The sequence below is a fragment of the Capnocytophaga endodontalis genome, from assembly GCF_002209445.1.
In the GTDB taxonomy this organism is placed as follows: Bacteria; Bacteroidota; Bacteroidia; order Flavobacteriales; family Flavobacteriaceae; genus Capnocytophaga; species Capnocytophaga periodontitidis.
Genome location: NZ_CP022022.1, coordinates 230,353 through 345,695 on the forward strand (window position 1 = coordinate 230,353; position 115,343 = coordinate 345,695).

The following is a 115,343-nucleotide window of genomic DNA, read 5'->3' on the forward strand; positions in this document are numbered from 1 at the left end:
GTTGTGAGTGGGTATCGGTGATGAACAGCTGTCCGAAATGTTTTTGAGTTACTAACTGCACTAATTGGGTTACGCGAGTGTCATCGAGTTTATCGAATATATCGTCTAAAAGCACTATGGGGGTAATCCCTAATTCTTGTTGTAAAACTTCAAATTGTGATAGCTTTAGGGCTATCAAAAATGACTTCTGTTGCCCTTGACTACCGTATTTTTTCATTGGGAAACCTTCAATTTCAAAGAGCAAGTCGTCTTTATGAATGCCGGTTGTGGTGTATTGCGCACTGCGATCACGCTCGGCATTTTCGCGAAGTAGTGTTGCTAAATCGCTCTGGTGTAACTGACTTTCGTACTGCAAATTCACACGTTCCTTCCCTCCTGATATATAGGCGTATTGCTCACTAAAAACAGGTAAAAACTCTTCCATAAAGGCTCGCCGTTTTTCGTAGAGGTGCTGCCCTAAGGGGGCTAATTGCTCATCATAAATACTGAGAGTTTCTACAGAAAATACTCCATTTTCAGCCATTTGCTTTAGCAGGGTGTTGCGTTGCAAGAGGGTGCGGTTGTAACGCAAAAGCAGTTCTAAGTAAGCTCTATCGGTTTGCGAAATGACGCTATCTAAAAACTTACGGCGGGTTTCACTACCTTCTATTATCAAGTCGCGATCGGAGGGGGAGATGATCACCATAGGGTATTTACCTATATGGTCGGCAAGGCGTTCGTAGGCTTTACCGTTGTGTTTCATTACTTTTTTTTGTCCTTTTTTGAGGCTACAGACAATCTGTTCTTCGCGGGTTTCGTACTGAAACTGCCCCTCAATGAGGTAGAACTCCTCACCATGACGCACGTTCTGCACGGCACTTGTAGTGAAGTAGCTCTTTGCCATTCCTAAGTGATAAATAGCATCAAGGAGATTGGTTTTTCCTACGCCATTATCGCCTACAAAACAGTTGATAGTAGGGCTAAAGGCATACGTTTGTGAGGGTATGTTCTTGTAATTGACGACGGATATTTGTTTTAGAAACATCATTTGCAAGGGCAAAGATACAAAACAATTGATAATTAACAATTAATAGCTAACAAAAAACTTTGCCAAAGGAGCGAGCCACACGGGCTATTACCTTTGGCAAAGTGTATTTTTATAAGATTGTTATAGAAGAATTTTTATTCTTCTTCTGAAATAATATTGATATATGGTTTGAAACCTTCTGCTTTTTTATACACCTCTAATCTTCCTTTAGGTACAAAAATACGTCCTTTTACAATAGGTTCATAAACTTGCTTTACATAATTGAACTCTGAGCCAAAAATAATTAATATTCTTGGAGGATTTTGTCCTTTAAAAGTTACACTACTTAACTTTTCACAAGAAACAAAAGCTGCATTTGCAATATTCTGTACGTTCTTAGGAATTGTAACTGAAGCAATTACTTTGTTAGACTTAAATGCGTTTCTTCCAATGGCTTGTAAGCTTTCTGGAAAGTTGAGAACAGGAATTTGGCACTCAGAAAACGCTTCATCACCAATAGTAATAAGACCCTCTGAAAACTGAACAGAAGTAAGTGAAGTTTCAGCAAAAGCATTTACACCAATCACTTGTACCCCTTTAGGAATAACAACACTTCTGAGTTTAGTTTTATAGAAAGCTATGTTATCAATATCTGTCAGTCCCTCAGGTAGAGTAATACTTCCTAAGGTTTTGTGTTGATAAAAAGCAGCATTACCAATGACTTTTACTTTTCTAAGTACTGCATCAGCTTGCATATTGAGCACTGCTGTGTTCTCGTTTTTCCACTTCACTAAGGTGAGCCCATCAGCACTCAATTCATAATCAGAAGCAGGAATAGTAACAACCTCTTCATCATTACCTTTATCCTTTTTACAAGCAAAGAGGGCAAAAACTGAAAGGAATAATAAAATGTTTCTCATTGTATTATTAGTTTTTAATTATTCGGGGCAAATATACAAAACAATTTGTGATTAGCAATTAATAGCCAACAAAAAACTTTGCCAAAGGTGGAAGCTACACGAGCTATTACCTTTGGCAAAGTGTATTTTCTAATTGAGGTTTAGATGTTTTTAGTAAGTGTATTCAGTGGTTTGGACAAGTGCTTCACCAGCAGTTTTATCTTCAGGTACTGAATAAACTTTGATTTGGATAGGATAATCACCATCATACTGAATATCGTAACGATATACGGCTTTAGTAACTTTTGAATTAGCAAGTTCAGTAGTTATTACTGTTTTTTTGGTGATATTGTTAGGAGTAAGGGTTACGAAATGATCGGGAGTAGCTTGTACTCTAAAGCTAACGTACTCAGGGTTGATTTTAGTATCATACTCATAAGTTGTCTCGTAGTTATGAGTAGCCGTTCTGTACTCATCTTTTACTACATTGCCATTAGCACCTAATGTATAGACGTGCCATTCGTTTACATCATCTCCTTTTTTAGCTTTATCTACTGAATAAGAAGTTTTAGTAACTCTCACCATATTAGCACTAGGATACTCAAAAGTAGTGGTAATATAATCCCCATCACCATTACTAGCAGGTTTTTCTACTTTTTTGGTCAATTTGTCATTAGCATACTCGTAATTCTTAATTATATAAGGAAGTGTAACAAAAACCCTTTCCTCTTTTTCTAACTTTCCATTAGCATTGTAAGAAAAGTTACTAAGATACCAAACACTTGGCTCATCAGTAGGGTCTACTTTAGAAATCAAGCGGTTGTTACTGTCATAAGTAAATTCGTGGGTTTTTACTTTTCCTTTAGTAGAAGAACCTTGATAAGTAGTAATTGTTTCTTTTTTAGGATGAGTAGCATCTTGCATTTCATAAGTATGCACAACACGTTCTGTTCCTACAATTTGTGTGATTTTTGTAGGGAATTTTCCACTAATGTGGTCATCTTCCTTGTCATCACTTTTACTGCAAGCTACAATAGCTGCTGTTGCCATTAAGGCTAAAATTGTCTTTCTCATTGTATTATTAGTTTTTAATTGATGGGGCAAATATACAAAACAATTTGTGATTAGCAATTTTTTTAACATTTTAATTCAGGAAGATCTCCGAAAATCTCCGAAAATCTAAGAGCGGCTCAGAGAGCATCAGAGAGAAAAATCTTTATTTATAAAGGTTGTCATCAACTTTGGCAAAGGTGCAAGTTGCTAATTCCCTAATTTGCTAATTCTTGCAATTTCTTTAGTTCATCGCGGTATTGGGCAGCTTTTACGAAATCGAGGTCTTTGGCTGCTGCCTCCATCATTTTGCGGGTTTCTTTGATTTTCTTTTCCAATTCCTTAGCCGATAAATATACCGATTGGGTTTCCGCTGCTATGTGTTCCTTGAACGATGGATCATAGTGGAATTCGGTTATAGGGCTCTTGCTGAGGCTATTCTCTATCTTCTTGTGCAAAGGCTGAGGCGTGATGTTGTGCGCTTTGTTGTAGTTCATTTGCTTTTCACGGCGGTAATTGGTATCATCTATGGTGCGTTGCATACTATCAGTAATCTTGTCGGCGTACATTATCGCCTTGCCATTTACGTTGCGGGCAGCCCGTCCTACGGTTTGAGTGAGCGAACGCGTAGAACGCAAAAAGCCTTCTTTATCGGCATCGAGGATAGCGACGAGCGACACTTCGGGCAGGTCTAAGCCCTCACGGAGGAGGTTTACCCCTATGAGCACATCAAAGAGTCCTTTGCGGAGGTCTTGCATAATCTCTACGCGCTCTAATGTATCCACATCGCTGTGAATGTAACGACACCTAATACCAATGCGAGTGAGGTATTTGGTAAGCTCTTCCGCCATTCGCTTGGTGAGGGTGGTTACCAATATACGCTCGTCTTTCTCGGTGCGCAGTTGTATTTCTTCTACCAAATCATCTATCTGGTTGGCACTGGGGCGTACTTCTATTTCGGGGTCGAGCAAGCCAGTGGGGCGTATTACCTGCTCTACGTACACACCTTGCGTTTGCTGTAGCTCATAGTCGGCAGGGGTGGCACTCACGTAAATCACTTGGTTTTGTAAGGCTTCAAACTCCTCGAACTTCAGCGGACGGTTGTCCATTGCAGCGGGCAAGCGGAACCCGTATTCCACGAGATTTTCCTTACGACTGCGGTCGCCACCGTACATCGCGTGTACTTGTGAGACGGTTACGTGACTCTCGTCAATCACCATCAAGAAATCTTTAGGGAAGTAATCAATCAAGCAAAACGGACGTGTACCTGGCTCTCTACCATCTAAATAGCGAGAGTAGTTTTCAATACCCGAACAATAGCCCAATTCGCGTATCATCTCAAGGTCGAACTCGGTGCGTTCTTTCAATCGTTTGGCTTCTAAAGGTTTGCCTGATGCCTCAAAAAACTCTACTTGCTTCATCAAATCCTGCTGGATGTTCCATATTGCTTTTTGGAGAATATCGGGGGAGGTAACGAACATATTGGCAGGGTAGATATTGAGGCTCTCGTAGCGGTCTAACACCTGATTAGTAGTAGGGTCAAACTGTTCTATTTCTTCAATTTCATCGCCAAAGAAGTGAATGCGGAAAGCGTTGTCGTCATACCCAGGGAAGACATCAAGCACATCGCCTTTGATGCGGAAATTGCCGTGCCTAAATTCGGCGGTTGTGCGGGCATAGAGACTTTGTACTAATCGGTGCATCAGCTTGGTACGTGGGAGTACATCGCCTTGTTTGATTGTAATCACATTCTTTTGGAATTCCACAGGGTTACCGATACCATACAAGCACGACACCGATGCGACAACCAGCACATCACGCCTTCCCGACAAGAGGGCAGAAGTTGTACTAAGGCGCAGTTTTTCAATTTCATCGTTGATAGAGAGGTCTTTTTCGATATAAGTACCCGTAGAAGGGATATAGGCTTCTGGCTGATAGTAATCGTAGTAAGAAACGAAGTATTCCACCGCGTTATTGGGGAAGAAAGCCTTAAATTCAGAATACAACTGGGCAGCCAGCGTTTTGTTATGTGCCAACACAAGAGTAGGGCGCTGGATGCGTTCCACCACGTTGGCAATAGTAAAAGTTTTTCCAGAGCCCGTAACGCCTAACAACACTTGGTACTTATCGTCGCGCTCAATGCCTTTTACTAACTGGTCGATAGCCTGAGGTTGGTCGCCCGTAGGGGCAAAATCGGAAACTATATTGAATTTCATTATTTTAGATGTTATAAAGTAGGTTTAAAAGGGGGTACAAAAGTACTATTTTTTACTGAGATTGCCAAAATGAGAATAGGCGCACGAGTTATAAGCTCACGATAGCTTGAGACCTTACTTAAAAACAAACTTCGTTTGATACGGTAGTTTATAGCATTTGTACCTACGACAATGGGTGCTAATAAATTCTATAATGCGTTCTATTTCATCATTGACATTCTCTTTGAAAAACGCAGTATCAATCTCTATAAAATGTTTATCAAGAGGCGTTGATGAAAATTTATTAAACTTAACCGTAGCTTTATTTTTCAAAACTATCACCATACTACTGTATTTTTTAGAAGGCTTTCGCATCATAACTCTCTTTCCAAAGTTAATATGAGCAATCTCTTCCCACTTTTCCTTTCCCTGAATATATTCATCAAAAAGAATACCTTCATCAGTGAAAGTTATTTTAGGATCTTTTAACCGAAGAAAAAAGAACTCTCCTTTTAACGCCTTAAAAAATATAAACGCTATGAAAAACATTAGCAAGCCTATCGCTATATTTTTTCGTTCAAAAAAATATTCTGACCTATAAGACGTTATAATATAGAAAATCAAAGGCATTACTGAAAGTAACAAAAATACGATTGTATGAAAAATACTTTGCTTTTTACTCAAATATATTGTAAGTGTTCCCATTGTTCATTAATTTGTCTAACCAGTCACGATAAGACGACTCGTTTTGAGGTACAAAAATAGTACTTTTTATCAATATATCCAAAACTTGTAATCCATTAAAAATCAGCTTAAAAAGACCTCTCCCAAAAAAAAGATGTTAAAAAATTGCTGCTATCTCAAAAATTATTCCTAATATTGACGGCTCAAATCAGTTACGAATGACGAATGACGAATGACGAATGACGAATGACGAATGACGAATGACGAATGACGAATGACGAATGACGAATGACGAGTTACGAGTTACGAGTTACGAGTTACGAGTTACGAAATATACCTTAACAAGTTACGAATGACGAATTACGAATGACGAAATATACCTTACAAGTTACGAATGACGAATTACGAATGACGAAATATACCTTACATAAGAACTTATATGGGCGCAAGGCTTTGTACTTTTGCGCACTTCTGCTCATCTGTTACTTATTACCTGCTACTTATTACCTATTGCCTGCCCAAACACTTCAAGAGATTTGGACTAAGGGCACTTTCTACCCTGAGCGTATGTTCAACCTCAAAGCGTTGCAACACACTCCTCAATACACTGTGTTAGAGTACAATCGTGAAAAACGCGCTCAAGAAATCAACCTCTACGACTTTGCAACGCTCACCAAAGTACAAACCCTCTTTCAGGCTAACGATAGAGTGAGTAGGATTGAAGGTTATGAATTTTCAGCCGATGAGAAAAAACTCCTTATCGCTACTCGCAAAGAGGACATCTACCGCCATTCGTTTATAGCCGATTATTTTCTGTACGACCTCGCCACTGGCGACCTTAAAAAAGTGAGTGACAAGCGTATACAAGTCCCTACTTTTTCACCTAACGGCAAGCAATTGGCTTTTGTATACGAAAACAACTTGTATTTATACGACCTCGCTACTGGCGAAGAAACCCAAATCACTACCGACGGACAAAAGAATGCTATTATCAACGGCACTGCCGATTGGGTGTATGAAGAAGAGTTCGGGATTGTGAAACTCTTTGCTTGGAATGCCGATGGCAGTCAGTTAGCGTTTATACGTTCGGATGAGCGCAAAGTACCCGAATTTTCAATGGATATATACGGTTACGACCTCTACCCTACCCCTTATACTTTCAAATATCCCAAAGCAGGGGAAGCTAATTCGGCGGTGAGTTTGCACATTTATACTTTGGCTAACCAATCGGTAACCGAAATACCGCTCAACGCTTATTATATCCCACGTTTGCAATGGACAAACGACCCTCATAAACTCACAGTGCAAACCCTCAACCGCCACCAAAACGATTGGCAACTTTTACAAGTGAATAGCCAGACGAAGGCAACGACTTCCTTAGTAAAGGAAACCAGCGCGACTTATGTAAGCATCAACAAGGAGATACTATTTTTACCCGATAATAGTTTTATTTACCAATCGGAAAAAGACGGGCATAACCATTTTTACTATTGTAATGCCAAAGGGAAATTAGTGCGCCAACTCACACGCGGCAATTGGGAAGTAACCGATTGTTATGGTTATGACTCTAAAACTCAACAGTTATTCTACCAATCTACCCAAATAGGTTCTACCCGCCGAGGACTCTACGCCGTGAGCCTCAAAGGCAAAGCCCCTCGCGCACTCTCTACTGAGGCAGGCACGAACAAAGGCACCTTTAGCGGGGATTTCTCTATGTATATTCAGGCTTTTGCCAATGCCTCTACACCTCCGCGCTATACGCTGAACGATACCAAAAGTGGCAAGCAACTCAAAGAAATCGTTACCAATGCCGAATACGCCCAACGACTCAAAGCCTATAATTTGCCCGAAAAAGAGTTTATGGAACTGAAAACTGCCAAAGGCACTTTCAACGCTTATATGCTCAAACCTAAGGATTTCGACCCTAAAAAGCAATACCCCCTATTGATGTACCAATACTCAGGACCAGGCTCACAAGAAGTAGCCGACCAATGGTGGGATATGAACGACTTTTGGCACGCAATGCTCACCCAAAAAGGCTATATAGTGCTATGTGTAGATGGTCGTGGCACGGGCTATAAAGGAGCAGATTTTAAGAAATGTACCTATCAGCAACTGGGTAAATACGAAGTTGAAGACCAAGCTGATGTCGCCCAGCTGGTAGGCAATTATCCTTATATCGACAAGAGCAGAATAGGAATATGGGGTTGGAGTTTTGGTGGATTTATGTCGTCTAACTGTCTGTTTCAAAAAGGCGATATATTTAAAATGGCAATAGCAGTAGCCCCTGTTACCAATTGGCGTTTTTACGACACTATTTACACCGAGCGTTTTATGCGCACCCCCCAAGAGAATGCCAAGGGTTACGACGAAAATTCACCCTTGTTTCACGCTGCCAAACTCAAAGGAAAATACCTGCTCATTCACGGCAGTGCCGACGACAATGTACACGTACAGAACGCAATGGTGCTGATAGAAACTTTAGTGAGTTTGCAAAAAGATTTCGATTGGCTCATCTATCCTGATAAGAACCACGGTATTTACGACAACACCGGCAGCACACGCTTTCAGTTATACACAAAAATGACGAATTTTATTGAACAAAATTTATAAACAAAGCCCCCGTTCCCCCGAAGGGGGACAATCTGTAAAAGAAAAACTTTATTGGATTAAAAATTAATTTATAAACAAACCTTAATTTATTAATAAATGGATACAAACGTAGAAAATGAGAAGAAAAAGCACCCTAAGGGGCTTTATTTGGTGTTCCTAACAGGGATGTGGGAGCGTTTCAGTTACTATGGAATGCGCGGTATTTTGATGTTATACCTCACCAAAACGTGGCTTGAAGGCGGTTTGGCTTTCGATCCTTCCACCGCAAGTTTGATTTATGGTTTTGCGACCGGTCTTACCTATTTCACCCCACTGATTGGCGGATGGATAGCCGATAACTTCTTAGGACAACGCAAATCGGTGTTGTTAGGAGGATTTATAATGTTCTTGGGTGAGGCAGCTCTCTTCGCTTGGACGAGCCACGCAGGACTTTATTTAGGGCTCTTCCTGCTCATCATTGGTAATGGGTTCTTTAAACCAAACATTTCAGCCTTAGTAGGAGGACTCTATGAATCAGGTGATAAACGTCTTGACTCAGCTTTCTCTATTTTCTATATGGGTATCAACTTAGGGGCTTTCTTGGCACCTCTTATCACCGGATTCCTCACCGATAATATCTTTGCCAAAACCGCTATTGATGCCAATACAGGTGAAGTTGCAATGTCGTTCGGTTACAAATTCGGCTTTGGAGCAGCGGCTATAGGGATGCTCATCGGTGAATTGATATTTATTTTCTTTGCACAGAAATATTTAGGAGACCTCGGTTTGAAAGCTAAAGGCTCAACCAAAAAAGCAGTAGAACTTTCAGAAGCTGAAGCACATAAACCACTTACCAAAGAAGAAAAAGAACGCATTGCAGTAATCTTTATCTACTTCTTCTTTGCGATATTCTTCTTTGCTGGCTTTGAACAAGCGGGTTCATCACTCACCCTCTACACCGATAGTTATATCAACCGTGTGGTAGGTAGTTTTGAAATTCCTACCGCTTGGTTCCAATCAGTAAACCCATTGTTTATTGTGTTGTTAGCACCAGTATTTGCTACCTTCTGGGGTACTAAAATGGGACAACGTCTCACTACACCTTTCAAAATGGGATTAGGGATGATCCTTCTTGGGGTAGGGTTCTTCTTTATGCTTGGCGCTGTGTACGAACGCGGTGGCGCTATAGGGGTAGACCCTAAAGATGTTGCTGTAAAAGCGAGCTTGGCGTGGTTGATACTCACTTACCTCACCCATACCATCGGTGAGTTGTGCTTATCGCCTGTAGGACTTTCTACCGTTACTAAACTTTCACCTCCACGCTTAGCAGGACTTATGATGGGAGTTTGGATGATGGCAGCCTTCTTTGCCAACTCTATAGGAGGGGTGATTGCTTCTTATGTAGAAAAACTCGGTGCGAGTGTAGTATTTGCTGCCGTATCAGGATTTGTAATCCTCTGCGGTTTAGGAATGATACTCCTCAACAAGAAACTTCAAGCGATGATGCACGGAGTAAAATAACAATTAACAGTTAACAGTTAACAATTAACGGTTAATAGATAACAATTAAAAAATCTCCTTGCAGTGGTAACTGCAAGGGGATTTTTTTGAATTATCTTTTAAAATTTACTATTGGTGCAATTGATTTCTATAGATTAAATTCTCCCACAGATTTCACCACAAAAGCAACTGAAAAATAGCTTTTATCACTTCAAAATAAAAATAGTGAATGTTGTTTATAATTTATCGGACGAGGCAGACGGGTCAGACGAGGCTGAAACCTGAAACCTGACACCTATTTTACTTTGGTAAGATATATGGTTACTAAGCCATTATCGCTTGGTGTACTGTAAGAGAGTTTGGTGTTATTTTCTGAAAACACAAGTGCCAACTCCTCTTTGTTTTGAGGATCGGTAACATTATAATATTTATTGCCTTCTTTTACCCACTCGTAGGTATTGATAGTTTTTTTGCATTGCCCGTTTTGCTCAGGAAAATTAAGATATAGTGTAAACCCTATGGAGCTACTCACTACAGCACCTTGCAAACATTCTCCTTCCTTTACTATCACTTCCGTCTTTCCTACGGTAGCTTTGGTCATTATCCAATATCCTACAAAAGGATCGAGGTAACTATAGTCTACCCCTTTTTTGCGAAGGATTTCTATTACTTCCTGTTGTTGATTATTTTTTAAATATATAAAAAGCTCTTTCCCTTTCATTTCGTATTTTATAGAGGTTTTAGCTCCTTTTCTTACGTTAGGCGAATCATTGGCAACCGTCATATTAAAAACGCCATTAGTAGCCGTATAATCGTAATATATAGGATAGTATTTACACTCAGAACCTTCTAAATAATAGTATTCGTGCTTTATTTTTTTATCCGAAATAGAATAATAAGTTTTTTCAGCACAATCGTTAGAACTTGTCCAGTTCCGTCCGTTTCCATTGGGACCATTAAAATTACTGTAAAGATACCAATCCCCTATGAGCGAAGTGCTACCTCCGCCGTTGTCGTCGTCTTTCCCGCAAGAGGAAAGGCATAATGCTGTGGCAACCAATGCCGAAAAGATTAGTTTTTTCATATAATATTTGTGTTATCCTCTCTCCCGTTCCCTCTCTCCCAAGGAGAGAGGGGCAATCTGGTTAAGAGGGTATTAAAATATATTTTATTAATTGATTACTGTTTTTGGAAGAACATTGTAGTTCCTCCAAGGCTAAGCGTAAGCGTTTGGTTATTGTTGCTAAAGCTAAAAGGTAAGAGTACTTTTTGTCCGTTAGAAACATTGTAATATTTGCCTCCTTCTTTTACATAGTCGTAGCTTTCCACATTACCATCTTGGCATTGTGTTTGAGAAGCAGGCAGGGTATAGTAAAGCGAAAAGCCTATAGAACTCGCTACTATACTACCTGTAAAACAAGCAGGAGTACCCGCAGGATAAGTAGTGCCTCCTGCTTCTATTTTGGTAAGTTCCCAAAGTCCCACCAAAGGATCGAGATAGCTATAGTCTACTCCTTTTTTGTGAAGGATATCTACTTCTGGAATACCTAAATTATTTGTAAAACGCAAAATAAGTTCTTTGCCTTTTATTTCGTATTTAAAAGAATTCATTTTCTGTCCTTTAGTGCCATTAGGAGAATTGCTAGCAATACTATGAATTATCTCACCATTAGAAAGGGTATAATCGTAATACATAGGAGTATATTTACATCCAGAACCATCCCTACGATACCATTCGAACTTCATCTGGGTATCTGAAAATGAGCGATAAGACTGCTTGGCGCAATTATCAGGAGTACTCCAACGGATATTTTTCCCGTTGCCATTATAGTCTCCATACACAGTATGGTAATACCAATCCCCTTTGATCGAAGTGCTACCTCCGCCGTTGTCGTCGTCTTTCCCGCAAGAGGAAACAAATAATGCTGTGGCAACGAGTGCCGAAAAAATTAGTTTTTTCATATAATATTTGTGTTATCCTCTCTCCCGTTCCCTCTCTCCCAAGGAGAGAAGGGCAATCTGGTTAAGAGGGATTAAAAAAATAATGTTTAATGTTGTTTATGATTTATCGGACAAGACGGACGGGTCAGACGAGGCTGAAACCTGAGACCTGAAACCTGAAACCTATCCCCTGACCCCTGAAACCTATTTTACTTTGGTAAAATAAAGGGTTACTAAGCCGTTTTGGGTTTGCTCGCTGTAGGAAAGCTTGGTGTTATTTTCTGAAAACACAAGTGCCAACTCCTCTTTGTTTTGAGGATCGGTAACATTGTAATATTTATTGCCTTCTTTTACCCACTCGTAGGTATTGATAGTTTTTTTGCATTGCCCGCTTTGCTCAGGAACATTAAGATATAGTGTAAATCCAAAAGAACTAGCTACTACCTCTCCATTCAAGCATTCACCTTGCTTTACAGTAGCTTCTGTTTGTCCTACGGTAGCTTTAGTCATTTGCCAATATCCCACAAAAGGATCAAGAGAACTATAGTCTACCCCTTTTTTGTGAAGGACTTGTATTTCGTCCTGTTGTCGAGTATTTTTAAAGCGAAGGATAAGTTCCTTGTCCTTTATTTCATATTTTATAGAGGTTTTACCTCCTTTTCTTTCATTAGGTGAATCATCGGCAACCGTCATATCAAAAACGCCATTAGTAGCCGTATAATCGTAATATTTTGGAGTGTGTTTGCATTCAGAACCCTTTGAATAATACCATTCGTGCTTTATTTTTTTATCGGAAATAGACCAATAAGTTTTTTTAGCACAATTGCCAGGAATTGCCCAGCTTTTTCCATTACCATCGGGGTCATTATAAATGTTGTAAAGATACCAATCCCCGTTGAGCGAAGTGCTACCTCCGCCGTTGTCGTCGTCTTTCCCGCAAGAGGAAACGCATAATGCTGTGGCAACCAGTGCCGAAAAAATTAGTTTTTTCATATAATATTTGTATTATCCTCTCTCCCGTTCCCTCTCTCCCAAGGAGAGAGGGCAATCTGGTTAAGAGGGGTTAAAAAATAATGTTTAATATTGTTTGTGATTTATTATCAGACGAGGCAGAGGCGTCAGATAGGTCAGACCCCTGAGACCTGAGACCTGTCCCCTGAAACCTATCATCGGGACAAAGGTAATAAAAAATAGTTTAATATCCTAATTTAAGTGTATGGCAATAGATTTTCATAACCAAAAGTTTATACTTCTTTTTCTTTTTTATATCAGAAATCTTTCGTAATTTTACCGCGATTTTTTTTAATTCCTATTTCCTAATTTCTAACGACTAATAATAAATAATTATGACGAAATTTAGAACAGAATCAGACCTTATCGGCGATTTGCAAGTACCCGCCGATGCTTATTACGGTGTGCAAACCCAACGCGCTATCGAGAATTTCCGTATTACCGGCACTAAAATGGGAGACTACCCTGCTTTTGTGAAGGCTATTGGCTATGTGAAACTGGCTGCTGCTCAAACTAATCACGCTTTGGGATTATTGCCCGATACACTCCTCAAACCTATCAGTGAAGCTTGTAAAGAAGTGATTGCTGGGAAATTTGACAGTCAGTTTTTGGTGGATATGATTCAAGGGGGAGCGGGTACTTCGGTGAATATGAATGCCAATGAAGTGATTGCTAACCGTGCCTTGGAGCTTATGGGCTATGAAAAAGGCGATTATTTACACTGCTCACCTAACGACCACGTGAACCAATCACAATCTACTAATGATGCTTATCCTACCACCGTGAAATTGGCGGTGATTATGATGAATAAAACCCTTATTGAGAAATTGCAATTGCTCATCAAGGCTTTCCGCAAAAAAGGACAAGAGTTTGCCGATGTAATTAAAATGGGTCGTACCCAATTACAAGATGCAGTACCTATGACCCTCGGTCAAGAGTTTGAGGCTTTTGCAGCCAACTTAGAAGAGGAAATCGCTCGCTTGCAAAGCAATGCCAATCTTTTCTTGGAAATCAATATGGGAGGAACCGCTATCGGTACAGGGCTCAACGCTCCTAAAGGCTATGCCAAACTATGTGCTGAGAACTTAGCCAAACTCACTGGCGATGCTTTTGTAACGGCTGCGAACCTCGTAGAGGCTACTCCTGATACTGGTTCTTACGTGATTTACTCATCGGCATTGAAACGTATGGCGGTGAAACTCTCTAAAATTTGTAACGACTTGCGTTTGCTCTCTTCAGGACCTCGTGCAGGACTCAACGAAATCAATCTTCCTGCTATGCAACCAGGGTCGTCTATTATGCCAGGAAAAGTAAACCCTGTAATCCCCGAAGTGGTGAACCAAGTGTGCTACAAGGTGATAGGCAACGACCTTACTGTTACTTTTGCTGCTGAGGCTGGTCAGTTGCAATTGAATGTAATGGAGCCTGTGTTGTGCCAAAGCATTATAGAATCAATCGTATTCTTAGAACGCGCTATTGATACTTTGCGCACTAAATGCGTGGAAGGCATCACTGCCAACCGTGAGGTGTGCCTCAATATGGTGAAAAACAGCATTGGTATTGTAACAGCTCTCAACCCTCATATCGGTTATAAGAACAGTACCAAAATTGCCAAAGAAGCCTTACAAACAGGTAAATCAGTTTATGATTTGGTGTTAGCACACGGATTGCTCTCTAAAGAGAAATTAGACGAAGTGTTAGACCCTAAAAATATGCTACACAATTAGGAAATTTGGAAATTTGAAAATTAGTAAATTTGGAAATTAAAAGAGGTGGCTCATTGTTGGGCTGCCTCTTTAGTTTTATTGGGGCTGTCCGAAAAAGTTTTATTTATATGGGCGTTTGCAGCACATACCCAGCTATCGCTGGCTTTCCTACACAACATACTTCAAAAATTATTAATAATCAGAGTAATCAACTTTGCCAAAGGTGCGAGCCGCACAGGCAGAGAACTTTGGCAAAGTGTAGTGGCAAAATGTAGTGCCTATTCAATATACAAATACAACTGCAAGCGGGCGATGCGTTCTTTATCAAAACCTTCGATTTGCAAAAGGTCATCAAAAGATTTGATAGCACCGAGTTCTGAACGCAATCCTACAATCTTTTTACCTTCGCCGTATTTCACATAGGGTATTTTGCTCAGTTCATACATATTGAGCGCATTGATATTCTTTTTCTCTATCACGGGAGCGGTTTGTACCTCAAAACGTTCGGCTACACGCTGGTAGACCTCTTTGTCAAGTCCGTAGACCTCAGCTACTTGGTCGATATAGGTAAAGCCGTGTAGTTTGTCGCGGTATTTCAAAATACGGTTAGAAAACCCCTCACCTATGCCGTAGATTTTCATCAGCGCTTCGGCAGTAGCCGTGTTGATATCTTGTTTGGTAAAATGTTTAGAAGAGGAATACTCATAGTTATAAGCAGTTGTTTTGCGATTTTTCACCCAGTCGGGGAATTTGAAAGAAGGGGCTATTTTGGCGAGCACACTATCCGAAACACCCGTTACTTGCTGGAATTCTTGAGCAGAATTTACGTACCTATTCTGTGCGCGAAAGGCTTGCAAACGGTCGATTTGCTCTGGAGTGAGCCCCAGTTTGAAGCCTTTATAATCGGTGATGAAATTAGGGTTGAAGGGATAAATGGTATCCTTTTTAAGGGCAGTCACGAGTGCCCTTAGTGAATCCATTTCGCGGTAGCCCAACGCAGTTTCGACGGGAGTGAAAGTATGGTGGAATTCACAGTTGCGAAAGGCGAATTGCAGTGCGACGATAAGAACGAGGAGCAGTATAACTCCTCGGGTTTGTTGGCGGTTCATTGGTGTTAGGGGTTAGAGGCGTTGTTTTACTACTTCGTACAAGAAGACGGCACAAGCTACAGAAACGTTTAGCGAACTGATATCGCCTACCATTGGCAATTTGGCTTTGCTATCTACTACCTTCAACACAGCAGGCGATACACCTACATCTTCAGCGCCCATCACAATAGCAGTAGGCACGGTAAAATCTTCGGCGTATAGCAATTGGTTTGTTTTTTCGGTCGCAGCCACTACTCTGATGCCACTGCCTTGCAGGTAGTACACGGCATCTACGAGGTTTTCTACCTTGCAGATAGGCACGCGAAACACAGCTCCAGCCGAGGTTTTGACAGTATCGGCGGTGATGCTCACACTGCCACGTTTAGGAATGATAATCCCCGAAACGCCTGTACACTCTGCCGTGCGGATAATCGCCCCAAAATTGCGCACATCCGAGAGGTGGTCTAACACGAGAAAAAGCGGTGTAGCTCCACTTTCGGTAATCGAAATCACCAAATCCTCAAAATTGTGATAATCTACGGGGGAAAGGTTTGCTACTACCCCTTGGTGGTTTTTCTTGGTAAGGCGGTTGAGTTTCTCAATGGGCACATATTGCACGGGCACTTGGGCTGCTTGCAATAAGGGCATTAGTTCTTTATACAAGCCACCTTGTAAGCCTTTTTGCAAAAAGACTTTATCGATGGTTTTGCCTGCTTTGAGGGCTTCTATCAGGGCACGAATGCCGTATATTTGGGTTTCTTGTTCTTGCATATTATAGTACGACGGGCGTTTATTTTTATTATAGAGGGGACAAAAGTAAGAGATTTTGAGAAAGAAAACTAATCTTTAGAATTTAAAACTTCTAAACATCTACTTAAAACCTCTTGATTATTTACAATTACAACATTTAATTTCTTTCTTGCTCTTGTAATATTCTGATACAGCATACCTAACTTATCGTAGAAATACTTATTCTCGTTTCTTACTGATAATTCTTTTGTGCTGTTATAGGAAAAAGTATCGTCTATAACCACAGCAATATTATCAAATTCCTGCCCTAATACCCCGTGAGAATTTACTCTATCCGAAACATTATATTCTTCATATTCATATCTAACATTTCTTGAATTAGTAAAATTGATAATTTCCCATTCATTAACATTAAGGTTAGATAAATAGTTTTTCACTAAAGAATAATTCTTAAAAAAATTTATTTTTATATTTTTATATCTTATTTTCTCGAAATCTGGTCTATTATGAAAAATAGATTTTATAAAAACTAACAACTCCTCATTAGTCCTTATATTATTTGTTAATTTAAACTTTAAAGTGTTTGTTTTTTCATCTAAATAAGACTCAATACTATTGTTTATTTCATCTTTTTTTAGACATTGCTTAGGATCAAGAGAAAAAACACATTTACTTTTAATATTAAAAATAGATTTTATTATGTATTCTAATTGGTATAATCTTACTCTTTGAGCTTCATCTAACATAACAATAGAATATTTATCAAAATTAAACCCTTTCTGACCAAATGCTTCATTTGAAACATGTATATCTCTTATAGAAACAATATTCAATATCTTTTTTTCGTTTAGTTCTTGTTGTCCTTTATTCAAATTACCACAATGTATTACTAAAACTTTTTCTCCTTTTTCTGTTAATTCTCTTGCAATATCATATACAAGGAGTGTTTTTCCTGTCCCTGCTCCTCCCTTTATTGTAAAAAACAATTGCTCATCTTTGCTATCTTCTGGATTAATAATTCTATTTTTTATATCTTCTTGTTGTTTGGTTAAAAAGTATTCTTTATTTACAAATCTATCTGTTGAATTAAAAGGAGAAACTAAATAATTAGAAGGATCAAACAATCTTTCTAAATTTTCTATTTCCTCTACTTCTTGTATAGATAACAACTTAGATAATTCCTGAAAACTTGTAAGTATTAAATCATCATTTTCTAATTTATACAATTTATCTTCTTTTGCTACATAAGTAAAATGAAAAGTATCCTTTCCTAAAAAACCAAGATAATACTTATTTTGTTTTAATTGGTTTTTAATTCTTTCTTCTGTTGTAAATTCATTTTTTAATTCTACATTAATAACAGATTCTTTTCCTATTCTCAATATATCAAACTCTTTTGATATCTGAGGAATTGTAAAACCAAGATAGTATCTTTCTAATACTTTAACACTGGTAATATTAGGTCTAATTCCATCAAAAAAAGATTTCAAATCTTCCTTCTCCCGTTCTTTTAAACTTACTCCAAAAAAACTTAGATAATTATTAAATAATTCTTCTTTACCAAATGTATCATAAGCACTTATTATTGATGCTAAATTAACTTCTTTCATAGAATTTGATTTTTTCGGCAAAAATACTAAAAACTTCTTCCTTTTACAAATATAGTCAAACAAAAGTAGATTGTGAATAAGTATCATTTCAAAAACTTCCACCACTCCACTCCAAAGAATATCCAAAATACGACTAATATAAAGAGTGCTAAACCACTTATTGTAACATTGGTCTCTATCTTTTTCCAACCTCCATAAATCCCATAAACACTCATACTTAACTGCAAAAATGGCATTATAGAAGTCATAAAAGCTATAAGAATAAGAGGTATAGCGATGAAAAATAAGCCTTCAGGTAGTAGAAAAATACTTGCACATAAAATCAACATAAATAAAGCAACAGAGCTCATTTCAATCAAAAAACTTATACAGCTATGAGCTACATTCACTGAAGGGTGTTGCAGAATAAAAGGGCGTTGGGTTTTGGCATACTGCTCAGCTTTGGGTTGCTCGTCGATAGGTGTAAAATCGAGGTGTATTTTGTATTTAGGAATGGGGGTATTTACAAAGGTTTTTACTTCAGGAGTGAAGAAAATATTAGGATTAATCATTTTGAGGTCTTTGAGTAAACGCTGCATTGTATCACCGTCCAACACATTGTAACGCAAGTATTGTGGTGTTTTGCCTTTCACAGCAAATTCATAGTAAATACAATAAGTAATTGTGCCTCTATAGTAAGTCCCTTTTTCATAACATCGCACCGAGAGTATATCCTTTATTTTGATAGGTTTCATATTAGGGAGAGGAGCGCAAGTAGTCCTCAGCACGCCGTTTTCAATATGAACAGCGTGCTTGCAAAGCCCTAAAGAGAAGACTCTTAAAGCGGCACTAGCTTTGTATTTTCTTTCCATTTTTTATTTTTCTTAAAAGCCTACGAATTACACGAATTTTCACGTGACGGTGAATTATTTTGTAAATTCAGATACTTTCTCACACCTCAATAACAATCAATCAGTTTTCTGGTAATACCGCACCCAATCTATGTACATTTTTACGGGCTTTTTGAAGGGTTTTACATCTCCTACCCAACTGCCACCAAGTTGCATATCAATTAGCAGGTAGTAAGGTTCTTGTGTGAAAGGATATTGTCCTTCGGTTTCTTTTTCGGGTATACGTGGGTAAGTGAGTGAAAGACTATCGTTTACATAAAGACGTACCGCTTCCTTATCCCATTCTACAGCATATACATTGTAGTCAGTTGGGCGGATGGGGGCTGTTGCTGAGTGTTTGGGGTACTCCGTATTGCCTTTTTGAGTGTAGGGCGAATGTACGGTTTGGTATACAAAAGCATCGTTGTTGAGGCGCTCAAGAATATCAATCTCACCTCCTTTAGGCCATTTAATACTTTGGGGAAGCATCCAAATGGCAGGCCAAGAACCTTGTACGCCCTCTAACTTACAGCGCACTTCTATCCTCCCAAAAGTAAAATACATCTTGCCTTTGGTAAAAACACCTCCGGTAATGTACTGATTGGGGTCGGTTTTGCGGCGTGAGTTGGGTTTGCCTGACAAAATAAGGTTACCTTTTTTAATTTTAAACAGACTTTTGTGATCGCTCATTGTGTTGCACCAATCAACCTTTTCACAACGGGGGATTTTAGACCATACAGCCGTTGAAAAGATATCTTTACGATTAAAATCGTCTTCCCATACCAATTGCCACGCAGCTGAGGTTTGCGAATAAGTTTTGGCAATAGTAACTAAAACTATGAATAATAATACTTTTTTCATTCTATTTTTATTAAAAGCCAAAGAATTTCACCCTTTTGCTAAAAAAAATATATTAGAAGTTCTAAGAACAAAGCAAAAAACCAACAAAAACCACCTATATAAACGTATTTCAAAAGTTTTTGTTTTCCTTCATAAAGACCATAGAGAGCCATTCCTAAATGAAACATCACTATAGAAAAGGCAACTATTGAAAGTGTTATAAAAACCGATGAAATCCAGATACTTACCCCTTTAAATATTTGTCCCCACCAAATCCAAAATGGCATTATCACAAAAAAAGGGATTGCACCTAACAAAAGTGTCAGCCAAAGATGAGCAACTTCTTTTGAGGGATGTTGCAAGCGAAATTCCAAACTTACTTTTGCTTCGCGCTCTTCCTTATTTTTTTGGTCGATAGGTTTAAAATCAAAATGGATTTTATAGGGCTGAATAGGAGTATTGATAAACATCTGCAGTTCAGGAGGGTAATAAATCTTAGGGTTCAGTATTTTGAGGTCTTTTAGCAATTGTTGCATTTCATCGCCATCTAACACGTAGTAGACAATCAAGCGTGGTTTTTCGTTTTTTACAAAAAACTCGTAATAGGTAACTTCAAAAGTTCCTCCTTCATTGTCATAATGCTCTACTTCTCTATAACGTATAGTAGTAATATTCTCTATTTCCATTGGTTTAAAGCTAAATAAGGCATAAGTAGAGCGCATTCGCCCTGCCGCAATGCTAATCGCATCGCGACAAAGTCCTAAAGAGAGGACTCTTAAAACGGCACTGGCTTTATATCTTTTCAATTGACAATTGATAATTTACAAACATTTACTTTAGATTATAACTCCTAATGATCCAAATAACAACCCTAAAAAGAGACAAATAGCAGCTATGTAAAGGTTTTTCTTTATTTTTTGCCAGCCATCAGAAGAACCATATAAAGCTAAAGACAGCCCCATCCCCACATTAAAAAGAGGAAAAAAACTTGCTACCATTGGAGGAATGAACATAGAATTTGTTCTGCTTCCAAAACATTCTAATAAAACTTCCAAAACAATTGAATTCCCTATGAAAATAGGTGCCATAACTAAAATAATCATCAGCCAATTATGAGCTACATCCACTGAAGGGTGTTGCAGAATAAAAGGGCGTTGGGTTTTGGCATACTGCTTAGCTTGGGGTTGCTCGTCGATAGGTGTAAAATCAAAATGAATTTTATAGGGTTTAATATATGTATTCATAAATTCCCGTATTTCAACAGAGTACTCAACCTTAGGATTGAGCTGCCTTATATCTTTTAGTAGCTGTTGCATTTCTTTGGCATCGAGCAGATAAAACCTTAACAAACGATGTTTTTCACCTTTTACAACAAATTTATAATAGGTTTTATTTACATACCCTCCTTTTACCCTTACTCTTTTAGTATAACACTCTATATAAGTAATATCCTCTATTTTAATAGGTTTTATCCTAAACAGAAAACCACAAGTAGTACGCAACACCCCGTTTTTAATACTCACAGCGTGTTGAAAAATTCCTAAAGAGAGGACTCTTAAGGCGGTACTGGCTTTGTATTTTCTTTCCATTTTTTATTTTTATTAAAAGCCCACAGATTACACGAATTTGGGACTACATACTTCTTACCTCTTACCTCAACAAAACTCCCATTCTAATTGGTTTTTAGGATTTTCGGCTTCCCAATAGCGTTTCCACTGTTCTAAATCGGCGGTGATTTCGTGATAAACAGACAGTTTTTTCAAGGATCCACTGCGCATAAAAAGTATCTTTATCTTGCGATGCCCTACATCCGATGAAAATATATGCCACATCGTATCATTGATATGAGGCTCCTGACCGGTATGAATGAAAAAGGCATCGTTGAGTGCCTCTATAAAACCTATATAGGTTCTGCACTTACTGGCCTCTACCATCGCGATATATTCTTTTTCTTCTTCAAAAGGAAAATCTTTCATAATTATGTCAAACAAAAATAAATTGCGAATAAATCGTAGCCCCTGCCTGAAAAGTTTTATTGGTGTGAGCGTTTGCAAAACTTATTGGTGTGGGCGTTTGCAAAACGCCCCTACAACACTGACCCCCTGATACCTGAAACCTAAATCCTGAAACCTAACATCTTATACGCCTCATCGATATAGTCGTAGATGTCTTGAGGGTAGATAATTTCTTCGGAGGGTTTGGAGGCAGTGTGGTGTCCTAAGCGCACAATGATAACATCATCGGTGAGATTGGCAATCACATATTGCCCTAAGTGTCCGCGCATCATAAAGAAATGAATTCCTTTGTAGTCTAACAACCACCAGCCATAACCATACTGTGGACTCTCGGCAAAACGCGGTTGTACTGAGGTAGCAACAAAAGTGGAGTCTAACAACTGTTTGCCATTCCATTTGCCGTGGTCGCGATAGAGTTTCCCCAGACGGGCAAAATCACGTGCATTAGAGGCAATACAGCAATACGCTTTTTCCAATCCACTCTCCTCGCTATCCAATTGCCAAAGCGCATCACTCTCACAACCCATTGGTTGCCAAAGACTCTCGGTGAGGTATTGGGTAAGCGTTTTGCCCGTAGCTTTTTCTAAAACCATTCCTAATAGGAAAGTATTCCCGCTGAGGTATTTAAACGATTTCCCTGGGGGTGAAGTAATTTTTAAGTGCAACATCTTCTCGCGAAACTCCTTGTCAAAATAAGCGCGAGTAGTGATAGAGAAAGGGTTGTAGTACGACTCGTCCCAATCGAGACCCGATGCCATAGACGAGAGATCGCCTACAGTGAGTTGTGCGCCCAAACCTTCTTTGTATTCAGGAAAAAAATCACTCACTTTTTGGTCGAGACTCTTGATATACCCATCGGCAATAGCCCTCCCTAAAAGTGCTGACACATAGCTCTTCGCCATTGAAAACGAATTGCTCATACTTTTAGAATTGTAGTTATCAAAATACTGTTCGTGCCAAATGCTATCCCCTTTGATGATGAGAAAAGCCACAGTGCCGTATTTTTGATGTGCATTTTGCAGTTCGGGAGTTTCGGGAGTTTTGTTGTAATCCAAAGAAATCGCCCAAGGTTGAGCGGCGGAACTTTTGGCAATCGTACGATTGTCAAAATACGTATAATCATCGAGAAAAGTAGTGGTATGTCCTGTGCCATAGACCATTGCCACTGCTTTGAGGATATAGCCATAGCCCGTGAGGTAGAGCGTAGCTATCACTAAACACAAGAAGCAAAGCAAGCCTAATAAAAACTTTTTCATAGAGAAGCATTTTTGTTACTGCCGACAAAGATACTACATAATTAGCGAATTAACAAATCGGTAAATTTGTAAATTAGTGAATTAGCTAATTAGCAAATTGATAAATTATTCCTACCTTTGCCCACAAATAACAACTTTTCACTATTCTCTATTCACTTATGAAGACCTGCACTATAGAAAACAACACCATCACTCTAAACGGCTCAGTGCTTTTCACTGATAAAAGCGACTCATTTGCCGATTTCTCCAAAAAAGCCCTCAAAGCCCTGCAAATGGATTATCCTAAATTCTTCAAAATGGATAACCTCTGCAAGCTCGCTTTCTTAGCCAGCGAAGTTCTCTTACGTCCGTTTTCACAATCCGAGAAAAACGGTGTAGCCTTAGTATTTGCGAATCGCTCTGCCAGCCTCGACACCGACCGCAAACATCAGGCATCTATTGCCAATCCGCAAGAATATTACCCCAGTCCGGCGGTATTTGTTTACACCCTGCCCAACATCTGTTTAGGCGAGATAAGCATACGTCACCAACTGAAAACCGAAAACAGTTTTTTTGTATTCGATAGTTACAAGGAGGCACAACCCCTTTTAGAGCAATACAGCAACTCGCTTTTAGCTCAAGGCAAAGCCCAAAGTGTACTAATGGCGTGGGTAGAGTTCTTAGAGGGCGATTATAGAGCCATAGCAACTTTAATAGATTAGTAAAAATTGCTAATTGAAATTAATTTTATACATTTGCACTGTAAAAACTTAAAAAATTACATTCAATGAAAAAATTTTTATTACTCTTTTCAGTTTTTGCTCTTTTTGCTTGTAAAAAAGATAGCGACGACTCAATTCCAACCTCTGATTATGAACTGAGTGCTGACGGACTCACTTTAGTGAAGTGGAAAAATGAGAATACCTCTGTTCTTGATATGCAAGCCGATGGCACCCTTAGCAAGGTAAAAATTATTGGTGAAAAAGCTTTTTATGCTCATAAAAAGTTAGGCACTATCACTTTACCTAATGGTTTAACAAATATTGGCAAAGAGGCTTTTTATGCGACTAAAATCAATAGCATCACCATTCCTGCGGGAGTGCAAGTGATAGGCAAAGAAGCCTTTATGGGATCCCTTCTTACTACTGTTCAGTTTTCAGAAGGACTTATTACTATTGATGAGAACGCTTTCATTTCGTGTCAGATTCCAACTCTCAAATTCCCTGAAAGTCTACAAGCTATTGGTAGAGATGCTTTTCGTTATAACGATGCAATCGTTTCGGTTACTTTTCCTAAAAATATACAAAACATAGGAGTTTGTGCTTTCTATTCTTGTAGTAAACTCACTTCGGCTACTTTTAAAGGAGCTAATCCACCACGAACAAGTTTCCCTATTTTCAATAATGTAACCAACAAAATAGCACATATCTATGTGCCTAAAGGAAGACTCAGTGTTTATAAAAGTGATACTGAATTAAATTTCCAGAATCACTACGACAATGAGATTTCTGAAGAACCCTAAAATAGTTTTTTAGAACAAACTTAATAAAAGTGTTTATAAAAGTGATACTGAATTAAATCTCCAGAATCACTACGACAATGAGATTTCTGAAGAACCCTAAAATAGTTTTTTACAACAAACTTAATAAAGTAGAGATGAGTAATTCGTCTCTACTTTTTTTGTCGCTCAATCGGCTAATTCCCGAAATTTGCTAATTTGCTAATTCTTCACTATCTTTGCCTGAAAAAAACATTCTATGTATCACTATATTTTTTCTATTACAACTATATTATTTTTATCATTTACGACTTTAGGGTATACACAAAAATCCTTGGGTAAAACATACAAAAACACTGAAACATTCAACCTCAATGGAAAAGTAAAATATATGACCATATCGTCGTACAATCTTAGCAAAGATGGTAAAAACACACCTATTCTCGCAGCTAAAGAAGACTACTATTTCAATGAAGAAGGAAATGTTGTCAAAGAAAAATTCTATCGAAATGAAGAACTCATATTTGAACAAAACTTTTCTTTTGATAAAAAAGGGTACCCCATAAGTACTGAAGCAACCCTCTATAAAAAAGACGGAGATACTAAAATTATTAAAGGCATCTATACCAATGACACTTACGGAAATGTTATAAAAATTGCGTTCTATGAAGATAACAGCCTTAAGGATGTGATACATCAAAAAATAGACAACCAACAAAATACTACTACAATTAGTAAATATGATGCAGAAGGCAATCTTGAAGAGCGCCAAGAAAAAAACTACAACAGCAAAGGTGACATCATAGAAGAAAGAACCTACAATAGTAAAGGAGAAATTACAGCCAAATCCACTTACAGCTATCTCTCGGATAAAAAGTATGAAAAACTCACTTATATCCCTCGCTATATGAAAATTGAATATAAAGGAGTGATAGAATTAGACGCTCATAAAAATATCATCAAAGAAACCCAAGAAAGATACGACGGCAGCTGGATATTTGAACATACTTATACTTACGACAAACACCAAAACTACACTATTAAATCCTCAAAAGCATTTATTACTGAAAACAACAAAAAAGAAACCACAGGCGGAATTGAAAAACGCAGTATAGAGTATTACCAATAGCTAATTTGCTAATTTCCGAAATTTGCTAATTTGCTAATTCTTCACTATCTTTGCCCCCTGATATTAATATATTTATAATGGACGCACTTATTTTAGAACTCAAGAACAAAATTATTGAAGTACTCAACTTAGAAGAAGTAACCCCTGAGGATATCGATGAAAACGAGCCCCTTTTTGGCACTGGCTTAGCCCTCGACTCTATCGATGCTCTCGAACTTATTGTACTACTCGACAAGAATTACGGTATCCGCTTAGACGACCCTAAAAAAGGAAAAGAAATCTTCCAATCGGTGAAAACAATGGCTGATTACATCACCGCTCACCGCACTAAATAGCGATGCCGAAAAAAGTAGTCATCACGGGAATGGGTATCAACTCTTCGATAGGTAACACTGTCGGAGAGCATTTTTATGCCCTTACCCATCGCCAAGCAGGCATCAGCAGAATTGAAAATGTAGCAACCATTCACGCCGACCACATCAAGGTAGGCGAAATCAAACGCACGAACGCTGAGCTTATTACTGCTTTGCGATTACCCGAAGTGAACGCCTATTCACGCACCTCTCTCTTGGGGATTATCGCCTTACAAGAAGCGATTGCCAATGCTGGTCTTACCCAAAAAGACCTCTCTCTCTGCGGACTCATTATGGCATCTACTGTTGGAGGTATGGATATGACCGAAAACTATTTCTTCCGCTACGGCGATGAAGAACCCCTACGACGCTATATTACTACTCACAACATAGGTGAGGTAACTCACCAAATCACCGATTATGTAGGCATAAAAGGCGTTGTAAGTAGCGTGAGCACTGCCTGCTCTTCTTCGGCGAATGCCATCATAACAGCTATCAACCTACTTCGTACAGGCAGAGCCAACTGTCTCATTGCCGGTGGTGCCGATGCGCTCTCTAAATTCACTATCAACGGCTTTAATACCCTGATGATTCTCTCGGATACTGACTGCACTCCTTTCGACCAACATCGCAAGGGCTTAAACTTAGGGGAAGCAGGTGCTTTTTTGGTATTGGAAACTGAAGAAAATGCCCTACAACGCGGGGCTACTATATTAGCAGAAATCAAAGGGTGGGGCAATGCCAATGATGCTTATCACCAAACAGCCTCTTCAGCCGATGGTGAAGGTGCGTTTTTAGCAATGCAAAAAGCCCTACAAATAGCAGGATTAATACCTGCTGATATTGATTATATCAATGCACACGGCACTGCTACCGTAAACAACGATCTCTCCGAAAGTCGCGCCTTAATGCGTATCTTTGGTGAGCACGTCCCCGATTTTAGTTCTACCAAAGCCTTTACGGGGCATACTTTGGCAGTAGCTTCGGCAGTAGAAGCGGTATTTAGCGTTTTAGCCTTGCAACACGGGGTGGTATTCCCTAATCTCAACTTCAGCACTCCAATGGAAGAAGTGCCTATCCGCCCACAAACCGAACTGAAATACAAACCTATACAGCACGTTCTTTCTAACTCCTTTGGTTTTGGAGGCAACTGCTCAACACTTATTTTAGGTAAGAGATAAGAGGTAAGAGATATGTTACAATTATTCTATCATTCTTCATTAGAAGCGGGTACTGACGAGGCGGGGCGTGGTTGTTTGGCGGGTCCTGTAACGGCGGCAGCTGTGATATTACCCCCCGACTTCAAAAACGACCTCCTCACCGACTCTAAACAACTCACCGAAAAACAGCGCAACCTCCTGCGACCTATCATAGAGCGTGAGGCAGTAGCGTATGCTGTTTGTCACGTACTCCCTGCCGAAATAGACGAACTGAATATCCTCCGCGCTTCTATCACCGCTATGCACCGCGCTATTGCTCAGCTCAAAATAACCCCCGATTTTATAGCGGTAGACGGTAATAAGTTTGTGCCTTACCAGAAAATACCTTATGCTTGTGTAGTGAAAGGCGACGGCAAAATACAAACCATAGCGGCAGCTTCGATACTTGCGAAAACCTACCGCGATGCCTATATGGAAGATCTTGCCCAGCAGTTTCCTGAGTACCATTGGCAGCAAAACAAAGGCTATCCCACCCCCGAACACCGCAAAGCTATTGCCGAGCACGGCGCTACTGAGCACCACCGCAAAACGTTTCAGCTACTGCCCGTGGAACAGTTGAGTTTGTTTTAGGGAAGTAGAAAAAAGCCAGCTGGGGAGCTGGCTTTGTTGTTTGTGCGAACTATAAAAAACAGGATAGTGGAAAGTGAAGGTAAAATTCTACTGATTGAAAAAGATTTTTAAAGACCTATTTTGCTATTAAAAAATGTTTTGTACTTTTGCAGTGTCTAACAAGTGATTATTAGACCGCGATGCGGAGAAATCCAAGTCGCTACCAGAGTAAAGCCTTAGTTTCTAATTCATTAGATATTAAGGCTTTGCTTATTCTACAATTACTTTTAAATAGTTATTAAATAACTCTTCTTTTTTGAAAGAACCTTGTAAAAACAGTTCTTTTTCATTGTTAAACTTTGAAAGAGTTTCTCTAATATTACCCCTTTTAAAAATAAACTCATAATATACATTAGTTTTAAAATCAGATTTTTCTTCCATAAAAGATAGTTATGTAAGAAGGATTCGTCTAAAAGGGCGTTTTTGCATAGATGGCAGTACAATAGAATTTGTTTTTATGTGGGTTAGTGTGGCAACGATAGTCCCGCCTGCGCGTTGGCGGTATACGAATATTTTGCCGACTTTACCGCTGAGTCCTGTGATGGCGTAGTTTGCTTTGCTTTTTCCCATTTTGATTTAGTTTTTTTGGTTTGACGGTGCAAAGGTAGGGTGGGAAAAGTGGAGTTGCAAATGGTTGTAACGTTTTGGGGAGAGGGTGTTACGAAATGGGGAAATTAGCAAATGAGGAAATGAGGAAATGGAAAAGCCAGCTGGGGGGCTGGCTTTTGAGGGTGCGGGGAGGGGAAATGTTATTTATTGAGTTTAAAGAGTTTTGGGAAAGAGGTTTCTCCTTCTATCTTGTCTATAAGGTTTTTCATTTCTTGGGAAAAGATACCTATTGCCCAATGGTTACGGTCTACGATTCTGAAGATGAAATCTACATTGTCGGGTTGCCAAGTAGTTTTGGTATTGCTCTTTACACCGAAAGCTACTCCAATGATAATATTTTTGAGTTGCTTGTTGGGGTCTATTACTTGAGCTACACAAAGGGTTTCTCTTAAGGCGGTGATTTTAGAGGGGTCTGTTTTATATTTTAGGGTTTTATTTACATCGGGCTCAACACTTGCTTTAGAAAACATTCCTTTACTTTCGTTTAATACAACATCTATATTGGTGTTATCGGGGGGGAGGGCGATAACATCGGGATATTCACGGGGTTGTGCTTTTCCTAATTCGGGATTGGGGAGTATTGCCCCTCCTCCTTGAGAACCTGGGTAGGATACGGATACTATTTTAAAACCATTAGGGATAAGTACTTTGTGAACGATTGTATAGGTAACTTCGTCTTCATCTACTTCATTTTGTACCTCAGCAATAGGGGTAGGAGTGGTGAATTTTTTAAAGCCAAAGAATGAGGAGAAGTGTGGAAGGAAGTCTTTTTGGGTGGTATTTATAAGTTTTCGTTTGTCCCACTTTAGGAGGATACCGTTATGATTTAGGTAAAGTCCGTCAAGGAAATAGGCAATGGTTAGGACTACTTTGTTTTTAGGGAGTTCGTTTTTATACTTTCCCCATATGTATTGGATATCAATTTCTTGATTGATGGACTGTGCATTTTGTGCTATTGTATTGAGTTCGGTAATAAGCCAAGTGGGGATTCCTCCTTTATCCATTTCGAGGGCTTTGGTGAGTTTTTGCCTGAGTAGGGAGAGGGAAGACATTTCTTGTTTCATTAAATCGTTGCCACGAGGTCGTACAAGGGCGTAGGTGCCATATATTTGGTATTTTTGAGAGAATAGAGCGGCGATAAAGGTGAGGATTCCTCTGTCGGGATCCATTGCGTGGCTAAATCGATTAATCTTAGCAGAAATGCTATTTTGAGTTACGAAATAACGCAGTTTGTTAAGGTTGCTTTTTCGGCGGTTTTTCCACGTTTCAAGGAGTGCTTGGGCACCTGTGGCTTTATTTACTTCTGAGCGGTATTGCTGATATGAGGTTGTTCTGCTCAGCTCTGAAAGGCTTTTATCAAACCATTGTTCCGTATTGGTGATAAATGCTGCTACTACTTTTTGTAGGGTATCGGTAAGGATAGGGATGTTGGAGGGGCAAGAGGGATAATTAGGGTTTCGCTGTAGTGTATAAGGATTGTTAGGTTCAGTTTCCCAATTGGCGATGATATAACCATAATACTTGAGCTCTTCTATAAAGATTTTTGGAGTAGAAAAGGGGTTGTATTGAGCTCCTCCGAATTCTTTTTCGGAATATTTTTCACCTGCAATTTTCAGATAATAAGCTCCTGATAGGTAGGCAGCTATGGCACCATAGGTGCGCTGTAGTTCGTGGTCTTCAGTGGTTACAGCTTCGGTAAACTCGATGAGGATTAGTGGGTATTCTATCTCTTGGTTATCTTCGATGGTGATGCCTGTTATAAGGGCATCGGGGGTAGTGAGTGTAAGAATGGCAGAGAGTGCTCCTTGATTGAGTTCGGAAGCTGTTTTTGGGCGTTTGACAAGTATGATTTCTGTATTTTGATTTTTGGTAATTTGTTCAATAATCGGTTTTATATAGTTTTCTGCCTGTTCGAGGCACTCATAGTAGATGCGTATTTGTTTCATTTTTTTAATATAATTAGATGTTCTTTTTTGTCTTTTTGGGCGAAAGAGGGGTTAAAGATGCGTGAATGTTTGGCTAAATCGGAGGAAATGATATTGCTTATTTGAAAACCCAAATTGGGGGCAAAGTTAGAAATAACTTCGTCAATTTTGATGAGTTCTTTTTTGATAACACTATCACCAATAACAATGAAAGCAAGTGCATTGGGTTTTAGTAGTCGGTACATTTCTTTAAAGCATTTGACCAAATCATCTGTCCATTGGGAAGCTGGTTTTTTTAGGCTTGAGTATTCGCGACGAGAACCTATTTCGTTATATTGGGCAAACTTTACATCAAGGTCAAGCCAACGTTTTCTGAACTTGTGATACAGATAATAGTCGTAAGTATTGGCATAAGGAGGGGAGGTTATGATCATATCGATGCTATTTTCATCAATCATAGAGAGGTTACGGCTATCGGTATTATAGAGTTGAAGCGTGTTGTTGTCATCTACTTTGTTAGAATATTCGGTAATACGCACAAGGTATTCTTGAGCTTTGGACAGGAAAGCTTCAAAGGTAAAGTTATCAGGTATATTTTTATTTTTTGCAGCAAAACGTGTATCGCTTTCTTGGTTGGAGACTCTCACAATGATGGAGGAGAGGACAATCTTGAGGAAGTCACTTATATTTTGATTTTCTTCTTGGGCAATAAGGTTAAGGATATGGGTAAGTTCTTGGGCTACATTATGCTGAAACCAGTGGTCTAACCCTTCTATTTGTTTTACAACAATAGAAGAAGGTCGGGTTTGTTTCCAATTTTGGTTTTCTATAGAAAGGGTTTCTAAGAAGGATTTTATTTGTATCTGCTCTTGGCTTGTAAGTGGGGTAGCTTTGACTTTGGAAAGTAGAATGGAAAGGGCATTGACATCTACTCCTATAGCATTGTACCCCAAGAGTCGGGCTTCTACAAGGGTGGTTCCTGACCCGCAAAAGGGGTCGAGTATGGTGGCATTCTCGGGGGCAAAGTTTTTGATAATGGTATGGGGTAATTGGGGTGGGAACTTTGCTGGGTAAGGGTGCAGGGAATGGGTAAGATAGGTGGTGTCGGCGTTGGTAAAATTGAAATCTATATTAAAATTCATATTTATTTAGGCTTTCTGAATACTACAATAAAGGAACAGTTTTGATTGGTGTAAAGCACGCTTGGGTAGCCTAAGAGTACTAAGCGGCGTTGTCCTGTTTGGTCCCAAATAATAAGATCGTGGTATTTCCAGCCTACTTCTTCACCTGCGCGGGCCAAATCGGAATGGAAGGGGACGTAAGGGATTTTGTTTTTGGTGTCTCGATAGTCTTTTACTACCCAGCAGGAATAGCCTCCTTTTTTTGTAATGACAAGGTTATCTTTAAGAATGTGCTTTATCTGTTCTAAAAAATCGGGGTAGGGTAGGTTGCCAAAATCATTATCATTTTGGCTATATTGTTTTACGGTGCTATTGTTTTCGTATTTTAGTACGGAGGTTTTGTGAGTTGTTTCTCGGTCTTTGAGTGATTTTTGGATAAAATCGGCATAAGGAGGTGAGGTTACAGTGAGTTGTATTTTATCGGGGTGTACGTGTTGTAATAGGTTGCGACAATCGTCATTAACTATTTTATAATGCATAGTGTTGGCGAAAATTCCTTGTACATCGTCAAGCCAATTTTGGGCTATTTGAGCGAATTTGGAGTTGAGCTCGGTGCCTATGCAATGGCGATTGAGGCTTTGTGCAGCAATCATAGTGGAGCCTATGCCCAAGAAGGGATCGAATATGGTATCTTCTTCTTTGGAATACATTTTTATAAGGCGTTCGCATAACTTTACAGGGTATACGGCACCGTGTTCTAATTGGTATTGGTTTCTGGGTGAAGAGAGATCGTTCCAAACGGGGTTTAGGATATCGTCTTCAGTGATTACATTTTTAGAGAGTAGAGCCCACTCGGAGGGTGTAAGCCCGTTGAAGCCTAATTTAGTTTTCTTTTCTTCTTTTGCTAATTCTCTTTCTACAGTTTGAGTACTCATTAATAATATATTTTTTGGGGACAAAGGTAGGGATAATTTGCAAATTAGCCAATTAGCTAATTTGTTAATTTTCTAATTGGCTCATTGTTTTGATGATTTGGTAGAAATTAGGGAATAGGAGTTAAATTAGCAAATTGGTGAATACAAAAAAACTTTGCCAAAGGTACGAGTTGTATGGCTAGGACTTTTGGCAAAGTGTGTGATTTGTTGATTTTTATATTTGCTTATTAATTGATGATATCAAAGCCGGTGTATTTTCTGAGGATTTTGGGGACTACAATACCTTCGGGGGTTTGGTAGTTCTCTAAAATGCCTGCTAATACGCGCGGAAGGGCTAATGAACTGCCATTGAGGGTATGCGCTAAGCGGTTCTTACCGTCGGAGTCCTTGAAACGCAATTTGAGTCGGTTAGCTTGGAAGGTTTCGAAATTTGATACTGAACTTATCTCTAACCATTTTTCTTGAGCGGTGGAATATACCTCGAAATCGTAGGTTATGGCTGAAGTAAAGCCTAAATCACCTCCACACAAACGCAAAATATGGTAAGGGAGTTTCAGTTCGTTGAGGATGCCTTTCACGTGTTCTATCATTCCTTCTAATGCCTTGTAAGAATTATCGGGGTGCTCGATGCGCACAATCTCTACTTTGTCGAACTGGTGCAAGCGGTTAAGTCCGCGTACGTGAGCGCCATAGCTACCGGCTTCGCGGCGGAAGCAAGGGGTATAGGCAGTGCAGCAAATAGGCAAATCGCTTTCGTTTAACAATGTATCGCGGAAGATATTCGTAACAGGCACCTCAGCAGTAGGGATGAGATAGAGATTATCGACCCCTATGTGGTACATCTGTCCTTCTTTATCAGGTAACTGACCGGTACCATAGCCTGAGGCTTCATTTACCACGTGAGGCACTTGGAATTCGTTGTAACCTGCCTCGGTATTCTTGTCGAGGAAGTAGGTGATGAGGGCGCGCTGTAGTTTAGCGCCTTTGCCTTTGTATACGGGGAATCCTGCGCCAGTGAGTTTTACTCCTAACTCGAAATCGATGAGGTCGTATTTTTTGGCGAGTTCCCAGTGTGGCAAAGCATCTTTACCCAAGTTAGGGATTTCACCTGCTTCGAATACTACTACGTTATCGGCTTCGGAAGTACCTTCGGGCACTAACTCATTAGGGATATTAGGCACGCGATAGAGCAAATCATTGAGCTGCTCTACAGTAGTGTTGAGGGTGTCGGTAAGGGTTTTGATATCCTCTTTAAGGGTGGCTGTTTGCTCTTTCAGCGCATTGGCTTTATCGGTTTCTCCTGCTTTAAAAAGGGAGCCGATTTCCTTAGAGAGGTTGTTAGATTTCGCCAGTGCTTCATCTAATGAAAGCTGAGTAGCACGACGTTTTTCGTCTAAGGCGATGATGTTGTCTATGAGATGCAATTCTTTGAAATTGCGTTTTTTAAGTCCGCTAAGTACGCGGTCTTTTTCTTCTCTAATAGTGTTTAGTTGTAACATATCTTTGGAAAATTAGCAAATTAGAAAATTAGCAAATTGGTTAATTGGCAAATTCGTCGGTGACGTTATTCCAGCTATCATAGCTGTAGGGGGTGTTGTTGTAGAAGGCTTCAAAAGGTGCAAAGGCTTCGTCGGCGGTTTCTACAAAGGTACGATAATGTGTGAAGGCTTCGGGTGAGTGGTACACGCGTGCTTCTACTTGATAACGGCTTTTTTCGTCGAGTTCTTCATTTTCTAAAATCGTCTGCACGTAGTTGCCGGTATCGCCGTCTTCTGAGAAAACGACAAAATGATGTCCGCTATAAGGCAATTCATCAATAAGGGTTTTAATCTCAGGAAGGGTTAAAACAACGGGAGCGTGATACTCATCGGTGACAATTCTTTTCATTTTATTTAGCAGGGGATGTGTATTTCAACTTTGCCAAAGTTTCGAGCCACACTGGCGAGAAACTTTGGTAAAGTGTGTGATACCCTAATTACAAAGCAGTTGCAAAGGCAAATAGACCAAAGACAATACCTGGTAAGTTAGCTAATAATATAGGATAGTCTCTTTTGGGTTTTTTGAAAAATCCATATATCACCCATAACGAGCAGTTAATTGCTGCCACCAAAGGCTGTATAGGGTTTCCCTTGTGTCCTGCAAGGTTATCACTGATTTGTGGTATGTATGACACATACATACTAATAGAGGCAGCCATTGCTACCCAACCTAAAATGTTAAAGAGTTTTCCGTTCTCCATAATATATAATTGTTTTTAAGTTTCTTTATTTTAGCCTTTGGTAAAGTGTAATGTTGATTAGCAAATTACTCTGTGGGGGATAGGAATGCGGTTTTATCAGCAATTTTTTTAGCGAAAGAGGCGATGGAATTATCGGCGAGTTCGCGCATAAAATTGTCTCTGAAAGGCTGTACGGAATTGTGCAGCGGACAAGGTTTTTCGGACGAGCATTCTTTGAATCCCATTGCACAAGAGGTAAATTTCTCGGCTTCGCCAATATGCTTTACGACGTTCATCAAAGGGGCTTCTTTTTCTTCATCGGTGAGCCAAAAGCCTCCTCCTGGTCCTTTATTGGAGCTAATAACCTTTTTTCGGGCTAATATTTGTAATATTTTTGCCAAAAAGGAGGTAGGAATATGTAACGCTTCGGCGATGTCCTTGGGGGCTAACCTCTTGGTAGGTGAAGCGTGTAGTGCTAAGTAGATTACTGCATTGATGGCGTACTTACTGGAATTGGATAACATAATTAATTGCTTTCGTTTATTATGAGTTTTTATCTATTTGACGAGTGATGACTAACTTTTGTATTTCGGTAGTACCTTCACCTATGGTACATAATTTAGAGTCGCGGAAGAATTTTTCTACCGGAAAATCTTTGGTATAGCCATAGCCTCCGTGAATTTGAATGGCTTCGGTAGCTACACGCACACACACTTCGGAACTGTACATTTTAGCCATTGCTCCTGATAGGGTTACACGCTGACCGTTGTTCTTTTGGAAAGCGGATTTATGCAAGAGCAGTTCGGAGGCTTCGATTTCGGTAGCCATATCGGCGAGTTTGAAGCCAACGGCTTGTAAATCAATCAGGCGTTTGCCGAATTGCATACGTTCTTTGGCGTATTTGAGAGAGGCTTCGTAAGCGCCTTTGGCGATACCCAAAGAAAGTGCGCCTATAGAGATGCGTCCGCCGTCCAATATTTTCATCGCTTGGATAAAACCGTCGCCTATTTCGCCGAGTCGGTTGGCATCGGGGATGCGGCAGTCTTGAAAAATCATTTCGGCGGTTTCGCTAGCGCGCATACCGAGTTTGTTTTCTTTTTTACCTGCACTGAAGCCTTTAGTACCGCGTTCTACCGCAAAGGCAGTGATACCGTGCTTGTCTCCTTTTTCGCCCGTACGAGCAATGACTACGGCGATGTTGCCACTTTTGCCGTGGGTGATAAAGTTCTTGGTGCCGTTGAGCACCCACTCATCGCCGTCTTTCACAGCGGTAGTAGCCATTCCGCCGGAGTCGGAGCCGGTGTTGTGTTCGGTGATGCCCCACGCTCCTATCCATTCGCCAGAAGCTAATTTGGGCAACCAGCGTTGTTTTTGTTCCTCGTTGCCAAAACTGAGGATGTGATTGGTACAAAGGGAGTTGTGAGCAGCTATAGAGAGCCCTATGGAGGGGTCGACTTTTGATATTTCTTCAACAATAGCAATATAATCGTGGTAGTCGAGGGCAGAACCTCCATAAATTTCGGGGACTAATATGCCCATAAAACCGAGTTCTCCTGCTTTGCGGAATACTTCTACTGGAAATTCCTGACTTTCATCCCATTGCATCACGTGCGGGCGGATATATTTTTCGGCGAAGTCCTTAGCGGCTTCGGCTACCATCTGTTGTGTTTCAGAAATGTTAAAATTCATTCGTTATATGCTTATATCTTTTTAGAAAATGAAAGGGGTTAGCTACAAAAGCGATTTTTGATTTTTTTAGTTTATACTAATGTGAGTTCGGCGTAAGTAATTATTTAACAATCAGTAAAATATTTTTAATCTCCCCGAATTACACGAATTTTCACGAAATAGGGAGTGTATAAAAGTCTTTATTTTTTATTATCTCACGAATTTTCACCTGACGGTGAATTATTTTGTGAATATATTATGTTACAAAACTGTAAATCAATATTCTGTTATATTGAACTCACGTTACACTAATAAATCTCCCGCGGATTACGCGGATAAAACGGATTACAAGACTTTTAGAATTTTTGCGCTACGCTTACGATTTTGCGGAGTTCACCGCAAATGCAATTGTAAATCAGCTTAGTATCATTATTAAATGCCAACTACAAAATTTAATTTCTGTTATAAAATTAGCAATGCTAATAGGCTTTTGCAAGGCTTGATCTTGCATTTATTTCTAATATTTCTAATACCAAGGGGCAAAGGTACAAAATAATTACGAATTACGAATGATTAATGAGAAAAAAGAATGACGAGAGACGAGGAACGAATGACGAATGACGAATGACGAATGACGAGGGAGTGGTTGCAAAATATATAAATATATAGGGGCGTTTGCAAAACGCCCCTATATAACATAGTTCAAAGATAATTGATTATTAGAACAATTGGTTATCAGAATAATTGATTTTGGTAAAGTGTGTGATTTACAATATTACAATTATTCTGAAATTCTCATTTCGACAACATCGGGTTCTACGGAGTCGCCTGTACCACTTATGTAACGTCCTTCTCTTGAAGTAGCATCACGATGGTTTTTAGATTGGTCTTTCACATAGTAGTTGCCATTTTTTTGATACACATCAGTACCGTTGAGTTTCCAATAACCAAAGAGACCTTCGCTGTTAGGGTCTACCGCTAATTTGTTGTTTTTAAGCTCGTTGGCAGTACGTGCTACACTCCATACACGGCATTCACTCATTTTACCTATCCATATACGTGTAGGGTCATAGTCGTAGGCATATCCTATAAAGAAATCTCCGTTGAGATTGAAGCTATTTACTGAAGCTGTTTTTTCGGCTACGCGTTCACCATCTACGTAGATTTCAGTGCGTTTGGTAGCGCCATCAAACACAAGGGCAACGTGATACCAACGTTTAGTTTGGAATTTCATAGAAGGATTGAATTGCACATTACCAGCTACTTGTATTTGATCTTTAGGCACGGTAGTATCGCCAAAACGAAGGATAAGATTTCCTTCAGCACCCATTACAGTACTAAGCAGACTATAATCGTCAATATAAATCATAGCTTCATAGGTAAGTGCTTTGAATTTTGCATCTTTCCCCATTGGAATAGAAAGATATTTACCATTAAATTGGAATACTTTATGAATTACAGTAGGTTTAGCCACCTCTACAAATAAGGTTTTAGCTTCGATAGTAGGAACACTTGCATCGGCTATAGTTACAGGAATTACATAGGTATTCCCCTCTTGGATAGTTGAAAGGTTTTTAAGAGCTAACTGACAAGGTTCGGCATAGACACTTCCTTTTTTAATTACAGTACTATTCTTCTGTAAACTGAAGTTATTCGCGGGCATCATTTGGTATTTAGTGCCGTTTTTAGCATTATAATCGGCTACCATTTGAGCATCACCTATTTGATAGGTTACATTCACATCGCTATCGCTGATGTTAGAGATACGAGCAGAAACATTAAAAACGTGTTCATTTATATTGTCTTCTACTTTAAAACGCTGCTGAGAAGTCTCAAAATAAACCTTGTTTTCCAACAATTCGTTTTCTTTATCTTTACAAGCATATAGTGTAAAGAGTAGGACGATTCCTATACAATATTTTAGGTATTTCATAAGGCTATAATTTTAGGGTTGTGGATGTTTTTTTATATACTCGGCATAGGATTTATGCATTAGATAAATCGCTTTGCGTGTCCATTTATAATCAGGCTGGTTATCATAGTCGTTATCAATACGATAAGCACCTACGCCACCTTTAGGACCGTCAGCTGAATTATATTTAGCTTGTTTAAGCAAAACACCTCCTGATTGGGAAGAAGACTCAAAATTATCAGTGTAGATATGTTTACGAGTATGATAATATTCTCCAAAGTTTCGTGACACGCGAGATTCTCTATAATCAAGATCAGAGTCTCCATAAGCTTGGGAGATAAAATAATCAAAATAAGGTCCTGATTCTTTTTTTACTTGCCAAAGTTCACCATCTACTAATAGGTAACGGCGTTTACCCGTATCGATTGTAGCTTTGGGTCCTAAGTATTTTCCAAGTTCTTGAACTAAGATATGGAGGTATTGCCCACGATAGCCTTTGAGACTTCCATCACCATCACCAGCTACATTAGGCTCCCAGTCAATATCAAGACCGTCATAATCGTATTTTACAATGGTATCACAGAGCGCTTTGGCATATTTTTTAATGGCAGCAGTATGATCTGGAGATCCTTTTACGCCACTAGTGTATCCCCAATAGGCTTCTTGAGCTTTTTTTATTTTAGCTTTAACTGTTCCTTCATCATCATTAGGATTTTCAGCAACCACTTTATCGGCGATTGAAGAAGGAGTAATACCTGTACCGATATTGTGCAAGATAAAGCACACAAATACTTTAGTACCTTTTACCTTTTGCACATAGGCTTTATCAGCTTTTTTAGCTTCGCTGATACCAAAGGGTCCACTCCACATTGATACCATATCGATACTATCGGGCAAGGCAGACAAATAGCCCTTGCGCACACTACCTTCGGGCGACCAGTTACTAAACCAGCCAAAGGACACGGGGCGACCGTAGTTTTCGGCAGTTTTTTTCCAAGCGCGCAAGGAAGCATAATGCGCGTCGCGCTCATCGGGGCTGAGGGTATTGGCACCCCCGTTGTGGTCTATTTCTTTAGGCTCAATTTCCGTCCACTTGCTGCAAGAAGTGAGGGATAGCCCTATTGCAAGTATTGCTATAGTAATAGCTTTAGATATATACTTCATAACTTTCACAGTATTTTAAACGTTAGTTCTTTTTGTCCCACCAAACTTTGGTAGCACCGGTATTGGCGCCGCCGAGTAATATAAGAGCTTTATCAATATTGGCTCTATCTTGGGCAGAGAGTTTAGAGATAGGATAAGGCAAACGTCTCACTCCTTGAGTAGAACTAATCACCCCTCCACTTTTGTTTTGTTCGACAGGGTGCAATTTAGGGTAACCTGTACGACGCCATTCAGTCCACGCTTCTTGACCATTAGGGTAAAGAGCAATCCATTTTTGAGTGATAATTTTCTCTAATTTTTGTTCATTCGTACCAGTGAATTGAGTCGTTAGATGAGTAGGTGCAGGAGCATCTCCCCAATAAAAAGTATCAAAGACTGCTGGAGTTTTATTAGAAGAAAGATAATCTGCTACTTTGGTTACTTCTATACCATTTTCGGTAAAGGAAGTTTCCACTCCTTTTCTGTACAAATTTTCGGCAGTATCACCCATATTCCATCCCATTAGAGCGCCTTCAGCTCTTAGGAAATACACTTCGGAAGCACGCATCCAATAAGTAGGGGTTGTTTTTTCGATATTGGGTAATGAAAAAGCAGAAAAATATTCGTCTTTACTACCATATCCTGTAGGGATGGCTTGATATTTAGCTCCTGCAAAAGGTACATTTTGTGCATAGTCGCTATTGCTAGGTTTAAAGTACTTCATTAAGCGAGGATCTTCATAACCTACTAAATAAGAATACATAGAGGAGCCCATACGGCATTCTCCATATTGGTTAGCAAAGGTCTCGATATTGTTTACAAAACTAAGTCCTGCACCTTGCTCCATTTTAGCTTCATCTGCTTGGGAAGTCATTATGCCAGAGGCTTGGTTAATAGCTTGTTCGGCATATTGTTTAGCTTTAGCAGGATCGGCATAGCGGATACGCATAGCAAGGCGCAACATCAGTGAGTTGGCATATTTCACCCATTTACGTGTATCTCCAGCATACACGGCATCATAGTTAGCTAAGAGTTTACCACCTTGGTCAGCTTTAGTTTGCAGCACTGCAATGGCAGCGGTAAGATCATCAAAGAAGGCTTGATATACTTCTTCTTGGCTATCATAAGGTACTATAAAGTATCCTTTACCTGCATTTTTATAAGGGATAGGTCCAAACATATCGGTAGCTTTGTGCCAAGCTGAAATTTTGAGTATTTGAGCTAAAGCAAAAGCTTCGGGAAAGTTTGATTTTTCGGCGTCTGCCTTTATACTACTCCAAAGAGGAATCACTTTAGTATACGAATTGTCGTAAGAACTTTCATACCAGCCTTCCAAGAGAAAATAGGTAGTATTGTTGTTACCACCATTCCAATCTTGGTTTTGAGCGAAATAACCGCTCCAAGTATCGGCAGCTAAGTGGTAAGCAGTTTGGTATTGGTTTATAACATTTGTACCATCAGCCTGTGTACCTACAGGTACTACTTGGGCTTGCATAGCGGTAATTTTACCACCAATAGTAGCACCATCCATCTTTCCCATTTCGGGGGTTACCCCAAAGGCATCGGTATTGATTTCTTCAAATTTATTACAAGAAATCGCCGCAAGAGCTATAGAGGTGTATATAAATAATCTCTTTTTCATAACATTACAATTTTACTTTTACATTAAATCCTATACTACGCAAACTAGGTTGCATAAAATAGTCGTTACCTTGACCATAAGTAGCGGTAGAAGGGGTAAGTTCAGGATCGAAAGGAGCTTTGTTGTAGATCATCCACACGTTGTTGCCGATAACTGATACGGTGAGCTCATCGATTTTCTTTTTAAACCATTTGGTAGGGAAGGTATAGCTTACCGATAACTCTTGCAAGCGTACATTGGTAGCATCGTAAGTGTAGTATCCTGCTAATTTATTTTCACCTGTACCTACTAATTCATAGTATTTTTTAGCGTCGTACTTACCTTGACCAGGGAGAGCTACCCCACCATTGTCGCGGGCAAGAGCAGAGACTTTAGAGACTCCAAAACGGTCTAAAATCGCTTGGGTAGAAGAGGTTACGATACCTCCAAAACGACCGCTGATAAGGAAACTCAAACCAAAACCTTTATAACCAAAAGAGTTGTTCCAACCCAAAAGGAAATCAGGAGTAGTTTTGCCTAAATACACCGGTTTAGTATCTTCAAGAGTTATATCACCACTTTCAGGAATATTGATATACCCCTGATTATCTTTTTTCAAGAATTTAGAAGCATATACATCACTGATACTACCTCCTTTTTTAAGGATAGTTCTACCATTATCCTTACTCACTTCATCGATATTGAAAGGTTGTGGACTAAAAGGGTGATGATAATCTTTTACCATCTTCTTAATCACGTTTTTATTGCGTGAATAGGACACTGAACTAGCAATATCTACACCACCTATTTGGTTGCGATAGCCTACACTTAATTCTATACCACTATTTTGTACATCACCTGCTTGCAAATAGATGTATTTATACCCTGTACCACTAGGCAAATTAGCAATAAAAGTTTGGTTATAAGTATTAGAGCGATACCAAGTAGACTCGATATTGAAGTGCTTGAAGAGGCGCAAGCTAAGTCCTAATTCGTAGGATTTCGTACGTTCAGCTTTGAAATCGGCATAAGGGTATACTTCTTCAGGTTTGATTACCCCACCGACGATTTTTTGGGTAATAGTACCAGGAGTACGACCTGACCACGCGATAGGGGAGGCCACTTCGGTATATGAACTTCTGACTTTGAAATAATTCAAGAAAGCAGGCATCTCTCCCATTTCGGAAATCACAGCCGACATACCAATAGAAGGATAGAAGAAAGATTCTTCAGCTGAATTTACTAAGCGAGAATCCCACTCATTACGCCCTGAGAGAGTGAGATATACACAGCGTTTGAAACCTATTTCAGCATTTCCAAACACAGCTACATTACGATGGCGAGCATCACCATATTTTTCAGATACTTTACCATCAGAAGGAATAATATTTTGAATAGCAAATAGATTGGACAGCTTTAAGTTGCCACCATAACCGCGTTCTATAGCATCAAAATCGGAATAAGCACTACCTAAGTTGAGCATTAGGCTCCAATCGTCAAAAAACTGTTTGTTGATGGTTCCAATCACATCGGTATAGAATTGGTAGTCGTTGTAATTGGCATATTCATAAGCACCGTTAGGTTTGGCAAATATTTCATTTGATGAAGCGTAGAGTTTGCGTTCAAAATTGACATAACTTTTGTCTAAACGCGCACGAGTCGCTACATTTGCCCAAGAGGTGATTTTGTAGGTAAGTCCTGCATTAAACATAAATCGGTCTTTGTTGTTAGACGCTAAGTTGCGATAAGCTGTCCAATAAGGGTTTTGAGGTGCAAACACACTTTCGCTGAGAGGCCAATACTGGGTAGGGAAATTGCGATCTTGATTATAGCGTTCAAAGGTTTTTATTTTTTCAAAATCCTCACCACGAGGGTAGAGATAAGCGGCTACAATAGGGTTCCAATACTCACCTTGAGAGACCATATTCATATCTTTCTGTTTGACATACGAAGCACCCAAATCTAATTGTACTTTATCTTTAAATAGCGAAGTAGTGTTGCGCACTGTGAAGTTATAACGGTGGTAACTATTGTTAGGCACTACCCCATTGTTGTTAGTACTCGCAGCTGAGAAGAAGGTTTGATTGGTTTTATTACCAGCTGTAAGGGTGAGTGAGTTGATAAAGTTAGTACCTGTTTCAAAGAAGTCTTTTGCGGGGTCGTAGCTGCTAGGGGTTGCCAATTTGCTACCCCAACTGCTATATTGCCCACTGCGGTTGCCATAAGTGTTTTGGAATTCAGGTAATATAAAAGGTTTGCTAAACTCGGTAGTAGAAGAGAGTGAAATTTGCATTTTGCCTTCTTTACCTTTTTTGGTATTGATAAGAATCACCCCATTGGCGGCATTACTACCATAGAGGGCAGCCGCCGAAGGGCCACTAAGCACCGAGATGCTCTCAATATCCTCAGGGTTAAAGTCGGCGATACCTTCACTACCTACACGACCTTCACCTTTGATACCACTATTGTCGCCACCTGCTTGGGTATTGAAAAGCGGAATCCCGTCTACCACATAAAGCACGTTGTTACTACCTTCAATAGATTTCTCACCGCGCATTATCACACGAGTAGCACCTCCTGGCCCTGAAGCACTTTTGTTGATAGTAACCCCTGCAACTTTACCATTGAGGCTGTTTACAAAGTTAGGAGCTTTCACTTTGGTGAGTTCTTCGGACTTCACCTGTTGCACATTGTAGCTCAACGCTTTTTCTTCGCGTTTGATACCTAAAGCAGTTACCACCACCTCGGAGAGTTGCTGGGTTTCCTCTTTGAGGACAACATTCATATTCAGTGTTTTGCCAGCTCCTGTTACTTTCTTGTCTTGAGCGACATATCCCACTGAACTAAATTCAATTGTTTCACCTTCTTTGGCTTGGAGGGTAAATTTCCCATCAAAGTCGGTAGAAACACCACGTGTAGTGCCTTTAACCACTACACTCACCCCGATGAGCGGGGTTTTGCTTTCATCGGTAACGACACCCGTTACCGTTTTATCTTGTGCATAGAGTCCTCCAAAAAGTAAGAAAAAGACACTAAACACAAAGAATAGCTTAGGGTAATTCATAAAATAAATGTTAAAAATTGACGGTGCAAAAGTATAAATTTACCTAAAACGAAACAAGGAAAAAGCAAATGATTTTTAAAGATAACGAAAAAAAGTTATATTTGTTAATTTATATAGAAAAAAGAAGATGAAAAAAGCATTTACATAATATAAATCATTAGCAAATAAAAGGAAGTTGGAATGTTTTTCTTTTTAACACAGAAATGACAATAAAAAGGGCGGTTTTAACAGAAAAACCATATAAATGACGAGAGACGAATGACGAATTACGAGAGACGAATGACGAATTACGAATTACGAATGACAAGTAGCCCCCGAACCCCCGAAGGGGGACTATCTGGAGAATAAGTAGTTTTAGAGATTGGAGTTGGGGGAATTTGATAATTAGCCCCCGAACCCCGAAGGGGGACTATCTGGAGAATAAGTAGTTTTAGAGATTGGAGTTGGGGGAATTTGATGATTTGACAATTTAACAATTTGACGATTTGGGTATTAGGGGATTATTGCTATTTTTGCGGCGAAAACTCTGAACCCTGAACCCCTAACACCTGACAACTATGACCTTTCAATTTAAACAATTTAGTGTAAAGCAGGCGCAAAGTGCAATGAAAATAGGCACTGATAGCGTACTTCTCGGCGCGTGGACGCCTATAGAGCAGCCTCAAAGTATTTTAGATATTGGAGCTGGCACAGGCTTACTCGCCTTAATGCTCGCACAGCGCTCTGAGGCAATGACTATTGATGCTGTGGAAATTGATGAAAGTGCTTATATAGAATGTACTGAAAATTTTGAAGCAAGTCCGTGGGGCGACCGACTTTTTTGTTATCACGCATCGTTTGAAGAGTTTTTTACTGAAATGGACGAGCCTTACGACTTGATTATCTCTAACCCTCCCTTCTACCCTACCGATTATAAAACTCCTGAAAAAGCGCGCAATACGGCTCGTTTTAGCGATGCGCTACCTCCTAAACAACTCTTAGAGGGAGTCAATCGTTTGTTAGCTGTTGAAGGGAAGTTTAGCGTTATTCTTCCATATACCGAAAGTGAAAGATTTATCACTTTGGCAGCTACTTTCGGACTTTTCCCCCAACAAATCACTCATACACGTGGCAAAGCACAAAGCGAACTCAAACGCAGTATGATGCTCTTTGCTCGCACTCCTCAACCCTCCTACCCCACTGATATTCTTACTATCGAAAAAGAACGAGGGGTATATACCGAAGAGTATAAAGCACTTACAAAAGAGTTCTATTTGGGATTTTAGGAGATAGGGGATAGAAGGTTTCTATGCTCTTCACAGGCTTTACTCACATACCTCATACCTCTTATCTCTTACTTGATTGCGTAACCTTTTTCTTCAAAGGCTTGTACTAACTGCTGGATGTGGTCGGTACCATTAGTTTCAACGGTGATAAGTACTTCTTTATCGCGGAAACGAGAAAGGTTTTTAAACTGATTGTGAGCGAGTTTGACGATATTAGCGCCTACATCGGCAATGATGTGGGTAATTTTAGCGAGTTCACCAGGGCGGTCGGGGATGCTTACTGAGAAGTTAAAAATACGATCGCGGCTCACCAATCCTTTGTTTATCATTGAGGAAATCATCAGCACATCGATATTGCCACCACTCACTACAGGCACAACATTTTTATTGCGGTCGGTGAGTTTTTTAAGGGCAGCCAAAGGTAATACCCCTGAGTTTTCAGCTATAATTTTATGTTTTTCAGCCAGTAACAAGAAGGCTTCAGTAAGTTCATAATCATCGACAGTTACTACCTCATCTACATATTTTTTGATATACTCGAAATTGAGTTCACCTATGCGTTTTACGGCAGTACCATCGGCGATGGTATTGGCTTCGGGCAGGGTAACGAGTTTATTTTTCTTAAGCGCTTCGGTAGCCGAAGCAGCGCCTGAGGGTTCTACTCCTACGATTTTTATTTCGGGTTTTATTTGTTTAGCAGCGCAGGCAATCCCCGAGATGAGTCCGCCACCACCTATAGGTACGACTATCACATCGGTTTGAGGTAACTGTTCGAGGATTTCGAGGGCAATAGTACCTTGACCTTCAAGCACATCGGGGTCGTTGAAAGGATGCACAAATACATAGCCTTCTTTTTCTTCTAACTCTTTGGCTTTTTGGTAAGCATCATCGTACACATCGCTGTAGAGCACCACTTCAGCACCGTATTTTTTAGTAGACTGCACTTTGATGAGCGGGGTAGTTTTAGGCATTACAATCACCGCTTTGATACCCAACTCGCGGGCTGCATAAGCAACCCCTTGGGCGTGATTACCCGCCGAAGAAGCTATAACCCCACGTTGTTTTTCAGCTTCGGTGAGTTTGAGCATTTTGTTATAAGCGCCACGAATTTTGAAAGCTCCTGTTTTTTGGAGATTTTCGGGTTTGATGTAGATATTGTTGCCTGATTCTTCACTGAAGATAGGACTGTAGATGAGGGGAGTGGGAAGGAGCACATTTTTGAGGTGCTCACGTGCTGTGGTAAAGTTCATAATTTTCAATTAACAATTGATAGTTAACAATTAACAATTAGTAAAATATTTTTAATCTCCCACAAAGCCAGCGAGGGCTCACAGCTGGGTATGTGAAACACGAATTTTCACCTGACGGTGAATTATTTTGTGAATATATTATGATATAAAGCTGTAAATCAATATTCTGTTATATTGAACTGATGTTAATTATTATGGTTTTGCTTGAATTTTAGCGGCGAAATCTTTCCAAAAGGGTGCTGCTTTATACTTCTCTACTGAGGCTTGGGGTACATATACCTTTTGCAAATTAGTATCTTTGAAAGGGTAATTGGTTAAAGTAGGGGGATTTACAGCATTAATAGTAATTGTTTTGAGACGTTTGCAATGCCAAAAAGAATCGTATCCTATGACTTTGATTGTAGCGGGAAGGACGATATTCTCTACCTCAGTACAGCCCGAAATACCGACAGTTTCTATTTCGGTAATGCCTGTATTTTCTAAGTTAATTTCTTTTAGATAATTCCACCCAATAGCGCCAAATCCTAATATTTCTACTTTATTGAAGTGTAATTCTTCGAGATTATAAGACATTGACAATACGCTATAGGGCAGTCTTTTTACATTAGGAAGAGAGAGTTTTCTAATTTTTGTTTTGAAGAAAGCTTTATCGCCAAAAACTACTGTAGCGTTGGTATTGAAAGTAACAGTACCACTGAGGCTAGCTTCTTCAAAAGCACTTTCTTCTATTTCTTTGAGGTTGTTAGGGAAAGTAATCGATTGGAGATTTTGATGTTCTTTAAAAGCCTCTTTAGCAATAGTATTGACGCGTTTCAACTCACTATCGGCTTGCATATCCAACTCGGTAGTATTAGGGTTTTTCCATTTGATGAGGGTACGACCATCGGCTGAGATGTCGTAATCGGAGGTAGAGCGATGAGGGGCAGGGGTATTGCTGTTATCGCTCTTAGAACAACTTACCAAAGCGACAAAGATAAGAGTAAAAAGGGTAAGGTTTTTCATTTTTTAAAAATCAAATAAATCTAAACTATCCGGATTTCTACGATTGTCCCAAAAAGAAAGAATACGGATAATATTTTCCTCTACTCTATAGAAAATAGAGTAATTGTAAAATACTAAAACAGAGCGAACATCTTCATAATCTTCTTCTATAGGCCAAATATATGGATCTTTAATAAGAGATTTAGCTACTTTTTGCGCTTCAGCATTTAGTTTAACAGAATAAGCATTACTTTTATTTCTCTTTTTCCAATAGACAAGGATTTCTTTTAGTTCCTCCTTTGCTTTAGGAGTCCAAACTACGACCATAATATCGCTTCCATTTCACGTTCTACTTCGTCTTGAGGAATATGTAGCCCTGCTTTATCTTCCTCTAATCCTTTTTGTATGCTATATCTTTTGGCCTCTTTTTGTTGTTCAAAAAGAAGTGTATCTTCAGTTAGGACATCATTTATAAGTTCTGCTTCCATAGTTTCTATAATTTTGTTGCAAATGTATGGAATAAAAATCAATCAGCAATGTTAGTGTAAGAAAAATGAATGCTTTAGCTATAGTTTATGAATTTTATCAGCTAATGCTTTCCATTGGGAATCTCTTTTGTATATATCAATCAAATCATCGGGAGTAGCGGGCACGTAAACTGTGGGATAAGAGATGCCTTGAAAAGGGTTACCTTCAAAATAGGGGGGATAAAGCGCGAGTACGGTGAGATTTTCTAAGGACTCACAGTTGGCAAAAGCTTTGTCACCTATAGGTTTGAGGTTCATTGTTACCGAGAGAATCACTTTTTTGAGGCGTTTACAACCGGCAAAAGTCTCTGCTCCTATGGCAATAGCTTCAGCTTGAGAGAGGTCGATTTGTTCAATGGCTGTACAGCCTTTAAAAGCCCCTCTGCCGATTTTACCTGTTTTTGCAAAAGTAATGTTTTTCAAGGCAGTACAATTTGCAAAAATTTCAGCCGACAACTCTTTGGTTTTAGGAAGTGTTATTGAGGTGATACGGGTATTGCTAAAAACTCTTTCGCCAAACACTACATCGGAATAAGAATTGAAGACTACTGAAGTGCGGAGATCGGTTCCAGCAAAGGCTTCGGTATTGATTTCTTTGAGGTTATCGGGGAAGATGACGGATTGGAGTCGGCTGCAATCTTTAAAGGCTTTTTCGCCAATAGTATTCACTTCACGCAAACGGCTATCAGCTTGCATATTGATACCAGAGGTAAGAGGATTGAGCCATTTGACTAAGGTTAAGCCATCGGCACTGAGCTGGTAGTCGGTTTCGGGTACATTTGCGCTGTCGTCATTGCTTTTGGAACAAGCTGCTAAAGTGATAGTTATGAAAACCAAAAAGAATATTTTTCTCATTGCATAATCATTTTATGATATTAAAAACACCACAAAGGTAGTAAATAAAGAGCAATTAACAACAAAATATTATTTAGAATATATTCTATTGGCATATTTACTCCAACCTGGAGCATTTTTGTAAGCATCTCTGCTAAATACATAAATTCTAGGAATATTCTTCACTCCATAGAATACATCTTCACCCAAAGTTGGAGGAGTTTTAGCATTAATAGTAATTGACTCTAAAGCATTGCAATTAGCAAAGGCTACATCTCCTATCTCAGTAACCAATAGAGGCAAAGTTACAACTCTTAACTTTTCACAATTTGCAAAAGCTCCTTGCTCTACCTTTGTAAGATATGAATCGTGAAAAAACAAGTATTCAAGAGATCTACAGTTACTAAAAGCATAACTACCTATTACTCTTATCATTCTTTGATGTTTAACTTCTTTTAAAGACTGACAAGATTCAAACATCCTATCACTTATTCCATTGGCATTAGGAAGTTCTATTGTTGTAATATTAGTACGAGCAAAAACTTGTGATCCAAAATTAACTTCAGTTTCTGAATTGACATTGAACTTCACCCCTCCACTGAGGTTAGTTGCATAAAAAGCCTCTGTTCCTATTCGGTATAAGTCCTTAGGAAAGGTAATAGAAGTAAGAGCTTCTTTCATTCTGAAAGCGTTATCCCCTATAAAATTTACTTTCTGCAAGTTACCATCGGCTTGCATATCAAGAGTGGTAGTATTGCTATTTGTCCACTTCACAAGAGTACGACCATCATTACTTAGCTCGTAGTTATCCGAAGAGATATTGTCGTCACTTTTGCTACAGCTGGCAAATGTTAAGGCTACCGTAGCTAATAATAAAATGTTCTTCATTATGACTTATTTTTTTAGATGTTAAGATGAAACAAAAGTATATATAAATTAGCAATAAAAAAATTTTTTAACATTATTTTAACACTTTAATTACTAATTTCTTTTTGATAATTCCTTTATATAAGATTGTAATTAAATAGTGAGGCTAATTGCCATTAGCCCCTACAATATACTGAAAAAGCGAATGATTATCAGGTAATCAACTTTGCCAAAGGTGCGAGCCGCTTTCTTACTTTATTGATGTACTTGCACTTGAGGGAATGGAATTTCTATACCGGCGGCATCGAAGCGGTTTTTGATAGCTTCTATAGTGCGGAAATAGCACTCCCAATAGTCGGGAGTGAGACACCAATAGCGCAACGACATATTTACGGAACTATCGGCTAAGGCATCTACATAAACCACAGGAGCGGGCTCAGGAAGGGCTTTGACTTCCTCTTTGGCAATTTGCAAGAGCACTTCACGGGCTTTTTGGATATCGGAACTATACCCTATACCTACAAGCACGTACACTCGGCGTTTTTCTTCCCTGCTGTAGTTGATAATACTATTGCTAAACAGCTGGGTGTTAGGGATTATCGCTTGTTCGTTATCGGCTTTGTTGAGGGTTGTAGCAAAGAGACCGATGTTTTTCACGGTTCCTTTTTCGCCATTACCTTCGATTACATCGCCTACGCGGAAAGGTTTGAAAATGAGTATCATTATCCCGCTAGCGAAGTTAGACAACGACCCTTGTAACGCCAAGCCTACTGCTACAAAACCACTGGTGATGATTGCGATAAACTGGGTTGCGGGCAAGCCTATCACCTGTACAATGGTGAGGAAGAGCGCAATATAGAGTATCCAGCGGACTACTTGTAACAAAAAACCTTGCAAAGCGAGGTCTACTCCACGGCGTTCCATCAATCCTTTGAGGAGTTTTACAATAAAACGGATGATGTAACGCCCTATAAAATAGAGGGCAATAGCCCCGAGCATAGTAGGGGCGAAATTGATGAGTCCTTTAATCCAATCTTTAATCAGACTCTCAAAATCAATAGCTGAGAATTCGGGCATATTTTTTAATTAATAATTAACACGTTACACAATTAACAATTAACAATTAACAATTAACAATTAACAATTAACAATTAACAATTAATAATTAACACGTTACACAATTAACAATTGATGTTATACGGGTTCATTTTCTTCTACTTTTCCTTCTAATTCGGCTTTTGTTTTTTTGCGTGTTAAGCGGCGTTTGATAAAATTGTTGAGGTCTTTACCTTTTACCGAATAGGTATTGAAGAGTAACATAGGGGTAATCACTCCAAAGGCTAAACACATAGTAATAAAACCTGTTTGCAAACCGAGTTTAAAAGTTTGATAAAGCAGGTCGAGGGTTTCGTCCTGACGGGTTTCAACGGTTACTATTTGGATGATTTTCATCATAAACTCATAGCCATATTTACCAGGAATCATATTGATAACGGCAGGTATCGTAAACACAATAGGAGGTGTATGTACGCGATGAGCGAAATAGACTGCCAAGAGCCCCACGGCACAAGCTCCTAAAAAGGAGGTAATCACGATTTGCTCGGGCATCACCGTACCTAAAAGTATAAACTTAATGCCCCAACCTATACCGCCTAATACGCCTGTAATCCACAAGGCACGACGGGGAGTGTTGAACAATAAAGCAAAGCCAATAGAAATCCACATCGACCAAAAGATGCGTTCGGCTAATCCTAAAAATACATCAAGGAAGTTCATAACCAAATAATAGTAAAGCTAAATAAAAACCTAATGAAATCATAAAAACCAAGATAGCCGCGTGTGTGAGTTTAGCTATCCCTGCTACAATACAGCCAGAGAGCATATCGATAAATCCGTTGATAAGAGGTACTCCAGGCACTAACCACAACACACAAGCGGCTAAGGCGTTGTGGTACTGCTCTATTCCCGCCAAACGGAAGATACTCATCACGGCTACCGACACAAAAGCAGCCCACCCCCAACAGATATACACATTGAACTTGCGCAACTGCAGGATACGACGTCCCGCTAAACCTAATAAGGTTGCTATAAACGACATTGCAAACTCGGTATAACTAGCTTGTTCTTTACCAAATACATAGGCTAACGAACCTCCTGCTACCGATACGAAGAACCACATCACATACATATTGTAATGAGGTTTGGCTTTAATCGTTGCAACTTGTTCTTCAATTTCTTCGATAGGGAGTTTTTTTTCAATTGCTTCCCAAGAAAGGATACTAATATCAGAAATAGCGCTGAAGTTTACTCCGTGATGAGGGATTGTACGTACGATAGTTTCCTTTTCGCCTGTAGCTTTATCCTGCACAGTAAGCACAATAGCAGCGTGAGAATAGAAATTTTCGCAATGGTAGTTAAGGGCATTAGAGATGCGTTCTACATTGCGTTCTACCCTACGGGTATTGGCGCCGCTAGAAATCAGCAGTTCGTTAATGTCGGCAAATAGACGTGCCGCTCGTTCAATGGGTTTCATATAGTTAATTTGTCGATTTGTTGATAGTAGGGAGAGACTCTAAGAATCTCTGAGAAAATGAGATTTAATTTCCTTTTACCAAAGAAAACTCTGCTTGGTATTCTTTGCCGTTTTCCTTTATGAGTACATAACCTTTTGGGAGGTTGTTTACGAGATAATTGTAATCGCTATCTGATAGTCGAGAAGAGGTTATGGCACTTTTATAGGTAAGCATATTTTCTATTCTCAAATTAGGGAATACAATCGCTTCTATACGAGCACTACCTATAATTTCATTAAAAGTAATCATTACTTGCTTGCGGAAGGAAGCAGCATTCTCATCTATAATCACAGCTTTAGTAACTTTTAGGCGTGCAGAGGGGGTAGCAGTCGTTTTTTGAATGGTAACCTCTTGGCTAAAAGGTTCTGATTTCAGCTGTATTTGAGAGGAGAGTACTACTTTATAAGTACCTGCAGGCACATCGCCTCCTATTTCAAAAGTAGCAGTTGTGCCTCGGTGATTATAAGTTTCGATAGTTGCTTTAGTCTCACCGTCTTTTATCAAAAGTAAATGACAAGTTCTGTAACCAGTATTAAGACCTACACTCGCATAGGTAAAATTCTCTCCCGTTACAGTGAGCTCATCACCTGTTTTTAAAGTTGTTGCTGAAAGCGACTTAATTATAGGGGCTTTAGCAGCAACTATTTGTATAGGCTGTTTGTCGGTGTTTACAAAAGGAAGTACATATTCTTTGCCATTACCTTTTACTACAAACTTAAAGTCGTTACCTCCGCTAAAAGCTCCTGCAGGTGTATTGAACATCTTAAATTGAATGTTATAATTGGAGATGTCACTCACTGTAAGTTGGTAGTCGTGGGTGTCTTTTCTCAAATAATAAGTATATTTCTTCAAGGCTTCAGTATTGGCGAATACTACTGTTTTGAAAGTTTGCAATTCAGTAGTTGCCAAAGAAGTAAGAGGCATACCCATAACATCTAATACGTTCAGTTCTATCTCACTACCATCCAAGATAAAAAAGCCACTTTGTACTTCTTCTTTATCAAAAGTCGCCTTAAAGAAGTATTCACCATTTTTATAAGAGTCGGGCAATACTACATATACACGTCTTTCTTTTTTATCGATTTTCTGTACTTTAAGGGAATAAGTATCAAATGGAGGGCGGCGTTTAACGAGTTCGACTTTTATCTGTTCTTTTTTGACGGGCAAGGTATTGACATCAAAATAAACTACCTCGCCTCCAGCTTTATTTGTAGTATATTCATTAGGGACGTGGCCAATTTGTATAGGCTCATTAGGCTGTGGTGTTTTTTCGGTAGTTATGAGCACTTTGTAGATTTTAGTGCTTTTATCTTCGGCAGTTACGGTATAGCTTACTTCTTTAGAGAAATCTTGAGCTACACCGCTATTAGGAGTTACAGTAGCCCCCTTAGAGAAGGTGATGGTAGGGGTAAGAGTGGTAAGATTGGTATCTTCGGGTAATTGGGCAGTAATGGCGGCATTACTGATTGTACTGGTATAAGTAGTACCTTCTACAATAAAGGTAAATGAAAGAATATTTTTTTCACTACTTAACAAAGGGGTTTCATCGTTGTCTTTCTTGCACGCTAAAGCAAGAAAAAGAACACATAAAGTGTATATCTTTTTCATTATAAATTAAGTTTTTAAGCAGAAGCCGAAACTTCAAGCTGATGTTACACGGTGCAAAGATAGAGAAAATTAGTAAATGAGCAAATGAGGAAATGAGCAAATTGGTTTTGGGACGGGGAAAATAAAAAAAACGAACTCTAAATTTTGGTACTTGGCATAATTTTTGTAATTTTGCCGCCGAAATAATTTTAAGCAGGCTTTTTCTCTTGTAGAAAACCGTCAGTCTTAAAGAAAACAAAATTTATGAAATTAGTTAAAAAGAGGTATTTTTTTGCAGTAATGGTCTTTGCCTTTTTAGGTTTTACGATCAAAGATGAAGAGACAAAAGTAATCACAATTCCACCTACTTTTGTAGTTGATGTACCTCAAATGGCCACCGCTATGCCAGCAGAAGCAACTGCGAATAGCACACTACTTCCCACTTCTTTTACTCTCCACACAGGAAAAACATTTATTGGATTTAAAGAAGCTTTAGCCTATCGCGAATCACGCGGTAACTACACTATTGTAAACCGTTTTGGCTATATGGGGAAATATCAATTTGGGAAACGCGCCCTTCGCTTCTATGGCGTAACTGATACCCAACAATTTTTGAACTCTCCTGAACAACAAGAACAAGTGTTTGTGTTGAGCTTACAGCGCACCAAATGGTTTTTGCGCAAAGAAATTAAAAAATATGTAGGCAAAACTATCAACGGGATTCACATTACTGAATCGGGGATATTGGCAGCCGCTCACTTGGCTGGTGAGAGTTCAGTGAAGAAATTCTTCAAACATCAAGGGGGATATAACTTTGCCGATGGCAATGGCGTTACCTTGCAACACTACCTTAAAGCGTTTGCGGGTTACGATACCTCACACATTGAAGCAATACAAAAACCTCAATGGGAAGCCCCTGAAACCACCTCTCTTTCTTTAGCAACATTGTAGTTATTAAACTTTTCCTCTTACTTTTATATACACTAAAGTAGCTATAAGTAAAAGGTGAAGATAGACTGAGTACCCTACCAAAGATAAATAGTCCATCGTATGGGCAAATTGGTATAGGGCGATTACTTGTGCTCCATAAGGAATGAGACCTTGCGCATAACACGAGAAGATATCTAATACTGAAGCCGCATTGCGGAGGGGTATTTGGAACTGCTCGGCTATGCGCTTACTTATTTTAGAAACGATGAGAATTGCCACCGTATTATTCGCTACACACACATCGGCAACAGTTACTAAAAAGCCCATTCCCAGCAAGGCTGAAGCTCCACTCTTGATACGTTTGGCAACGAGGTTCATCAGAAATTGAATGCCGCCAAAACGCTCTACTAAAAAGGCTAATCCACCGATGATGAAGTAGAGGAAGAAGATATCAGCCATATCCATAAAGCCTTTGTAAGTGTGTTGAGTAAATTCTAAGAAAGAGAACTTGTTGTAGGTGAATCCCATAACACCTGAGAAAACAACTCCCAAGAACAGTGACACGAATACATTTACTCCAAAAAGCGAAATGACCACTACTGCTACATAAGGCAAAATAAGCAAGGGATTGAAGGTGTGATAGGCTTCGCTATGAGTGAAGGTGGTAGCACCTGGGTTGCCAATAAAAAAGAGAATTACCGCCGATAGCAGCGCAACGGGAAGTGCTATTTGAGAATTGGTTTTCATCTTATCACTCATCTTGCAGCCTAACGACTGGGTGGCGGCAATAGTAGTATCGGAAATAAGAGACAGATTGTCGCCAAACATCGCGCCACAAAGCAACGCAGCCCCTATAAGGGCGGTATCGGAATGACTTTCAAAAGCCAAATTGAAGACAATAGGCGAGAGGGTCATAATGGTACCTACCGAGGTTCCTGTTGCAAACGAGAGGAAAGAGGCAATTACAAAAATACCTACGGGAAAGTATTCGGGTGAAATGTAGTACATCCCCATATTCACTATGCTATCGATGCTGCCAGAGGCTTTGGCTACCGAAGCAAAAGCACCTGCCAAAAGAGCTATTACACACATCTGCAACACATTGCTATTGCCTGCCCCTCTGAAGAAAAGGGCTATCTTTTGGTTGAGAGGTGCGCGGTAGATAAGCAAAGCTACTACCACTGCAAAAAGCGCAATAATAGGTGCTGGCAATGAATAGAAATTATCGAAATAAATACCACTGCCCAAAAATATAGCTACGAATATGAGTAGCGGGATAATACTTACTATTGTTGTTTTTTTCGTCATTTTATAATTTGCTAATCTGCTAATTTTCTAATTTGTTAATTCTCTCGGCTACTACGGCATAATATCTATTAGTGAAATATCGCAACAGCGGACGCAAGCCTAACTTCTTCACGGGGTGCGTCCATTTTTCTCTATATACAATCCGAAATCCTGCTTTTTCTAACAGCATATCTAATTGCCAATCTTCAAACTCGTGGTAATGACAGTCGCGGGGGTCGGCAGTATTGCGGTAGGCTTTGGCAAACCAAAGTCGCAAAGGTACTGTAATCAATATTTTATTTGTAGGGACATTTTGCAGTACAGCCAAAGGGTTCACCAAATGTTCTAAAATCTCTAAAGCGGTAGTGAAATCGGCTTGAAAATTCTGAAGGGTATTTGCCTTGAAATCTAAATCCTGACCGGTAGTATTAAGCACCGTATAACCTTCCTCTTTCATAATCGTTGAAAAAGGATTTTCTACCCCTATATCGAGGATTGTACTCCCCTGAGGAGCATATCGTTTGAGAATACTCAAGGTTTTTTGATAGCGTTTTTTAGGAAGGGTTTTGTACATAAATTAATAATTAACAATTGACAAGGGAATAACGTTTATTCCTTACTAATATTCTAAAATAAGGGTATTTACCGTTTATTGACAAATCCTTTTCATTATCTCCTTTTCTAAATTTCACAATCTCAAACTGATTAGGATTGAATTTGTGTAGAAAAGTTATTGGTACTCCCATATAGCCCGTGTAATCTGATGGTATATTTTCAGTTCTATCGATATGAATACCATTGTAATTATCGTATTGAGGATAATTGTTTTCATTGCCAAAATAGTTTTTAGTGAGCACTATATCCTCGTGACGTTTGAAATTATCTAAATTAGTAAGCCATAAACAATTGTTAGGGGATACTATTCTATTACCTGAAGCGTCTATTCGAGCTTCTGTTCCATAGAGTTCATAGTGTTGAGGAACGATAAACCCTGAAATACCTCTACCTAAATGAATACCTAACCAAGCCTTATTTTCTTGTATCAGTTTAAAAATTTCTTTATAAGTAATCGCATTAATATTGCCTATGATTAGAAATTGTTTTTGATATTCCACCAATTGTGCTACATATTCACGAAACAACGAAAAAGGAGGATTTGTTACTACTATATCCGATTGTTTGAGCAATGCAATACTTTCGGCACTGCGAAAATCACCATCTCCTTTAAAGTAAGAAACAGCTATTTTTTCTCCTGCATATTCAGCAAAAAAACCGTTTTCAGCATAACAAGCTGCTATTACTTTTTTAAGCCTTAACTCTTTAAAATTTGAAACAAAATACTTAAAAAAGTTACTTGTATGTGGATCATCACAATTGCAATAGACTATTTTATTCTCAAAATGACTTTTATAATATTGTAACTCTTTTTCAATATCTGAAAATTGGGTATAAAACTCGTCATTTTTAGATTTTTTAGCCTTTTGTAGCAAGTTATTTGTCGCTTTTCGTGCCATTTTACTTTTGCGTTAATTGATTAAACAATTCACTCCCTAATACTTTTAGAGAAGTCTTAGAGATTTCAAGCATCACATCAAATATTGATTGAGCATCCCACTTTTCGCCATTTCCACGTGTGTAGATGGACGCAGCTTGTAACATAATCGTTTTATCGTTATGTGTTACAACTTTATTTTCACAAAGATTGGTGTTGATAGGCATTCCATAATTAGCTGCTGTGAGTTTATCTAATCTGTTGAGTATACCTGAATTGTAATCAAGAGTTACTATTCGTCCGTCAGGGCGCATTACTTCAATAGTTTCAGTTAAAAAATTAGAACCTTCTAAGAATAGTACATAAGGAAAATGAGACTCCGACAACATCAAATTAGCCATTTCAGCTATATTTTTGTGAGCTCTCTCTATAGCATTTCCACCTACCATTAAATCCTGATTACTTTTTATACCTACTAATTTTCCTGCTTTAATATTTTCTATATCTTTACCCTGATGTTTAGCTTCTGATACTAAGATAATTCTCCAATTTTCTTTATCATCTTTTACTTCTATCAACCCACCATCGGGAATGATACTTGCATTGGGCACAAAGAGTGTTTGCCCTAAAGCTATATCTATTTTTCTTAAAGCCTCGTTTATCTCTTCTTTTTTTACACTTGTTCTATATCGAAAAGAGAGTAACGGAAAATCCTTTTGAAGTTGTTCCATTACAAGTTGAGAAATCTGACTTACTGCTATATTGTGCAATTTAGCTTTTTCTCCAAATATAGCTACTACTCCTTTTGATGCTGTATGCTGGGTAGTTAATCGGTTTGATTGATTCTTTTTAGACATATTTTTAATATTTTTGAAATTGTGTCGCCGGCAGCGACACAATTAATGTGCGTCGAGCCAGTTGTTACCTACACCTAAATCGGCGACGAGGGGAACGGCAAGGGTAAAGGCGTTTTCCATCGCTTCTTTGACAAGGGGTTTTACGAGTTCTAATTCGGCTTTAGGCACATCGAACACCAACTCGTCGTGTACTTGGAGGAGCATACAAGTTTGGAGTTTTTGGGCTTGCAACTGGTTGTGTATGCGTATCATTGCGATTTTGATAATATCGGCTGCTGAGCCTTGTATAGGGGCATTCACGGCGTTGCGCTCGGCGCCTCCACGCACTACTTGGTTATGTGAATGAATATCGGGCAGATAACGGCGTCTGCCTAAAATGGTTTCTACATAGCCGTGTTGTCGGGCAAACTCTATTTGTTTATTGATATAGTTGCGGAGGTTAGGATAGGTAGCGTAATAGGTGTCTATCAGTTCTTTGCTTTCGGAGCGAGAGAGGTCGGTTTGTGCAGATAGCCCAAATGCCGATACGCCATAAATAATCCCAAAATTCACTGTTTTGGCGTGGCTACGTTGCTCGCGGGTTACCTCTTCCAATGGGACATTGAATACCTTTGCCGCTGTAGAACGGTGAATATCCTCATTGCGGAGGAAGGACTCAATCATATTGTGTTCTTCGCTGAGGGCAGCGATGATGCGGAGTTCGATTTGCGAATAGTCGGCAGAGAGGAGCACATAATCGGGATTGCGAGCGATAAACGCCTTGCGCACCTGCTGCCCACGAGGGGTGCGGATAGGGATATTCTGCAAGTTAGGGTTGTTGCTGCTGAGTCGACCTGTAGCTGCTACTGTTTGCATATAGGTAGTATGCACACGACCCGTACTTTTATTTACCTCTAAAGGCAAGGCATCTACATAAGTAGATTTGAGTTTCTGCACTTGTCGCCATTCCAATATATCGGCTACGATTTTATGTTTGGCTGCAAAAGGCGCTAAGACTTCTTCGGAAGTAGCATACTGACCGGTTTTCGTCTTTTTAGGTTTGCTGTCAATCTTCAGTTTTTCAAAGAGAATGTCGCCGAGTTGTTTAGGTGATGCCAAATTGAAAGTCTCGCCAGCCTGCTCGGCTATGGCTGTTTCGAGTTGGGCAATATCGGCATCTAAGGTTTTAGCGTATTCTTTTAAAAAATCCACATCGAGGTTTACCCCTTCGCGTTCCATAGCTGCCAACACTTTGATAAGAGGTGCCTCTAAATCAGTATAGATTTTTTGGGCATTTACTTGGGGCATTTGGCTTTGGAACACATTTTTGAGTTGCCAAGTAACATCGGCATCTTCCACAGCGTATTCCTTTACCTCATCGATAGGCACGGTACGCATAGATCGCTGGGTTTTCCCTTTGCCAATAAGGCTCTCGATAGCAATAGGTGTATAGTTCAGGTAGGTTTCGCTGAGGATATCCATATTGTGACGCATATCGGGATTTAGCAGGTAATGGGCTATCATCGTATCGAAGAGAGCGCCCTGTACCTCAATTCCATAGTTTTGCAACACTTTGAGGTCGTATTTCAAATTCTGACCTACTTTAGCTATCTGTTCATTCTCAAAAAACGGACGGAATTGCTCTATGAGCTTAGTAGCTGCTTCTTTTTCTTTAGGAAATGGCAAATAATGCCCTTTATGAGCTGCCCAGCAGAAGGAAATACCCACTAATTCAGCTTCGAGAGCGTTTATATTAGTAGTTTCGGTATCAAAACACACTTCAGTTTGTTGCAATAGGCTTTGCAACAAGAGTTGTTGTGCCATTGGGGTATCGGCTAATTGGTAGAAATGAGGCGTATTGCTGCTGTTTTTCTTATCGCTCACCAATTGCTGCTGCGCAAAGAGGTCGCCTTGTGAGAATAAATCCAGCTGACCTGAAGCAGCCTTAGGGGGAGTTTGTACCACAGCTTCTGGTTGGTAGGTTTTTAGGAAATTTTGTAGCAACTGACGGAACTCTAACTCATCGAAAATCTTGCCCACCGCTTCAAAATCGGGTTGAGACATTGCAAAATCGGCTTCATCAAAAGTTACCGGCACATCGAGCATAATGGTTGCCAATTGTTTGGAGAGCAAGCCTTTTTCCTTGTTATTTTCTATATTTTCACGCAGTTTGCCTTTTAGTTTATCAGTATTAGCGAGGAGATTTTCCATAGAGCCAAAATCGGCGAGTAGCTTTTTGGCGGTCTTCTCGCCTACCCCAGGCAGCCCAGGAATATTATCGACAGCATCGCCCATCATACCCAGGAAATCAATCACCTGCAAAGGGTTTTGCACTTCAAATTTCTCTTGCACCTCTTTCACACCCCAAATTTCGATATCATTGCCCGAGCGCGCAGGTCGGTACATAAAGATATTATCGCTCACCAGCTGCGCATAGTCTTTGTCGGGGGTTACCATAAACACTTGGTAATCTTGAGCTTCGGCTTGTTTAGAGAGCGTTCCGATGATATCATCGGCTTCGTACCCCTCTTTTTCGATGATAGGGATGTGCAAAGCCTTGAGTATTTCGTGGATATAGGGGATAGCCAAACGAATCGCTTCGGGGGTTTCCTCGCGATTGGCTTTATAGTCGGTAAAGAGTTCGGTGCGTGCTACGCTCCCTCCTTTGTCGAAAGCGACAGCGAGATGGTCGGGTTTTTCTTTTTTAATCACCTCGAAAAGGGAGTTCATAAAGCCGAGAATCGCCGAAGTGTTCAATCCTTTGGAATTGATGCGCGGGTTCTTGATAAAGGCGTAGTAGCCCCTAAAAATAAGGGCATAAGCATCGAGGAGGAAAAGGCGTTTTTTCATTTTATATATCATTGGTAGGGGCGAATTGCAATTCGCCCGTACGTAGTTTGTTAGGGGTTAGGGGTTAGTGATTTGCCAATTTTCTTCAACTTCCCAATTGGCGCGGAGTTCTATTTCTTTAGGCATATACCACACCCGCTCGGGTTGCCGATGTTCTAAGAAACTACCGGTATCCCATTGGTGATTTTTGTTCTTATCTTCAATGAGTCGCAAGCGGAATTTACCAGGTGTTACATTCTCGAACAGATATTCGGTTAGAGGTTTTTCGATATAAATTTCGCGGAGCACTTCCGTTGCCTTCTCATTGGTAAGTTGCAGTATAAGTGGATATTGCAGTGTGTTTTCGGCAGTGTTGAGGTGCATTTTTAGGATAGCTACCTCTTCGAGTTTTTTAGTGCGCACGGTTACTTTTAGGGTATCGTTCGTATGTCCGAAAAAATCGGTGAGGGCATTAGGGAGGGCTTCAATGCGGTAGGTCTCGTCGTTTTTCTTATCGAATAAGAGATAGTAGTCTAAATTATTGGGGGCTAAGCGCGTTTTGAACGGAATAGCCACCGCTGTAGAGTCTTTGCCAACGAAAACTTTCAGTTTAGAGGGGTCAGTTTTTACGATAGGGATATTGCTTTTGAAGCCAAAGTCCTTGTACATAGGCAAGTCGCCCGAAAAGAGGTTTTCTATTTGCAAGCTATCGTTTTTCATCTCCTTTAAACGGACTTTAAACGTATCGGTTTTCTGTTTTTTGGTAATAGTAAATACCAAAGAATCTTTTTGTTTAGGGGTATACCAAAAGTTGAGTGTATCTTTCTTAGGGTCTTTGGAGATAGTATATTTAAAATCGGGAGTTACGGGCGAGATAGGCTTGATTTGTACGCTATCGGTTTTGCCTTCAAAGCCAAATTGCACGCGGTTGCCAGCAGCTTGTGTAGGGCGATGCGCCTTGTAAGGAGGCACTTCTTTGAATAAGCGCAATTTAGGGTAAAAACCTTGTGGACTGCCTTTCAAATCGGCAACGGTGATAGGTTCGTCCATAAAAGCAATTTTGTCGTCCTTAGGATTGAAGATATAATTAGGGCTTTTTTCTTTGAGGGCGATGAGTTTGTATTTGCCTTCTTTGAGGTATTCGAGCACAAAACTATCGAGACTGTCGAGGGTATTGGTTACATAAGTAGGTTGCGTTTTATACACCAATGAGTCGTTATACTGCTCGTTGTAAGGATAGAGCATCACAGTCACGAAATTATCGGGTTTAGGTGCGATTGCATCGGCGATGTCTCCCTCATACCACAGTGAATCGAGAGTGCTACCGGTAGAAAACACATATTTGAAATCGGAAATCGGGTTGCCCTCGTTGTAATCCTGAATGCTATTACCGAAGTTCAGCACGTAGGTAGTATTAGGTTTAAGAGTATCGGCGATATTAATTTCCAACCATTTAGAAGCCGAAGTAGGCGAAATGATAGGAAAAGTTTTCATAGGAGGAGAGATGATGAGCTGCTTACGGACGTCTTTAGTTACCACAAACTCATCGAACTGCAAGCGTATTTTCTTGCCGTGGAACTTCATAGCCCCCGATTTGGGCACAGATTGCAAGAGTACCGGCGGGGTAACATCTTTAGGACCACCAGTGGGAGAGCCGCGGCGGGCGCATTGCCAAAGGGTGAGGGCAATAAGGAGAGAGAGGAGTATGGGTAAACGATGTTTCATAGCTAAAATACGAATTTCTAATTTGCAAAAGTAATAAATAATGTGAATATGGCAAGATTTTTGCGGCTTTTATAGTATAGCCTCCGTCTCCTCAAAGAGGGACAATCTTCAAAAAACAAGTACTTATAAGATAATTTATTTTAATATAGACCTATATTCTTTCTAAAAGAAAATCAATTAAATAGTATATACAATGAGACGAGTGAGTTTATTACTTTTGGCAGTAGGGCTATTAGTCGCTTGTAATAACAAAGATGACTATCAACCAGAAAATGACCCTATTTATTTGGCAGATAAGATTGTAGAAACCATCTTACCTGTGCAAGGCACCCACACAATGAGCATTACCAGCGAGTATAAATATCGCAACACTGGTATAGGCTTATTAGAGAAAATGACTGTTGATACAGTTGCAACGAGTAAAATCCCTACTTCGGAGTTTGAAAACTCATACGATGGGTCTTTCCCCACTAAAACTGTATACAAAGAAAGCGGTATACAAAAGAGCGAAACTGTGTACAACGAGTATACTCAAAGGGGAAGTATCAAGAAAAAAACAACTACTGAAGTAGGTAAGGCATATCCTATCATAGAGGAGTATAAATACGATGGTCGTCTGCTTTCGGAGTATGTTAAAACTAAAAAGACATCATCTGAAACTACAGTTTATACAATCATTACCTACAAGTTTGGTCTTAATGAAGTGAATACAGAAACTTCTGTTCGTACAGAAACGGTAGGGTATAGACCTAAAACTACTGTAGTTGCTACCGATAAGTATGTGCTCAACTACAACGAAACCGTGAAAGAGCACACACGTACTGAAAATGGTAAGACTTCTATTACTACTTACACTTACGACAACAAGACTAACCCTCGTTACTTGCTTTTTTCGTATAGAATGACCCACCCAGAGTTTTTCTTACAAGAAGGTTATAGTCGTAACAATATCACTAAGAAAACAGTGAAATACCCTAATATTTCGGGACAAGATTACGTGGAAGAGACCACTTACGAGTATTTCAAAAATGAATACCCACAGAAAGCTGTTGTAAAGAGAGATGGAGTGATAGTAGGAAGCAAGGAATTTACTTATTAGGTAAGAGTTAAGAAGTAAGAAAAACGCGAAAGGTCATAGTGTTATGCTATGACCTTTCGCGTTTTTAGAGATTCGGAGTTAGGAGACAGGCAAAGACTGACTTGATAGTGTATTTTCTATAGGGTAATACATATCTTCATAGGCTTCTACAAGATCTGTAAGAATCATTAATTCTATATAATCAGGGTTACTTTCGTGAGTATTATCATCTACTATTTGCAAAAGCTCACCTATGCGTTTCATTATAGCGTTGTATTGCATTTCATTTTTTATCATAATGTTATATTTTATCTATATTTTCAATTCTATCATATTCTTTATGAGTACCGATAAAACGGATATATATTATTATGTACTACTATTCTAAAGTGGTTGCCTTTGATATTGAAAACAAATCTACCATTTCCTACAGCATCTACACTATTGAAGTCTTTTTTAATATCTGCAAAACAAGACCATTCGGCAACAATAGTTTTTCTATACCAATCTTCCAAAGGAAATTTAGCTTCGGAATGTTGTGTGTAAAATTCAACAATGGTTTTTTAGCTATAATTCTCATTTGAGTGGTTATAAAGTTATGGCAAAAGTAATAAATAATTTTCAATTAACAATGAACTATAAAAAACTTTGCCAAAGGTCATAGTGTTATGCTATGACCTTTGGCGTTTTTAGAGGGTTAGTACACTAAGTAAATTATACTACTACAATTTGTCCTACGCCTAAAAGTATGAGTTCTTTGCCTTTGGCTTTGAAGCTACGTACGGCGGCATCTTTATCTATTTTGATATGCGACATTGTATTGTAGTGATATCCTAATATTTTATTACACTTTACGAAATCGGAAGCCATAATAGCATCTTCTACGTCCATAGTGAAGTTACCACCTACAGGTAATACAGCTAAATCAAGCTTGTAACGCACTGGAATAAGCTGCATATCGAAATGCAAGGCGGTACTGCCCGCAATGTAAATTGTTTTATCGGGGGTTTTGATCACAAATCCACAAGCAGCACCTCCATCACTACCATTTTCAAAGGTAGAAGAGTGCAACGCCGATACCATTTTCACAGAACCAAAAGGGAAATTGAAAGTTCCACCTAAATCCATAGGGTGGCTGTTCTCAATACCAAGATTGAAAAAGTAGCGAGCAATCTCGAAATTAGAGATGATTTGAGCTTTAGTACGCTTGGCAATCTTCTCTACATCCCAAGTATGATCTTGCCCAGCCGTAGTGATGAGGATATAATCGGCTTTTATTTGATTGATATCGATATCACTCGCTAAAGGGTTTTCGGAAATAAAAGGATCGACGAGTAAGTGAGTTTCACCTATTTTTATCCCTATGCTGGCGTGTCCGTAAAAAGTAATTTCCATAGTAATTAGATAATTCTTTAAGTATGAGTATTTTATTTACTGATATATATTCCTATAAAAAAGAGTACTGAGAGCAAAAAGGTGCTCAGAGCGACTACTTTTAGTTCTTTGTCCAAAAGCTTAAGATCGTTGTTGCGCTTTACTGAAAGCAAATGTACCACCAAAGGAAAGAAAGCTAACAGATAGAGCAGTTCCCAACGCATTTGCAGGCGCAGTACTGAAAAACTGAGTAGGGCAAGCATTGCCAACACTACCAAATAGTAATGATAGTACTTAGCAAGCGAAATTCCCATTTTCACTACTAAAGTGTGTTTACCTGAACGCTGGTCGTTCTCGTAGTCACGCATATTGTTGAGGTTCAACACTGCTACACTTAGTAATCCTATAGAGATTGCAGGCAGAAAAGTAATCCATTGGAGGGTTTGCGAGTAAAGAAATTCACTGCCTACTACGCTAACCAATCCAAAGAATACGAACACAAAAAGGTCGCCTAAACCGCGATAGCCATAAGCTGAACTTCCTACTGTGTATTTGATAGCTGCTGCTACACACAACAATCCTAACACAAAGAATATCACTATATAGAGCAGATTTTCCCAACCAAAAGCTAAGTAGATAAGTATTAATGCTGAGAGTATAGAGAGTCCTGCGGTAATGAGTATAACGCGCTTGAGTTGCAAGCGACTTATAGCTCCGCTTTGTAAAGCGCGCTGAGGTCCTAAACGATGTTCATTATCAGTGCCTTTCACACCATCGCCATAGTCATTAGCAAAATTAGAAAGCACTTGAAACAGTATAGTTGTAAGCAATGCCCAAGCGAATATTTTCCAGCTAAACGCCGAAGGGTCATAGCGATAAGCTAACGCACTCCCTGTGATAATTCCTGCTACTGAAAGGGGCAAAGTGCGGAGTCGCGCTGCTTTGATGAGTGTAATTACTTTCATTTAAGGCACAAAAGTATAAATAATTTGCCAATTAGCAAATTTGTAGCTATGATAATTAACAATTTTAACAAAAAACGTCTATTTTAAGTAGGTAGGTTCGAAGTAAGCAATATCTTCAAAGTTTTGAGCGTTGTATTTTGCGATAGCAAAAGGGAGCATATCTTTGGCTTGGGGAAAAGCATTGGGAATAAAAACGGCATTGGGATGTTTACAAATGGCAGCGAATTTATTACTTCCATCGCCTAAGAAAGTTACTTTTCCTTTATTTAATTCTTCTTGATAACTGTGTTCATCGAGGATTTTGGCTTCGGTGGGGGTTACGAACTCATATTGGCTATTAAAGACTGCACTATACACTTCCATACGGCGGGCATCGAGCATTGCGATAATGCAATCGGCTTGGGCTTGATGAGCGAGAATCTGGAGGGTAGGAATTGCTATAAGGGGTTTCTCTAAGGCAAAACAGAGACCTTTAGCAGTAGCAATCCCTATGCGTAAACCGGTATATGAACCTGCTCCAGCACTTACCGCTATTGCATCTAAGGCGGTGAGGGGCAATGAGGCTTGTTGCATCACGGCTTCTATAAAGAGGTGTAGATTCTCAGAGTGAGTGAATTTACCCGTATTCTCGGACTTTTCAGCGAGAATATGATTATCCTTTGACAAGGCTACAGAACAGTTAAGTCCTGAGGTTTCTATAGATAATAAAAGCATTTTTTTGAATAATATCTAATAAAATTTTCTCGTTTTAATTCCTCTATTTTACTTTCCAATGACAACACTACACTAAACATATTTGTTTTAATTTCCTCATTTGAAAAACGAATGAAAGTTAATCCATATTTTTCCATTTGATTTTGTCGATTTTTATCTTCTACATATCTAAAATTGTGAATATATTATGTTACAAAGCTGTAAATCAATATTCTTTTATATCGAACTGATGCAAAAGCGACACTGTTACCTGTTAGCTGAAACAATCATCACTATTTCACCTTTTACGTTTTTATCTTTATAAAAATCCAACAATTCTTGGAGGGTTCCGCGTTTGGTTTCCTCGTGGACTTTGGTGAGTTCACGCGACAGACTTGCGGGGCGGTTGGCACCGAAAGTAGCGATAAAATCGGTGAGGGTTTTGAGGAGTTTGTGAGGGGAAACGTAGAAAATCATTGTTTTGGTTTCGGTGGCGAGCTGTGAGAGTCGAGTTTGGCGACCTTTTTTATCGGGTAGGAAACCTTCAAACACAAAGCGGTCGTTGGGCAATCCACTATTTACTAAGGCGGGGACAAAAGCTGTAGCACCTGGCAAGCATTCCACATCCACTCCCTCAGCAATACAAGCGCGAGAGAGCAGAAATCCAGGGTCGGAAATGGCAGGGGTACCGGCATCGGTAATGAGGGCGACAGTTGTTCCTCCTTTGATACGCTGCACCCAACTATCTACCACCTTATGTTCGTTGAACAGGTGGTAGCTTTGCATAGGGGTGCGAATATTGTAGTGTTTGAGGAGCTTGCTACTGGTGCGAGTATCTTCGGCTAAGATGATATCTACTTCTTTGAGTAAATTGAGGGCACGCAGTGTTATATCCTCTAAATTTCCAATAGGGGTAGGAATCAAATAGAGTTTGCTCATTAGACTTCAAAACGTTTAAGAACGAGGTCGAGGAAGCGTTGTTCGTACTCTTCTTTGCCTTTCCAATAGTTGTAAGTAGGTTTTACTTGTTGCTCGATATAGAGAACGGCGTCTTGCATAGAGTTTAATTCGCCCAAGTGTTTTACTACCTTATTATACTCACTTTCACTACCGAAGAAGAGTCTTTGCACAAAGGCTAACTTATCATTCAAACCTATTTGGAGAGTTTTTCCAAACTTATCATTGAGTGATTGTGTGGGTTTCACATCATCGGTAGTATCTTTTTTATCGAAAACAGTGTTTTTGCTTTGAGAGATGAACTCTTCTAAGGAAGGAGTTTGCTTGAGGAGGCGTTGCTCATCGGTATACTGAGGTTGCTGGATAAACTGTTCAGATTGTTCGATGGCGGGTTGCTCGATTTCAAATGCTACTGCAGCAGTTTCGACAGGTTTTGGTTTTTCAATTGGCTGAGGTTTTTCAATTGGTTGATCGGCTGTTGCAGTTTGTAATCGACTTGTTGGTTTTGCCCAATTAGGTTCTGAATAGGATTCCTCTTGCAAAATGCGTTTAACAATAGGTTTCTCGACAGGAGCTGTTTTTTCCTCTTTTGTGATAGGGGCAGGCTCCATTGCTACAAAGGCAGGTTGAGAAGCGGGTTCTTTTTTAGGAGTTTCTTTAGTGGCTGTTTCAGGGGCAGTGAGAGGGTGCACTTCGGAAGCTTCTACTTGTATATCAAAGATATCTTCTTCTTGATTTTCATCGATAAAATCGGATACTTTTCGCATAGTGCGGTGCATACGGTCTTCTGAAGCTCCAAGTGTTTGATAGTATTTTTCCACAAAAGTGAGAATAGCGATTTTCTCGGTAATTTTGTGAGCTTGTTTGTTTAGTTGAGCGAGGTTCCACTCACCTTCGTTAGCGAGGATTTCGGTAGCTAAAGTGATGAGGTCGTGTTCTAATGCTTCTTTCATTCGCGTTACTATTTTAGTTTTGATATTATTTCACAGAGGCTTCGTAAATTCCTTCGACGGTGTGAGCTAAGGTGTTGTTGAACTGCTCATCGGTTTGAGTTGCTGAGAGCCCCTCGGTAAGGGCGCGAGAGAAACTTGCAATTACCCCTTTGTTTTCGGCGAGGATGGCATTGGCTTTTTCACGTGGATAACCTCCTGAAAGAGCTACTACGCGCACTACACGGGGGTGGTGAGTAAACTCTTTGTACAAATTGTTGATGGTAGGCAAAGAGAGTTTGAGCATCACATTGGCAGTGGCGGGGAGGGTATCTAAATGCTTTCTAATTTCGTCGCGCAAGATAGCCTCGGCGGGAGATTTATCGGGGATGTTGATATCTACTTCGGGTTCTATGATAGGCACCAAACCAGCGGCTATTATTTGCTTAGCGACCTCGAATTGTTGGTCAACCACTCGTGCGATACCTTCGGGAGAAGCTTTTTTAATCACTGATCGCATTTTAGTTCCAAAGATATGGCGTTCGTTAGCGCGGGTTAATAGTTCGGTGAGTCCTGTGATAGGTTTCATCAGTTGAACGCCGTCGTTATCGAGGGGTTCCAATCCTTTGTCTACTTTTAGGAAAGGAACGACTTGTTTTTCGTCCCAAAGATAGTCGGCGGTGTATTTACCATCGATTTGTCTATCCATAGTTTGCTCAAACAAAATAGCGCCTATAATTTTTTTGTGAGAAAAGGCGGGGCTTTTGATAATTCGTGTTCTCATTTGGTGAATGAGGTCGAACATTTGTTCCTCGTTGCTGTATTGGTCTTCAGTTACACCGTAGAGTTTAAGGGCTTTAGGGGTACTACCACCACTTTGGTCAAGAGCTGCAATAAAGCCCTTGCTATTTTTCATTTGTTCAAATTGTTTTGCGTTCATTGTTATTAAGTTTTTAAAATTATGCTACAAAGGTACAATTTATTTTTCAAATAAAAAAAATTAATCCAACAACTTGTTTTAAAATGCCTACTTCCGTTGAGGCTGTTCGAAATAAGGGCGTTTGCAAAACGCCCGTACATAAAGCGATTGATTATCGAATGCCTACCCCGTTCCCCTCCCGAAGGGAAGGGCAAGCCGCAAAAGCGATTCTTTTGATGAGGGAACATACATTTGATATTTGTAAGGGCGTTTGCAAAACGCCCCTACACAACATTCTCTAAAAGTAATTGATTATCAAACGCCTACCCCGTTCCCCTCCCGAAGGGAAGGGGCAATCCGCAAAAGCGATTCTTTTGATGAGGGAACATACAGTGTTTTGTGCAATCAGGGTTTAGAGATAATTGCTTTTTGATAGAGTTGTTCGGCTACATCCCAATCGATTACGTTGAAAAAGTTATTGATGTAATCGCCACGACGGTTTTGATATTTCAAGTAATAAGCGTGTTCCCATACATCCATTGCTAATACAGGAATACCCGATACGCCCAACCCTGGCATCAATGGGTTATCTTGATTGGCAGTGCTGACGACTTGCAATTTACCGTTATTGACTACTAACCAAGCCCAACCAGAACCAAAACGTTTGGCACCTGCTTCGGCAAAGGCTTTTTTGAAGTTATCAAAGCTGCCAAAATCGCGATCGATAGCGGCTGCTAAGGCTCCTTTAGGGCTTCCGCCACTGCGTGACATCCCTGCAAAGTACATATTGTGATTGTAGTAACCACCAGCATTGTTGCGCAAGGTTGCGTTGTTCATATCAAGAGTGCGAAGGAGTTCCTCGATGCTCATTTGCGCTTGAGGAGTACCTGCTACCGCCTTGTTGAGATTGTTTAAGTAAGCTACATAGTGTTTAGAAAAATGGATGAACATTGTTTCCTCATCGATATATTCTTCTAAACCGAAATATTTGTACTTTAGAGGTACAATAGCAAAAGCACCTGCTTCGGCTTTTACATCTTTAGGGTCACCGTAGTTAGAGCCTCTTTGGACGCCTATAACGGTCTCTTCTTGAGCTTTTTTAGTTTTTGTTTTTTTCTTCTGAGCGTAAAGGTCACCAGAAGTGAAGGCTGTAGTCAAAGCTACGGCGCTGAGAGTGATTGCGTTTTTGAGTTTCATATAATAAATTAATTTATTTAGGTGTCAAGTTAAGGGCATATTAACAGAGATTGGAAAATAGGTTTTCTTTCAATCAATCTTTTTATTAGATTGTTAAAGTGTTAGGATATACGGACTTATTCATTGAAAAAAATGTCAATAATTTTATCATCTATTTGTATTTCTATAGGATATAACTCTTTTGTCTTTCCGCCCTGTTTGTATAAAATCAATGTCCAAGGATTGTCTTTGGATACCTGAATTATTTTTTCCCCTATTTTTAAGATTTCGCCTATTTTTATGTTTATTGTATCTATTCTTTTTTCTAATGCAAGATCGCTTGCCATTGTCATATAAAAAGTAGCATCGTCTACCGTTGTATAGAAATCATCATCTTTTGACACATTCTTTAGGCTATCAAGGTAAAATAAGGTTGGTTCTACAAAGATAACATAATTCTTATCCTTTATTTCCCTTGTAATCCTCTTATCGGTTATTTCTTGTACATAATCTGCTTCCTCAATGGTATCTATATCATTTTCAATATAGTTGTTTTCTTGGGTGTTGTTATTGTTACAAGCAAACAACAATAAATACACTGAAATAAAATAATAAATCTTTACCATCTGAATATTTTAAAATATAATATCATCAATGATGTACCTGTCTTTCTTTTTAGCAACTTTTAATTGTATGCTATCATATCTGTTATCATAAAATTTAAAAAGATACACATTATATCTTTTTGAATTTATTTTCTTTACTTTAAGAGAATCTAGCCATTTTATTGTATAGTCCTGTGCTCTTACAATAGGATCTGCACTTAATTCATCTGAATTTACTTTCCGTATTAATTTACTTGATAGAAACTCCCTTTCTATTTCCCTTAATTCTTCTTCACAAAACTCCCTTTTATCAAGACAAGGCATTTTATCTTGCTGCCTGATGTACTTATCATAAAATTCCAAAATCATTTTTGTAGCTTCATCAGTTTCTTCTTTAGGCACTTGAATTGGTGCAATTGTATCCTTATCTACTATGGTATCTCTTTTGATAGAGGAAATAGTATCTGTAGTATCATTAGAAGATGACACTTGGGTATTGTTATTATTGCAAGTAAACAACAATAAACACGCTGAAATAAAATAATAAATTTTTACCATCTGAATATTTTAAAATTGAGGTATCTATTTAGCTACATACTAATTGACTTTGGGAAACGGGAGAACGTTCTACAATTCTTTTCTCCAACCTCTACTTTTATAGGGCTTTTACTCACTTCAACTTGCTTACTTTCAAAACTAAGTTCAAAAGTATTCGTTTCTTTCTTGCCTGCGTAGGCTTCTACTTTTATGTAATAATTTTGTGTTTCTGAATCTTCTTTTTAATCCACTTGATCTTCATAGGTATAATACTTTAATCCTGAATCTTTTACTTTTTCTTTTTCAATATAAACATCTGAATTATCTGGTATTGCATCATTTGTTATAGATAAATACTTGCCTTTTCTTTTGATATAATAAATATGTCTATTACTATATATCTTACCAAATTTATATAGTATAGGGTCATCTTCATAATCAGATTCTTCTCCTATGTATATATTTATTACTCCTGAAACTGTATCTATTTTATTAATTTTTAAAAGAAACCAATCCATAGATATTTTATCTATTAAAAGACTATCTTTAATCTCTACATAAGTAAGAGTATCTATTTCAAAACTTCTACAATCTTCATTAAAGAGAACACGATAATACAACTTTGTTAAGTTATACTTAGTTTTTTGAGGTATAGGACTTTTATATGGTTCTCTTATTGTATCTTCTTCTGTTAAGTAAGTTGAACTATCATAATTTACTCTGTTTTTACAAGATATTATTGAGATTGCAACAAATAGTATTATAATTCTTTTCATAGTTTCTTTAGTTTATCTAATGTTATTAATTCTTCTTCATACTTGGATTCTCTAATTATTGTTCCATTAATTATCGCTTTTGAAGTTCTTGCACATCCCGTACTATCTTTTTGATTTTGAAAAGTCATCTTACTTGTCAAATCAATATGCTTTTTACGACAATGCGGACAAACACCTTCTCCCAATACCTCCTCTTCTTTCCTTTTACTATCACCTATTTTTACAAGGCTGTTGCCGACTTCAAATTGCATACTTTCAAAACTAAGTTCAAAAGTACCCGATTCTTTCTTACCTGCATAGGCTTCTACTTTTATATAATAGTTTTGCTTTTCGGAATTTTCTTTTCTTGATTAACAATGATCCACTTAATCATCATAAGTATAATACTTTAATCCTGAATCTTTTACTTTTTCTTTTTCAATAAGAAAATCTTCTCTTCCCATCTTATCAGAAGAGGGAAGTGTATCCCAAGAAATTATATTATAATTATTGCTCTTTTTTATATACATTTTAATAACATTCTCTTCATAGCCAAAAAAGTCCTTAACACTCCTAAAATCATCAGTATTATTATCATTCTGATCACCATCAGCTACTTCATTACACATAATAGTAATTAAGGTATCGTTAATCTTTATATCATTAATTTTAAAGATATAAAAATCCATTGTTGTTCTATCTATAAGGATATTTCCCTTAATCTTAAAATAAGATAGTGTATCTATAAGAATTGTTTTCTTTCCATCTTCATTATATCTCAATGGATAATATGTTTTATAAACAAGAGAAAAACTTTCTTTACTTGAAGTATCCCTTTTTGATTCTAAGTTGTTATCTATTTGTGTTATAGTGTTAGAATTTAATTTCTGCTGATTATTACAATTTATAAGTAGCATATTCAATAATATAGATATTAATAATATTTTCATTTTCATAACTCTTCTTTTAGGTTTTCTAAGTCAATTTTTATTGTTATTTTTTTATCTAACGCTATCGGTAACAAAGTCCTGCACAGCAATAAAATGGCTGCTGCTTAGCTTCATTCCGTCTATCCAATTCACAGGATAATGGGTGAGTAGATTGTTCATTGTTCTATCTTGTTTTATTTTGTTTTGCGAAGGTAAGGCTTTTTAGGATAAGTTATTTAATTTTTATTCTACTTTTGTGTACATATCCTTTTAACCCTTCTTTAGTTTTTATCAAATACCAATTGCTTGTATCATCTAATACATCTATTTTTTCGCCTGATTTTACTTTACCTAAAATTTTAGAAGAAGTACTCTTATCCGCCCTTATATTGGAGTAACCGTCAGGGTCTTCTATATAATAGCCTCTTGAAGAATTAAATAGGAAATCAATTATTTCCTTGGGGTTATCAAAGTCGTGAGGATATCTTTGAACATAGTATTTCGCCGCATTAATAGCAAAATCGTGTTCGTTAGGAGTCCCTCGTAACATTTTATCGACCGCTAACACCATCTCTTTTCTTATGAATCGGCGCGTATTTTTCTCATAATAAAATAACATCTGTATACCAGTTCTATCATTAATATTTTCATCAAGATACCATTTTAGCAGTGTTTTATCTCTATAAACACCAAAAGTAACTACAAAATCTGATAACATATCTTCATAATTATCTTTTAGCCACTCTAAGGACTTTAGATCTTTGTAGAAGAGATACTGATTGAAATGAAATAACATAAGCCCATCTATTTTTGCTTCATGTCCATCTGTATATATAATTCCCTTATCTTGAATAGCAATATATGGATTGAGATCATCATTCAGCACCACTATATTTTGTGGTAGCAATTCTTTATTGATAAAAGAGTGTATTACTTTCTTATAGTGCTCCTCAGTAGGTTTTTTATAATTGTATTTTCCTAATTCAGCAACTATCTGAGGCATTATTTCTTGCGTATATTTACGGAAGTTAATATAAACTTCGCCGTCTTTAAAAATTGTATAATCTTCTATCTTTTGACTATAGCTATTAAAAGTTATTATTAAAAAAAGTATTATAATTTTCCAGTCCATTTTGTTTCTCCTATATTTTTGTTATTCCAATTAGATTCTTTTAAGGTTTATAGTCTTCCCAGCCATATTTTTTATATTCAGGAGCAGGAGAAAATTCAGCTGCACCCCAATCTAAGTCTCCTGAGCAAGGGATGCGACAAATGCCCCAATTAGCTACTTTTTTAACTCCTGTCTTATAACTTGTCCAAGTCCCTACAAATTGGTTGTTTCTATAGTCATCTGAATATTCATCAATATCATCAAATAAAAACACTCCTTTATTGTTAATATACCATCTTAATAAAACCTTTCCTTCAAAAACACCAGTAGCTGATAATTTCTTATCTTCTCTAAAATAATAATCAGCAATGATAATTCCTTGTGATTTTATTTTCCCCACCATATCATCGTCTGCTCCTCTAGAATGCTCTGCAAAAAAATATACATGTTTGATTTTTATTTCTCCTTCAAACAATCTTACATTTTTACCAACTTTTGTTTTCCCTTTTGCTATATAAAGACTATCATTTGTTGTTGATTTTTCTATTTTTAGAAAATTAATCTCTAATCTTCTTTTAATCTTTATATCAATAAACCCAATATAAGGAATATCCTCAATATAAGTATTGGTAGCAAAAGATGGTTTAGAGAGCATTGAACTTATATCAATGTTCCCTAAATCAAGTCTTCCTTTGCTATTAAAACCGCCATTTAAATAGCCAATCTCTTCCTTAATAAAATCTTCAAAATCACAATGTTCTTGTGCATTAGATATGGTATCAGATTTGGTATCAGATATGGTATCAGATTTGGTATCAGATTCGATACTTAATAATTCATTTTGTGGATCTTTTTCAGTGTTATTATTAACAACATTTTCACAAGAACTCACTGTCCCTATTAAAAATAAACTAATAAGTAATAATTTCATATATTATTGTTTTTTTTGTTTTTTCATTTGTTTTTTAAGATATTTATGCAATATAAAATAGAATTTACCTTTGTGTTATTATTTTTATTCCATTAACTTGATGATCAAAAAATTTAATTGAGATATCAAAGTATTTTCAGAGTGCAAACATATCAAATTATTTTGCCACCTCAATTAATTTATTTAGGGGTTAGGGGGATTAGAATTTTTAGTTGTAATTAACGGTTTTTACGATATTATCGTGGTCGTAAGTTTCTTCAGAGGTGAGTCGACCAGCTTGGTTGTAGTATTTCCAAACGCCCTCTTTTCTGTTGTTTTTATAAGTACCTTCTTCGGTGATTTTACCATTAGGATAATAGATAACGCTTTTTCCGTTTTTCTTACCGTCCTTATAGAGTATTTCAGAATATAACTTACCATTGGAATGATAGGTTTTATACAGAACGAGCTCACCATTTTCTTTCAAAAGTTCTTTTGACAAATAGCCTTCTCTTTGGTAATACTTTTGAGAGCCATCTTCTTTGCCTTCTTTGTAAGTGTGTTCTTCAGAGAGTTTGCCATTATCGTAATATATGCGCAGGGTGTAATTTTTTTCGCCTTTGTAATCAGATTCTGATTGCAACCACTCGGCATTGTCATCCCAGAGTTGCCATTTGCCCCAAGGCTTTCCATCCTTGTAATTTTTGAGGGATATGAGTTTTCCTTTATCGTTGTAATATTTCCAAGTACCGTCGTTTTTACCGTTCTTGTAGTGTTCCTCGGCGGTGAGTTTACCCTCACCATTATAACGTTTGTAAGCACCATTGATACGCCCCTCTACAAAAGTTGCTTCGTAATAAGCACCGCCGCTCATCACTACTTTATAAGTCCCATCAAGAGGTTCATCGGTAGTGTAGAGTTTGAAAAACTTCTCACCTGCAAATACTTGCTGACGGACATCTCTCTCTGGAAGTAATTTTTGGGCAAATGAAGTGCTGACAAACAGCAAACTAATAGATAAGAATAAAGATTTCATATTTTTCAATTAACAATTAATAATTAACAATCAGTAAATATGTTGTACTGAGATTATCTTACTATTATATCAATTTTCCCTTTCAATTTCGTAGTCTTAGCCTCTATGTCTATTATACCTGATTTATCTCCTGCTTGTACCATCATTACTAATTTTCCGTTGAAAAGGTGCATCTTTGGCAAGTGGAATTGATCAGTACAGGTAGGGTCACCATTAGCACCTGCTTTATAAAAGCCTGCTCCTTTAACAGTGAAAGTTACCAAATCGTTTACAGTAGGACATAGATTGCCGTCTTTATCTACCGCTTCTACAGTGATAAAAGCAAGTGTATCACTATTAGGAGTGAGTTCTGTTTTGCTTTCAGTGCTGAGACGCAAGGCATAAGGCTTGCCTGCAGTATGGATTTCTTTTTCGGCTACTGCCTTACCATTAGCGTCGTAGGCTACTACTTTCACGGTACCAGGTTCGTACTTAGTATCCATCCACATCAGGCGGTAACGCTTTTGGCGGTTGAGGTCTGACGGATTACCGTCTTTTTCTTCCTCTTCTAATTTTATAGAAAGGTCTTTACTGCGTTTGCCTTGACTCTTGCCATTGATAAACAATTCGGCAGAAGGATAATTAGTATAAACGAAGATAGGAGTTATTTCGCCTTCGCGCCCTTCCCAATTCCAATGAGGAAGGATATGCAAGGTTTCATCTTCCTTATTCCAATGTGAGCGATAGAGATAGAAGCGGTCTTTAGGCAAGCCTGCCAAATCTACTGCCCCAAAATAGGAACTGTGGGAAGGCCATTCTACATAGTAAGGAGTAGGTTCACCGAGATAGTCGAAGCCTGTCCAGATAAATTCTCCTACAGTATAAGGCAAATCCTCTTGATGTATCCAGTCGTCTTCGGGCAAATTCGACCAACCGCAGTGTTCTACATCATAAGAAGAAGACTGCATATCGGGGTATTTAGCCATTGATTTGCGCTCTACGGGGAACTTATACACCCCGCGCGAACTCACCGTTGAAGCGGTTTCACTACCCAAAATAAGCTGTTGTGGCAACTTGCGGTAAGCCTCTTTGTACTTAAACGGGCGGTAGTTGAAGCCCATTAACTGCATCGTTGCTGCCATATTATTTTTAAGCACATCGTGGGGTCTATCCATACCATTGCTCACAGGGCGGGTAGTATCGTATTTTTTGATGATATCTTGCAAATAGCGCGCTACTTGCGAGCCACTTTCTACACTTTGCTCTTCCACCTCATTACCGATGAACCACATCAGTACGCTAGGGTTGTTGCGGTAGTGTTTTACAAGGTTCGTAAGGTCTTTTTCAGCCCATTCTTTGAAGTAAAGGTGATAGCCATTTTCCACTTTGGGGATAGCCCATTCATCGAAACTCTCTACGGCGAGTAGCATCCCTAATTCGTCGGCTAAGCGGACATATTCAGGGGCGGGCATATTGTGTGAAGTGCGGATAGCATTCACACCCATATCCTGCATCATTTGTATTTGTCGGCGTATAGCACTCTCGTTTACCGCAGCACCCAGAGGACCTAAATCGTGGTGCATACACACCCCTTGTATTTTGATTTTGCGTCCGTTGAGGTATAGCCCATCATTAGGCTTGAGTTCGATAGAGCGAACCCCGAAGGTAGTGGTTACCTCATCTTTTACAGTATCGCCTTCATAGAGTTTGGTAACCGCTTTATAGAGGTAAGGTTTACCGATGTCCCACAAGCGAGGATTATCAATATACAGTTCTGCTGAAATCTTATCGGTAGTGTAAGGAGTCGCTTTGGTATTAGCATACGCTACTTTTTCACCTTGATTGTTGAAAATAACAGTTTCTGCTACAATAGAAGTCTTTTTATCGGCTACAAACTCGGTATTTACTACTACTTTGGCGAAGTTATTTGTTATTTCGGGGGTGGTAATCTGTACGCCCCAAATAGGGATATGCGTCTTGTTTTTAGTGATGATATGCACATTGCGGTACAAACCTGCCCCTGGATACCAACGAGACATCTGGGTAAGGTTGTTGAGTCGCACTGCCAAAGTGTTGTTATTAGCTTTTACGTAAGGAGTAATATCCAAGTAGAAAGTGTTGTAGCCGTTGTGCCATTCGCCAGCTTTTTGTCCGTTTACAAACACTTCGGGGTTACTCATCGCTCCGTCAAACTGTACAAACACCTGCTTATCGGACGTAAGTTCAGACACATTGAACTGCGTGCGGTACCAACCTACGCCTACAAAAGGTAAGCCTCCTGTACGCCCTGTGTGTTCAATAGCCGCTTTTTGTCCGTCCTGCTTGATGGCCGTGCGCTGGATATCGTTTTCCATATCAAAAGGACCATAGATAGCCCAATCGTGAGGCACGGTTACGCGTTGCCATTTCGCATCGTTGTAGTTTGTTTGCGAAAACGCAGGTTTGTCCTCACGGGTAAATTTCCACCCTTTTTCGAGGGTTTGCTGTTGTTGCGCCCAGCTTGTAGCTACAACGCCTAATAAAAGTAAAAGGTTGATTTTGTTCATTTGTACAATAAGTTATCAAAGATTAATTCACTTCAATTTTGGGAGAGCTTATGAGTACCTTCAGGGGCTTCAGTTGAGCTTTTTTCATATTTAAGATGTTTTTTTAAAATTATTAATTCTGCAAATATAAGGATTTATTTTTTACTTACAAGTTTTTGATTTTTGCTTTCTCACATAAAATCACAAACTTTTATAAAAGTCGCCATTCCTCACTACCTCTAAAAATTGTGGTATGTTATGATACCAAAAAGCTACTTTATGTCCTCTAAACGTTATTTCGATATTGCCATCATCAGTGGTGCGTGCTGAAAGTAGGGCTTTACGTATATCTTTCTCAAATGTAGCGTGAGATGATTTTTCATTAGGGATATAAGCTATTAATTTTTCATTGCTTTTCTTTTCATAATAATATGATGCTAAGAGAGGCAACAAGTGAGCAATCGCAGCATCTGTTTTGTTTTGTGCTTCATAAATATCCACTAAATCAAGGAAAATGCGTTCGTTATCTTTTTTTACAGTGGTAGCACTTCTGTCTTCATAAGGGGTATCGTACAAGGCTTTCAAGAAATACTTTTCAGCCATTGGGTAGTCCTTATTACCATAGTAGATATCAGCTAATGAGTGGGCTGCCAAATGGGCGATATTGCGCAGGTCATATACATACCACTTATTTTCTGAGGTTTCTTTTATTTTCAAATCAGCGAGGTAAACAAGGTCATTTTGTACTAACCTAATATTCTCTCTATCTAAAGGTTCTTCTTCCTTCAGTTTGTTATAAATATCTACCAGTTTTTGGTCTTTTTTATAGGTAGGGTCGCTTTTGAGAAGGTCTTTGAGCAGCGTAATTAATTCGTTTATACGTTTGTTGTGATACAGAGGGAAATCGGTTTTGTCAATTGTAGAAGAGGTGTTTCGTTTTTGCTGAATTTCACTTTGGGCTTCAGGAGAAAGTAGTTTTTTATCAAAGATATACAATTTGAAAATAGCCTTACCCATATTGCGGAGGTGTGTATTAGCTACGGCTAATCCATAAACATAGTCGCCTTTGCTTCTAAAAAAAGTACTATGGCGTTTATTTTCAATCAAAATATCACCTGTATTAATTTCAAATTTCTTAGTCTTATAGTTTAAATATTGGTATTTTACGTGGTTAAAGTAGGCCGATTTCTGTATCTTGCTTCTTTCGTTTTTCAGAAATTGTTGTATATATTGTTCTCTTCCTGCAGGGTCTTCTTGGTCTTCTATGCTAAAAGCATTGAAACTTATATTGATAGAACTTACATCAAACTTTGCGGGATAATATACCACACGGTTTTTCTCATTAAGTACATCCATACAAATACCTGCTTTGTCTTCCCATAATTCACCCTCACTAATAGGTTTGGCACTGAGGTAATTAGCAAAAAAATCATCAACAGGGGCTTTAATTTTTTGGTCGTCAATACGTGCTTTGATGAACTTCTGAATGGTATCCAAGATTACTTTCCGTTGTCCCCAACTAAAAGAACAACAAAATAGTGCTAAGAAAATGATGCATTTTTTCATATCGTTTATTTGTATTATTTATGTTTGCTTGTCACGCTACGACCTACCGCTTTCAGTTTCTTAAAAAATACTTCTTCTCGTTCGGCGATGGTGTATAATTGCTGAGAAAGTGCGCTATAGGCATCTACTTGGGTGCTGCGGTTTTTGTATACGCGGGCGATGGCTACTGCGAAATCGCGCCACGCATCACCGATATCGGTAATTTCTTTAGAGAGTTCTATTAAGGCATCGTTTTTCAGGAGTTTGCCGGCTTCTTGCAAGAAAGCGCCATAGATAAACCTAAAACCTGCCCCTCCAGTACCTACTTCTTCCTGCATACGTATCAGCTGGGCAAGGTAGTGATTGGTGGTTTTTGCACCTTTCTTGCGGTACCATTTCAGTATATCCTTGCTAACTGTCTTGATACCTGCCACCCCCACTATGGGCACGGGAGCGAGCATTGTACTACACGTTTGCTTGATACCCTTCCATATTGCCTTTTCTAATGAAAGTTCTTTAGGCAGATGAGTGGGATAATACAAATGTCCCTTAGGAGCCAACACCCCACTGGGGAAGCGCACTTTGGTGAGTTCTTCGGGGGTAAGCGTGGTAACGTGTGGAATCACCGGATCGCTGATGAGGTACTTGCCGTCTTCTTTGCCATAAACCACTAAGTTGTGTGCATTGAAGTGAAAACGGTATTCATCGGGGAAATAAGGCAAGTTGAACACCCCTACTTGCAAACCAGAGGGGATGCCTTTTGCAAGATTGTCGTCGAGGGCTTGTTGTGCCTTTTCGGGGGAAGAAAACTTTTGGCGTTTTACCTTAAAACCTAATCTTTTAGCTACTTTGCTAAAGATATGCCCCGGCATCGTGCGGTAGCTAATAGCGGGAGCTTCATTGACTTTTATCCAAGGAAAATAGAAGAACAAGAGTCCGGAGCCAATACCAAAAACCATAGGCTCACTCAGCTGAACGCCATTGAAATATAACAAATTAGAGGCTACACCATTTTCACAGTGCGCCGATTGTCGATGTTTAAAATCTATTGTTGCCATATAAAATCGGGCAAAGATAGGAGATAATTAGCAAATTAGCAAATTAGTAAATTAGCAAATGGGAAAATTAGGCAATTTGCAGATGAGGCAATTGTGTTAGGACAATTCTACCATCAAGTGCTTTTTTAAAAAAATCTATCCTTTTTTATCAAAAACATCTACTACACTCTCTATAAAATCCTATAACAATTAACATTTCCTTTAGTCTCTCTCCCTGAAAAACCGCATTTTACAACCTATAAACTTAAAATTATAAAAAATTTCTCAGAAAAATTTGGTAGTATTCAAAAAAATATATTAATTTTACGGCGAATTTAATTGACTTACCTAAAAGCCAACAACTTGACTTTTCCGTAGCCAGAATACCAAACATTATGAACGACCCACTTTTACTACCCTACCTCCCTGTTATTCAGGGAAGACATCAGCACTTTATCGATGTCCTTCATAGAGTGCAAGGGGACGCTTCGCGCCTCGCCGATGCTTGTAATTCGCACCTCTATTACGGTCTGCACCGTACTCATACAGAATGGGTGCTACGTGAGTGGGCTCCAAATGCAACAGCTATCTTTCTTCTTTGCGATAGCAACGACTGGCAAAAAAACAATCACTTTTCATTTACTAAAATCAACGACCAAGACTGGGAATTGCGCCTCCCTGCTAATATCCTCCGCCACGAAATGCTCTACAAACTACTTGTGGAATGGGAAGGAGGTAGCGGTGAGCGACTTCCTTCACATACTACCCGCGCTGTGCAGGACGATTATACCAAAGTGTTTTCTGCTCAAGTGTGGTGCCCCGAGCACCCCTACCACTGGCAACACCCTCGCCCCAAAGCTGCTCCACATCCGCTTATCTACGAAGCACATATAGGGATGAGTACCGAGCACCAGCGCGTGAGTACTTTTATAGAGTTCCGCCTCTATGTACTCCCCCGTATCGCTGCTTTGGGCTACAACACCCTCCAGCTGATGGCAATACAAGAACACCCTTACTACGGTTCTTTTGGCTATCAGGTGGCTAACTTCTTTGCGGTGAGTTCACGCTTTGGCACCCCCGAAGAACTCAAAGAACTCATCGATACTGCCCACGGCTTAGGCATACGTGTACTGCTTGATATTGTACACTCGCATTCGGTGAGCAATGAGGCAGAAGGGCTCAGCCTCTTCGATGGTACCGACTATCTTTACTTCCACCGCGGTGAGCGCGGTAAACACCCCGCTTGGGATTCTCGCTGTTTTGACTATGGTAAGCCCCAAGTACTCAACTTCCTACTCTCTAACTGCAAATACTGGCTTGAAGAGTTCCGCTTCGACGGTTTCCGTTTTGACGGCGTTACCAGTATGATTTATTACGATCACGGTTTGGGCAAAGCCTTTACCAATTATAGTTTCTATTATGATGGCAATGAGGACGACGACGCTTTGGTGTATCTCGCTCTCGCTAACCAACTTATACACGAGCTCTACCCCGAAGCGCTCACCATTGCCGAAGAGATGAGCGGATTGCCCGGCCTTGCCTCGCCTATTGCTGAAAAAGGCGTAGGCTTCGATTACAAGCTGAGTATGGGTATTCCCGATTATTGGATTAAGCTCCTTAAAGAAGTCCCCGATGAACAGTGGCACGTAGGCAATATCTATTACGAATTGACTAACAAGCGCGCCGAAGAACGCACCATCAGTTATGCCGAAAGCCACGACCAAGCCTTGGTGGGTGATAAAACGATATTTTTCTGGCTCACTGATAAGGAAGTATATACCGGAATGAGCGTGTTCGACCACAGTCTCATCATCGACCGTGCGATGGCTTTGCACAAGATGATACGTTTGGTAACTCTTGGCACCGCAGGTGGAGGATACCTCAACTTTATGGGCAACGAATGGGGACACCCTGAGTGGATTGACTTTCCTCGCCAAGGCAACAACTGGAGCTATGCACACGCACGCAGGCTATGGAGTTTGGTAGACAATACCGACTTGAAGTTTAAATACCTCAACGCTTTTGATAGCGCGATGATACACTTTGCCGCCGAAAGCAAATTCCTCGACCGTGAGCCTCGTGTGTTGGTGCGCGACATCGAGCGACAGCTACTCATATTCGAGCGTAGTGGGTACTTATTTGTTTTCAGCTTCAACCCCACCACCTCCTACACCGATTATCAGTTTGATGTGCCAGCAGGTAAGTACATCACCATACTCAACACCGATAACCCCGCCTTTGGAGGTGATAACCGCATCGATGAAAGCGTAGAGCATTTCACACAGTACACCGGCAAGGAGAATTTGCTGTCGTTGTATATACCAGCGAGAATTGGCTTTATATTGAAATTAGCAGATTAGAAAATTAGAAAATGGGTGCGCCTCACGTAAAGTGTGAGTTTGTAGCTCTGTTTATTAAGAATCAAAGAAACTACACAATTAGGGGAAATAATACAAACCTAAAAAACAGAATTATGTTTTCAAAATCATCAAATCTATTAACACAAGCTGATATTAAATCCTTAGAAGAAATAGTAGGATATAGCTTGCCCACCGACTTTATAAATCAATACCTTCATTTCAATGGAGGGGTTGCAGATAAAACTTATTTTTATGTGGAAGATGATGATGGGTATGTAGAAGTGAGTTTTTTCATTCCTATAAAGTACCCAAGTACTGATTTAGGTAATATAGATATCGCTACAAGCTATAGTCATCTTGTTAGTAAAGGAATTCCTAATAAATACCTTCCTTTTGCTGTAGATTGGGGAGGAAATCTTTTTTCAATAGATTTGGAAACAAACAAAATCGTTTTGTTATTGATGGATTTGGGAGATTTTACAGAGGAATCTATCAAATACTTAACAAAAGGGTTCCTAAACTTTATGAAGGCGTTAGAGGAAGAAGGTGATGATGAAGAAGATCTCTGAAATCCAAGTGTAGCTTGGTACTAAAATCCGTGGCACAAATACATTATAAAAAGAAATATCCGTGAAGAAATCTGTGAGATTCGTAAAATCTGTGTGAGATATTCCAGCAAAGCTGGCAAAGTATATACTACAACCTAAATTGTAAATTATTAATTGTAAATTGTTAATTGTTAATTGAAATATGTGTTATCTATCATTCAAAAAAGACCAGTTAATTAACCTTGAGTATTCTCTCGATAGAGAGTTTCTCGGTACTAACCGCGGTGGAGGTTACTGCTCCTCTACCCTCGTATTTTGCAACACCCGTAAATACCACGGGCTACTCGTCGTGCCTATCGAAAAATTCAGAGGTAAAAACTATGTGATGCTCTCATCTCTCGACGAAACAATCCTACAACACGGACGCGACTTCAACTTTGGCGTTCATAAGTACGAAGGCACTTATGAACCGCGCGGACATAAGTATATCGTGGATATTTCTTACGAAAAAGCCTTTGCCATCACTTATCAAGTAGGTGGTGTCGTGCTCAAAAAAGAAATCTTGATGGTACACAATGCTCCACAAGTACTCATCCGCTATACTTTGGAAGACGCTCATTCAGCTACACTCTTGCGCTTGAACCCCCTATTAGCATTCCGCGATATCCATTCGCTTAGTAAGCAAAACCCCGTAGCCAATACCCAAGTGGAAGTGGTTGATGGTGGCGTACGTGCCAAATTATATCCTGAATTTCCTTACTTGTATATGCAGCTGAGCAAACCCGCTAATTTTGGTGGCGCTGCCTATTGGAACAACAACATCTATTACACCAAAGAAAAAGAACGCGGCTACGACTTCCAAGAAGATTTGTTGAGTGTCGGAGCTTTTGAGGTAAGTCTCAAAAAAGGCGAAAGCATTGTCTTTTCTGCCAGCTTAGAGGAAGCCAATCCTAAAAACCTCGCAAAGGACTTTACCAAATTCCTCAAAGAACGCGCCGACCGTAATTCGTTTGAAGAATGCTTGCAATACACCGCCTCTCAGTTTATCATTCACAAGGCAGGCGAAACACGCATCAAGGCGGGTTATCACTGGTACGACAGCACCACCCGCGATACCTTTATCGCACTCCCTGGTATCGCTCTTTCTGGCAGTACCGCCAAAATATTTGAAGAAGTACTACAATCAGCCCTCAAATATTGCTATAACGGACGTTTTGCCCGCGACATCAGCACCCACGTGGTGAACCCTGTGTTTGATGCCGACACCTCGTTGTGGTTCTTCTGGACACTCCAACAATACGAAAAAGAAACCACAAGAACAAAAAAACAAATCTGGAAAGAGTACGGCGAGACCCTCAAAGCTATCCTCAACACCTTCAAAAGTCGTGAACACAAAACAATGCGTATGGACGACAACGGACTTATATGGAGTGACGACCTCAGCCGTCCGCTTACTTGGTTCAACGCCGAAAACAACTACGGAGCTATCGTACCGCGCAATGGGTATGTAGTGGAAGTGAATGCCTTGTGGTACAATGCCGTATGTTATGCTTTGGCTTTAGCCGAAGATGTAAAGGACAAAACTTTCTTATCCGAATGGGGCACTATGCCCGAAACTATTGCCGAGAGCTTCAATCAAATATTTTGGATTGAAAGCGAAAAATACTTAGCCGATTACGCTAACCGCACTCAGCAAAACACCGAAGTACGCCCTAATCAGCTACTCGCTTGTGCCCTCGATTATTCACCACTTACCGAAAAACGCCAACGCAAAGTGTTAGCGATTATCACTCAAGAGTTGCTCACTCCCAAAGGCTTGCGCAGTTTGTCACCCGAGAGTCCACGTTACGAAGGTGAGAGTGTAGGTAATGTATTTGTGAGAGATAAAGCCACTTTCAACGGTTCAGTACATCCTTGGTTTGTAGGGTTCTATGTAGAAGCGAACCTCAAACTCTTTGGCGATAGCTACATCCCTGATGGCAAAGCTTTCTTAGAAAATTTTGAAGAAGAAATTAACACTCACGGTGTCGGACTCATTTCTGCCATTTACGACGGTAATCCACCATTCCACCCCCGTGGTTGTATTTCCAACGCCAAAAACGTTGCCGAAATATTGCGCGCTCAATGGCTACTTTCAGACAAGAAGTAAGAGGTATGGCAAAGAATAAAACTATCAGTGTACAAGGTTTTGATATTGTATGGTATGAAACTAATTACAACGAATATATTTCTCTTACTGATATAGCTCGCTATAAAGATGCTGAACATACAGACGACATCATAAAGAATTGGCTTAGAAATCGCAACACGATTGAATTATTAGGTTTCTGGGAAAGCATTTACAATCCTAATTTTAAACCCGTCGAATTCGACGGGTTTAGAAAACAAGCGGGACTAAATAGCTTTGTAATGACTCCTAAAAAATGGATAGAGAGCACCAATGCTATTGGTATTGTATCTAAATCGGGAAGATACGGAGGAACATTTGCCCATAAAGATATTGCTTTAGAGTTTGCTTCGTGGATTTCAATAGAATTCAAGCTCTATATTATCAAAGAGTTTCAACGTTTAAAAGAAGATGAAACAAGTCAGTTAAAATTAGAATGGAATCTACAACGAACCTTGTCTAAAATCAATTATTATATTCACACTGACGCTATTAGAGATAATTTGATTCCAAAAGAAATTACTAAACAACAAGCTAATTTTGTTTATGCTGACGAAGCCGATTTACTGAATGTAGCCCTTTTTGGACTTACCGCTAAAGAATGGAGAGAAAGTAATCCTGACAAAAAAGGAAATGTACGAGATTATGCTTCTTTAGAACAATTAGTAGTTTTAAGTAATATGGAAAGTATTAATGCCTTACTTATAGAACAAGGAATTGTTCCTTCGGAAAGACTTAAAGAGCTCAATAAAGTTGCTATTACTCAAATGAAATCTTTAGTAAAGAACAAAGCAATTAAACAGTTGAATTAAAACAACACCCTTCTTGTCCACTCCATAGAGGAGAGTTGGGAAAAGATAAATTAAAAGCGTATGAAGAATGCAAGAGTATTAATGTTTGGATGGGAATTCCCCCCTCATATCAGCGGGGGATTAGGAACTGCCTGCTTGGGTATCGCCCAAGGATTGGCTAAAAACGGCGTAAAAGTGCTGTTTGTAATGCCGAAAGCCTCTGGTGATGAGGACGGCAATGTGGCAAAAATTATCAACGCCAGCGATGTAGAGATGTTGCAAAACACCGAAAAAATCGAAGATTTCTGGAAACACATCAACTTTATGGAGATAGGCTCAAACCTCGTGCCTTACCTCGACCCCGAAACCTTCGCCCGCGAACGCGATGCCTACCTCAAAGAGGGCGAACACCGCGAGCGCATTTCGTATCACAACAAATTTCAGTTTTCGGGTAAATACGGCGCCAACCTAATGGAAGAAGTGTACCGTTATGCCTTAGTAGCAGGCACTGTTGCCCAACGCTATGAGTTCGACGTAATTCACGCCCACGACTGGCTTACTTATAGTGCGGGTATCATCGCCAAGAAGATTTCGGGCAAACCCCTTATCGTACACGTACACGCTACCGAGTACGACCGCGGGGGCGAGTACAACCGTAATACTTTGGTTTACGACATCGAAAAACGCGGTATGGAAGCTGCCGATAGGGTGGTAACCGTGAGTAACTGGACACGCAATATCGTCATTGAAAAATACGGTATCCCTGCCGAAAAAGTGATTACCGTACACAATGCTGTTGATTTCAAAACCGAAACCGATGCCAAAGAAGAACGCGGCGTGAAAGATAAAATCGTTACTTTCTTAGGGCGTATCACCCTGCAAAAAGGCCCTGAGTACTTTGTAGAGGCAGCTGCCAAAGTGATGAAACGTATGCCTAACGTGCGCTTTGTAATGGCTGGTAGTGGTGAAAAGATGAACCCCTTAGTGCGCCGTGTAGCACAATTAGGATTGGGCACCCGCTTCCACTTTACAGGGTTCCTCAGAGGTAACGATGTACAGCGTATGTTTCAATACAGCGATGTGTATGTAATGCCCTCAGTATCCGAGCCTTTTGGAATTTCTCCTTTGGAAGCAATGCGCTCAGGCGTGCCTACAATTATCTCCAAACAATCGGGGGTAGCTGAGGTTTTACACCACGCTATCAAAGTAGATTATTGGGATATCAACGCCCTTGCTGATGCTATCTATGGCATTTTAGCTTACCCTACACTTGCTCATTATATGCAACGCGAGGGCTACGACGAGGTAAACCGACTCAAATGGGAAAATGCCTCTTTAAAACTTAAAAACATTTACGAATCTTTAATATAAAACCAACGATGAAAAAGTCTATTTGTATCTATTTCCAAATCCATCACCCTGAACGTCTTAGAAAATATCAATTCTTTGACATAGGTAAGAAACACAACTATTTCGATAATTACGCCAATCGTTCAGAGCTTGAAGATTTAGCCGAACATTGCTATTTGCCTGCCAATGCCCTCTTGTTAGAACTCATCAAAAAACACGAAGGCAAGTTCAAAGTTGCGTTTTCTATCACAGGAAGTGCTATCGACCAGCTCGAAATGCACACACCTGAGGTGATACGCTCTTTCCAAGAACTCGCCCAAACCGGTAGTGTAGAGTTTCTGGCAGAGACTTATTCGCATTCGTTGGCTTCACTTTCTGAAGATACCGATGAGTTTGAGCAACAGGTAAAACGCCACAGCACTACTATCAAACAGCTTTTTGGCAAAAAACCCGTAACTTTCCGCAATACCTCTCTTATCTATTCCGATAAAATAGGTGAACGCGTAGCAAAACTTGGTTTCAAAACAATGCTCACCGATGGCGCTAAGCACGTATTAGGTTGGAAGAGCCCCAATTTCGTTTATAAAAATGCTCTCGACGAAAATCTCAACCTTTTGCTCAAAAACAGCAAGCTAAGTGATGATATCGCCAATCGTTTTTCTGATAGAAACTGGAGTGAATACCCCCTCACTTCCGAAAAATACGTCTCTTGGGTAGAAAGCAGTTTGCAAGATACTGAAGTGCTCAACCTCTTTATGAACTACGAAGTTATAGGGTATTACAACAATGCTCAAAGCGGCATTTTCGACTTCTTGCGTTACTTCATAGAAAATATGTTAGCAAACCCTAACTATCAGTTTTTGTTACCCAAAGAAGTAGCCAAAAAGCACCCCGCTAAAGATGTATTGCCTGTGCCCTACCCTATTTCGTGGACAGACGAAGAGCGCGACACCACCTCTTGGCTCGGTAACGAATTGCAAAAAGAAGCTTTTAACGAGCTCTTTAAAGTACAACCTTTGGTAAGAAAGAAAAAGAATGCCGACCTCATTGAAGATTACAGTCGATTGCAAGGTAGCGAGCATTTCTATTTTATGCGTACCAAACTCTTTTCAGGCGCCGATTATCACAAGTACCTCCTACCCTACGATTCGCCCTACGAAGCTTTCATCAATTATATGAATGTGCTCAGCGATTTTATTGAAAGAGTAAAAAATTAGGTATTAGGACAGCTGAAAGATTTAATAATAATTTAAAAACAGACAAAATGAAAAATGCAGAAAAGAAGAGGAAAAGCAATTTCTTTGAAGGGATTGTTTCCGAAGAATTGAATGAACTGTCTGGAACTACAAGAGTTGCCGAGACAAACCCCGACGAAATGTCCACTGGACATTTAGGCAGTGAAGATTTTCTTTACTCGACCCCATTTAATGAGAAAGCGAATTCTATCACTAAAAACGTCGATAGCGACTTGGTGGAGAATCTTATCTTCACCCCATAGTAAAAAGCCCCTCGCGCAAGCAGGGGCTTTTTTATGATAAAAAACTTCGTCAAAGTTTGTAGCTCAAAAGGCTTTTAGAACTCTGACGAAGTTAAAATTGTAATTAAGTTTGAGAGCGATACTTTTAGTAATGTTGTTATAGTAAGCTATAGGTTATCACTCTATTGACCTATATACCTACGTTTATAGTGTGTTTCATAGGCAAACCATTTATCATTTTTGCGCTACAAAGGTAATACTTTCTTATTTACTTGTCAAGAGAATTAACATTTTTAACCTTCTGTATGGATAATATTAAGAAGACTTCGGGGCGTCCTTCTGTTAGTAGTTGTCTTGTGAGAAAAATAGCAAATTAGCAAAATTAGTAGAAAACTTAGCGGAAGTTTGTAAAATTCATTTTATTTTCTTTCTTTTGCGGTGAAAAGCTATTGAAACTCTGATTGGTATTGCAGTGAAGCCTATCACATTTCCTTTCTCAAAATGTGTGGTGATGTATTCTATCGGGTGAAATGAGGTAGGCAACAAAGCTATAAATGAATGATAGTCAGCAAAGGTGCTTATTAAAAATTAGAAAAACAAAAAATCATTAAATATGGATATAGATAAAACCATTGAAAATTTAGGAGGAATAGTTCCTCTTTATCCAAGAAAGCAAACTTACCCCAATGAGGAGTATTGGGCAAAAGTAGAAAAATTAGTTGGAGAGCAAATTCCTTCTGCTTATAAACTATTTGCTACTAAATACGGAGTATCAACACCTAATAACTTATTAAAAGTAGTGCCCTTTACAGAAGAAGCTGAATATCAACACCCAGAAAGTGTAGGTATTTCTAATTACACTTTTGAAGAAACAAGTATTAGTGTTTTCTTCGGAAAAGGAACTGACTACGATCTTGTTAAAACATTGAAAGAATTTAAAAAGAGAATGCCTGCCAAATTCTTGCCAATAGCAGATGATGGAATGGGGAATCTAATTGTTTTGTGTTTAGATTCAACAAACTTTGGAAAAGTATATTTTTGGGATGCTAATGTTGAATGGGATGAAGAAGATTATTTAGAAGAAACAGGCAAGATGATGCCCGAAGAAGCTAAATTTCAAAATTTATGGCTTATAGGCTTGAGTTTTGAGAATTTTTGGGAACGACTTTCAATTGATGAATGGGAGTAGTATTGGATATGTTGTAAAAAATGGCTATCTCACGATAATAGAAAAAGTTATGGATGAAAAAGTTAAAGTTTCTCTACAGATTGAAATCCCTCGTTTGAGTGAGGAAGTGGATATAGACTCTGTGCGAGAGGGATTAAAAGAGTATGTAAAATCTATTATTTCGAGGATTAATGTTGCAGATTTAGAGGATTGGAAGCTTTTGATAAGGATAACTTTACGCTCTACTAATGGAATAGGTGTTTTTAAACGGGCAATGCGCTACCCTTCGGATAAAGAATTTGAGTTTTCTATTTCTGTTGCCATACCTAATGAAAAGGAAGCTTTGTATGGGGTTTCTAAAAAAGTAGAAGAGGCTTTTTATGTACCGCTGAATAATAAGAACTTTTATGTATTAGAGGCTGATTTTGAGAATTATAGCAATCTGTACGAATATATATTGGAGAGTAGTAAGCTTGCCATTCATTTGGCTTTTACAAAAGGCATTAGCTGTAATGGAAAAAGAATTATATTTCTGAAAGATGTCAGCAATAAAAGAATATTCAAAAGTGCGATTCACATAAACAATTAATATAATGAGTAAATTAACAAAACAAGAACGGAGATATAGGCATCATTAAGCTAACAAACAATGACTTAAGTCTAAAATCCAAAAACATTTAGCCGTAGAATATACAATTAAAACATAGACTATGATTCATATCGAAAAAGGGAAGATTGATACATTTCAAGTGGGAGATTTCTCCAATAAAACAAGGGTAGAAACTAACACTCTTACATTTTTCTTTGAAATAGAAAACAAACGTATTCAAACTATTTCTGTTCGTGATGTAAAAGAGATGGAAGTATATGGCAAAGTGGTTACAGTAGCTACTCTTGATATGATTGTACAAGAAAAGCCTATTATAGATGGTGACTTCTATATTTATCCCAACTTACAGCTGTCGTTGTACATTGATTTTAAAAACAAAATCTTTGCACAAGTATTAGTTTTTGATAGTTCATTAGTAGATTTATACATTCCAAAAGAAAATAAACTGATAGAAGATAGCTTGCTGAGGTGTTCTAATATATTGGAATTAAATTCTTTTAAAGTAGTTAATCAATTTGTATTTAATACGACCTTAGAGGATTTTCAAAAGGAATACCACCTTACCTCAACACCTATTGAAGGAATAGGAGGGAAGAAAATATTTGAAAGTACTTCTTTATTGTTTGAATTTTACAATCAGCAGCTTTGTAGTATATATGTAAAAACGCCTCATTTATTTGATAAAATACTCGTAAAAGATTATGATTTGAATAATGATAAAGATATAAAAAGACTTATAAGCACTGAAAAAGTATTATATCACGCTCATTGGATAGTTATACCTGCTTTAGGAATTAGTTTTGAAGGAGATAACTTAACAAAGTTGTGTTTTTACAATGAATATGTAGCTCCTTTTTGGGAAAACACACACCGACCGATTACAAGTTGGTAATATTCCAGATGAACTCACGTTATTATAGTAGGCACGAGCTACAAGCTTGCGCCAGCGGAGGAAATATAATTAATAAATATAAAAATGGAAGATTTTGGAACATATTTAAAGAAAATAGATGAAAAAACCTCAGAAATACCTGAAAATAATTTACTTTTTTGGGGTAGTTGGTTTTGTGAGGGTTTATTACAAAGGTGTAAAAATCATATTCAAGTTTTTTTGACTGATGAAGAGGTTTTATTGATAAATGAAATCATAAGTTATTTGTGGAATCTCGTTGATGAAAAAGAACAAATCGATAGGAATAAAATTAATTTGTGGAGACAGCAACTCTATGAGATAGATGAAACATATTATTTTGAAGAAACAGATTGTCATCAAAAAGAAATGTTTGAGTTAATAGTTTCTTTAGATGAAATTTTAATCTATTGTCAGTCAGGAGAAAGAGGATTTGAATTTAGAGTTTCTCAATCAATTATAAATGTAATTGATATAATGCTACAAGATGAAGATAAGGACATATTATCAAAAGAAGGATTTCAAGATGCTTTGGTTCAAAATGAGATTAAAGCCCAATTTGAAATGATATCTTTGCTCAAAGAGAAAAAATTAACAAGTGAGTTTAAACATTATTTACGCAAGTAAGGAGGAAGTAATTGATAAGACACGAGCTAAAGTCGCTGAATACCTGTAAGCGAGTATGTGACTCGCGCCAGCAGAAGAATAAAATAAACATCACTAATATGAAATATTATATCATAAAAAATCGAAAAATGCCTTGGGGTGACTATGGGAATACCCTTTTTGAAGGATTACTTTCTGTAATGGATGAAAATTACGAAATTACTGAAGTACACAAAATAGAACGTGCTGCTCCGTATATTCCTGAAATATACACTACTATCTCAAACTATATAGTAGTTCGTGAGGATATAAAAGACTTATTGCTTAACAACGATATCAAGGGTATTGAAAAAGTACACCCTACTGAATTTACTAAATTGGTAGATATAGATTGGCAGAAGTGGGATTTGAACGCTCCAAATCCTAAAATATACCCTCGAGGAGGAGAGCCTATTAACTATATAAAAGGTAGAAAACACAATCCTAAATTCTTAGACCTTATTTCTCATTCATATTATAGTTTAGGTTTAGCTAAACAAGAAAAAATATTTGAGATAGTATCGGATAAAGATGATTATGAAAATTATACTGATATACGTATCAAAACAGCTGAAGTAAAATACGACTTATTTAAATGTGGCAGTATTATAGCTTCGGAGAAATTCAAAAACCTTATAGAAACTCATACGGATAATTGTTTGCGCTTTATTCCTTTACAGGAAAGTAAATAGCGCAGTAATGAAAAACAAGCCATTATCTCTGTTCAAAAAAATAGATTACATTAATTGTTTATATTATGTCACAAGATATTTTTAACGATTTATTCTTTGTAAGAAATAAATCAATGAGTTTTCAAGTTAGTGAAAAAGATACTGTTTTAGGTAGTAGAATAGGAGGGAATGAACCTATTTTCTTTTCTGAGCAGCGTATTCGTGAATTAAATTTAACAAATCATCTCTATTTTATGACTATAAGTAATGATTTGATAAAAGAAATAGATACAGAATTTTCTGTTTTTATTCCTAAAAAAATAGAAGACACTTTGTATCCCAAACATAATATTTTATGTGTTGGACACCCTTTTTCTAACAGAAAAGAAGGAATTTCATCTTTTTCTAATTCAAATATTGTAGGTAGAAAACTTGTCATAGGAAATTTACAAGAAGATATTGAAGAAATTGAAGATGAAGAAGAGGAAGAATCTTTTTTTGAAAGCGTTTATGGAAATAAAATTGGGGGTAATCCGTCGTTATTACAAGAAGAAGATTATTATTTTTCTAACTTAAAGACTAATAATTTTGATTTTATATTTCAATTTGATGAAAGTTCATATCAAAAAGGACAAGTAAAAGGAAATAAACCTTTTCTTAATGGTATTATTTATTTCTATGGAAAGATAAATAACCATAAAATAAGTAATATCATAGTAGGTTTTTGGCAAAAAGGGTAATATATCAGATGTGTTGTTAAATCCTCATTGATAAGTTATGAGTGAGACACTCGCGCCAGCAGGGAACAGAAATACAATAATATAAAGCTAAAAAAATGGAAACATCATTAAAAACAGACACTACAAAAATATTAAAAAAACTCATCAAGTTTTACAAAGAAAGAAATATTTCTGAAGAAGAAGAGTATGAGTTTACAGAAAGTTTTGTGGATAAATATTTGTCTGAAAATAACAAAATTAATCTGTTAGGAACTTTAGGCTTAACAGCCAATGCAGAAGCATTTGCACAACATTATTTGCTAAAAGGTGAAGCAAGCAAAGGAGTTAATAAATTAGTGCAAGGGCTCTATTGGATGTATAAATATATTCAATTACAAAACTTCTATACCCGAACGACTCCTTTTTTAGTTTATGAATTTGGGTATGCAATGGGAATTTCTTGGCTTTTGGGCAAGGATGAGATTCTGGAGACTATAATAGCAAAATTTGAAGAGTTTCTAAGGTATGAGAAAACAACAATGGTGACACATTCTTTTCACACAAGTTTTCTTTACTTGCTGTACAAAAAATACTTTACCTCTTTGGAAAAATATTTTGATAATGAGGATAGTATTTACGTTCGATTATTAGTGAATATTGAAAAATCGAATCAAGAGTTAATGCCTTTATTGATAGAGGCTTGTGACAATCATCTTATTCGTTCCTCGGCAATGAGCAACAAAGTGATTAATACTGAATTTTGCTGTTTAGACTTATATCCTTACGAGATATTTTGTTACCTATTGGTAAGGGAAAAAATGGGGTTTGAACCCCCTGTAATTCCTCATAAACTAATGGAAACATTGGTGGCGACAGCCGATCTTTCATTAGCTACTTATCATCCTGAAGATGATGTTTTATTAATGAAAATCCTCTCACTTTTAGAAAGGGGAAGGGAAATTAGGTTTTAGAGGATAGAAAACCGACAAATTGGGTAGTGTTTGGTAATATTTCAGCTGTGTTGTTAAAATTACAACAATTTGCTAATCAATGTAATATAAGAGGTTAATTGGTATAGGTGCGAGTCAGCGGGAAGCGAAAATAATTATTGTTAAGAATCATAAAAATCACATAGAATTAAATTATTAGTAAAATTATGTATATTGATCCACTTGAAAGAATGAAAAAAATCCATATCTGGATTGGATTTTTCTCCAAAGGAGAAAACGAATATGAACAATATTTTAATCAGGAAGAACCTCCTTGTCAATTTTGTAAAGATATTGATTGTGAGGAATATGACGAAGACTTTATCGGAATAATTCCTTTATTTGAGAAAAAAGTAGGGGTAGAACAATTATTAGATGAAGTGCCTATTGATGAAAATGAAATACCTAAAGTAATAGAGAAATGTAAAGCAATGAATATATCAGGGGGAAATGCTATTTTTTATATGACAGATGCTTCAATTGTTATAGAAAATACAGAGAAAAAGTATAATGAACTCAAATATATAGGGATATATGATAGCTCTTTATAAATAAAATCCAGCAGAAGTATAAAGCTGATAATATAAATATTAAAAGAATTTTACATCATCAATAACTATGTTTTTTTCAAAATTATTTAATAAAATAGAATTAACATCTGAAATGAAGTTAATGGCAGAAAAAATGATTGATAATAAATGGTTTAGAAATTGTGGAAAAGTTAATGATTTCAATATTCCTTTTGATTATCAATTCTCTTCAGGAATAGATGAAGTAGAAAAGCAGTTGTCTTATCGAAATGATATAAGAGGCTTTGTGACTTTGGAAAACCTTTTTATAGAAGTTGGCTTCAGAGGACAGATTTTTTTATCTCTACACAACAAAAAAGAACATAATTCTTGGAATAGAGTCACCGATTTAATAGTGAAAAATTATATTAAAAATAAAAAGTTTGATTTTTCTAAGATCGAATCTCTTTATTTTGATTCTGTTTACAATGTAAATGTCAATTTGCTTTTGAGAGAAATCTTTGTTACCACCTTAAGGGAAATCTATTTTCAGCAAAAAATTGAGAATTATCCATTCTTTTTCACAAAAATTATTGATATTTATTTGAAAGGAAATATCATAACAGGTTGGAAAGGGAAATTTAATAATCACAATCAACAAATAAAAGAAATTGCTCCTATCTCACCAGAAGAAGGGATTCTTACTGTTTGGTAGAACAAAATTAGTTTTAAAAATACAACAGCAGCCTATGAATTTATAGGCAAATATAAAAAACATCACTAAATTTCAGAAAAATGGACTTAAATAAGATATTGTATTTCTCCCTGTTGAGGTTTTGCGGGGAGCAGCAGGAAGAAAAAGAGGAACTTTTGAAAATTACAAACTACCAAAATGAGGAAGGTGATTTTCTGTTGGCTACACTGCCTAAAAAGAGAGAACTCGATGAACTGCTATATGCACTGAAAAACGATGCCTTATATAATAAACTACAAACAGAGATTTCTCGTTCTTGTTTTGAGGATATCTTTTCTCTTTTAGAAGTCTGTTTAAGAGCCTTTTATTACTACGACAACCATTATATCAATGATAGGTTACAATTCTTTTCGTTGATTCAGTTACTTAAAAAAGAGAATACTGAACACGCCTTTAAGTATTTATTGTTCTTTAATCCTTGTGGGGAAACTTTTATAGAAAGAAACCAACTCACAAAGCAGGGATATTTTATGGATAACATAGCTATTGATATAAAAGAGGTTTTTGAAAAGCTGTTTTCTGCTGTTTTTGAGTTAAAAAACAAGAAAGAATGTTATTACCAAATAGCTAAAAAGGATATAGAGTGCTTGTATTCTCTGTTAAGAGAAATTGTATATACTATTTTTGGAGCGCAAACGCTTATGCTTTCGCAGGCTGTAAAAACGTTTTTTGAGATAGACGAGGATAGAGAGAAGCTATACTTATCTCTTTCAAAAGCTATTGATTTTTACAAGTTAGTTAGCTTTGATAATGAAGATAATAGCGCCTCTCATTATTATATGAGAGATTATATGGGAGAAGAAAATCCTACTATAGAAAACAAGGTTTGCAAGAGTGCTAAAACTAAATATAAAAGTGAATGCTTGATAGATAGTTATCTTTTTAAGTATGCCAAAACTCCTGATGAGTTCATAGCTTTTTTGGGCTTTTTAAAAGCGCATAATTTTCAGCAATATATAAAATTCTCTATACTCCTATTTTCACACCCACTTATTATTTTCGATTGGGAGTTTAAAAGGGCTTTATGCCATTCTAAAATAAGAGAAGTTTTGCCCCAAGGGGGATATGCTATGAATCTATTAGACAAACTTAAAACAATCGTACAAAAGAACAACTAATTTCTTTTTACCATTATGAAAGAATTATTTTCAATAAAATCTTTTCCTGCTGAAGGGTTAAACAAACGAGATGTTGAGGATAGTACTGTAAGTGAGGCTTTGCAAACTATCTATCCTAAAAACAAATCGTCGAACTTATGTATGATATGGAATGGGGTGGTTTTGGGTTTAGAAATGCACGATGAGGTTGCCGATATTTATTGGGATATTATCAAAATGCTATACGATATGTATGAACAACCTTTGTCCGAAACAAAAGTGCATTGGGGTAGTAATGCATTTATGGCAGAGTGGATAATAAAACCCTACAATGATATGCTTTACATTAGTGCTTATTGGACAGCTTTAAAACACAAAAAGCATCTTTTGCCTGAGCTGAACACTCCTAATGGTACAATTCACATCAAAAAAGAGGTTTTTATTGCTTATTGGTTACAATTACTGAGAAAAATACAGGTTGATTTAAAGCAACAAGGTTATAATGAAAGTAATTTAGAAGATTTTTACCATATTGATACTATTTTTAAACACTATCATTCCCATTTTAAATAAAACTACAATGAGAACCATAAAGAAAAAAGCAACTAATATACAATTAAAATATACTCCATCAGCAGGTTGGTTGGATATCAATTTTGGCGAAGAGGTTTTTCGTTTGCTAAAAGGGGAGGTAATGCTCGACAAAACCCCTTATAGCGATGAAACTTTAGTACCTATTGAAAATCCAACCATAGAAGGTGATATTTTCTCCTATCAAGTAGGAAAAACCTTATATAAAATGGACTGCTCCACTATGGAAGGGGCTATGGATTTGGCGCTGCTGGTGCAAAAGCTAAAGGATGAAACTAAAATAGTAAAGAATTCTATTGATGAGAATTTTGAAATTATTTTGGAAGAAAGAGATTTTAGTTTTAGTATTGGTGATTTCAATAGAATGATATTGATAGACTATAATGAATACGGGAATGAATTTACAGAACGTTTCCCAGAACCAACGAAGTGTTATACAATGGGAGATTATCACGTGGAAAATGGCATTATTTACATACAAACAGTAGGGAGAAATTTAGATGATGAGAATGACCCTGTGATAGATTATCAATATCAGTGGCAGCTGAAACTAAATAAGGTACTGCAAACTACTCTTGAGCGATTGCTAGAAATAGGAAGAGGGAAGAAGAATATGAATATTTGAAGACCTCCCCGTGTTGAGTAAAAAAAACTTGCAAAATCATTATTTCTTTGGATTTTTGCAAAAAAAGCAAGAGCTCACTTTTTAGCGGGTGTGCTCTTGCAGCGTGTTAAAAATAATAAAGTCTATACTAAATCAATAGAGGCTAACTCCATACCGTATAATTTTATGCCTTGAAATATTTTTTGAGCTTGTTTCTCTGAGGGATATTTTTTACGAGTTTTGTACTGAGAGATAAGGCTATTACTTACACCTATCTTTTGGCTTAACGAAAGGATATTAATACCATTATAATACTCTAAGAATTGTGCTAAATCAAACTTTATTTCTATATCGCTTTCTTTAGCTAAAGGTTTTTGTTCCTCCTCTAAAAGCATATTTAGGGCTTCGAGCATATTTTCTTTTAGCTCGGCATAAGTATCGCCTACAGTGGCTACATTAGCATTTTCAGCATAAGCTGAATAACCTGTATTGGTTTTTTCTACGATAAAAATGTATTTCATATTTATTTTTTTGACATTGCAAAGGTAAAATATTTTTTACTTACACACAAGTTTTCTGTAACTTTTAGTAGAAAAAAGCAATTTATTTCTTTGGATTTTTGCAAAAAACGGCAAATTATTTCTTTGGATAATTTTAATTTTGTATCTTTGTCGCCTGATATATAACTCTTTATCTTTTATAAGATGTATTACCCAAGACTAATAGACAGCTATCTAAAAGAATGGGCTTTACGCCCTGCTCGCAAACCTTTGTTGTTAAGGGGTGCCCGTCAGGTGGGTAAATCGACAGCAGTAAGAGAGTTGGGCAAACAATTTGAAAATTTCGTAGAAATAAACTTAGAAAAGCAACCTTCATTTATACAACTCTTTCAGGGAGACCTCGATGTAAAGCGTATAGTGCCTCAGCTTTCGGCTATGGTGGGCAAGCCTATTGTCGCTGGGCAAACACTGCTTTTTATAGACGAGATACAAGCGGCAGGCGAGGCGATTATGGCATTGCGTTTTTTTAAAGAAGATATGCCCGATTTGCACGTGATAGCCGCAGGTTCTCTCTTAGAGTTTGCTCTCGAAACATTGCCAACTTTTGGGGTGGGGCGTATCCACTCTATGTTTGTCTACCCAATGACTTTTGATGAGTTTTTAAGGGCTTGTGGCGAAACTTTGCTATTGGAAGCGCGCAATAGTGCTACTGCCGAAGCGCCTTTACCACTACCTTTACACGAGAAGTTAGTAGGGTTATTTCGCTCTTATATGTTGGTAGGAGGGATGCCAGAGGTAGTAGCCAAATGGGTAGCCACACGCGATTATTTGGCTTGCCAAGAGGTGCAAGACGATATTGTACTCACCTATCATGACGATTTTCCTAAATACCGAAAGAGAGTAGACCCTACCTTGCTTAGACTTACCCTACAAAGCGTCGCCTTGCAAATAGGCAGTAAGTTTGTCTATTCGCAAGTGGGAGGAGGGGGATACCATAGTAATGACGTAAAAAAAGCGTTGGAATTGCTTATTTTAGCGGGTATAATCATCCCTGTAACGCACACCGATGCCAACGGGCTTCCGTTAGGAAGTGAAGCCGACCCTACTTATAGGAAAATGCTACTGCTCGACAGTGGGTTGCTACTCCGTTGGCTTGATATGACAGGCGACATCACAGAGCTTACAACCCAAATACTCACCCAAAACCCTACCGACTTAGTAAACAAAGGGGCGCTTACTGAGATGATTGCAGGACTTGAACTATTGCGATACCGCACCCCCAATATGCGTCACGAGTTGTTTTACTGGGTGCGCAGAGCCAAAAATGCACAGGCAGAGGTAGATTATCTCATACCCTACGAGTCGGCAGTATTGCCTATAGAAGTAAAAGCAGGCACACAAGGAGGAATGAAGAGTTTGTGGCAGTTTATGCGCGAAAAGAAGCTAAAGAACGCCATAAGAGCCTCATTAGAGAACTTTGGAACGTTCTCCTATACCGATACTGAAGAAGGAGCAGAGCGCACAGTGAGGGTATGTCCGCTATTTGCATTATCACAAATCAGGCAGTAAGTATCCTTAAGAAGTTATTGGAAATATGTTATTAGAAGAGAAAATATACCTATTACAGCTTATAAAGGAACTCAACAAGGAGGGAGAAGTTTCTATCCCCAGTGTAGATAGGTGCCTTATTAGAAAATATCCTGAAATAATATACCAAGGCAAGCTAAAAATGTATCTATCGGACTTAGAAGAAGAGGGATATCTCGTTTTTGTAGATGCTATTACCCTGCAACTCACTCAAAAAGGAAAGGATTATCTTACTTTTTATAAACCACAGCAAGAATAGAGGCACGAGCTGAAAGCTCGCACCAGCAGAGCGATACACTCGCACCAATGATACGGAATATATAGGAGAATAAGGATTTTAATTATGATAAATGTAACTTCAATACCTCTTTTTGAAAATTTGATTCAATATAAGTTTAGTAATATTTATTATGATTTTCATAATGACTATTATTGTCAAAAAATATCCTATTTTGATAATGAGTTATTTATATATCTAAACCATATTGAAGAGAATAAAAATATGATTTTTAATTTTATAAATGTAACGATTACTAATTTTTCTTTTTACCCCCAAATAAAAGAAACAGAAGGTTTTACAATAGATACTTTATATAGAGGCAGATTTGAAACTAAAGGGAAATTGAGGGAACTTTCGGATGATAGAAGAGGATACTTTTATTTAGAGTTTTATGAAGGACAAAAGATTGAATTTTGGGCGGAATACATAGTTTTAAGCGAAGAATAATCCTATTTTATTGAGTAAAATAAAGAATTTAGTAATGTCTCGGATATATTCTTAAAATCTCAACAACCTACCCCAATCAATAAAATATTTATAAGATGATATAGTTATGGAACTAACATTATTAAACTATGAAGACAAAAAAACTGTAATATCGTATGATATGCAGAACAATGAATATTGGAAAATCTTTTATAATACAGAAAGAAAAGGATTTTATGATATTTGGGAGAATGATATTTTTGGAGTAATAGTCTTAAATCAAACAACTTGGATGTTTGTAGAGACAAATATATTTAGGCTGACAGATATATCCAAGATTGAAAACAATATAACAAGTGAAATTACATCTTTATTTGTAAAAACAATATTAGGTAATGAATATCATTTGGTTACAACTATTGATTTAAAATCTGACTATGTGTTTGAATCTGATTATTATGTAGATGGCACAGAATATAATCTTGGGCTATATATTGAAAAATTAAAAAGAGAAACAGCATCTGAAGAATTATTTATAGAAAATGTCTTAGCAAATGGTTTAATAATACAATAAAAGTGTAATGTGGTAATGTTTTTAGCTCTCAGTTGGTGAATATAAGCAAAATAAGATGTAAAAAATGAAAACAACATTTGATATTGATGATATTAATATTATAATTAAAAGTTACAATCCCGATATCATAACCATTGATAAATATAGCTCTGGATTGAGGAGATTACTTTTATTTCTGTATAGTAAAAAAAATAAAGAGGTTTTGTATATAGTATTTTTAGGAAGTCGTTTTATAAAAGCTGATTTTAGTTGGAAAAACCCTTGTTTATCTATATCATATAATGAAGATAAGCAAGAAGTTATTTTAGAAGATAAAAATAATGATTTCAAAATAATTTCATCAGGAGGTATCATTTTATTAAAAGGAAAGCCAAATGAATTTGAGAATATCTTTGATAATTGGTAATGTATCAGATGTGTTGTTAAAACCTCAACAACCTACCATGCAGTACAATGTAAAAAGATAAAGCCTGATTGATAGGGTGCAAGCGCGGGGATAGATGAACATAATTGCTTAGGCAATTGAAAGATAAAGGTATAAAAATAGATTGTAATTAAAATGAATATCAAAAATTTCAAAGAAAAGCTAATAGAGAAATTATATAGCTTATCTGATATAAACAAATCTATATATTCTATGTATTGCATAGAAAGAATCTATGGGTTATATTTGTTATATACAAAAAAATTCAATATAAATACCATTTATGCTAATCAAATAAAGCAAAGATTATGGGAAAGTATTTTTTATAGCAACAAGGATTTAAATAATTTGAATAGAGAAATAGAAAATATTTTGCCAAAAGAAGATTTTCAAGGATGGGAAGTTGCATTAGCAATTAATATGAGTATTTGCTTTGATATATCTTTTAAATCAATGAATAATGATCATAAAAATGAGGTGTCGGGTTTATATGTATATGATTCTATATTCCAAGTATGCTGTTTTTTATCTCATCAAAAATTTATTGATAAACATTTACTTAACAGAATAGAAAATAGTGTTATTATTGCAGAAGAAGTAAATTATCAAATTCAGTATCTTCAGTATTTAGAAAACAAAAAAGTATCATTAGAAGAATTAAAGTTTTATAAAAATTATTGGGAGAATAATACTCTATCCATTCAATATATAAAAGATAAATGGTAGAAATAAGGTATTAGATGTTCAACACCCTACCAAGCAGTATAATGTAAAAAGATAAAATAATTATAGAGGCACGAGCTGAAAACTCGCGCCAGCAGAGGGAAGGACTTGACTTAGGAATTATGTATAAAGAGTAAATGTATGACACAATATAATAATCTATTGATTGAAGATATTTTTCTATCGGGATTTGTAGAACGAGAGGGAGAAATATCTGTATTTAAACCTATGTTTTGGTGGTGTTTTCTTAAATTGGATAATGGAAAGATAATAGAAATATCTTCTAATGATGGTAACATCAAACTTGTAGAGACACCAAAGATAAATTGTAATTTTGATTTAGAAGAGGAAGATATTTTCTGCATAATGTCCCATTCTCCTATAGAAAACTATGGAAGAATAATTGATATGAGATATTTATTTGATGAAACTGGAAATGTGGTCACATTAAAGATTGAAACTTCTTCTCATCGTATACAAATAAATGCTACAACATCATTTGAAGGATTAGATATTTCCATCATAAGATAAACGGTAGAAATAAGGTAATGTATCAGCTGTGCTGTTAAGTTATAAAAATTTGTTAATCAATGTAATATAAAATAGGAACTTAATTGGTATAGGCGCGAGCTGCAAGAGGTGTGCCAGCGAGGAAACATATCCTAATGGAAATATAAACCTTGATAAATTTAATAATAAGCATCAATTTGTAAATAATTATGTTGTCTCACTTGAAAGAAAAATATCACTTAGACAATGTTTCTGCAAACTACATTTCTTCCAAAAGAAGTGCCATACGGCTATATCGAAATAGAGTAGTAGAAATAATATTTTCCGAAGAGAATATAGATTCTTTAGATGATTTTTTACCTTTTGCAGATACATTAAAGGAAATAACTCTTTATAAATGTAATTTATCAGATTTAAATGCGTTAAAACGATTTGAGCGACTTAAAGACTTAAAGTTAGAATATTGCTCTTTTCCTAATATGGATATATTTAATAACTTTCCTGATTTACCTGACTTGAAGACTTTAGAAATTACAAAGAATAAGAAGATAAACAATTTAAACATCAGTAGTAACTCAATTAAAACATTAAACATCTCGGACACATCAATAACGAATTTAGCTAATGTAAATATTCCCAAATTAAAGGAATTACGCACAACAAATAATTACATTAAGTTTATAGATAAATCCTTTCCTAAATTAGAGAATTTATATGTAGATTTTAAAGATTTTGATTTTTATTCTTTGAAAAACACTCCAAATTTGCAGAAATTGTACGGTTATAACTCTGATACAAATCAAAAATTAGAGGGATTAGAAAATTGTAGGAAACTAAAACATTTAGATTTATATGATTCTCCATTTACTGATTTTCTTCCTTTTAAAAAGTTAAAATCTCTTGAGTTTTTAGATATACAAGAAAATAAAATAGAGAGTTTGATAGGGGTAGAACAGATGCCTCATTTAAAAAAACTGTATATGTTTTATAATCCTATTAAAGAAATAAGTGATATAACTCCTATTAAAAATTTGCAAGTAATAGCTATAGAAAAGCATAAAATATTAAAAATTGTAGATGATTTGAATCTTTTAGGAATTAAGTACATAACATTAGGTGAAGGATAACTTGGGAATGGGGCTAATGTTTCAGCCGCGTTGTTAAGTTTATTGCATTACTCCAAAATCACTATGTAGAACTATAGAAATAAGAGTTTTTAAAACCTAATTAATAAGACAGTAGCAACAAGAGGCGTGGCAGTAGGGCGAAACGCTCACACTATCGAGGAAGTTTTAAAATTTATGAATAATGGAAAAGATATTTTACTTAATAAGTGATCCTTCTCAAAATATTCCAGAAGCAGATAACAATTGGATTGAAGAGCTAAAAAATAAAGAAATAATCTGTTCTTGTGGGAATGTTATATCCCCCTCACCTATTGATATATATCTTAGTGAAAAGTTTAGAAAAAACTTTGCTCCACTTACTGCTGTTATAGGAGTGAATATTCAAATGTTACGAAAAGACCTTATGTCTATATTAGAAATAAATAATATAGAAAAAATGTTTTTTATAGGGGATGTATATGATGTAAATAAAAAGAAATCTGAAGACTATATTTCAATGGTTCCTAAAAAAGTAGTTCCTATAAGAGGAGGAAAGGAATCCTCCTGCAAAAGATGTGAGCAATGTGGTAGGGTAATGTATTTTCCACTTCCTTTGAATAATTGGTATATTCTAAAAAATGATATTCCAAATTTGCCCTTATTTCCTAGTACTCTTTATGGGATTATTATAGATGAGTTAAAATATAAAGAATTAAAATTGTCAGGGATAAAGAAAATAAGCTATGACAAACTGAAAGTATTAAATAAAGCAATAGATGGTTATGATAGCCTCTTTAATGTAGATTAATAATATAGGTACTCGCTATAAGAAGCATACCAGCGGGGGGCTTGAAATACCAAACACAGATTTAAATAAACTTAAAATGAAATGTATATGAGAATTAATGCTAACCTTTTCTTATATAAAGAAGGGCGCAAAACCCCTTTTTCAAACGGTTACCGTCCTTTGTTTAGCATAAATGGAAAAAATTATTCTGGGGAAATACATCTAAAGGATAGAAATTATTTATCCCCTAGCGAAAAATCTATTGTAAAAATAGTTTTTTTTCACGATTATTTAGAATTACAAGTAGGAGATATTTTGTATTTTAGTGAAGACACAAGAATAATTTTAGGAGAAATAGAGGTTTTAGAAATTGACTAATATTTTAGCTGTGTTGCTAAAACCATAGTACCTTACCTGAAACTGGTTTATATATCTCTCAAGACCCCATAGGTCTTGCAGGCAACAACCCTAACTTCTATGCGGATGTGTTTGATAGCAATATACAAGTGGATGTCTTTGGGTTGGATTGTAACACTATAGAGAAAGTTAGAGAATTAGTAGATAAAATACCTGATGAAGATAAAGCAATATTCAAATGTAAGGATTTTGCAGAAAAATTGAAAAGTTTGATGAAAGAAGCTGGAATAACAGGTAAGCATATTCAAATTCAAAATGTAATAGCCCCTAATATAATATCAAAAAAGAATGGAATTATAGGTAAAAATAAGTTTCATGAAGCAATCGAAATTGATAGTATAGTTTTTGATAATTTAGAAACAAAAGGAGTAAAATTGGATAATTGGTTGGATGATATAGATTTTCATTTTAACAATAAGTATAAAACACAATATATTAATATTTTAGAATGGTGAAAATAACAAGTTATACAAAACGGGAATACATTGATTATAGCTTATCTGAGTTAATAGAACTTTTAAAAGCTAAAAGTATTATGTTTTTTGGAGAAGAAGAAAAATTCGATAATTTGTATTTTTTTATAATTGGTTTTCTTTTTCATAAAAATACTTCAGGAAAAAATGTAGAAGAAAAATTCTTATTTTTTGACGAATGGTTATATATTAAATATGATTTAAAAATAAGAGATAATTGGAGAAATATTTATAATGATTTATTTACAGATGAATCTGAAAAAATAAATACATTCTATAAAGATTATCAAGAATTTAATAAAATAGAAAGGTAATGGTAACATCTCAAATGTATTGTTAAAACCATAGTACTACTCACCCGAAACTGGTTTATATATCTCTCAAGACTCCATAGGTCTTGCAGGCAACAACCCCAACTTCTATGCGGATATGTTTGGGTTATAGAGTATAAAGGAATGAGCTTAGAGAAGGGATTATGAGTGGTAAGATAAAATGTAAAAATTAGTTTTATGAATTATTATACAATAAAAAGTTACAGCAAACATATTACAGAAGAAAATTTTATGTTGGAAATGATTGACCTTAATGATAATCGTTGGTTAATCAATTATGGAATGCAGTTAGATGAATCCTTTGATTACGTCAATTTTAAGCTGTATGGAGAAGAAAAATTATTCTTTGATCAAGATATTATCACTCCTTATTTTGGGATTTATTTGGCAAGTGAAAGATTCCAAAATGCTATTTTACAAAATTCTAAAATAAGTAAGGAAATACAATTGTTGTCCTTTAGGCTATTTAATGCTAATGATGAGGAGATAAAACATAATTATAAGATTATCAACTTTCTACAAACAGAAGAATGTATTGATTGGGAGCAATCATACTTTAAGATAAGAGATGAAACAAAGAAAAGTTATGTTTTTCTTGATGCCATTTTTGATTCTCAGAAAATAGCAACACTTACCAAAGATTGGATATGTGTAGATAGTGAAAAAAGTATTTTTGTTTCAGAAGCAATAAAAAATGAATGGGAGAAAATGCATTTGAAAAGTCTTACTTTTTCATCAGTAAGCTAATTCAAAAACACAACGTATGAAATTTTAGATTTGCAAGAAAGTGAAATAGAGAGTCTTGAGGGCTTAGAACAGATGCACAATTTAAAAGTACTTGAGCTATTTGGTAATCCAATGCAAAAGATAAATAGTATAAAGCCTATTCAGCATTTAAAGCAATTTGGTATTGAAAGACATAAAGTCTCTCCTTATATGAGAAGACAAATGAAAAAAAATGGCATTATATATTGTTGGATATAATGGCTAATGTATCAGCTGCGTTGTTAAATCGCAAAAACTTACTGAGTAATACAACACAAAAACTCATAGAACGCTAACGAAGAACCCCTATAAATAACATCAGTTCGATATAACAGAGCATTGATTTACAGCTCTGTATCATAATATATTCGCAAAATAATTCACCGTCAGGCGAAAATTCGTGTTCACATACCCAGCTGCGCCAACTCGCTGGCTTTGTGGGAGATTTAAAATGTTTCGCTGATTGTTAAATGAATACTTACGTCGAACTCACGTTAAGTTATATGCAGAATCTTAAAACGAAAAAGATGATATTGTTGCTATTTACAAGAAAAGGTAGCAAATAGAGTCTCTTTCTAAACTACTTAAGCAAAACTTTCCTTTATACTATTCTACAGATAGGGGGTTAGATTTTTACACTTACACCAACTTTGAATGATAGTACATTGCCAAAAGCTACTTGTCCGTTGAGACCTACATTTTTGAAGATGAAGTAACGGAAGCCCAAGTGAACGTTCCACAATGCGAGATTATCGGGGTGTTCTCTTCTGAATTTTTCGGGGATAGGGGAGGAAGAGGTCTCACAACCTCCAGAACTATAACTATCAGGAGTGTTGCTTTGCCAAAAGCAGTAGCCTACAGAGAGACCGCTATACCAATCGGTAGTGATGCGATGATCAAAATGCAAATCGGCGCTGAGCTCAGGCACATAAGCGGTTTCGTACTTACTATTGAGGTTAAAACTCTGATTAGAAAGATTAGCACCTACCGAGATACGAGGCGTCACTCCATAGTGTACACCTCCGCCAATAATACCTCCTATAAACGAAGCACCTGTTTGTACATCAATAAATACATTGCCTTTGTTGTAGGCTTCTTGAGCGCTTATTTGCAATGCAAAAAACAATAGCGTAAAGAATAAGAGATTTTTCATAAAGGATAAAGGTTATTTTGCTAAGTAATGATTTTCTACTTTTACACCGTCTACACGGATTTCATTTGTTACAGCATACTCTCCACACTTATCGTTTTCCATAGAACCATTTACTTCTATCTTATAAGTTTTGGTAGCATTTTGAAGGTAGAGCGTTTCAGTTTTACCTGTATACACATCGTTCTCAAACCAAAGCTGAGTTCCTATATGCAAATAGGTGTTTCCTCGAGGGTCTGTTTCATAAAGAAATCCTATTGGATACTCCTTCTTTGTATTACCTACTTGTTTGTATAGGGCAATATGAGTAGAGTCGATATTTCCTCTTTCGTTGATAAATTCCTTATGAACCTCAGAGTTTTTGTTTACCTACATACTAAAAGTAGGAGGTGGTGGCGAACATATTTCACTATCCTTACAACTCAATAGAATAGCACAGAGAGAAAATAATAAGATTTTTTTCATAGGGAATAGGTTTAATTATTTTGTATTATCTATTAGATAGGTATGATCACTAATGAGGTTGAGCTCTATTTTTTTATGGTTGAAATACAGCTCTGATAAATAAGCATTATCTCCACAACCTGAATCGTCATAATAGATTCCTTTTATTTGCAAAGTGTCTACCTTGCTATTGTACTCTAAATAAAAAGTTTCTACGTTTGTTGTGTAGAAGTTTTTTAGAGCCCTTCCTGCACTTGCAATGGCTATATTTCCGTTAGCAATGTGGCATTTACTTATGTCTACTCTTTTATTATCTACTCTTTTGTATAGAGTAGCTTCTTCTGTTGCATTCCGAAAACTGTATACCAACTCCTTTCTATCCATTTTATTATTCATAACTATAATAGCTAAAGAAGTAGGCTCATTCATACATCTTTCGCTATTATCTTTACAATTAGTAAATAAGAGTAGAAAAGTTATGTAGTAAATTACTTTTTTCATAGTACTCCTTTTTAATACCCTTTGGCAGAGAATCCTCTGCCAAAGGGCTAAGGTTATTTCACTAAGATAAAATCGTTGTTTTTTACGCCATCTATATACATTTCTTTAAAGTAAGCTTCTTCACAATTACCCAACTCACCTAAAAATTCTATCTTGTAAGTTTTAGCTTTATTCTTGAGGTAAAGTGTTTCTAACTTTCCTGTGTATAGATTTCTTGCATCTACCATAATAACTTCTGCATACTCTTTGTTATTAGGATTATCAATAGATAGTAAGGTTAGGTATTTCTTTTCTGCTCTATTTTCTATAATTTGGTAGAAGTACACATTCTCCTTATCAGCTTCTCCTTTATCGTTCAAGAAATCTTGGTATTCAGGAGCTGATTTAGTTATAAACAAAGTAAAAAAAGGAGGAGGTACTACGCATTTATCACTTTTTTTGTTACAGGCTATTACAGTTAATAGTATTATAAAAAATAAGAGATTTTTCATAACATACTTTTTTATAAGAGTAATCTACTAAAGGGCTAAGGTTATTTTGCTAAATAATGATTTTCTACTTTTACACCGTCTACACGGATTTCATTTGTTACAGCATACTCTCCACACTTATCGTTTTTCATATAACCATTTACTTCTATTTTATAGGTTTTGGAAGCATTTTGAAGGTAGAGAGTTTCTGTTTTGCCAGTATACACATCATTCTTAAACCAAAGCTGAGTTCCTATATGTAAATAGGTGTTTCCTTGAGGGTCTGTTTCATAAAGGAATCTTATTGGATAGTTTTTCTTTGTATTATCTACTTGTTTATATAAGGCAATATGAGTAGAGTCGATGTTTCCTCTTTCGTTGATAAATTCCTTATGAACCTCAGAGTTTTTGTTTATCCACATACTAAAAGTAGGAAGTGGTGGCGAACATAGATATTCTTCTTTACTTTCTTTACACGCTATTAGAAGAAATAAAGTTGTAAGGCATAATATTTTTTTCATATAAGGTTAGTTTTAGGATTACGCGACAAAGGTAGGAGAAAATTAGCAAATTAGCAAATTTGAGGATTAGAAAATTATAAGCTATTTATACGAGAAATGAAACCTTGTAGTTCTATACCACGACAATTGTTTGTAATAGTTATTCAGCGTTTCATTCTTGCCGAACAAATAAACACTCAGTCCGTTGCAATGTGTAAGCGCAATATTAGCAAATCTCGGTGTGTGTCTTTCAACCTTACAGAGTTGTAGCCAAATAGGTTCTATAGCCACACTGGCTTTGCTCTCCGAAAGCACTTGTTTGAGGTCAAACAAATACTTTTCGTTATTCCTACTGTATTGTTGCAAATGGGCTAAAGACAACTCAGAAGTGTTGAGTTGTTTACAGAAAGAAGCTAATGCTTCCAACTGCTCACTATCTACCAAAGTAACCGTAGCCGACTGTCGTGCGCCCTCCAAAGCATTGTAATAGTTGTAGTAAGCCTCGGTTGCTTTTTCTAATTGTAATTTCCCTATAAGGTAAGGCAATAGGTGGTGATAAGGAAAACCATCGGCAAGAATTTCGGCAGGCGAAGCAATAAAGTAACGGGCAGAATGTCGTAATTCATAGAGCACCTCTACCGACCCCATAAAGCAAGCGTCGAAAAGGATATAATCAAAACGATAAGGACTTAAAACTTCCGCAAGGTCAGGAAGCTCCATAGCCCCCTCTCGCGGACTCATATCTTTCCCAAACGATTTTACCACCACTCCTGATTTGTTTTCGGTTTCTATATGATAACCTTCCGGCAACCAAGCATTGCCGTGCGACCAAAGCACAAGTCCTTTATAACGATTGTCACCTTTGTAATAGCTCAAAGCGTCTCTCAACACATTGCTCATTACGGTTTTATCAGTTGAATTTTGTTCGGGGTAAGAAGCGATGATTTTAGAGGCTATTATCTCGGTGGTATCGTGTACAATTTCTAAAAGTACAGGGTGTGAAGGCAAAGCGATAGAAGTATTGCTATCGATATACACCAAAAGTTTGTCCCTTCCGTTAGGCACAAAACCACGTTCTATTTCGTTGAGGTCTTTTAAGGCATAGGGAGCGAGGTCGTTATCAGCAACCATATACACGAGTGTGATTTCGTGAGGAGGTAAAGGCTCAGGGGTTGGGCTATCTTTTTGGCAAGAAAGTAACCCCAAGCTAATAAGAAGTAAAGAGTAATAACGCATAGTTTATTTTTTAGTTTTGCACAAAGCCAGCGAAAGCCCTGTTCCCCCGAAGGGGGACAAGCTGGAAAAACAATTGTAAATCATAACTTTAAGATATTGAACTGATACAAAAATTAATAAACAATACTAATTTTTCCTTTTGGGCAAATATCGATTGTGAGTTCACTTTTACTACCTTGTATTTGTACTGTGCTTTCCAAGCGTAGGCGTGAAGCCGTGATGGCTACTACTTTATAAGTGCCTTTAGGCAAAGTAAATGCCTTAGAAACAGTATTGGGTGATAGTTTTTCAGAAAAATGCTCACCTACCGAAACGGTCACTGCTTCAAAATAGCGGTTTTGAATACGAAGGGTATAGTTTTCGGGCTCTATGGCTTCTTTAGAGCAAGATAGGGCAACGACTGCAAATAGATATATAAAGTAACGCATAGAAAAATGGTAAAAACCTCTGGCAGGGTTACTGCCAGAGGAGTTAAGGTTATTTTATTAAGATAAAATCGTTGTTTTTCACACCGTCTATATACATTTCTTGGAAATGAGCAGAACAGCATTCTCCAATAGTACCTAAAAACTCTATTTTGTAGGTTTTAGCCTTATTTTTAAGGTAAAGAGTTTCTGTTTTTCCTGTATATAGAAATATTGCACTCTCAGTTGCTACTTCAGCATAATCTTTATTTTTAGAATTATCAGTAAGTAGCAAAGTGTGGTATTTCTTTTCAGTATTGTTTACTATTTGATAGAAATACACATTATCTCTATCACCTTCCCCTTTATTGTTCAAAAAATCTTGATACTCAGGAGCAGATTTAGTTATAAACAAGTAAAAAAAAGGAGGAGGAGAACAGCAAGGAGCTGGTGTTTCATCTTCTTTTGTGTTTTGGTTACAAGCTAATACAATGAATAGCATTGTAAAGAGTAAGAGATTTTTCATAACATACTTTTTATACCCTTTGGCAGAGGATTCTCTGCCAAAGGGCTAAGGTTATTTTATTAAGATGAAATCGTTGTTTTTTACGCCATCTATATACATTTCTTTAAAGTAAGCTTCTTCACAATTACCCAACTCACCTAAAAATTCTATCTTGTAAGTTTTAGCTTTATTTTTGAGGTAAAGTGTTTCTAACTTTCCTGTATATAGAATTTCTCCATTCACCATAACTACTAAAGCATATTCTTTGTTGTCAGGATTATCAATAGATAGAAAGGTTTGGTATTTCTTTTCGTTATTATTCACCATTTGATAGAAATACACATTCTCCTTATCAGCTTCTCCTTTATCGTTCAAGAAATTTTGATATTCAGGAGCTGATTTAGTTATAAACAAAGTAAAAAAAGGAGGAGGTACTACGCATTTATCACTTTTTTTATTACAGGCTATTACTGCAAATAGTAATATTATAGATAGGAATCTTTTCATGGAAAATTATTTTATGTTACTAATTAAACCTAACTGAAAACGGTAATTAAAAAGTTCTCCAGATGATTTATAGGAGTTAGAATTTTCTTTACTTCCTTTAGCATTAAAAATACCTATATGATACCAACCAGTACCTTGAGCATAAGAACCATCTAATCCTAATACACCATATTTAGTTTTATTATAAGAGTCTCCCCACCCAAAATTATTATGAACTAATTCTAAGTTTTCTGTATATTGTTCTCTAACAGAATCTTCTCCGTAGTTACAATCAATCTGAGTTGTTATTATTCTCTCTCTTCTTACATAGCCGTCTAATAACCAAGCGTGGCATTTATCATAGGTTTGCCATTCAATCTTAGTAATTAATAAATCTATCTTATGGTCTGTCTCAATGGCACAACCATCAATAAGTAAAGGACGGTTATTTTTTAGCTCTGAAATAACTTGTACATCATTGTATTTTTCCTTTTTTATTTCTGTATAGCCTAATGAATGCAAAGTGCCAAACTCTCTACTTGAACCACTTTCCTTGCATCCATAATCCATATATAAAAGGTTACGATCACCTAAATGTGCTAATAAGTGTTGAATATCACCTTTGGCAATTGGGTTATCCCAAACATCATAACTATAGATACTAGAAAACATATCTCTCGCATCTACTTTGGTCATATCGTCCCAATGCATTTTTCGTCCTACA

General features: G+C 37.6%; 122 protein-coding genes (2 of these 122 only partly in view). 44 read left to right on the forward strand and 78 right to left on the reverse strand.

Annotation, left to right across the window (positions count from 1 at the left end):
* The 5 genes from recF to CBG49_RS01090 all read right to left on the reverse strand — a co-directional run.
* Positions 1-1,024, reverse strand: the 5' portion of a protein-coding gene (recF, locus tag CBG49_RS01070; protein WP_088593005.1) for a DNA replication/repair protein RecF. Its footprint begins 59 nt before the window's first position; only the first 1,024 of its 1,083 coding nucleotides appear in the window; its start codon is at positions 1,022-1,024; the stop codon falls past the left edge of the window.
* A gap of 137 nt (positions 1,025-1,161) precedes the next feature.
* Entirely contained in the window at positions 1,162-1,926 is a 765-nt protein-coding gene (locus CBG49_RS01075; protein WP_088593006.1) for a leucine-rich repeat domain-containing protein, read from the reverse strand.
* A gap of 150 nt (positions 1,927-2,076) precedes the next feature.
* Positions 2,077-2,979, reverse strand: a complete 903-nt coding sequence (locus CBG49_RS01080; protein WP_009412733.1) for a hypothetical protein — start codon at positions 2,977-2,979, stop codon at positions 2,077-2,079.
* Between the two features lie 194 nt (positions 2,980-3,173).
* On the reverse strand, positions 3,174-5,171 hold the full coding sequence (gene uvrB / locus CBG49_RS01085) for an excinuclease ABC subunit UvrB (protein ID WP_088593007.1): 1,998 nt from the start codon (positions 5,169-5,171) through the stop codon (positions 3,174-3,176).
* Between the two features lie 114 nt (positions 5,172-5,285).
* Positions 5,286-5,855, reverse strand: a complete 570-nt coding sequence (locus tag CBG49_RS01090) for a hypothetical protein (protein WP_157668335.1) — start codon at positions 5,853-5,855, stop codon at positions 5,286-5,288.
* Between the two features lie 387 nt (positions 5,856-6,242).
* Between CBG49_RS01090 and CBG49_RS01095 the strand changes: the two genes are divergently transcribed.
* Together CBG49_RS01095 and CBG49_RS01100 are read left to right on the forward strand one after the other, a co-directional pair.
* Positions 6,243-8,447 (forward strand): S9 family peptidase, encoded by a 2,205-nt coding sequence (locus CBG49_RS01095; RefSeq protein WP_088593009.1) that lies wholly within the window; start codon positions 6,243-6,245, stop codon positions 8,445-8,447.
* Between the two features lie 96 nt (positions 8,448-8,543).
* The gene (locus tag CBG49_RS01100) at positions 8,544-9,947 is read left to right on the forward strand and encodes a peptide MFS transporter (protein ID WP_088593010.1); all 1,404 of its coding nucleotides are present in this window, start codon (positions 8,544-8,546) and stop codon (positions 9,945-9,947) included.
* A gap of 274 nt (positions 9,948-10,221) precedes the next feature.
* Here CBG49_RS01100 and CBG49_RS01105 read toward each other — a convergent pair whose 3' ends face one another.
* The 3 genes from CBG49_RS01105 to CBG49_RS01115 form a co-directional block, all read right to left on the reverse strand.
* On the reverse strand, positions 10,222-11,010 hold the full coding sequence (locus CBG49_RS01105) for a lipocalin family protein (protein ID WP_088593011.1): 789 nt from the start codon (positions 11,008-11,010) through the stop codon (positions 10,222-10,224).
* A gap of 95 nt (positions 11,011-11,105) precedes the next feature.
* On the reverse strand, positions 11,106-11,888 hold the full coding sequence (locus tag CBG49_RS01110) for a lipocalin family protein (RefSeq protein WP_088593012.1): 783 nt from the start codon (positions 11,886-11,888) through the stop codon (positions 11,106-11,108).
* Between the two features lie 183 nt (positions 11,889-12,071).
* Positions 12,072-12,860 carry a lipocalin-like domain-containing protein gene (locus CBG49_RS01115; protein ID WP_088593013.1) on the reverse strand — a complete coding sequence of 263 codons (789 nt, stop codon included), beginning with the start codon at positions 12,858-12,860 and terminating at the stop codon, positions 12,072-12,074.
* 353 nt (positions 12,861-13,213) lie between these two features.
* On the opposite strand from CBG49_RS01115, the gene aspA reads away from it, so the two are divergent.
* Positions 13,214-14,605, forward strand: coding sequence for an aspartate ammonia-lyase (aspA, locus tag CBG49_RS01120; RefSeq protein ID WP_009412738.1), 1,392 nt, complete (start codon positions 13,214-13,216; stop codon positions 14,603-14,605).
* A 257-nt stretch (positions 14,606-14,862) separates the two neighbouring features.
* On the opposite strand, the gene CBG49_RS01125 is transcribed toward aspA, so the two are convergent.
* From CBG49_RS01125 to CBG49_RS01165, 9 genes are all read right to left on the reverse strand, one after another.
* Positions 14,863-15,693 (reverse strand): helix-hairpin-helix domain-containing protein, encoded by an 831-nt coding sequence (locus CBG49_RS01125; RefSeq protein ID WP_088593014.1) that lies wholly within the window; start codon positions 15,691-15,693, stop codon positions 14,863-14,865.
* A gap of 12 nt (positions 15,694-15,705) precedes the next feature.
* A complete protein-coding gene (gene rlmB / locus CBG49_RS01130) occupies positions 15,706-16,443 on the reverse strand; it encodes a 23S rRNA (guanosine(2251)-2'-O)-methyltransferase RlmB (RefSeq protein WP_088593015.1) in 738 nt (245 codons plus the stop codon).
* A gap of 68 nt (positions 16,444-16,511) precedes the next feature.
* Positions 16,512-18,032: an ATP-binding protein gene (locus CBG49_RS01135; RefSeq protein WP_157668337.1), complete on the reverse strand. Its 1,521-nt coding sequence runs from the start codon at positions 18,030-18,032 to the stop codon at positions 16,512-16,514.
* Between the two features lie 83 nt (positions 18,033-18,115).
* Positions 18,116-18,883 (reverse strand): hypothetical protein, encoded by a 768-nt coding sequence (locus CBG49_RS01140; RefSeq protein WP_088593017.1) that lies wholly within the window; start codon positions 18,881-18,883, stop codon positions 18,116-18,118.
* 96 nt (positions 18,884-18,979) lie between these two features.
* Positions 18,980-19,762: a glycoside hydrolase family 16 protein gene (locus CBG49_RS01145; protein ID WP_088593018.1), complete on the reverse strand. Its 783-nt coding sequence runs from the start codon at positions 19,760-19,762 to the stop codon at positions 18,980-18,982.
* Between the two features lie 38 nt (positions 19,763-19,800).
* Entirely contained in the window at positions 19,801-20,547 is a 747-nt protein-coding gene (locus CBG49_RS01150; protein ID WP_157668338.1) for a hypothetical protein, read from the reverse strand.
* A 30-nt stretch (positions 20,548-20,577) separates the two neighbouring features.
* On the reverse strand, positions 20,578-21,330 hold the full coding sequence (locus CBG49_RS01155) for a hypothetical protein (protein WP_088593020.1): 753 nt from the start codon (positions 21,328-21,330) through the stop codon (positions 20,578-20,580).
* A 66-nt stretch (positions 21,331-21,396) separates the two neighbouring features.
* The gene (locus tag CBG49_RS01160; RefSeq protein WP_088593021.1) at positions 21,397-21,717 is read right to left on the reverse strand and encodes a hypothetical protein; all 321 of its coding nucleotides are present in this window, start codon (positions 21,715-21,717) and stop codon (positions 21,397-21,399) included.
* Positions 21,718-21,857: 140 nt separating this feature from the next.
* Positions 21,858-23,012 (reverse strand): serine hydrolase domain-containing protein, encoded by a 1,155-nt coding sequence (locus tag CBG49_RS01165; protein ID WP_088593022.1) that lies wholly within the window; start codon positions 23,010-23,012, stop codon positions 21,858-21,860.
* 158 nt (positions 23,013-23,170) lie between these two features.
* Between CBG49_RS01165 and CBG49_RS01170 the strand changes: the two genes are divergently transcribed.
* The 6 genes from CBG49_RS01170 (at position 23,171) to CBG49_RS01195 (ending at position 27,761) form a co-directional block, all read left to right on the forward strand.
* Entirely contained in the window at positions 23,171-23,713 is a 543-nt protein-coding gene (locus CBG49_RS01170; protein WP_088593023.1) for a 3-oxoacyl-ACP synthase, read from the forward strand.
* A 65-nt stretch (positions 23,714-23,778) separates the two neighbouring features.
* On the forward strand, positions 23,779-24,513 hold the full coding sequence (locus CBG49_RS01175) for a leucine-rich repeat domain-containing protein (RefSeq protein WP_088593024.1): 735 nt from the start codon (positions 23,779-23,781) through the stop codon (positions 24,511-24,513).
* Positions 24,514-24,748: 235 nt separating this feature from the next.
* Positions 24,749-25,618, forward strand: a complete 870-nt coding sequence (locus CBG49_RS01180; RefSeq protein ID WP_088593025.1) for a hypothetical protein — start codon at positions 24,749-24,751, stop codon at positions 25,616-25,618.
* A gap of 77 nt (positions 25,619-25,695) precedes the next feature.
* Entirely contained in the window at positions 25,696-25,953 is a 258-nt protein-coding gene (locus CBG49_RS01185; protein WP_002674344.1) for a phosphopantetheine-binding protein, read from the forward strand.
* A 2-nt stretch (positions 25,954-25,955) separates the two neighbouring features.
* Positions 25,956-27,152: a beta-ketoacyl-[acyl-carrier-protein] synthase family protein gene (locus tag CBG49_RS01190; RefSeq protein ID WP_088593026.1), complete on the forward strand. Its 1,197-nt coding sequence runs from the start codon at positions 25,956-25,958 to the stop codon at positions 27,150-27,152.
* Positions 27,153-27,164: 12 nt separating this feature from the next.
* On the forward strand, positions 27,165-27,761 hold the full coding sequence (locus CBG49_RS01195; protein WP_088593027.1) for a ribonuclease HII: 597 nt from the start codon (positions 27,165-27,167) through the stop codon (positions 27,759-27,761).
* A gap of 249 nt (positions 27,762-28,010) precedes the next feature.
* Here the strand turns inward: CBG49_RS01195 and CBG49_RS15700 are convergent, their stop codons facing one another.
* The 13 genes from CBG49_RS15700 to CBG49_RS01260 all read right to left on the reverse strand — a co-directional run bounded on the left by CBG49_RS15700 (position 28,011) and on the right by CBG49_RS01260 (position 44,016).
* On the reverse strand, positions 28,011-28,181 hold the full coding sequence (locus CBG49_RS15700) for a hypothetical protein (RefSeq protein WP_009412753.1): 171 nt from the start codon (positions 28,179-28,181) through the stop codon (positions 28,011-28,013).
* Between the two features lie 368 nt (positions 28,182-28,549).
* Positions 28,550-30,355 carry a hypothetical protein gene (locus CBG49_RS01205; protein WP_088593029.1) on the reverse strand — a complete coding sequence of 602 codons (1,806 nt, stop codon included), beginning with the start codon at positions 30,353-30,355 and terminating at the stop codon, positions 28,550-28,552.
* A complete protein-coding gene (locus CBG49_RS01210) occupies positions 30,352-31,476 on the reverse strand; it encodes a DNA methyltransferase (RefSeq protein WP_088593030.1) in 1,125 nt (374 codons plus the stop codon). Before CBG49_RS01210 ends, CBG49_RS01205 begins: the two co-directional genes overlap by 4 nt.
* A 2-nt stretch (positions 31,477-31,478) precedes the next feature.
* Positions 31,479-32,390: a site-specific DNA-methyltransferase gene (locus tag CBG49_RS01215; protein WP_088593031.1), complete on the reverse strand. Its 912-nt coding sequence runs from the start codon at positions 32,388-32,390 to the stop codon at positions 31,479-31,481.
* Positions 32,391-32,617: 227 nt separating this feature from the next.
* A complete protein-coding gene (gene serS, locus CBG49_RS01220) occupies positions 32,618-33,889 on the reverse strand; it encodes a serine--tRNA ligase (RefSeq protein ID WP_088593032.1) in 1,272 nt (423 codons plus the stop codon).
* A 40-nt stretch (positions 33,890-33,929) separates the two neighbouring features.
* Positions 33,930-34,277: a hypothetical protein gene (locus CBG49_RS01225; RefSeq protein WP_088593033.1), complete on the reverse strand. Its 348-nt coding sequence runs from the start codon at positions 34,275-34,277 to the stop codon at positions 33,930-33,932.
* 88 nt (positions 34,278-34,365) lie between these two features.
* Positions 34,366-34,629, reverse strand: coding sequence for a SemiSWEET family transporter (locus tag CBG49_RS01230; RefSeq protein WP_009412761.1), 264 nt, complete (start codon positions 34,627-34,629; stop codon positions 34,366-34,368).
* Between the two features lie 65 nt (positions 34,630-34,694).
* Positions 34,695-35,132, reverse strand: a complete 438-nt coding sequence (locus CBG49_RS01235; protein WP_009412762.1) for an RrF2 family transcriptional regulator — start codon at positions 35,130-35,132, stop codon at positions 34,695-34,697.
* Positions 35,133-35,151: 19 nt separating this feature from the next.
* Positions 35,152-36,297 (reverse strand): acyl-CoA dehydrogenase family protein, encoded by a 1,146-nt coding sequence (locus CBG49_RS01240; RefSeq protein WP_088593034.1) that lies wholly within the window; start codon positions 36,295-36,297, stop codon positions 35,152-35,154.
* Positions 36,298-37,057: 760 nt separating this feature from the next.
* Positions 37,058-38,209 (reverse strand): DUF1735 and LamG domain-containing protein, encoded by a 1,152-nt coding sequence (locus CBG49_RS01245; protein ID WP_088593035.1) that lies wholly within the window; start codon positions 38,207-38,209, stop codon positions 37,058-37,060.
* 12 nt (positions 38,210-38,221) lie between these two features.
* Positions 38,222-39,352 (reverse strand): glycoside hydrolase family 18, encoded by a 1,131-nt coding sequence (locus CBG49_RS01250; RefSeq protein ID WP_088593036.1) that lies wholly within the window; start codon positions 39,350-39,352, stop codon positions 38,222-38,224.
* 22 nt (positions 39,353-39,374) lie between these two features.
* Entirely contained in the window at positions 39,375-40,973 is a 1,599-nt protein-coding gene (locus tag CBG49_RS01255; protein WP_088593037.1) for a RagB/SusD family nutrient uptake outer membrane protein, read from the reverse strand.
* 4 nt (positions 40,974-40,977) lie between these two features.
* Positions 40,978-44,016 carry a SusC/RagA family TonB-linked outer membrane protein gene (locus tag CBG49_RS01260; RefSeq protein ID WP_088593038.1) on the reverse strand — a complete coding sequence of 1,013 codons (3,039 nt, stop codon included), beginning with the start codon at positions 44,014-44,016 and terminating at the stop codon, positions 40,978-40,980.
* A gap of 557 nt (positions 44,017-44,573) precedes the next feature.
* On the opposite strand from CBG49_RS01260, the gene CBG49_RS01265 reads away from it, so the two are divergent.
* Positions 44,574-45,281, forward strand: coding sequence for a tRNA1(Val) (adenine(37)-N6)-methyltransferase (locus tag CBG49_RS01265; protein WP_088593039.1), 708 nt, complete (start codon positions 44,574-44,576; stop codon positions 45,279-45,281).
* A 68-nt stretch (positions 45,282-45,349) separates the two neighbouring features.
* Here the strand turns inward: CBG49_RS01265 and ilvA are convergent, their stop codons facing one another.
* The 10 genes from ilvA to CBG49_RS01315 all read right to left on the reverse strand — a co-directional run bounded on the left by ilvA (position 45,350) and on the right by CBG49_RS01315 (position 53,921).
* Positions 45,350-46,531, reverse strand: a complete 1,182-nt coding sequence (gene ilvA, locus CBG49_RS01270; RefSeq protein ID WP_088593040.1) for a threonine ammonia-lyase — start codon at positions 46,529-46,531, stop codon at positions 45,350-45,352.
* Positions 46,532-46,723: 192 nt separating this feature from the next.
* The gene (locus tag CBG49_RS01275; protein ID WP_088593041.1) at positions 46,724-47,533 is read right to left on the reverse strand and encodes a leucine-rich repeat domain-containing protein; all 810 of its coding nucleotides are present in this window, start codon (positions 47,531-47,533) and stop codon (positions 46,724-46,726) included.
* 3 nt (positions 47,534-47,536) lie between these two features.
* The gene (locus CBG49_RS01280; protein ID WP_088593042.1) at positions 47,537-47,839 is read right to left on the reverse strand and encodes a type II toxin-antitoxin system RelE/ParE family toxin; all 303 of its coding nucleotides are present in this window, start codon (positions 47,837-47,839) and stop codon (positions 47,537-47,539) included.
* Complete coding sequence (locus CBG49_RS01285) at positions 47,830-48,000, reverse strand: hypothetical protein (protein WP_009412773.1); 171 nt, start codon at positions 47,998-48,000, stop codon at positions 47,830-47,832. Before CBG49_RS01285 ends, CBG49_RS01280 begins: the two co-directional genes overlap by 10 nt.
* A 78-nt stretch (positions 48,001-48,078) precedes the next feature.
* Positions 48,079-48,894: a leucine-rich repeat domain-containing protein gene (locus CBG49_RS01290; RefSeq protein ID WP_088593043.1), complete on the reverse strand. Its 816-nt coding sequence runs from the start codon at positions 48,892-48,894 to the stop codon at positions 48,079-48,081.
* A gap of 69 nt (positions 48,895-48,963) precedes the next feature.
* On the reverse strand, positions 48,964-49,761 hold the full coding sequence (locus CBG49_RS01295) for a leucine-rich repeat domain-containing protein (protein WP_088593044.1): 798 nt from the start codon (positions 49,759-49,761) through the stop codon (positions 48,964-48,966).
* 234 nt (positions 49,762-49,995) lie between these two features.
* Positions 49,996-50,817, reverse strand: coding sequence for a mechanosensitive ion channel family protein (locus CBG49_RS01300; RefSeq protein ID WP_088593045.1), 822 nt, complete (start codon positions 50,815-50,817; stop codon positions 49,996-49,998).
* A gap of 117 nt (positions 50,818-50,934) precedes the next feature.
* Complete coding sequence (locus tag CBG49_RS01305; RefSeq protein WP_088593046.1) at positions 50,935-51,516, reverse strand: threonine/serine exporter family protein; 582 nt, start codon at positions 51,514-51,516, stop codon at positions 50,935-50,937.
* Positions 51,503-52,273, reverse strand: a complete 771-nt coding sequence (locus tag CBG49_RS01310) for a threonine/serine exporter family protein (RefSeq protein ID WP_088593047.1) — start codon at positions 52,271-52,273, stop codon at positions 51,503-51,505. The genes CBG49_RS01305 and CBG49_RS01310 overlap by 14 nt, the downstream gene beginning before the upstream one ends.
* 64 nt (positions 52,274-52,337) lie before the next feature.
* Positions 52,338-53,921 carry a DUF5018 domain-containing protein gene (locus CBG49_RS01315; protein WP_088593048.1) on the reverse strand — a complete coding sequence of 528 codons (1,584 nt, stop codon included), beginning with the start codon at positions 53,919-53,921 and terminating at the stop codon, positions 52,338-52,340.
* 243 nt (positions 53,922-54,164) lie between these two features.
* Here CBG49_RS01315 and CBG49_RS01320 point away from each other — a divergent pair, with 243 nt between their 5' ends.
* Positions 54,165-54,851 carry a peptidoglycan-binding protein LysM gene (locus CBG49_RS01320; protein WP_088593049.1) on the forward strand — a complete coding sequence of 229 codons (687 nt, stop codon included), beginning with the start codon at positions 54,165-54,167 and terminating at the stop codon, positions 54,849-54,851.
* A gap of 3 nt (positions 54,852-54,854) precedes the next feature.
* Here the strand turns inward: CBG49_RS01320 and CBG49_RS01325 are convergent, their stop codons facing one another.
* Genes CBG49_RS01325 through CBG49_RS01350 form a run of 6 tightly spaced genes read right to left on the reverse strand, consistent with a single transcriptional unit; the run spans position 54,855 to position 62,999 of the window.
* Positions 54,855-56,138, reverse strand: a complete 1,284-nt coding sequence (locus tag CBG49_RS01325) for a Na+/H+ antiporter NhaC family protein (protein ID WP_088593050.1) — start codon at positions 56,136-56,138, stop codon at positions 54,855-54,857.
* Positions 56,139-56,157: 19 nt separating this feature from the next.
* Positions 56,158-56,691 (reverse strand): methyltransferase domain-containing protein, encoded by a 534-nt coding sequence (locus CBG49_RS01330; protein ID WP_088593051.1) that lies wholly within the window; start codon positions 56,689-56,691, stop codon positions 56,158-56,160.
* 10 nt (positions 56,692-56,701) lie between these two features.
* Positions 56,702-57,631: an adenine-specific methyltransferase EcoRI family protein gene (locus tag CBG49_RS01335; RefSeq protein ID WP_088593052.1), complete on the reverse strand. Its 930-nt coding sequence runs from the start codon at positions 57,629-57,631 to the stop codon at positions 56,702-56,704.
* A gap of 1 nt (position 57,632) precedes the next feature.
* Positions 57,633-58,466: an EcoRI family type II restriction endonuclease gene (locus CBG49_RS01340; RefSeq protein WP_088593053.1), complete on the reverse strand. Its 834-nt coding sequence runs from the start codon at positions 58,464-58,466 to the stop codon at positions 57,633-57,635.
* A gap of 42 nt (positions 58,467-58,508) precedes the next feature.
* A complete protein-coding gene (gene polA / locus CBG49_RS01345) occupies positions 58,509-61,295 on the reverse strand; it encodes a DNA polymerase I (RefSeq protein ID WP_088593054.1) in 2,787 nt (928 codons plus the stop codon).
* Between the two features lie 57 nt (positions 61,296-61,352).
* Positions 61,353-62,999, reverse strand: coding sequence for an Ig-like domain-containing domain (locus CBG49_RS01350; RefSeq protein WP_088593055.1), 1,647 nt, complete (start codon positions 62,997-62,999; stop codon positions 61,353-61,355).
* Positions 63,000-63,192: 193 nt separating this feature from the next.
* Here CBG49_RS01350 and CBG49_RS01355 point away from each other — a divergent pair, with 193 nt between their 5' ends.
* Complete coding sequence (locus CBG49_RS01355; protein WP_088593056.1) at positions 63,193-64,098, forward strand: hypothetical protein; 906 nt, start codon at positions 63,193-63,195, stop codon at positions 64,096-64,098.
* 78 nt (positions 64,099-64,176) lie between these two features.
* On the opposite strand, the gene CBG49_RS01360 is transcribed toward CBG49_RS01355, so the two are convergent.
* The 21 genes from CBG49_RS01360 to darH form a co-directional block, all read right to left on the reverse strand.
* Entirely contained in the window at positions 64,177-64,374 is a 198-nt protein-coding gene (locus CBG49_RS01360; RefSeq protein ID WP_009412789.1) for a toxin-antitoxin system, antitoxin component, Xre domain protein, read from the reverse strand.
* Between the two features lie 41 nt (positions 64,375-64,415).
* On the reverse strand, positions 64,416-64,592 hold the full coding sequence (locus CBG49_RS16380) for a type II toxin-antitoxin system HigB family toxin (protein ID WP_236854620.1): 177 nt from the start codon (positions 64,590-64,592) through the stop codon (positions 64,416-64,418).
* A gap of 199 nt (positions 64,593-64,791) precedes the next feature.
* Positions 64,792-65,472: a metal-dependent hydrolase gene (locus CBG49_RS01370; RefSeq protein ID WP_009412791.1), complete on the reverse strand. Its 681-nt coding sequence runs from the start codon at positions 65,470-65,472 to the stop codon at positions 64,792-64,794.
* A gap of 32 nt (positions 65,473-65,504) precedes the next feature.
* A complete protein-coding gene (menA, locus tag CBG49_RS01375) occupies positions 65,505-66,416 on the reverse strand; it encodes a 1,4-dihydroxy-2-naphthoate octaprenyltransferase (protein WP_088593057.1) in 912 nt (303 codons plus the stop codon).
* A 78-nt stretch (positions 66,417-66,494) separates the two neighbouring features.
* Entirely contained in the window at positions 66,495-67,130 is a 636-nt protein-coding gene (gene tsaB, locus CBG49_RS01380; protein WP_088593058.1) for a tRNA (adenosine(37)-N6)-threonylcarbamoyltransferase complex dimerization subunit type 1 TsaB, read from the reverse strand.
* A complete protein-coding gene (locus CBG49_RS01385) occupies positions 67,112-67,267 on the reverse strand; it encodes an endonuclease domain-containing protein (RefSeq protein ID WP_236854622.1) in 156 nt (51 codons plus the stop codon). Before CBG49_RS01385 ends, tsaB begins: the two co-directional genes overlap by 19 nt.
* Before the next feature lie 109 nt (positions 67,268-67,376).
* Entirely contained in the window at positions 67,377-68,048 is a 672-nt protein-coding gene (gene rsmI / locus CBG49_RS01390) for a 16S rRNA (cytidine(1402)-2'-O)-methyltransferase (protein ID WP_088593059.1), read from the reverse strand.
* A complete protein-coding gene (locus CBG49_RS01395) occupies positions 68,048-69,019 on the reverse strand; it encodes a hypothetical protein (protein WP_088593060.1) in 972 nt (323 codons plus the stop codon). Before CBG49_RS01395 ends, rsmI begins: the two co-directional genes overlap by 1 nt.
* 25 nt (positions 69,020-69,044) lie before the next feature.
* On the reverse strand, positions 69,045-69,935 hold the full coding sequence (locus tag CBG49_RS01400) for a fructose bisphosphate aldolase (protein WP_088593061.1): 891 nt from the start codon (positions 69,933-69,935) through the stop codon (positions 69,045-69,047).
* 384 nt (positions 69,936-70,319) lie between these two features.
* Positions 70,320-71,111: a superoxide dismutase gene (locus tag CBG49_RS01405; protein WP_088593062.1), complete on the reverse strand. Its 792-nt coding sequence runs from the start codon at positions 71,109-71,111 to the stop codon at positions 70,320-70,322.
* Positions 71,112-71,227: 116 nt separating this feature from the next.
* Positions 71,228-71,716 (reverse strand): hypothetical protein, encoded by a 489-nt coding sequence (locus CBG49_RS01410; RefSeq protein ID WP_088593063.1) that lies wholly within the window; start codon positions 71,714-71,716, stop codon positions 71,228-71,230.
* A 9-nt stretch (positions 71,717-71,725) separates the two neighbouring features.
* Positions 71,726-72,253, reverse strand: coding sequence for a DUF3828 domain-containing protein (locus CBG49_RS01415; protein WP_088593064.1), 528 nt, complete (start codon positions 72,251-72,253; stop codon positions 71,726-71,728).
* 221 nt (positions 72,254-72,474) lie between these two features.
* Positions 72,475-73,008 (reverse strand): hypothetical protein, encoded by a 534-nt coding sequence (locus CBG49_RS01420; RefSeq protein WP_088593065.1) that lies wholly within the window; start codon positions 73,006-73,008, stop codon positions 72,475-72,477.
* Positions 73,005-73,259, reverse strand: a complete 255-nt coding sequence (locus CBG49_RS01425; protein ID WP_088593066.1) for a hypothetical protein — start codon at positions 73,257-73,259, stop codon at positions 73,005-73,007. The genes CBG49_RS01420 and CBG49_RS01425 overlap by 4 nt, the downstream gene beginning before the upstream one ends.
* 114 nt (positions 73,260-73,373) lie before the next feature.
* Complete coding sequence (locus CBG49_RS01430) at positions 73,374-73,943, reverse strand: hypothetical protein (RefSeq protein ID WP_009414732.1); 570 nt, start codon at positions 73,941-73,943, stop codon at positions 73,374-73,376.
* A 205-nt stretch (positions 73,944-74,148) separates the two neighbouring features.
* Complete coding sequence (locus CBG49_RS01435; protein WP_088593067.1) at positions 74,149-75,048, reverse strand: SH3 domain-containing protein; 900 nt, start codon at positions 75,046-75,048, stop codon at positions 74,149-74,151.
* Positions 75,049-75,088: 40 nt separating this feature from the next.
* Positions 75,089-75,958, reverse strand: a complete 870-nt coding sequence (locus CBG49_RS01440; RefSeq protein WP_088593068.1) for a hypothetical protein — start codon at positions 75,956-75,958, stop codon at positions 75,089-75,091.
* A gap of 208 nt (positions 75,959-76,166) precedes the next feature.
* Positions 76,167-76,973: a toxin-antitoxin system YwqK family antitoxin gene (locus CBG49_RS01445; protein ID WP_088593069.1), complete on the reverse strand. Its 807-nt coding sequence runs from the start codon at positions 76,971-76,973 to the stop codon at positions 76,167-76,169.
* A gap of 53 nt (positions 76,974-77,026) precedes the next feature.
* Positions 77,027-79,498 (reverse strand): glycoside hydrolase family 2 TIM barrel-domain containing protein, encoded by a 2,472-nt coding sequence (locus tag CBG49_RS01450; RefSeq protein WP_088593070.1) that lies wholly within the window; start codon positions 79,496-79,498, stop codon positions 77,027-77,029.
* 180 nt (positions 79,499-79,678) lie between these two features.
* A complete protein-coding gene (locus CBG49_RS01455) occupies positions 79,679-81,043 on the reverse strand; it encodes a tetratricopeptide repeat protein (RefSeq protein WP_088593071.1) in 1,365 nt (454 codons plus the stop codon).
* 14 nt (positions 81,044-81,057) lie between these two features.
* Positions 81,058-82,080, reverse strand: coding sequence for a BtrH-related acyltransferase DarH (gene darH, locus CBG49_RS01460; protein WP_088593072.1), 1,023 nt, complete (start codon positions 82,078-82,080; stop codon positions 81,058-81,060).
* A gap of 374 nt (positions 82,081-82,454) precedes the next feature.
* Here darH and CBG49_RS01465 point away from each other — a divergent pair, with 374 nt between their 5' ends.
* The 19 genes from CBG49_RS01465 to CBG49_RS01555 all read left to right on the forward strand — a co-directional run bounded on the left by CBG49_RS01465 (position 82,455) and on the right by CBG49_RS01555 (position 100,040).
* A complete protein-coding gene (locus tag CBG49_RS01465; protein ID WP_088593073.1) occupies positions 82,455-84,419 on the forward strand; it encodes an alpha-amylase family glycosyl hydrolase in 1,965 nt (654 codons plus the stop codon).
* A 113-nt stretch (positions 84,420-84,532) separates the two neighbouring features.
* A complete protein-coding gene (locus tag CBG49_RS01470) occupies positions 84,533-84,988 on the forward strand; it encodes an SMI1/KNR4 family protein (RefSeq protein WP_016478389.1) in 456 nt (151 codons plus the stop codon).
* 181 nt (positions 84,989-85,169) lie between these two features.
* On the forward strand, positions 85,170-87,116 hold the full coding sequence (locus tag CBG49_RS01475; RefSeq protein ID WP_088593074.1) for a glycogen debranching enzyme N-terminal domain-containing protein: 1,947 nt from the start codon (positions 85,170-85,172) through the stop codon (positions 87,114-87,116).
* Positions 87,117-87,121: 5 nt separating this feature from the next.
* Complete coding sequence (locus CBG49_RS01480) at positions 87,122-87,946, forward strand: KilA-N domain-containing protein (protein ID WP_088595230.1); 825 nt, start codon at positions 87,122-87,124, stop codon at positions 87,944-87,946.
* Positions 87,947-88,006: 60 nt separating this feature from the next.
* Complete coding sequence (locus CBG49_RS01485) at positions 88,007-89,296, forward strand: glycosyltransferase family 4 protein (RefSeq protein ID WP_088593075.1); 1,290 nt, start codon at positions 88,007-88,009, stop codon at positions 89,294-89,296.
* A gap of 8 nt (positions 89,297-89,304) precedes the next feature.
* Positions 89,305-90,492: a glycoside hydrolase family 57 protein gene (locus tag CBG49_RS01490; protein ID WP_088593076.1), complete on the forward strand. Its 1,188-nt coding sequence runs from the start codon at positions 89,305-89,307 to the stop codon at positions 90,490-90,492.
* A 47-nt stretch (positions 90,493-90,539) separates the two neighbouring features.
* A complete protein-coding gene (locus CBG49_RS01495; protein ID WP_088593077.1) occupies positions 90,540-90,773 on the forward strand; it encodes a hypothetical protein in 234 nt (77 codons plus the stop codon).
* Positions 90,774-91,365: 592 nt separating this feature from the next.
* A complete protein-coding gene (locus CBG49_RS01500; RefSeq protein ID WP_088593078.1) occupies positions 91,366-91,941 on the forward strand; it encodes an SMI1/KNR4 family protein in 576 nt (191 codons plus the stop codon).
* Between the two features lie 49 nt (positions 91,942-91,990).
* A complete protein-coding gene (imm9, locus tag CBG49_RS01505) occupies positions 91,991-92,509 on the forward strand; it encodes an Imm9 family immunity protein (protein ID WP_088595231.1) in 519 nt (172 codons plus the stop codon).
* A 121-nt stretch (positions 92,510-92,630) separates the two neighbouring features.
* Positions 92,631-93,422, forward strand: coding sequence for a hypothetical protein (locus tag CBG49_RS01510; RefSeq protein WP_088593079.1), 792 nt, complete (start codon positions 92,631-92,633; stop codon positions 93,420-93,422).
* An 84-nt stretch (positions 93,423-93,506) separates the two neighbouring features.
* Entirely contained in the window at positions 93,507-94,067 is a 561-nt protein-coding gene (locus CBG49_RS15900; protein ID WP_193433074.1) for a hypothetical protein, read from the forward strand.
* Positions 94,068-94,165: 98 nt separating this feature from the next.
* On the forward strand, positions 94,166-94,777 hold the full coding sequence (locus CBG49_RS01520; RefSeq protein ID WP_088593080.1) for a hypothetical protein: 612 nt from the start codon (positions 94,166-94,168) through the stop codon (positions 94,775-94,777).
* A gap of 65 nt (positions 94,778-94,842) precedes the next feature.
* Positions 94,843-95,496, forward strand: a complete 654-nt coding sequence (locus CBG49_RS01525) for a hypothetical protein (protein WP_088593081.1) — start codon at positions 94,843-94,845, stop codon at positions 95,494-95,496.
* 95 nt (positions 95,497-95,591) lie between these two features.
* Positions 95,592-96,446 (forward strand): hypothetical protein, encoded by an 855-nt coding sequence (locus CBG49_RS01530; RefSeq protein ID WP_088593082.1) that lies wholly within the window; start codon positions 95,592-95,594, stop codon positions 96,444-96,446.
* A 209-nt stretch (positions 96,447-96,655) separates the two neighbouring features.
* The gene (locus CBG49_RS01535; protein ID WP_227002927.1) at positions 96,656-97,015 is read left to right on the forward strand and encodes an immunity 22 family protein; all 360 of its coding nucleotides are present in this window, start codon (positions 96,656-96,658) and stop codon (positions 97,013-97,015) included.
* Positions 97,016-97,136: 121 nt separating this feature from the next.
* Positions 97,137-97,688: a hypothetical protein gene (locus tag CBG49_RS01540; protein WP_227002928.1), complete on the forward strand. Its 552-nt coding sequence runs from the start codon at positions 97,137-97,139 to the stop codon at positions 97,686-97,688.
* An 80-nt stretch (positions 97,689-97,768) separates the two neighbouring features.
* The gene (locus CBG49_RS01545; protein WP_088593085.1) at positions 97,769-98,845 is read left to right on the forward strand and encodes a hypothetical protein; all 1,077 of its coding nucleotides are present in this window, start codon (positions 97,769-97,771) and stop codon (positions 98,843-98,845) included.
* A 15-nt stretch (positions 98,846-98,860) separates the two neighbouring features.
* A complete protein-coding gene (locus tag CBG49_RS01550; protein WP_088593086.1) occupies positions 98,861-99,397 on the forward strand; it encodes a hypothetical protein in 537 nt (178 codons plus the stop codon).
* Positions 99,398-99,404: 7 nt separating this feature from the next.
* Positions 99,405-100,040 (forward strand): DUF8184 family protein, encoded by a 636-nt coding sequence (locus CBG49_RS01555; protein ID WP_088593087.1) that lies wholly within the window; start codon positions 99,405-99,407, stop codon positions 100,038-100,040.
* Between the two features lie 122 nt (positions 100,041-100,162).
* Here the strand turns inward: CBG49_RS01555 and CBG49_RS01560 are convergent, their stop codons facing one another.
* Positions 100,163-100,540 (reverse strand): type II toxin-antitoxin system HicB family antitoxin, encoded by a 378-nt coding sequence (locus tag CBG49_RS01560; protein ID WP_088593088.1) that lies wholly within the window; start codon positions 100,538-100,540, stop codon positions 100,163-100,165.
* Between the two features lie 183 nt (positions 100,541-100,723).
* Here CBG49_RS01560 and CBG49_RS01565 point away from each other — a divergent pair, with 183 nt between their 5' ends.
* The 13 genes from CBG49_RS01565 (at position 100,724) to CBG49_RS01625 (ending at position 108,905) form a co-directional block, all read left to right on the forward strand.
* Positions 100,724-102,088: an ATP-binding protein gene (locus CBG49_RS01565; protein ID WP_088593089.1), complete on the forward strand. Its 1,365-nt coding sequence runs from the start codon at positions 100,724-100,726 to the stop codon at positions 102,086-102,088.
* A 25-nt stretch (positions 102,089-102,113) separates the two neighbouring features.
* Positions 102,114-102,365 (forward strand): hypothetical protein, encoded by a 252-nt coding sequence (locus tag CBG49_RS01570; RefSeq protein WP_088593090.1) that lies wholly within the window; start codon positions 102,114-102,116, stop codon positions 102,363-102,365.
* 84 nt (positions 102,366-102,449) lie between these two features.
* Complete coding sequence (locus CBG49_RS01575) at positions 102,450-102,833, forward strand: hypothetical protein (RefSeq protein ID WP_088593091.1); 384 nt, start codon at positions 102,450-102,452, stop codon at positions 102,831-102,833.
* A gap of 106 nt (positions 102,834-102,939) precedes the next feature.
* A complete protein-coding gene (locus CBG49_RS01580; protein WP_088593092.1) occupies positions 102,940-103,386 on the forward strand; it encodes a hypothetical protein in 447 nt (148 codons plus the stop codon).
* A gap of 64 nt (positions 103,387-103,450) precedes the next feature.
* Entirely contained in the window at positions 103,451-103,792 is a 342-nt protein-coding gene (locus CBG49_RS01585; RefSeq protein ID WP_088593093.1) for a hypothetical protein, read from the forward strand.
* A 153-nt stretch (positions 103,793-103,945) separates the two neighbouring features.
* Positions 103,946-104,536: a DUF416 family protein gene (locus CBG49_RS01590; protein ID WP_088593094.1), complete on the forward strand. Its 591-nt coding sequence runs from the start codon at positions 103,946-103,948 to the stop codon at positions 104,534-104,536.
* Between the two features lie 138 nt (positions 104,537-104,674).
* On the forward strand, positions 104,675-105,064 hold the full coding sequence (locus tag CBG49_RS01595) for a hypothetical protein (protein WP_088593095.1): 390 nt from the start codon (positions 104,675-104,677) through the stop codon (positions 105,062-105,064).
* 200 nt (positions 105,065-105,264) lie between these two features.
* Positions 105,265-106,170, forward strand: a complete 906-nt coding sequence (locus CBG49_RS01600) for a leucine-rich repeat domain-containing protein (protein WP_157668342.1) — start codon at positions 105,265-105,267, stop codon at positions 106,168-106,170.
* 181 nt (positions 106,171-106,351) lie between these two features.
* Positions 106,352-106,957: a hypothetical protein gene (locus CBG49_RS01605; RefSeq protein ID WP_088593097.1), complete on the forward strand. Its 606-nt coding sequence runs from the start codon at positions 106,352-106,354 to the stop codon at positions 106,955-106,957.
* Positions 106,958-107,044: 87 nt separating this feature from the next.
* On the forward strand, positions 107,045-107,314 hold the full coding sequence (locus CBG49_RS01610) for a hypothetical protein (RefSeq protein WP_088593098.1): 270 nt from the start codon (positions 107,045-107,047) through the stop codon (positions 107,312-107,314).
* Positions 107,315-107,421: 107 nt separating this feature from the next.
* Complete coding sequence (locus tag CBG49_RS01615; protein WP_088595232.1) at positions 107,422-107,808, forward strand: papain fold toxin domain-containing protein; 387 nt, start codon at positions 107,422-107,424, stop codon at positions 107,806-107,808.
* Complete coding sequence (locus CBG49_RS01620) at positions 107,802-108,140, forward strand: hypothetical protein (protein WP_009411958.1); 339 nt, start codon at positions 107,802-107,804, stop codon at positions 108,138-108,140. The genes CBG49_RS01615 and CBG49_RS01620 overlap by 7 nt, the downstream gene beginning before the upstream one ends.
* Positions 108,141-108,335: 195 nt before the next feature.
* The gene (locus CBG49_RS01625; protein WP_088593099.1) at positions 108,336-108,905 is read left to right on the forward strand and encodes a hypothetical protein; all 570 of its coding nucleotides are present in this window, start codon (positions 108,336-108,338) and stop codon (positions 108,903-108,905) included.
* A 643-nt stretch (positions 108,906-109,548) separates the two neighbouring features.
* Here the strand turns inward: CBG49_RS01625 and CBG49_RS01635 are convergent.
* From CBG49_RS01635 to CBG49_RS01680, 10 genes are all read right to left on the reverse strand, one after another.
* Positions 109,549-110,076 carry a hypothetical protein gene (locus CBG49_RS01635; RefSeq protein WP_088593101.1) on the reverse strand — a complete coding sequence of 176 codons (528 nt, stop codon included), beginning with the start codon at positions 110,074-110,076 and terminating at the stop codon, positions 109,549-109,551.
* Positions 110,077-110,088: 12 nt separating this feature from the next.
* Positions 110,089-110,289, reverse strand: a complete 201-nt coding sequence (locus tag CBG49_RS16330; RefSeq protein WP_335582328.1) for a hypothetical protein — start codon at positions 110,287-110,289, stop codon at positions 110,089-110,091.
* A gap of 264 nt (positions 110,290-110,553) precedes the next feature.
* Positions 110,554-111,018 (reverse strand): hypothetical protein, encoded by a 465-nt coding sequence (locus CBG49_RS01645; protein WP_088593102.1) that lies wholly within the window; start codon positions 111,016-111,018, stop codon positions 110,554-110,556.
* A 53-nt stretch (positions 111,019-111,071) separates the two neighbouring features.
* Positions 111,072-111,509: a hypothetical protein gene (locus tag CBG49_RS01650; RefSeq protein ID WP_088593103.1), complete on the reverse strand. Its 438-nt coding sequence runs from the start codon at positions 111,507-111,509 to the stop codon at positions 111,072-111,074.
* Between the two features lie 41 nt (positions 111,510-111,550).
* On the reverse strand, positions 111,551-112,009 hold the full coding sequence (locus tag CBG49_RS01655; protein WP_088593104.1) for a hypothetical protein: 459 nt from the start codon (positions 112,007-112,009) through the stop codon (positions 111,551-111,553).
* 81 nt (positions 112,010-112,090) lie between these two features.
* Positions 112,091-113,224, reverse strand: coding sequence for a clostripain-related cysteine peptidase (locus tag CBG49_RS01660; RefSeq protein ID WP_088593105.1), 1,134 nt, complete (start codon positions 113,222-113,224; stop codon positions 112,091-112,093).
* A gap of 113 nt (positions 113,225-113,337) precedes the next feature.
* Complete coding sequence (locus CBG49_RS01665; RefSeq protein WP_088593106.1) at positions 113,338-113,652, reverse strand: hypothetical protein; 315 nt, start codon at positions 113,650-113,652, stop codon at positions 113,338-113,340.
* A gap of 49 nt (positions 113,653-113,701) precedes the next feature.
* Positions 113,702-114,154 carry a hypothetical protein gene (locus CBG49_RS01670; RefSeq protein WP_088593107.1) on the reverse strand — a complete coding sequence of 151 codons (453 nt, stop codon included), beginning with the start codon at positions 114,152-114,154 and terminating at the stop codon, positions 113,702-113,704.
* A gap of 51 nt (positions 114,155-114,205) precedes the next feature.
* Positions 114,206-114,640 carry a hypothetical protein gene (locus CBG49_RS01675; RefSeq protein WP_088593108.1) on the reverse strand — a complete coding sequence of 145 codons (435 nt, stop codon included), beginning with the start codon at positions 114,638-114,640 and terminating at the stop codon, positions 114,206-114,208.
* A gap of 6 nt (positions 114,641-114,646) precedes the next feature.
* Positions 114,647-115,343, reverse strand: partial view of a C10 family peptidase gene (locus CBG49_RS01680; protein ID WP_088593109.1) — the 3' end only. 914 nt of this gene lie beyond the right edge of the window; the window shows 697 of its 1,611 coding nt (coding positions 915-1,611); its start codon lies beyond the right edge, outside the window; its stop codon occupies positions 114,647-114,649.

Coding starts and splice junctions, on each gene's coding strand:
- CBG49_RS01485 (WP_088593075.1), top strand. CDS start 88,007: ATGAAGAATGCAAGAGTATTAATGTTTGGATGGGAATTCCCCCCTCAT.
- CBG49_RS01500 (WP_088593078.1), top strand. CDS start 91,366: ATGGATATAGATAAAACCATTGAAAATTTAGGAGGAATAGTTCCTCTT.
- CBG49_RS01420 (WP_088593065.1), bottom strand. CDS start 73,008: ATGAAAAGAATTATAATACTATTTGTTGCAATCTCAATAATATCTTGT.
- CBG49_RS01250 (WP_088593036.1), bottom strand. CDS start 39,352: ATGAAGTATATATCTAAAGCTATTACTATAGCAATACTTGCAATAGGG.
- CBG49_RS01300 (WP_088593045.1), bottom strand. CDS start 50,817: ATGCCCGAATTCTCAGCTATTGATTTTGAGAGTCTGATTAAAGATTGG.
- CBG49_RS01350 (WP_088593055.1), bottom strand. CDS start 62,999: ATGAAACATCGTTTACCCATACTCCTCTCTCTCCTTATTGCCCTCACC.
- CBG49_RS01605 (WP_088593097.1), top strand. CDS start 106,352: ATGGAAAAGATATTTTACTTAATAAGTGATCCTTCTCAAAATATTCCA.
- CBG49_RS15700 (WP_009412753.1), bottom strand. CDS start 28,181: ATGGAAGAAAAATCTGATTTTAAAACTAATGTATATTATGAGTTTATT.
- CBG49_RS01435 (WP_088593067.1), bottom strand. CDS start 75,048: ATGGACTGGAAAATTATAATACTTTTTTTAATAATAACTTTTAATAGC.
- imm9 (WP_088595231.1), top strand. CDS start 91,991: ATGGATGAAAAAGTTAAAGTTTCTCTACAGATTGAAATCCCTCGTTTG.
- CBG49_RS01480 (WP_088595230.1), top strand. CDS start 87,122: ATGGCAAAGAATAAAACTATCAGTGTACAAGGTTTTGATATTGTATGG.
- CBG49_RS01395 (WP_088593060.1), bottom strand. CDS start 69,019: ATGAAAGAAGCATTAGAACACGACCTCATCACTTTAGCTACCGAAATC.
- CBG49_RS01140 (WP_088593017.1), bottom strand. CDS start 18,883: ATGGAAAGAAAATACAAAGCTAGTGCCGCTTTAAGAGTCTTCTCTTTA.
- CBG49_RS01475 (WP_088593074.1), top strand. CDS start 85,170: ATGTGTTATCTATCATTCAAAAAAGACCAGTTAATTAACCTTGAGTAT.
- CBG49_RS01440 (WP_088593068.1), bottom strand. CDS start 75,958: ATGAAATTATTACTTATTAGTTTATTTTTAATAGGGACAGTGAGTTCT.
- CBG49_RS01210 (WP_088593030.1), bottom strand. CDS start 31,476: ATGAATTTTAATATAGATTTCAATTTTACCAACGCCGACACCACCTAT.
- CBG49_RS01110 (WP_088593012.1), bottom strand. CDS start 11,888: ATGAAAAAACTAATTTTTTCGGCACTCGTTGCCACAGCATTATTTGTT.
- CBG49_RS01235 (WP_009412762.1), bottom strand. CDS start 35,132: ATGTTATCCAATTCCAGTAAGTACGCCATCAATGCAGTAATCTACTTA.
- darH (WP_088593072.1), bottom strand. CDS start 82,080: ATGGCAACAATAGATTTTAAACATCGACAATCGGCGCACTGTGAAAAT.
- CBG49_RS01255 (WP_088593037.1), bottom strand. CDS start 40,973: ATGAAAAAGAGATTATTTATATACACCTCTATAGCTCTTGCGGCGATT.
- CBG49_RS01645 (WP_088593102.1), bottom strand. CDS start 111,018: ATGAAAAAAGTAATTTACTACATAACTTTTCTACTCTTATTTACTAAT.
- CBG49_RS01290 (WP_088593043.1), bottom strand. CDS start 48,894: ATGAGAAAAATATTCTTTTTGGTTTTCATAACTATCACTTTAGCAGCT.
- CBG49_RS01430 (WP_009414732.1), bottom strand. CDS start 73,943: ATGAAAATGAAAATATTATTAATATCTATATTATTGAATATGCTACTT.
- CBG49_RS01490 (WP_088593076.1), top strand. CDS start 89,305: ATGAAAAAGTCTATTTGTATCTATTTCCAAATCCATCACCCTGAACGT.
- CBG49_RS01610 (WP_088593098.1), top strand. CDS start 107,045: ATGAGAATTAATGCTAACCTTTTCTTATATAAAGAAGGGCGCAAAACC.
- CBG49_RS01180 (WP_088593025.1), top strand. CDS start 24,749: ATGTATCACTATATTTTTTCTATTACAACTATATTATTTTTATCATTT.
- CBG49_RS15900 (WP_193433074.1), top strand. CDS start 93,507: ATGGAAGATTTTGGAACATATTTAAAGAAAATAGATGAAAAAACCTCA.
- CBG49_RS01280 (WP_088593042.1), bottom strand. CDS start 47,839: ATGGTCGTAGTTTGGACTCCTAAAGCAAAGGAGGAACTAAAAGAAATC.
- CBG49_RS01410 (WP_088593063.1), bottom strand. CDS start 71,716: ATGGTAAAGATTTATTATTTTATTTCAGTGTATTTATTGTTGTTTGCT.
- CBG49_RS01415 (WP_088593064.1), bottom strand. CDS start 72,253: ATGGTAAAAATTTATTATTTTATTTCAGCGTGTTTATTGTTGTTTACT.
- CBG49_RS01585 (WP_088593093.1), top strand. CDS start 103,451: ATGAAAACAACATTTGATATTGATGATATTAATATTATAATTAAAAGT.
- rsmI (WP_088593059.1), bottom strand. CDS start 68,048: ATGAGCAAACTCTATTTGATTCCTACCCCTATTGGAAATTTAGAGGAT.
- CBG49_RS01215 (WP_088593031.1), bottom strand. CDS start 32,390: ATGAGTACTCAAACTGTAGAAAGAGAATTAGCAAAAGAAGAAAAGAAA.
- CBG49_RS01655 (WP_088593104.1), bottom strand. CDS start 112,009: ATGAAAAAAATATTATGCCTTACAACTTTATTTCTTCTAATAGCGTGT.
- CBG49_RS01355 (WP_088593056.1), top strand. CDS start 63,193: ATGAGACGAGTGAGTTTATTACTTTTGGCAGTAGGGCTATTAGTCGCT.
- rlmB (WP_088593015.1), bottom strand. CDS start 16,443: ATGCAAGAACAAGAAACCCAAATATACGGCATTCGTGCCCTGATAGAA.
- uvrB (WP_088593007.1), bottom strand. CDS start 5,171: ATGAAATTCAATATAGTTTCCGATTTTGCCCCTACGGGCGACCAACCT.
- CBG49_RS01530 (WP_088593082.1), top strand. CDS start 95,592: ATGGAAACATCATTAAAAACAGACACTACAAAAATATTAAAAAAACTC.
- CBG49_RS01195 (WP_088593027.1), top strand. CDS start 27,165: ATGTTACAATTATTCTATCATTCTTCATTAGAAGCGGGTACTGACGAG.
- CBG49_RS01155 (WP_088593020.1), bottom strand. CDS start 21,330: ATGGAAAGAAAATACAAAGCCAGTACCGCCTTAAGAGTCCTCTCTTTA.
- CBG49_RS01075 (WP_088593006.1), bottom strand. CDS start 1,926: ATGAGAAACATTTTATTATTCCTTTCAGTTTTTGCCCTCTTTGCTTGT.
- CBG49_RS01385 (WP_236854622.1), bottom strand. CDS start 67,267: ATGGAAAAATATGGATTAACTTTCATTCGTTTTTCAAATGAGGAAATT.
- CBG49_RS01305 (WP_088593046.1), bottom strand. CDS start 51,516: ATGAACTTCCTTGATGTATTTTTAGGATTAGCCGAACGCATCTTTTGG.
- CBG49_RS01535 (WP_227002927.1), top strand. CDS start 96,656: ATGAAAAAAATCCATATCTGGATTGGATTTTTCTCCAAAGGAGAAAAC.
- CBG49_RS01095 (WP_088593009.1), top strand. CDS start 6,243: ATGACGAAATATACCTTACATAAGAACTTATATGGGCGCAAGGCTTTG.
- CBG49_RS01450 (WP_088593070.1), bottom strand. CDS start 79,498: ATGAACAAAATCAACCTTTTACTTTTATTAGGCGTTGTAGCTACAAGC.
- CBG49_RS01275 (WP_088593041.1), bottom strand. CDS start 47,533: ATGAAAAACCTTACCCTTTTTACTCTTATCTTTGTCGCTTTGGTAAGT.
- CBG49_RS01510 (WP_088593079.1), top strand. CDS start 92,631: ATGATTCATATCGAAAAAGGGAAGATTGATACATTTCAAGTGGGAGAT.
- CBG49_RS01465 (WP_088593073.1), top strand. CDS start 82,455: ATGAACGACCCACTTTTACTACCCTACCTCCCTGTTATTCAGGGAAGA.
- CBG49_RS01540 (WP_227002928.1), top strand. CDS start 97,137: ATGGCAGAAAAAATGATTGATAATAAATGGTTTAGAAATTGTGGAAAA.
- tsaB (WP_088593058.1), bottom strand. CDS start 67,130: ATGCTTTTATTATCTATAGAAACCTCAGGACTTAACTGTTCTGTAGCC.
- CBG49_RS01225 (WP_088593033.1), bottom strand. CDS start 34,277: ATGAAAAGAATTGTCACCGATGAGTATCACGCTCCCGTTGTTTTAACC.
- ilvA (WP_088593040.1), bottom strand. CDS start 46,531: ATGAACTTTACCACAGCACGTGAGCACCTCAAAAATGTGCTCCTTCCC.
- CBG49_RS01230 (WP_009412761.1), bottom strand. CDS start 34,629: ATGGAGAACGGAAAACTCTTTAACATTTTAGGTTGGGTAGCAATGGCT.
- CBG49_RS01145 (WP_088593018.1), bottom strand. CDS start 19,762: ATGAAAAAAGTATTATTATTCATAGTTTTAGTTACTATTGCCAAAACT.
- CBG49_RS01525 (WP_088593081.1), top strand. CDS start 94,843: ATGTCACAAGATATTTTTAACGATTTATTCTTTGTAAGAAATAAATCA.
- CBG49_RS01320 (WP_088593049.1), top strand. CDS start 54,165: ATGAAATTAGTTAAAAAGAGGTATTTTTTTGCAGTAATGGTCTTTGCC.
- CBG49_RS01175 (WP_088593024.1), top strand. CDS start 23,779: ATGAAAAAATTTTTATTACTCTTTTCAGTTTTTGCTCTTTTTGCTTGT.
- CBG49_RS01400 (WP_088593061.1), bottom strand. CDS start 69,935: ATGAACGCAAAACAATTTGAACAAATGAAAAATAGCAAGGGCTTTATT.
- CBG49_RS01330 (WP_088593051.1), bottom strand. CDS start 56,691: ATGTACAAAACCCTTCCTAAAAAACGCTATCAAAAAACCTTGAGTATT.
- CBG49_RS01590 (WP_088593094.1), top strand. CDS start 103,946: ATGAATATCAAAAATTTCAAAGAAAAGCTAATAGAGAAATTATATAGC.
- polA (WP_088593054.1), bottom strand. CDS start 61,295: ATGAAAAAACGCCTTTTCCTCCTCGATGCTTATGCCCTTATTTTTAGG.
- CBG49_RS01310 (WP_088593047.1), bottom strand. CDS start 52,273: ATGAAACCCATTGAACGAGCGGCACGTCTATTTGCCGACATTAACGAA.
- CBG49_RS01265 (WP_088593039.1), top strand. CDS start 44,574: ATGACCTTTCAATTTAAACAATTTAGTGTAAAGCAGGCGCAAAGTGCA.
- CBG49_RS01425 (WP_088593066.1), bottom strand. CDS start 73,259: ATGCAATTTGAAGTCGGCAACAGCCTTGTAAAAATAGGTGATAGTAAA.
- menA (WP_088593057.1), bottom strand. CDS start 66,416: ATGAAAGTAATTACACTCATCAAAGCAGCGCGACTCCGCACTTTGCCC.
- CBG49_RS01240 (WP_088593034.1), bottom strand. CDS start 36,297: ATGAATTTTAACATTTCTGAAACACAACAGATGGTAGCCGAAGCCGCT.
- CBG49_RS01625 (WP_088593099.1), top strand. CDS start 108,336: ATGAATTATTATACAATAAAAAGTTACAGCAAACATATTACAGAAGAA.
- CBG49_RS01080 (WP_009412733.1), bottom strand. CDS start 2,979: ATGAGAAAGACAATTTTAGCCTTAATGGCAACAGCAGCTATTGTAGCT.
- aspA (WP_009412738.1), top strand. CDS start 13,214: ATGACGAAATTTAGAACAGAATCAGACCTTATCGGCGATTTGCAAGTA.
- CBG49_RS01245 (WP_088593035.1), bottom strand. CDS start 38,209: ATGAAATACCTAAAATATTGTATAGGAATCGTCCTACTCTTTACACTA.
- CBG49_RS01575 (WP_088593091.1), top strand. CDS start 102,450: ATGATAAATGTAACTTCAATACCTCTTTTTGAAAATTTGATTCAATAT.
- CBG49_RS01165 (WP_088593022.1), bottom strand. CDS start 23,012: ATGAAAAAGTTTTTATTAGGCTTGCTTTGCTTCTTGTGTTTAGTGATA.
- CBG49_RS01650 (WP_088593103.1), bottom strand. CDS start 111,509: ATGAAAAATCTCTTATTTTTTATAATACTATTAACTGTAATAGCCTGT.
- CBG49_RS01160 (WP_088593021.1), bottom strand. CDS start 21,717: ATGAAAGATTTTCCTTTTGAAGAAGAAAAAGAATATATCGCGATGGTA.
- CBG49_RS01455 (WP_088593071.1), bottom strand. CDS start 81,043: ATGAAAAAATGCATCATTTTCTTAGCACTATTTTGTTGTTCTTTTAGT.
- CBG49_RS01105 (WP_088593011.1), bottom strand. CDS start 11,010: ATGAAAAAACTAATCTTTTCGGCATTGGTTGCCACAGCATTATGCCTT.
- serS (WP_088593032.1), bottom strand. CDS start 33,889: ATGTTACAACTAAACACTATTAGAGAAGAAAAAGACCGCGTACTTAGC.
- CBG49_RS01670 (WP_088593107.1), bottom strand. CDS start 114,154: ATGAAAAATCTCTTACTCTTTACAATGCTATTCATTGTATTAGCTTGT.
- CBG49_RS01260 (WP_088593038.1), bottom strand. CDS start 44,016: ATGAATTACCCTAAGCTATTCTTTGTGTTTAGTGTCTTTTTCTTACTT.
- CBG49_RS01580 (WP_088593092.1), top strand. CDS start 102,940: ATGGAACTAACATTATTAAACTATGAAGACAAAAAAACTGTAATATCG.
- CBG49_RS01185 (WP_002674344.1), top strand. CDS start 25,696: ATGGACGCACTTATTTTAGAACTCAAGAACAAAATTATTGAAGTACTC.
- CBG49_RS01360 (WP_009412789.1), bottom strand. CDS start 64,374: ATGATAAAAAATGAAATGCAATACAACGCTATAATGAAACGCATAGGT.
- CBG49_RS01285 (WP_009412773.1), bottom strand. CDS start 48,000: ATGGAAGCAGAACTTATAAATGATGTCCTAACTGAAGATACACTTCTT.
- CBG49_RS01135 (WP_157668337.1), bottom strand. CDS start 18,032: ATGAAAGAAGTTAATTTAGCATCAATAATAAGTGCTTATGATACATTT.
- CBG49_RS01315 (WP_088593048.1), bottom strand. CDS start 53,921: ATGAAAAAGATATACACTTTATGTGTTCTTTTTCTTGCTTTAGCGTGC.
- CBG49_RS01325 (WP_088593050.1), bottom strand. CDS start 56,138: ATGACGAAAAAAACAACAATAGTAAGTATTATCCCGCTACTCATATTC.
- CBG49_RS01550 (WP_088593086.1), top strand. CDS start 98,861: ATGAAAGAATTATTTTCAATAAAATCTTTTCCTGCTGAAGGGTTAAAC.
- CBG49_RS01335 (WP_088593052.1), bottom strand. CDS start 57,631: ATGGCACGAAAAGCGACAAATAACTTGCTACAAAAGGCTAAAAAATCT.
- CBG49_RS01495 (WP_088593077.1), top strand. CDS start 90,540: ATGAAAAATGCAGAAAAGAAGAGGAAAAGCAATTTCTTTGAAGGGATT.
- CBG49_RS01470 (WP_016478389.1), top strand. CDS start 84,533: ATGTTTTCAAAATCATCAAATCTATTAACACAAGCTGATATTAAATCC.
- CBG49_RS01370 (WP_009412791.1), bottom strand. CDS start 65,472: ATGGAAATTACTTTTTACGGACACGCCAGCATAGGGATAAAAATAGGT.
- CBG49_RS01660 (WP_088593105.1), bottom strand. CDS start 113,224: ATGCGTTATTACTCTTTACTTCTTATTAGCTTGGGGTTACTTTCTTGC.
- CBG49_RS01555 (WP_088593087.1), top strand. CDS start 99,405: ATGAGAACCATAAAGAAAAAAGCAACTAATATACAATTAAAATATACT.
- CBG49_RS01665 (WP_088593106.1), bottom strand. CDS start 113,652: ATGCGTTACTTTATATATCTATTTGCAGTCGTTGCCCTATCTTGCTCT.
- CBG49_RS01560 (WP_088593088.1), bottom strand. CDS start 100,540: ATGAAATACATTTTTATCGTAGAAAAAACCAATACAGGTTATTCAGCT.
- CBG49_RS01545 (WP_088593085.1), top strand. CDS start 97,769: ATGGACTTAAATAAGATATTGTATTTCTCCCTGTTGAGGTTTTGCGGG.
- CBG49_RS01100 (WP_088593010.1), top strand. CDS start 8,544: ATGGATACAAACGTAGAAAATGAGAAGAAAAAGCACCCTAAGGGGCTT.
- CBG49_RS01115 (WP_088593013.1), bottom strand. CDS start 12,860: ATGAAAAAACTAATTTTTTCGGCACTGGTTGCCACAGCATTATGCGTT.
- CBG49_RS01520 (WP_088593080.1), top strand. CDS start 94,166: ATGAAATATTATATCATAAAAAATCGAAAAATGCCTTGGGGTGACTAT.
- CBG49_RS01620 (WP_009411958.1), top strand. CDS start 107,802: ATGGTGAAAATAACAAGTTATACAAAACGGGAATACATTGATTATAGC.
- CBG49_RS01635 (WP_088593101.1), bottom strand. CDS start 110,076: ATGAAAAATCTCTTATTCTTTACGCTATTGTTTTTTGCATTGCAAATA.
- CBG49_RS01205 (WP_088593029.1), bottom strand. CDS start 30,355: ATGAAACAAATACGCATCTACTATGAGTGCCTCGAACAGGCAGAAAAC.
- CBG49_RS01445 (WP_088593069.1), bottom strand. CDS start 76,973: ATGAAATCTTTATTCTTATCTATTAGTTTGCTGTTTGTCAGCACTTCA.
- CBG49_RS01125 (WP_088593014.1), bottom strand. CDS start 15,693: ATGAACCGCCAACAAACCCGAGGAGTTATACTGCTCCTCGTTCTTATC.
- CBG49_RS01170 (WP_088593023.1), top strand. CDS start 23,171: ATGAAGACCTGCACTATAGAAAACAACACCATCACTCTAAACGGCTCA.
- CBG49_RS01090 (WP_157668335.1), bottom strand. CDS start 5,855: ATGGGAACACTTACAATATATTTGAGTAAAAAGCAAAGTATTTTTCAT.
- CBG49_RS01565 (WP_088593089.1), top strand. CDS start 100,724: ATGTATTACCCAAGACTAATAGACAGCTATCTAAAAGAATGGGCTTTA.
- CBG49_RS01570 (WP_088593090.1), top strand. CDS start 102,114: ATGTTATTAGAAGAGAAAATATACCTATTACAGCTTATAAAGGAACTC.
- CBG49_RS01675 (WP_088593108.1), bottom strand. CDS start 114,640: ATGAAAAGATTCCTATCTATAATATTACTATTTGCAGTAATAGCCTGT.
- CBG49_RS01340 (WP_088593053.1), bottom strand. CDS start 58,466: ATGTCTAAAAAGAATCAATCAAACCGATTAACTACCCAGCATACAGCA.
- CBG49_RS01295 (WP_088593044.1), bottom strand. CDS start 49,761: ATGAAGAACATTTTATTATTAGCTACGGTAGCCTTAACATTTGCCAGC.
- CBG49_RS01405 (WP_088593062.1), bottom strand. CDS start 71,111: ATGAAACTCAAAAACGCAATCACTCTCAGCGCCGTAGCTTTGACTACA.
- CBG49_RS01595 (WP_088593095.1), top strand. CDS start 104,675: ATGACACAATATAATAATCTATTGATTGAAGATATTTTTCTATCGGGA.
- CBG49_RS01190 (WP_088593026.1), top strand. CDS start 25,956: ATGCCGAAAAAAGTAGTCATCACGGGAATGGGTATCAACTCTTCGATA.